Origin of the sequence: Aeribacillus sp. FSL K6-1121 (assembly GCF_038003725.1) — a bacterium.
Taxonomy (GTDB): domain Bacteria; phylum Bacillota; class Bacilli; order Bacillales; family Aeribacillaceae; genus Aeribacillus; species Aeribacillus composti.
The window spans coordinates 403,701-518,359 of the sequence record NZ_JBBOPS010000001.1 but is presented as its reverse complement, the minus strand read 5'-3'; the positions used below and the strand labels follow the sequence as shown (position 1 = coordinate 518,359).

122 protein-coding genes, 1 tRNA gene, 1 pseudogene, 2 riboswitches and 1 other annotated feature (2 of these 127 cut by a window edge) are annotated in these 114,659 nt (G+C 38.5%); of the genes and pseudogenes, 21 read left to right on the top strand and 103 right to left on the bottom strand.

The genetic code is table 11. The annotated features are described in order from the left end of the window. Positions 1–236, bottom strand: partial view of an aminomethyl-transferring glycine dehydrogenase subunit GcvPA gene (gene gcvPA / locus NSQ61_RS02595; protein ID WP_340805823.1) — the 5' portion only. Its footprint begins 1,108 nt before the window's first position; only the first 236 of its 1,344 coding nucleotides appear in the window; its start codon is at positions 234–236; the stop codon falls past the left edge of the window. A gap of 18 nt (positions 237–254) precedes the next feature. Continuing rightward, entirely contained in the window at positions 255–1,370 is a 1,116-nt protein-coding gene (gene gcvT, locus NSQ61_RS02590; RefSeq protein ID WP_340805820.1) for a glycine cleavage system aminomethyltransferase GcvT, read from the bottom strand. Positions 1,371–1,583: 213 nt separating this feature from the next. After that, a riboswitch (glycine riboswitch) is annotated at positions 1,584–1,671 on the bottom strand. 283 nt (positions 1,672–1,954) lie between these two features. On the opposite strand from gcvT, the gene NSQ61_RS02585 reads away from it, so the two are divergent. Further along, positions 1,955–3,622: a DEAD/DEAH box helicase gene (locus NSQ61_RS02585; protein ID WP_340805818.1), complete on the top strand. Its 1,668-nt coding sequence runs from the start codon at positions 1,955–1,957 to the stop codon at positions 3,620–3,622. Between the two features lie 51 nt (positions 3,623–3,673). Beyond that, positions 3,674–4,471, top strand: coding sequence for a YqhG family protein (locus tag NSQ61_RS02580; protein ID WP_340805816.1), 798 nt, complete (start codon positions 3,674–3,676; stop codon positions 4,469–4,471). Between the two features lie 90 nt (positions 4,472–4,561). Here NSQ61_RS02580 and NSQ61_RS02575 read toward each other — a convergent pair whose 3' ends face one another. The 8 genes from NSQ61_RS02575 to comGA form a co-directional block, all read right to left on the bottom strand. Further along, positions 4,562–4,741, bottom strand: a complete 180-nt coding sequence (locus NSQ61_RS02575; RefSeq protein WP_130156369.1) for a YqzE family protein — start codon at positions 4,739–4,741, stop codon at positions 4,562–4,564. Between the two features lie 119 nt (positions 4,742–4,860). Continuing rightward, the gene (gene comGG, locus NSQ61_RS02570; protein WP_327874156.1) at positions 4,861–5,232 is read right to left on the bottom strand and encodes a competence type IV pilus minor pilin ComGG; all 372 of its coding nucleotides are present in this window, start codon (positions 5,230–5,232) and stop codon (positions 4,861–4,863) included. Continuing rightward, entirely contained in the window at positions 5,229–5,720 is a 492-nt protein-coding gene (comGF, locus tag NSQ61_RS02565) for a competence type IV pilus minor pilin ComGF (protein WP_130156367.1), read from the bottom strand. The genes comGG and comGF overlap by 4 nt, the downstream gene beginning before the upstream one ends. Beyond that, positions 5,650–5,976 carry a hypothetical protein gene (locus tag NSQ61_RS02560; RefSeq protein ID WP_130156365.1) on the bottom strand — a complete coding sequence of 109 codons (327 nt, stop codon included), beginning with the start codon at positions 5,974–5,976 and terminating at the stop codon, positions 5,650–5,652. The genes comGF and NSQ61_RS02560 overlap by 71 nt, the downstream gene beginning before the upstream one ends. Further along, a complete protein-coding gene (comGD, locus tag NSQ61_RS02555) occupies positions 5,960–6,421 on the bottom strand; it encodes a competence type IV pilus minor pilin ComGD (protein WP_158640149.1) in 462 nt (153 codons plus the stop codon). The genes NSQ61_RS02560 and comGD overlap by 17 nt, the downstream gene beginning before the upstream one ends. Then, on the bottom strand, positions 6,390–6,701 hold the full coding sequence (gene comGC, locus NSQ61_RS02550; RefSeq protein WP_063388095.1) for a competence type IV pilus major pilin ComGC: 312 nt from the start codon (positions 6,699–6,701) through the stop codon (positions 6,390–6,392). Before comGC ends, comGD begins: the two co-directional genes overlap by 32 nt. A 4-nt stretch (positions 6,702–6,705) precedes the next feature. Continuing rightward, positions 6,706–7,737: a competence type IV pilus assembly protein ComGB gene (gene comGB / locus NSQ61_RS02545; protein ID WP_340805814.1), complete on the bottom strand. Its 1,032-nt coding sequence runs from the start codon at positions 7,735–7,737 to the stop codon at positions 6,706–6,708. Beyond that, the gene (gene comGA / locus NSQ61_RS02540; protein ID WP_066247583.1) at positions 7,730–8,797 is read right to left on the bottom strand and encodes a competence type IV pilus ATPase ComGA; all 1,068 of its coding nucleotides are present in this window, start codon (positions 8,795–8,797) and stop codon (positions 7,730–7,732) included. Before comGA ends, comGB begins: the two co-directional genes overlap by 8 nt. Positions 8,798–9,113: 316 nt before the next feature. Here comGA and NSQ61_RS02535 point away from each other — a divergent pair, with 316 nt between their 5' ends. Then, positions 9,114–9,359, top strand: a complete 246-nt coding sequence (locus tag NSQ61_RS02535; protein WP_063388092.1) for a DUF2626 domain-containing protein — start codon at positions 9,114–9,116, stop codon at positions 9,357–9,359. A 144-nt stretch (positions 9,360–9,503) separates the two neighbouring features. Continuing rightward, positions 9,504–11,297 (top strand): IS1182 family transposase, encoded by a 1,794-nt coding sequence (locus NSQ61_RS02530; protein ID WP_340805812.1) that lies wholly within the window; start codon positions 9,504–9,506, stop codon positions 11,295–11,297. A gap of 13 nt (positions 11,298–11,310) precedes the next feature. Here NSQ61_RS02530 and NSQ61_RS02525 read toward each other — a convergent pair whose 3' ends face one another. Further along, positions 11,311–11,955 carry an MBL fold metallo-hydrolase gene (locus tag NSQ61_RS02525; protein ID WP_066247578.1) on the bottom strand — a complete coding sequence of 215 codons (645 nt, stop codon included), beginning with the start codon at positions 11,953–11,955 and terminating at the stop codon, positions 11,311–11,313. Between the two features lie 245 nt (positions 11,956–12,200). Between NSQ61_RS02525 and NSQ61_RS02520 the strand changes: the two genes are divergently transcribed. Further along, a complete protein-coding gene (locus tag NSQ61_RS02520; protein ID WP_065095533.1) occupies positions 12,201–12,374 on the top strand; it encodes a DUF2759 domain-containing protein in 174 nt (57 codons plus the stop codon). Positions 12,375–12,490: 116 nt separating this feature from the next. Here the strand turns inward: NSQ61_RS02520 and NSQ61_RS02515 are convergent, their stop codons facing one another. From NSQ61_RS02515 to rpmG, 9 genes are all read right to left on the bottom strand, one after another. Continuing rightward, complete coding sequence (locus NSQ61_RS02515; protein ID WP_340805810.1) at positions 12,491–13,609, bottom strand: YqgU-like beta propeller domain-containing protein; 1,119 nt, start codon at positions 13,607–13,609, stop codon at positions 12,491–12,493. Positions 13,610–13,679: 70 nt separating this feature from the next. Beyond that, a complete protein-coding gene (locus tag NSQ61_RS02510; RefSeq protein WP_340805808.1) occupies positions 13,680–14,801 on the bottom strand; it encodes a M14 family metallopeptidase in 1,122 nt (373 codons plus the stop codon). 110 nt (positions 14,802–14,911) lie between these two features. Further along, positions 14,912–16,822, bottom strand: coding sequence for an LTA synthase family protein (locus NSQ61_RS02505; RefSeq protein ID WP_066247574.1), 1,911 nt, complete (start codon positions 16,820–16,822; stop codon positions 14,912–14,914). A gap of 494 nt (positions 16,823–17,316) precedes the next feature. Then, complete coding sequence (locus NSQ61_RS02500; protein WP_130156351.1) at positions 17,317–18,285, bottom strand: ROK family glucokinase; 969 nt, start codon at positions 18,283–18,285, stop codon at positions 17,317–17,319. Beyond that, positions 18,275–18,505 (bottom strand): YqgQ family protein, encoded by a 231-nt coding sequence (locus NSQ61_RS02495; protein WP_340805806.1) that lies wholly within the window; start codon positions 18,503–18,505, stop codon positions 18,275–18,277. Before NSQ61_RS02495 ends, NSQ61_RS02500 begins: the two co-directional genes overlap by 11 nt. Before the next feature lie 86 nt (positions 18,506–18,591). Next, positions 18,592–20,121: a rhomboid family protein gene (locus NSQ61_RS02490; protein ID WP_063388085.1), complete on the bottom strand. Its 1,530-nt coding sequence runs from the start codon at positions 20,119–20,121 to the stop codon at positions 18,592–18,594. Between the two features lie 309 nt (positions 20,122–20,430). After that, entirely contained in the window at positions 20,431–21,222 is a 792-nt protein-coding gene (locus tag NSQ61_RS02485) for a DUF92 domain-containing protein (RefSeq protein WP_340805805.1), read from the bottom strand. Beyond that, the gene (locus NSQ61_RS02480) at positions 21,219–21,788 is read right to left on the bottom strand and encodes a 5-formyltetrahydrofolate cyclo-ligase (RefSeq protein ID WP_063388083.1); all 570 of its coding nucleotides are present in this window, start codon (positions 21,786–21,788) and stop codon (positions 21,219–21,221) included. Before NSQ61_RS02480 ends, NSQ61_RS02485 begins: the two co-directional genes overlap by 4 nt. 67 nt (positions 21,789–21,855) lie before the next feature. After that, on the bottom strand, positions 21,856–22,005 hold the full coding sequence (gene rpmG / locus NSQ61_RS02475; RefSeq protein ID WP_063388082.1) for a 50S ribosomal protein L33: 150 nt from the start codon (positions 22,003–22,005) through the stop codon (positions 21,856–21,858). 219 nt (positions 22,006–22,224) lie between these two features. Between rpmG and NSQ61_RS02470 the strand changes: the two genes are divergently transcribed. Together NSQ61_RS02470 and NSQ61_RS02465 are read left to right on the top strand one after the other, a co-directional pair. After that, positions 22,225–22,590, top strand: a complete 366-nt coding sequence (locus NSQ61_RS02470) for a DUF6115 domain-containing protein (protein ID WP_063388081.1) — start codon at positions 22,225–22,227, stop codon at positions 22,588–22,590. Continuing rightward, entirely contained in the window at positions 22,587–23,132 is a 546-nt protein-coding gene (locus NSQ61_RS02465) for an endolytic transglycosylase MltG (RefSeq protein WP_066247568.1), read from the top strand. The genes NSQ61_RS02470 and NSQ61_RS02465 overlap by 4 nt, the downstream gene beginning before the upstream one ends. 543 nt (positions 23,133–23,675) lie before the next feature. Here the strand turns inward: NSQ61_RS02465 and phoU are convergent. The 10 genes from phoU to NSQ61_RS02415 all read right to left on the bottom strand — a co-directional run bounded on the left by phoU (position 23,676) and on the right by NSQ61_RS02415 (position 33,023). Then, positions 23,676–24,329 (bottom strand): phosphate signaling complex protein PhoU, encoded by a 654-nt coding sequence (phoU, locus tag NSQ61_RS02460; RefSeq protein WP_063388079.1) that lies wholly within the window; start codon positions 24,327–24,329, stop codon positions 23,676–23,678. 41 nt (positions 24,330–24,370) lie between these two features. Beyond that, a complete protein-coding gene (gene pstB, locus NSQ61_RS02455) occupies positions 24,371–25,162 on the bottom strand; it encodes a phosphate ABC transporter ATP-binding protein PstB (RefSeq protein WP_269467022.1) in 792 nt (263 codons plus the stop codon). An 84-nt stretch (positions 25,163–25,246) separates the two neighbouring features. Continuing rightward, complete coding sequence (gene pstA / locus NSQ61_RS02450) at positions 25,247–26,125, bottom strand: phosphate ABC transporter permease PstA (protein WP_327856459.1); 879 nt, start codon at positions 26,123–26,125, stop codon at positions 25,247–25,249. A gap of 1 nt (position 26,126) precedes the next feature. Continuing rightward, complete coding sequence (gene pstC, locus NSQ61_RS02445) at positions 26,127–27,068, bottom strand: phosphate ABC transporter permease subunit PstC (protein WP_063388077.1); 942 nt, start codon at positions 27,066–27,068, stop codon at positions 26,127–26,129. A 73-nt stretch (positions 27,069–27,141) separates the two neighbouring features. Continuing rightward, positions 27,142–28,128: a PstS family phosphate ABC transporter substrate-binding protein gene (locus tag NSQ61_RS02440; RefSeq protein ID WP_063388076.1), complete on the bottom strand. Its 987-nt coding sequence runs from the start codon at positions 28,126–28,128 to the stop codon at positions 27,142–27,144. 161 nt (positions 28,129–28,289) lie between these two features. Further along, positions 28,290–29,570: an MFS transporter gene (locus NSQ61_RS02435; protein WP_130156341.1), complete on the bottom strand. Its 1,281-nt coding sequence runs from the start codon at positions 29,568–29,570 to the stop codon at positions 28,290–28,292. Between the two features lie 405 nt (positions 29,571–29,975). Further along, entirely contained in the window at positions 29,976–30,584 is a 609-nt protein-coding gene (sodA, locus tag NSQ61_RS02430) for a superoxide dismutase SodA (RefSeq protein WP_063388074.1), read from the bottom strand. A gap of 138 nt (positions 30,585–30,722) precedes the next feature. After that, positions 30,723–30,796, bottom strand: a tRNA-Ile gene (locus NSQ61_RS02425). A gap of 56 nt (positions 30,797–30,852) precedes the next feature. After that, positions 30,853–31,335, bottom strand: coding sequence for a DUF456 domain-containing protein (locus tag NSQ61_RS02420; RefSeq protein ID WP_063388073.1), 483 nt, complete (start codon positions 31,333–31,335; stop codon positions 30,853–30,855). Positions 31,336–31,391: 56 nt separating this feature from the next. After that, positions 31,392–33,023, bottom strand: coding sequence for a Na/Pi cotransporter family protein (locus NSQ61_RS02415; protein WP_063388072.1), 1,632 nt, complete (start codon positions 33,021–33,023; stop codon positions 31,392–31,394). 362 nt (positions 33,024–33,385) lie between these two features. Here NSQ61_RS02415 and NSQ61_RS02410 point away from each other — a divergent pair, with 362 nt between their 5' ends. Then, positions 33,386–34,168 (top strand): DUF1189 domain-containing protein, encoded by a 783-nt coding sequence (locus NSQ61_RS02410; protein ID WP_066247566.1) that lies wholly within the window; start codon positions 33,386–33,388, stop codon positions 34,166–34,168. Positions 34,169–34,220: 52 nt separating this feature from the next. On the opposite strand, the gene NSQ61_RS02405 is transcribed toward NSQ61_RS02410, so the two are convergent. Beyond that, positions 34,221–35,918, bottom strand: a complete 1,698-nt coding sequence (locus tag NSQ61_RS02405; protein ID WP_340805801.1) for a methyl-accepting chemotaxis protein — start codon at positions 35,916–35,918, stop codon at positions 34,221–34,223. Between the two features lie 77 nt (positions 35,919–35,995). Beyond that, positions 35,996–37,210, bottom strand: coding sequence for an MFS transporter (locus NSQ61_RS02400; protein WP_340805799.1), 1,215 nt, complete (start codon positions 37,208–37,210; stop codon positions 35,996–35,998). A 496-nt stretch (positions 37,211–37,706) separates the two neighbouring features. Between NSQ61_RS02400 and NSQ61_RS02395 the strand changes: the two genes are divergently transcribed. Beyond that, positions 37,707–38,009, top strand: a complete 303-nt coding sequence (locus NSQ61_RS02395) for a hypothetical protein (protein ID WP_327856465.1) — start codon at positions 37,707–37,709, stop codon at positions 38,007–38,009. 95 nt (positions 38,010–38,104) lie between these two features. After that, positions 38,105–39,211 (top strand): flavodoxin-dependent (E)-4-hydroxy-3-methylbut-2-enyl-diphosphate synthase, encoded by a 1,107-nt coding sequence (gene ispG / locus NSQ61_RS02390; RefSeq protein ID WP_094246222.1) that lies wholly within the window; start codon positions 38,105–38,107, stop codon positions 39,209–39,211. A 35-nt stretch (positions 39,212–39,246) separates the two neighbouring features. On the opposite strand, the gene NSQ61_RS02385 is transcribed toward ispG, so the two are convergent. From NSQ61_RS02385 to NSQ61_RS02365, 5 genes are all read right to left on the bottom strand, one after another. Next, positions 39,247–39,633, bottom strand: coding sequence for a hypothetical protein (locus NSQ61_RS02385; protein ID WP_063388067.1), 387 nt, complete (start codon positions 39,631–39,633; stop codon positions 39,247–39,249). 241 nt (positions 39,634–39,874) lie between these two features. Next, positions 39,875–40,297 carry a Fur family transcriptional regulator gene (locus NSQ61_RS02380; protein WP_063388066.1) on the bottom strand — a complete coding sequence of 141 codons (423 nt, stop codon included), beginning with the start codon at positions 40,295–40,297 and terminating at the stop codon, positions 39,875–39,877. Beyond that, entirely contained in the window at positions 40,294–41,133 is an 840-nt protein-coding gene (locus NSQ61_RS02375; protein ID WP_063388065.1) for a metal ABC transporter permease, read from the bottom strand. Before NSQ61_RS02375 ends, NSQ61_RS02380 begins: the two co-directional genes overlap by 4 nt. A gap of 15 nt (positions 41,134–41,148) precedes the next feature. After that, positions 41,149–41,907, bottom strand: a complete 759-nt coding sequence (locus tag NSQ61_RS02370; protein ID WP_311066328.1) for a metal ABC transporter ATP-binding protein — start codon at positions 41,905–41,907, stop codon at positions 41,149–41,151. Positions 41,908–42,021: 114 nt separating this feature from the next. Next, on the bottom strand, positions 42,022–42,903 hold the full coding sequence (locus tag NSQ61_RS02365) for a YitT family protein (protein ID WP_063388063.1): 882 nt from the start codon (positions 42,901–42,903) through the stop codon (positions 42,022–42,024). A 146-nt stretch (positions 42,904–43,049) separates the two neighbouring features. Between NSQ61_RS02365 and NSQ61_RS02360 the strand changes: the two genes are divergently transcribed. Then, on the top strand, positions 43,050–43,316 hold the full coding sequence (locus NSQ61_RS02360) for a DUF2624 domain-containing protein (RefSeq protein WP_063388062.1): 267 nt from the start codon (positions 43,050–43,052) through the stop codon (positions 43,314–43,316). A 38-nt stretch (positions 43,317–43,354) separates the two neighbouring features. Here the strand turns inward: NSQ61_RS02360 and NSQ61_RS02355 are convergent, their stop codons facing one another. Continuing rightward, positions 43,355–44,248 carry a deoxyribonuclease IV gene (locus NSQ61_RS02355; protein ID WP_066247561.1) on the bottom strand — a complete coding sequence of 298 codons (894 nt, stop codon included), beginning with the start codon at positions 44,246–44,248 and terminating at the stop codon, positions 43,355–43,357. 23 nt (positions 44,249–44,271) lie between these two features. Then, a complete protein-coding gene (locus NSQ61_RS02350; RefSeq protein ID WP_144596775.1) occupies positions 44,272–45,573 on the bottom strand; it encodes a DEAD/DEAH box helicase in 1,302 nt (433 codons plus the stop codon). Between the two features lie 123 nt (positions 45,574–45,696). On the opposite strand from NSQ61_RS02350, the pseudogene vrrA reads away from it, so the two are divergent. Next, positions 45,697–46,212 (top strand): annotated as a pseudogene (gene vrrA, locus NSQ61_RS02345) (VrrA/YqfQ family protein); the annotation flags it as partial. Positions 46,213–46,316: 104 nt separating this feature from the next. Next, complete coding sequence (locus NSQ61_RS02340; protein WP_327848020.1) at positions 46,317–47,264, top strand: 4-hydroxy-3-methylbut-2-enyl diphosphate reductase; 948 nt, start codon at positions 46,317–46,319, stop codon at positions 47,262–47,264. A gap of 62 nt (positions 47,265–47,326) precedes the next feature. Here the strand turns inward: NSQ61_RS02340 and NSQ61_RS02335 are convergent, their stop codons facing one another. From NSQ61_RS02335 to NSQ61_RS02225, 23 genes are all read right to left on the bottom strand, one after another. Beyond that, the gene (locus tag NSQ61_RS02335; protein WP_340805793.1) at positions 47,327–48,448 is read right to left on the bottom strand and encodes a Nif3-like dinuclear metal center hexameric protein; all 1,122 of its coding nucleotides are present in this window, start codon (positions 48,446–48,448) and stop codon (positions 47,327–47,329) included. Further along, on the bottom strand, positions 48,449–49,159 hold the full coding sequence (locus NSQ61_RS02330; RefSeq protein WP_340805791.1) for a tRNA (adenine(22)-N(1))-methyltransferase: 711 nt from the start codon (positions 49,157–49,159) through the stop codon (positions 48,449–48,451). 89 nt (positions 49,160–49,248) lie between these two features. Beyond that, positions 49,249–49,614: a cytochrome c550 gene (gene cccA, locus NSQ61_RS02325; RefSeq protein WP_063388055.1), complete on the bottom strand. Its 366-nt coding sequence runs from the start codon at positions 49,612–49,614 to the stop codon at positions 49,249–49,251. Positions 49,615–49,936: 322 nt separating this feature from the next. Continuing rightward, positions 49,937–51,064, bottom strand: a complete 1,128-nt coding sequence (gene rpoD, locus NSQ61_RS02320) for an RNA polymerase sigma factor RpoD (RefSeq protein WP_063388054.1) — start codon at positions 51,062–51,064, stop codon at positions 49,937–49,939. A gap of 32 nt (positions 51,065–51,096) precedes the next feature. Further along, positions 51,097–52,893 (bottom strand): DNA primase, encoded by a 1,797-nt coding sequence (gene dnaG / locus NSQ61_RS02315; RefSeq protein WP_094246229.1) that lies wholly within the window; start codon positions 52,891–52,893, stop codon positions 51,097–51,099. Positions 52,894–52,917: 24 nt separating this feature from the next. Next, on the bottom strand, positions 52,918–53,406 hold the full coding sequence (locus tag NSQ61_RS02310) for a YaiI/YqxD family protein (RefSeq protein ID WP_340808028.1): 489 nt from the start codon (positions 53,404–53,406) through the stop codon (positions 52,918–52,920). A gap of 260 nt (positions 53,407–53,666) precedes the next feature. Then, complete coding sequence (locus NSQ61_RS02305) at positions 53,667–54,476, bottom strand: pyruvate, water dikinase regulatory protein (RefSeq protein ID WP_063388051.1); 810 nt, start codon at positions 54,474–54,476, stop codon at positions 53,667–53,669. A 15-nt stretch (positions 54,477–54,491) separates the two neighbouring features. Continuing rightward, positions 54,492–55,130, bottom strand: a complete 639-nt coding sequence (locus NSQ61_RS02300; protein ID WP_094246231.1) for a helix-turn-helix transcriptional regulator — start codon at positions 55,128–55,130, stop codon at positions 54,492–54,494. Between the two features lie 125 nt (positions 55,131–55,255). Further along, positions 55,256–57,319 carry a glycine--tRNA ligase subunit beta gene (glyS, locus tag NSQ61_RS02295; protein ID WP_311066331.1) on the bottom strand — a complete coding sequence of 688 codons (2,064 nt, stop codon included), beginning with the start codon at positions 57,317–57,319 and terminating at the stop codon, positions 55,256–55,258. Next, positions 57,312–58,202: a glycine--tRNA ligase subunit alpha gene (gene glyQ, locus NSQ61_RS02290; protein WP_063388048.1), complete on the bottom strand. Its 891-nt coding sequence runs from the start codon at positions 58,200–58,202 to the stop codon at positions 57,312–57,314. The genes glyS and glyQ overlap by 8 nt, the downstream gene beginning before the upstream one ends. A 69-nt stretch (positions 58,203–58,271) precedes the next feature. Beyond that, positions 58,272–58,445: a binding site (T-box leader), on the bottom strand. Between the two features lie 117 nt (positions 58,446–58,562). After that, positions 58,563–59,315, bottom strand: a complete 753-nt coding sequence (recO, locus tag NSQ61_RS02285) for a DNA repair protein RecO (protein ID WP_066247548.1) — start codon at positions 59,313–59,315, stop codon at positions 58,563–58,565. A 30-nt stretch (positions 59,316–59,345) separates the two neighbouring features. Next, positions 59,346–59,486, bottom strand: coding sequence for a YqzL family protein (locus tag NSQ61_RS02280; RefSeq protein WP_065095532.1), 141 nt, complete (start codon positions 59,484–59,486; stop codon positions 59,346–59,348). Between the two features lie 112 nt (positions 59,487–59,598). After that, entirely contained in the window at positions 59,599–60,504 is a 906-nt protein-coding gene (gene era, locus NSQ61_RS02275) for a GTPase Era (protein ID WP_063388046.1), read from the bottom strand. Beyond that, complete coding sequence (locus NSQ61_RS02270) at positions 60,497–60,895, bottom strand: cytidine deaminase (protein WP_063388045.1); 399 nt, start codon at positions 60,893–60,895, stop codon at positions 60,497–60,499. The genes era and NSQ61_RS02270 overlap by 8 nt, the downstream gene beginning before the upstream one ends. A 98-nt stretch (positions 60,896–60,993) precedes the next feature. Next, on the bottom strand, positions 60,994–61,353 hold the full coding sequence (locus tag NSQ61_RS02265) for a diacylglycerol kinase family protein (RefSeq protein WP_311066332.1): 360 nt from the start codon (positions 61,351–61,353) through the stop codon (positions 60,994–60,996). A gap of 2 nt (positions 61,354–61,355) precedes the next feature. Then, complete coding sequence (gene ybeY, locus NSQ61_RS02260) at positions 61,356–61,832, bottom strand: rRNA maturation RNase YbeY (RefSeq protein ID WP_311066333.1); 477 nt, start codon at positions 61,830–61,832, stop codon at positions 61,356–61,358. After that, positions 61,829–63,961 carry an HD family phosphohydrolase gene (locus NSQ61_RS02255; protein ID WP_311066334.1) on the bottom strand — a complete coding sequence of 711 codons (2,133 nt, stop codon included), beginning with the start codon at positions 63,959–63,961 and terminating at the stop codon, positions 61,829–61,831. The genes ybeY and NSQ61_RS02255 overlap by 4 nt, the downstream gene beginning before the upstream one ends. Before the next feature lie 60 nt (positions 63,962–64,021). After that, entirely contained in the window at positions 64,022–64,984 is a 963-nt protein-coding gene (locus tag NSQ61_RS02250) for a PhoH family protein (RefSeq protein ID WP_063388041.1), read from the bottom strand. A 3-nt stretch (positions 64,985–64,987) separates the two neighbouring features. Next, on the bottom strand, positions 64,988–66,181 hold the full coding sequence (gene yqfD, locus NSQ61_RS02245; RefSeq protein ID WP_311066335.1) for a sporulation protein YqfD: 1,194 nt from the start codon (positions 66,179–66,181) through the stop codon (positions 64,988–64,990). 10 nt (positions 66,182–66,191) lie between these two features. Continuing rightward, the gene (gene yqfC, locus NSQ61_RS02240) at positions 66,192–66,476 is read right to left on the bottom strand and encodes a sporulation protein YqfC (protein WP_063388039.1); all 285 of its coding nucleotides are present in this window, start codon (positions 66,474–66,476) and stop codon (positions 66,192–66,194) included. A gap of 63 nt (positions 66,477–66,539) precedes the next feature. Beyond that, a complete protein-coding gene (locus tag NSQ61_RS02235) occupies positions 66,540–66,911 on the bottom strand; it encodes a hypothetical protein (protein ID WP_311066336.1) in 372 nt (123 codons plus the stop codon). Positions 66,912–66,939: 28 nt separating this feature from the next. Then, positions 66,940–67,932 carry a flotillin-like protein FloA gene (floA, locus tag NSQ61_RS02230; RefSeq protein WP_066247540.1) on the bottom strand — a complete coding sequence of 331 codons (993 nt, stop codon included), beginning with the start codon at positions 67,930–67,932 and terminating at the stop codon, positions 66,940–66,942. 16 nt (positions 67,933–67,948) lie between these two features. Next, positions 67,949–69,232: an NfeD family protein gene (locus NSQ61_RS02225; protein WP_340805783.1), complete on the bottom strand. Its 1,284-nt coding sequence runs from the start codon at positions 69,230–69,232 to the stop codon at positions 67,949–67,951. A 193-nt stretch (positions 69,233–69,425) separates the two neighbouring features. Then, positions 69,426–69,541, top strand: a riboswitch (TPP riboswitch). Between the two features lie 135 nt (positions 69,542–69,676). Between NSQ61_RS02225 and thiC the strand changes: the two genes are divergently transcribed. Then, positions 69,677–71,419, top strand: coding sequence for a phosphomethylpyrimidine synthase ThiC (thiC, locus tag NSQ61_RS02220; RefSeq protein ID WP_311066338.1), 1,743 nt, complete (start codon positions 69,677–69,679; stop codon positions 71,417–71,419). Between the two features lie 47 nt (positions 71,420–71,466). Here the strand turns inward: thiC and NSQ61_RS02215 are convergent, their stop codons facing one another. Next, positions 71,467–72,576 (bottom strand): MGDG synthase family glycosyltransferase, encoded by a 1,110-nt coding sequence (locus NSQ61_RS02215; protein WP_340805781.1) that lies wholly within the window; start codon positions 72,574–72,576, stop codon positions 71,467–71,469. A 142-nt stretch (positions 72,577–72,718) separates the two neighbouring features. Between NSQ61_RS02215 and NSQ61_RS02210 the strand changes: the two genes are divergently transcribed. Beyond that, entirely contained in the window at positions 72,719–73,273 is a 555-nt protein-coding gene (locus tag NSQ61_RS02210) for a YkoP family protein (protein ID WP_066250572.1), read from the top strand. A gap of 456 nt (positions 73,274–73,729) precedes the next feature. Here the strand turns inward: NSQ61_RS02210 and NSQ61_RS02205 are convergent, their stop codons facing one another. Both NSQ61_RS02205 and rpsU read right to left on the bottom strand, forming a co-directional pair. After that, positions 73,730–74,176: a GatB/YqeY domain-containing protein gene (locus tag NSQ61_RS02205; RefSeq protein WP_063388172.1), complete on the bottom strand. Its 447-nt coding sequence runs from the start codon at positions 74,174–74,176 to the stop codon at positions 73,730–73,732. Between the two features lie 19 nt (positions 74,177–74,195). Further along, positions 74,196–74,369: a 30S ribosomal protein S21 gene (gene rpsU, locus NSQ61_RS02200; protein ID WP_063388032.1), complete on the bottom strand. Its 174-nt coding sequence runs from the start codon at positions 74,367–74,369 to the stop codon at positions 74,196–74,198. A gap of 341 nt (positions 74,370–74,710) precedes the next feature. Between rpsU and NSQ61_RS02195 the strand changes: the two genes are divergently transcribed. Beyond that, entirely contained in the window at positions 74,711–75,658 is a 948-nt protein-coding gene (locus tag NSQ61_RS02195; protein WP_082829575.1) for a Na/Pi symporter, read from the top strand. A 73-nt stretch (positions 75,659–75,731) separates the two neighbouring features. Here the strand turns inward: NSQ61_RS02195 and deoC are convergent, their stop codons facing one another. From deoC to gpr, 13 genes are all read right to left on the bottom strand, one after another. Continuing rightward, positions 75,732–76,391, bottom strand: coding sequence for a deoxyribose-phosphate aldolase (gene deoC / locus NSQ61_RS02190; RefSeq protein WP_340805780.1), 660 nt, complete (start codon positions 76,389–76,391; stop codon positions 75,732–75,734). Positions 76,392–76,460: 69 nt separating this feature from the next. Next, positions 76,461–77,807, bottom strand: coding sequence for a tRNA (N(6)-L-threonylcarbamoyladenosine(37)-C(2))-methylthiotransferase MtaB (mtaB, locus tag NSQ61_RS02185; protein WP_066250569.1), 1,347 nt, complete (start codon positions 77,805–77,807; stop codon positions 76,461–76,463). A gap of 5 nt (positions 77,808–77,812) precedes the next feature. After that, complete coding sequence (locus NSQ61_RS02180; RefSeq protein ID WP_066250567.1) at positions 77,813–78,568, bottom strand: 16S rRNA (uracil(1498)-N(3))-methyltransferase; 756 nt, start codon at positions 78,566–78,568, stop codon at positions 77,813–77,815. Between the two features lie 11 nt (positions 78,569–78,579). After that, complete coding sequence (prmA, locus tag NSQ61_RS02175; protein ID WP_063388027.1) at positions 78,580–79,515, bottom strand: 50S ribosomal protein L11 methyltransferase; 936 nt, start codon at positions 79,513–79,515, stop codon at positions 78,580–78,582. Between the two features lie 18 nt (positions 79,516–79,533). Next, positions 79,534–80,664, bottom strand: a complete 1,131-nt coding sequence (dnaJ, locus tag NSQ61_RS02170) for a molecular chaperone DnaJ (RefSeq protein WP_063388026.1) — start codon at positions 80,662–80,664, stop codon at positions 79,534–79,536. Positions 80,665–80,806: 142 nt separating this feature from the next. Then, a complete protein-coding gene (dnaK, locus tag NSQ61_RS02165; RefSeq protein ID WP_063388025.1) occupies positions 80,807–82,639 on the bottom strand; it encodes a molecular chaperone DnaK in 1,833 nt (610 codons plus the stop codon). Between the two features lie 33 nt (positions 82,640–82,672). Further along, entirely contained in the window at positions 82,673–83,305 is a 633-nt protein-coding gene (gene grpE, locus NSQ61_RS02160) for a nucleotide exchange factor GrpE (RefSeq protein ID WP_261308784.1), read from the bottom strand. A gap of 52 nt (positions 83,306–83,357) precedes the next feature. Then, entirely contained in the window at positions 83,358–84,383 is a 1,026-nt protein-coding gene (gene hrcA, locus NSQ61_RS02155) for a heat-inducible transcriptional repressor HrcA (RefSeq protein WP_063388023.1), read from the bottom strand. Between the two features lie 81 nt (positions 84,384–84,464). Beyond that, positions 84,465–85,610: a radical SAM family heme chaperone HemW gene (gene hemW / locus NSQ61_RS02150; protein ID WP_339196875.1), complete on the bottom strand. Its 1,146-nt coding sequence runs from the start codon at positions 85,608–85,610 to the stop codon at positions 84,465–84,467. Positions 85,611–85,673: 63 nt separating this feature from the next. Continuing rightward, positions 85,674–87,503, bottom strand: coding sequence for a translation elongation factor 4 (lepA, locus tag NSQ61_RS02145; RefSeq protein ID WP_311066342.1), 1,830 nt, complete (start codon positions 87,501–87,503; stop codon positions 85,674–85,676). A gap of 184 nt (positions 87,504–87,687) precedes the next feature. Continuing rightward, positions 87,688–88,035 (bottom strand): DUF3679 domain-containing protein, encoded by a 348-nt coding sequence (locus NSQ61_RS02140; protein ID WP_063388020.1) that lies wholly within the window; start codon positions 88,033–88,035, stop codon positions 87,688–87,690. A 23-nt stretch (positions 88,036–88,058) separates the two neighbouring features. Next, on the bottom strand, positions 88,059–89,228 hold the full coding sequence (gene spoIIP / locus NSQ61_RS02135; RefSeq protein WP_063388019.1) for a stage II sporulation protein P: 1,170 nt from the start codon (positions 89,226–89,228) through the stop codon (positions 88,059–88,061). A 74-nt stretch (positions 89,229–89,302) separates the two neighbouring features. Beyond that, positions 89,303–90,397 carry a GPR endopeptidase gene (gpr, locus tag NSQ61_RS02130; RefSeq protein ID WP_063388171.1) on the bottom strand — a complete coding sequence of 365 codons (1,095 nt, stop codon included), beginning with the start codon at positions 90,395–90,397 and terminating at the stop codon, positions 89,303–89,305. 195 nt (positions 90,398–90,592) lie between these two features. On the opposite strand from gpr, the gene rpsT reads away from it, so the two are divergent. After that, on the top strand, positions 90,593–90,859 hold the full coding sequence (rpsT, locus tag NSQ61_RS02125) for a 30S ribosomal protein S20 (protein WP_063388018.1): 267 nt from the start codon (positions 90,593–90,595) through the stop codon (positions 90,857–90,859). Positions 90,860–90,874: 15 nt separating this feature from the next. On the opposite strand, the gene holA is transcribed toward rpsT, so the two are convergent. Further along, positions 90,875–91,927 carry a DNA polymerase III subunit delta gene (gene holA / locus NSQ61_RS02120; protein ID WP_340805779.1) on the bottom strand — a complete coding sequence of 351 codons (1,053 nt, stop codon included), beginning with the start codon at positions 91,925–91,927 and terminating at the stop codon, positions 90,875–90,877. Positions 91,928–92,215: 288 nt separating this feature from the next. On the opposite strand from holA, the gene NSQ61_RS02115 reads away from it, so the two are divergent. Further along, on the top strand, positions 92,216–92,347 hold the full coding sequence (locus NSQ61_RS02115; protein WP_065095531.1) for a YqzM family protein: 132 nt from the start codon (positions 92,216–92,218) through the stop codon (positions 92,345–92,347). 100 nt (positions 92,348–92,447) lie between these two features. Here the strand turns inward: NSQ61_RS02115 and NSQ61_RS02110 are convergent, their stop codons facing one another. Genes NSQ61_RS02110 through NSQ61_RS02100 form a run of 3 tightly spaced genes read right to left on the bottom strand, consistent with a single transcriptional unit; the run spans position 92,448 to position 96,027 of the window. After that, complete coding sequence (locus tag NSQ61_RS02110; protein WP_340805778.1) at positions 92,448–94,757, bottom strand: DNA internalization-related competence protein ComEC/Rec2; 2,310 nt, start codon at positions 94,755–94,757, stop codon at positions 92,448–92,450. A gap of 25 nt (positions 94,758–94,782) precedes the next feature. Continuing rightward, complete coding sequence (locus NSQ61_RS02105; RefSeq protein WP_063388016.1) at positions 94,783–95,343, bottom strand: ComE operon protein 2; 561 nt, start codon at positions 95,341–95,343, stop codon at positions 94,783–94,785. Between the two features lie 33 nt (positions 95,344–95,376). After that, positions 95,377–96,027, bottom strand: a complete 651-nt coding sequence (locus NSQ61_RS02100) for a helix-hairpin-helix domain-containing protein (protein ID WP_340805777.1) — start codon at positions 96,025–96,027, stop codon at positions 95,377–95,379. A 134-nt stretch (positions 96,028–96,161) separates the two neighbouring features. Here NSQ61_RS02100 and comER point away from each other — a divergent pair, with 134 nt between their 5' ends. Further along, positions 96,162–96,986: a late competence protein ComER gene (gene comER, locus NSQ61_RS02095; RefSeq protein ID WP_340805776.1), complete on the top strand. Its 825-nt coding sequence runs from the start codon at positions 96,162–96,164 to the stop codon at positions 96,984–96,986. A 72-nt stretch (positions 96,987–97,058) separates the two neighbouring features. Here the strand turns inward: comER and NSQ61_RS02090 are convergent, their stop codons facing one another. The 8 genes from NSQ61_RS02090 to NSQ61_RS02055 are packed head-to-tail and all read right to left on the bottom strand — an operon-like array spanning position 97,059 to position 102,091. Continuing rightward, complete coding sequence (locus NSQ61_RS02090; protein ID WP_235600443.1) at positions 97,059–97,808, bottom strand: class I SAM-dependent DNA methyltransferase; 750 nt, start codon at positions 97,806–97,808, stop codon at positions 97,059–97,061. Then, complete coding sequence (gene rsfS / locus NSQ61_RS02085; RefSeq protein ID WP_063388012.1) at positions 97,796–98,149, bottom strand: ribosome silencing factor; 354 nt, start codon at positions 98,147–98,149, stop codon at positions 97,796–97,798. The genes NSQ61_RS02090 and rsfS overlap by 13 nt, the downstream gene beginning before the upstream one ends. Positions 98,150–98,162: 13 nt before the next feature. Continuing rightward, positions 98,163–98,723, bottom strand: a complete 561-nt coding sequence (yqeK, locus tag NSQ61_RS02080; RefSeq protein WP_063388011.1) for a bis(5'-nucleosyl)-tetraphosphatase (symmetrical) YqeK — start codon at positions 98,721–98,723, stop codon at positions 98,163–98,165. Then, complete coding sequence (locus tag NSQ61_RS02075) at positions 98,713–99,282, bottom strand: nicotinate-nucleotide adenylyltransferase (protein WP_066250550.1); 570 nt, start codon at positions 99,280–99,282, stop codon at positions 98,713–98,715. The genes yqeK and NSQ61_RS02075 overlap by 11 nt, the downstream gene beginning before the upstream one ends. Before the next feature lie 22 nt (positions 99,283–99,304). Then, positions 99,305–99,601: a ribosome assembly RNA-binding protein YhbY gene (gene yhbY / locus NSQ61_RS02070; protein ID WP_063388009.1), complete on the bottom strand. Its 297-nt coding sequence runs from the start codon at positions 99,599–99,601 to the stop codon at positions 99,305–99,307. Beyond that, the gene (aroE, locus tag NSQ61_RS02065) at positions 99,598–100,443 is read right to left on the bottom strand and encodes a shikimate dehydrogenase (protein ID WP_066250548.1); all 846 of its coding nucleotides are present in this window, start codon (positions 100,441–100,443) and stop codon (positions 99,598–99,600) included. Before aroE ends, yhbY begins: the two co-directional genes overlap by 4 nt. Positions 100,444–100,469: 26 nt before the next feature. After that, the gene (yqeH, locus tag NSQ61_RS02060) at positions 100,470–101,576 is read right to left on the bottom strand and encodes a ribosome biogenesis GTPase YqeH (protein ID WP_066250545.1); all 1,107 of its coding nucleotides are present in this window, start codon (positions 101,574–101,576) and stop codon (positions 100,470–100,472) included. Next, positions 101,576–102,091, bottom strand: coding sequence for a YqeG family HAD IIIA-type phosphatase (locus NSQ61_RS02055; protein ID WP_063388006.1), 516 nt, complete (start codon positions 102,089–102,091; stop codon positions 101,576–101,578). The genes yqeH and NSQ61_RS02055 overlap by 1 nt, the downstream gene beginning before the upstream one ends. A gap of 317 nt (positions 102,092–102,408) precedes the next feature. Here NSQ61_RS02055 and NSQ61_RS02050 point away from each other — a divergent pair, with 317 nt between their 5' ends. Beyond that, a complete protein-coding gene (locus tag NSQ61_RS02050; protein WP_063388169.1) occupies positions 102,409–102,549 on the top strand; it encodes a sporulation histidine kinase inhibitor Sda in 141 nt (46 codons plus the stop codon). Between the two features lie 277 nt (positions 102,550–102,826). Continuing rightward, the gene (sigK, locus tag NSQ61_RS02045; protein ID WP_063388005.1) at positions 102,827–103,546 is read left to right on the top strand and encodes an RNA polymerase sporulation sigma factor SigK; all 720 of its coding nucleotides are present in this window, start codon (positions 102,827–102,829) and stop codon (positions 103,544–103,546) included. Positions 103,547–104,006: 460 nt separating this feature from the next. On the opposite strand, the gene NSQ61_RS02040 is transcribed toward sigK, so the two are convergent. From NSQ61_RS02040 to alaS, 13 genes are all read right to left on the bottom strand, one after another. Further along, positions 104,007–104,240, bottom strand: a complete 234-nt coding sequence (locus NSQ61_RS02040) for a YrhC family protein (protein ID WP_063388004.1) — start codon at positions 104,238–104,240, stop codon at positions 104,007–104,009. Between the two features lie 90 nt (positions 104,241–104,330). Continuing rightward, positions 104,331–105,026: a 5'-methylthioadenosine/S-adenosylhomocysteine nucleosidase gene (mtnN, locus tag NSQ61_RS02035; RefSeq protein WP_063388168.1), complete on the bottom strand. Its 696-nt coding sequence runs from the start codon at positions 105,024–105,026 to the stop codon at positions 104,331–104,333. A 109-nt stretch (positions 105,027–105,135) separates the two neighbouring features. Then, positions 105,136–105,804, bottom strand: a complete 669-nt coding sequence (locus NSQ61_RS02030; RefSeq protein WP_339193136.1) for a YrrS family protein — start codon at positions 105,802–105,804, stop codon at positions 105,136–105,138. 53 nt (positions 105,805–105,857) lie between these two features. Continuing rightward, on the bottom strand, positions 105,858–107,615 hold the full coding sequence (locus NSQ61_RS02025; RefSeq protein ID WP_340805775.1) for a peptidoglycan D,D-transpeptidase FtsI family protein: 1,758 nt from the start codon (positions 107,613–107,615) through the stop codon (positions 105,858–105,860). Between the two features lie 69 nt (positions 107,616–107,684). Next, positions 107,685–108,161 (bottom strand): transcription elongation factor GreA, encoded by a 477-nt coding sequence (gene greA / locus NSQ61_RS02020; protein WP_063388001.1) that lies wholly within the window; start codon positions 108,159–108,161, stop codon positions 107,685–107,687. 195 nt (positions 108,162–108,356) lie between these two features. Then, positions 108,357–109,628: a peptidase U32 family protein gene (locus tag NSQ61_RS02015; RefSeq protein WP_066250540.1), complete on the bottom strand. Its 1,272-nt coding sequence runs from the start codon at positions 109,626–109,628 to the stop codon at positions 108,357–108,359. A 24-nt stretch (positions 109,629–109,652) separates the two neighbouring features. Beyond that, complete coding sequence (locus tag NSQ61_RS02010) at positions 109,653–110,582, bottom strand: peptidase U32 family protein (RefSeq protein ID WP_063387999.1); 930 nt, start codon at positions 110,580–110,582, stop codon at positions 109,653–109,655. Continuing rightward, positions 110,579–111,229 carry an O-methyltransferase gene (locus NSQ61_RS02005; RefSeq protein WP_063387998.1) on the bottom strand — a complete coding sequence of 217 codons (651 nt, stop codon included), beginning with the start codon at positions 111,227–111,229 and terminating at the stop codon, positions 110,579–110,581. Before NSQ61_RS02005 ends, NSQ61_RS02010 begins: the two co-directional genes overlap by 4 nt. A 120-nt stretch (positions 111,230–111,349) precedes the next feature. Next, positions 111,350–112,480, bottom strand: coding sequence for an endolytic transglycosylase MltG (gene mltG, locus NSQ61_RS02000; protein WP_339210150.1), 1,131 nt, complete (start codon positions 112,478–112,480; stop codon positions 111,350–111,352). Positions 112,481–112,622: 142 nt separating this feature from the next. Continuing rightward, positions 112,623–112,901 (bottom strand): DUF1292 domain-containing protein, encoded by a 279-nt coding sequence (locus NSQ61_RS01995; RefSeq protein WP_063387996.1) that lies wholly within the window; start codon positions 112,899–112,901, stop codon positions 112,623–112,625. A gap of 15 nt (positions 112,902–112,916) precedes the next feature. Then, positions 112,917–113,333: a Holliday junction resolvase RuvX gene (ruvX, locus tag NSQ61_RS01990; RefSeq protein WP_063387995.1), complete on the bottom strand. Its 417-nt coding sequence runs from the start codon at positions 113,331–113,333 to the stop codon at positions 112,917–112,919. Position 113,334: 1 nt separating this feature from the next. Further along, entirely contained in the window at positions 113,335–113,601 is a 267-nt protein-coding gene (locus tag NSQ61_RS01985) for an IreB family regulatory phosphoprotein (protein WP_063387994.1), read from the bottom strand. A gap of 71 nt (positions 113,602–113,672) precedes the next feature. Next, on the bottom strand, positions 113,673–114,659 hold the 3' end of the coding sequence (gene alaS / locus NSQ61_RS01980) for an alanine--tRNA ligase (RefSeq protein ID WP_340805774.1). 1,650 nt of this gene lie beyond the right edge of the window; only the last 987 of its 2,637 coding nucleotides appear in the window; its start codon lies off the right edge, out of view; the stop codon is at positions 113,673–113,675.

Below are 114,659 nucleotides of genomic sequence, written 5' to 3'. Positions count from 1 at the left end.
TACACTCCAGCTCCCAAAAAGGAAACGTTTGTTTTTACATCTTTATTTTTGGCAGCAAGTTGAGATAGCTCGCGAAACAGCTCGGTTTCCGGTTTCGCAGCCTTTATGTTGTATTTTCCTTTATACCGTACACTTTCTGGAATGTCGGCAAACAGGTCATCGATCGATTCGACTCCGATCGCCTCCAACATCTCTTTTCGATCAGTTTCTGTCATCGGTAAATAGCGATGCTTCATCGAAAGCTTCTCCTTTCTTTATTTTCCATTTTTTGTTGCTCGTTTATAAAATGGAGTTGGTACTACTCTTGCTTTTAATCGTTTTGTCCGAACTTCCACCTCGATTTCATTCCCGATCTCCGAAAATTCTTTCTTGACGAGAGCGATCCCGATGCTTTTATTCAAAGTAGGAGAGTGCGTCCCTGATGTAACAACTCCAATTTGTTGATTTCCAGAAAACAATTTATAGCCTGAACGGGGAATGCCTTTTTCGATCATTTCCAAGCCGACCGCCAGCCTCGATACCCCTTGTTCTTTTTGTATTTGCAATACATCTTTTCCGATAAAATTCTCTTTTTTCGTAAGCTTCACTGCAAATCCGACTCCTGCTTCTATCGGAGTAATGTCTTCCGAAAGATCTTGACCGTACAACGGCAAAGCTGCTTCCAGCCGCAACGTATCACGAGCGCCCAATCCGCATGGAACAACTTTTTCTTTATCTCCTGCTTGCAAAATCTTCTCCCATAAATAAACGGCGTCCTCACTTTGGCAATAGATTTCAAAGCCGTCTTCCCCGGTATAACCAGTTCGGGCAATGAGCGCTTTTTTACCTGCGATCTCAGCACTTTCAATAAATTCAAAAAATTTCAACTCAGATAAGTGTACGTCTGTTAAAGTTTGCAGCACCTTTTCCGCTTTCTGGCCTTGCAATGCAAGGAGAGCACAGCTTTCAGAAATATTTTGCAATTCAACATCTCCGTGTTTTTGAGACATGAGCCATTGAAAATCTTTTTGAATATTCGCTGCATTGACTACTAAAAGATATTTTTCCTCGTTTAGCCGATAAACGATTAAATCGTCTACACAGCCTCCATCTTCATAACACATAATTGTGTATTGAGCCTTTCCATCCCGAAGCTTTGAAACATCATTAGTTAATACCTTTTGCAAAAACTGAAGACTGTCTTTCCCTTTTACAATGATTTCTCCCATATGAGAAACATCAAATAGACCTGCATTGGTGCGGACAGCGTAATGCTCCTCTTTAATGGAAGTAAATTGCACAGGCAATTCCCATCCTCCAAAATTGATCGTCTTTGCTCGATATTGTTTATACACTTCAAAAAGAGGAGTGCGTTTTAATTCATTCATCATTTCCCCTCCTGATCTATTTTTTGCATCTAATTTCTCTCAAAATTTTTCAGCTTAAAAAGCAGAAAAAAGGACAGAAAACGGCCTAGTATCGTCTTGTCTATTCCGATCGACAAGATTTTGCTACACCGTCTCTGTCCTTGCACCTGAAAGTTTACCTTATAAAGGCTTTCCCCTTTGGTGGTTTGCACAATATGCAAACACTCTCCAGAGCTGCGTCAAACAAGAGTCTTTTTGCCTGAGAGATTCACATATGCTTGCTCCTTCGGCGCCTCACAAAGGAGGTCTCTCCCCTTGCTCTCATCCGCACATATTTTCTTGTAAATTGTGAAAAAATAACAAATGACATATTCGACAAAAAGGAAAAAGATGAGTAGAAAACAAAAGAAAAAGACTTCAAACGTATTTTAATGGTATCATCTTTAAACGGTTTCAGCAATACCTTTCCCAAATAATTTTAAAAAATCATTGTTAATTGTTCGTGTTTATAAAAATTTATAATCAAAAAACGGGACGGTTTTTGAATTAGCGATAAAAAAAATGAACATTTCACTTTGAATATAAAAATAAAGGATAGGGTGTGGGCAATGAATATAAACATCCGCTATAAAACAACATGGGAAGAAGAATTTTTGCAAAGATTAAAGGAAGACGGTCCGTGGGCAAACTGGGAATTATACAAATTAGCTTATGAAGTTACGAATTATTTGACCATTCCATCATTTGAAGGTTTAGTAGCTCCTTTGCATCTTGATCATGTAACCCCTCTTCCCCACCAATTGGAGGTCGCACAAACAGTAGTAGAAAAATTAAACGGAAAAGCAATATTAGCTGATGAAGTCGGTCTCGGCAAAACAATTGAAGCCGGATTAATATTAAAAGAATATATGATTCGCGGACTTGTCAAAAAAGTGCTCATCTTAGTTCCAGCTTCACTCGTCTCCCAATGGGTGAGGGAATTAAATGAAAAATTTTACATTCCTGCCGTTGAGCAAAAGAAAAGCTATGTTTGGGAGCAATGCGATGTTGTCGTATCTTCCCTTGATACAGCAAAAAGAAGCCCCCATAAAGAAATTATTCACGGATTGGATTATGACATGGTCATCATTGATGAAGCGCATAAATTAAAAAATAACAAAACAAAAAACTATGAGTTTGTTCAAAATTTAAAGAAAAAATTTTGTTTATTATTGACGGCAACGCCTATTCAAAATCGCATTGAAGAAATTTTCAACCTTGTTTCTCTTTTAAAACCTGGACATCTCGGCAATGAACAGCTCTTTCACGATATGTTTAAGAAAAAAGGACGGAATATTCGTGACGATGAGCATTTACGAGAACTTGTCAATAAAGTTATGATACGAAACCGCCGCATTGATACAGGAATTGAATGGTCAAAAAGACATGTGGAAACGATTTGGATTCAATTTTCGGAAGCTGAAAAGGCTTTATATGATGCCATCAGTCAAATTCGGTCGTCATTCTCTATTCCGACAAGCAGTTTCTCCATTTTAACGCTTCAGCGTGAAGCATGTTCGAGCAGAGAAGCAGTGTACATAACATTAAAAAAAATGCTTGATAAAAAGGATGAAGCTCCACAATTGCCTGAAAAGATCATTCGCAATCTAATGGGCTATATCGATCAAGTAACAAAAAATTCGAAAGCAGAAAAAACGGTCGAACTCATTCAAAACATTAACGATAAAGTGATTATTTTTACCGAATACCGGGCAACACAATTATATTTACAATGGTTTTTAAAACAGCACGGCATAACATCTGTTCCGTTCCGCGGCGGATTTAAACGCGGCAAAAAGGATTGGATGAAGGATTTATTTAAAAATAGAGCGCAAGTACTGATCGCGACAGAGGCAGGAGGGGAAGGGATAAATTTGCAGTTTTGCAATCATATTATTAATTATGATCTGCCTTGGAACCCGATGCGTTTGGAGCAGCGAATCGGGCGCATCCACCGTCTCGGACAAGAACGGGATGTGTTCATTTATAACATGGCGACAAAAAATACAGTAGAGGAGCATATCTTAAAGCTATTATATGAAAAAATAAATCTGTTTGAACGTGTTATTGGGGAATTGGACAGTATTTTAGCAAAACTTGACCTCCGCAATATTCATGAACATATAGAAGATATTATGATTCAGTCGAGTTCGGAAGGAGAAATGAAAATTAAAATGGAAAATTTAGCGGCTATTCTTAACTTTGGTGAACAATTACAACAGGCCGAGAATAACTGATTTCTTTATTTTCATAGCTGCTTGCAAAATTTTTAAATAGGAGGCGGAATGATGCAGCAGGCTCAAATTTCCACATTTTTAAAACGCTTTTTTCAGGCGACCAATTGTCCAATTATTGAAGAAAAAAACGGATATTTTACCGTTCAATTAACTGTTGAAATGGATAAAGAATTAATGAACCGACCTTTTTACTGGCATTATTTAGAAAAAACCGGCGGAACTCCAAATCCGATGAAACTTACTTTCATCACGGATTCAAAGGAGGCTCCGGAAGATGTAAAAGGTGAATGGATTCATTTCGGATCGCCGAGACTGCACCAAATTTTTGCGGCAACGAAGAAAATGTCTTCTTATATTCGGTTATATGAACAGACAGCAGCTTCCAAAGCAAACGTGCCGCTGCACCCTTGGATTGGGATGAATGTAACGATTTCGTATATTTGTGACAAAAAGAAGGATCAAACTTATTCATTAGGACTGCATTTAATCAACGGAAGGATTGTTGAAAATTTTCAGGAGCAGCTAGAAAAAATTCATTTGACACCGAAAATTCCTGATTTTTGTTTTACCATTACGCCATTAATTACACCAAAAAGCGGATTAACTCGATTGAAGCATTACATGACAAAAAAAATTGAAGAAGATGACCATCGGTGGGCGGAAGAAGCGAGAGAACGAATGAATGCCGATTTAGCATTGTTGGAGCATTTTTATGAAGATCTAGATGAAAAACCTTCTGTTTATTGGACAGAAAAGAAGGCGATTCAAGAGCTGTATGAACCGCGCATTGAAATAGAAGTCCACAATGGAGGAATTTTTTATTTATCATCGGATTCTATAATTCATTAAAATAAAATCAAGACGCAGAAAATACGCTCGAAATTGAATGATCTCATCACTTTTCAATAAAAAAGGAGCTGATGAACGGCTCCTTTTCCTTTATTTCTTTTTCTTGATCAAAATTAAAAACGCCATCGGCAAAAATCCAAACCATCTCATTGATAATGGAAGACGATCTTTTTTCCGTTCCTCACGCCTTTGTTTCCTTGTTTCTTTTGGGGTGTCGATAAACTTTACAAACTGTTCGGTTACATATTTCACATAATCATTACCAGACATAAGCGGGCACCTCGAAATAAAATTTTTTTATATTATTTCCTAAACTCTGTTCATTTAAACAGACATTCTGGCAAATAAACGATTGGTTGAAGCTTTGATAAGGCGCTGAACGATGAAAGCTATGAATATTCATTCCAGCTCATAATCTGTTGATTGTTCAAATCATAATGAAAGTTTGCCGTATACTCCGTTCCTTTTATCGTCTTGCATGTAATGGAAATATTGACGATTCCGTTTTCTTTTTTCGTTCGTTTATACGAAATGGTTCCATTTGGGAGTTCAAGTATTTCCTGGGTATCAGAATAGTCAGCTTTTTTCAGCGAATATTGAACACCGGCAAGCATTAACGTTTCCTGCAAATAAAACTCTTTCGCATCATGCCGAAATCTTTGCTCTTGAATATATGAGGAAGCATATGCGGTAAGAATCATTATGCAAAGCAGAAATATGCCGATCGTCATTGGGAAAATATGACCATCTTCATTTTTCAATCAGGAATCACTCCTTTCACATCGCGAATGGTTCCTTCAAACCGCTTACCTTCTAAGCTTGTGATTTCAATTTTCACACCATGTGTTATTGGAATAAAATGAGAGGCTTGAACACCGCGCAGCACAATAACATGTCCTTTTCCGTCAACCTGATAGCGCAGCAAATCATTATATTGACTGAGTGTGACTACTTCTCCTTTTTGATTTTTATATTGTAAAACATTTTGCTTCACCATTATTTGTTGAGACGTTTTGATTTCACGATGAAGCTCAATTAGAAATAAATTCCACTCGCTTGGATGTAAATCTTGCTGTCTCGTATTCAATTTGAGAAAAAATGAGAGCATGGGTGCAAAGGAAGAGATGATAATGGTTGTCGCTAGAAAGGCTATCAGCATGTTTGCTGCCGTATATCCTTTATTGTTCATAAATGTAGCCGCAAACCTTTTGTTCTGCATTTTCATCCGAAAGAACACATAATTCAGCAAATTGCCCCTCCTTTCCCCACATCAGTTCGAACATCATCCCTTGCCGCTCAACTTGGCCATTTGTTTTTTTCTTTTCAAATACAAAACGTTCAAGTTCTTCTTTGAGCAGTTGATAAGCCAGCACAGATGCTGCTGCTTCTTTTTGCTGTTTCAATAAGGCTGTTGACACAGGGACCAGCGTCAGCGAAAGCAAACACCATATGGAAAATGCTATTAATATTTCTGTGATCGTATATCCGCTATAATTTTTCCACACGGAACCTTCCTCTCCCTAAATTAAAAATGATTTTGTACGTTTTTTTATCATACGAAATGAAGATTGTTCCAGCTTGATAAAAATAGCCGGAAGGAGAGTACTCGATTGGAAATTTTATGTTTCCTGATTCGACTTTTATGTTTTGATCGTATGCTCTTTCAAACAGTTCCCCTTTAAAGCCGGATCGTTCAGCTTCGTAGTAATGTTTGTCAGGATACCAAAACAAATAAATTTTTTCTTTATTAACGAATGCGTGCTGTTGTACATATAGCAAATCTTTTTCCAGTTGAACGAAAAATTGATCGATGACTTTTTCTCTGTAAATATTTACTGCTCCAATCCATATAAAAGAGCTGATCAATAAAAAGATCGAAAGAACAAGAAGCATCTCCAGAACAGTAAAACCACTTTGCCTAGTTGCTCTTAATGACGTTTCCATTTGCATCAATTTCAATCTCATCACCATTTGGACATTTTCCAGAATTATTCGGCAAGTACCCTTTAGTGATTAAATCATTAATTGTTGGTGTTTGATGAAACTCCATTTCATATGCGACGACTTGACCCTGCACCATATCAATTAAACCTTCGCACCCTTTATTTTGAATATTTTTATTATGAGCCATAACATTCGGAATCGTTATAATAAGCAAAATCGAGATCACTAACAGTACAACCAGCATTTCCACCAATGTAAATCCATGCTCATTTTTCACTATTTTCATCCTCCTATACTTGACCCATCATTTGGTACATTGGAAGCAAAATCGATAAATAAATGATCAATACGAAGACCCCGATCATCAGAAAAACGACCGGCTGAATATAACTAATGATTCTCATTATTTTTTGTTCCATCCGCTCCAATACGAACCGACTGTACATATACAACTCTTTAGACAATTGACCGACGGCTTGTCCATGTTGAACAACAGAGGAAAGTTCCTGTTCAAAAAATGGACTTTCAGCAAATATGATCTCTAGCGATTCTCCTTTCTTTAATTTCTCGATAAAGAGATTGGCCTCTTCCCTATAAAAATGGAGAAAATGTTGTTCTTGAAACAGAGTAAAGCATTCAAAAACGGACAATCCTCCCTTCAACAAATTGCTCATTTGCAAAGAAAAATAGTAGCTGTGAAATAACCGCAAACCTTTTGACACGATCGGAATTTTCATAAGCAGCTTCTGTTTTTCAAGCGGAGGCTTTTTTTTGAAAGAAACCCAATAATAGAAAAAAAGGAGCAATAAGAAACTAAACAAAATGAAAAAAAACGTTTTGATGCCTTGAATGGTAAACATGACAAATGTCAGAAAGAAGGAGGCGTTCAAATCAACTGCTTCATACATATACGAAAATTGCGGGGTAACAACTGCTTGGATGACAAATAAAATAATTAAAAGAAGAGCAATTAAAAAGAGCGGATAGCGGAGAACTTGAATAAATTTTTCCAAATGGAGGAGTTGTTTTTCCAGCATTACTGAGCTTTCTTTTAAAGCAAAATGTATATCACCATGCTTTTCAGCAAAGAAAAGATAGCTTAGTACATCTCGATGAAATCCAAGCTTCTCAAAAGCCGTGTATAGTGAATTTCCTTTCGTCAACATCTGTATACAAGTCTCAATATCTTGTCGGTATTTTTCTTTTACATGAAAACTCATAAAGCGAATAGCTTCATTTAATGCATACCCTTCTGAAAGCAGCTCACTCACTTTCTTCAAAAATTGTGCCTGCATCTTTTTGTTCCATCGATGCTTATTCATATTCAAACACCCAACGATCATATATGTCCGGATATAAATACCCAAGAGCGATTCCTTTTTTAATTACATCTTTTAACTTCATATAATCTAACTCACTCTGCTCCTCTCCTTTTGCTTCCCGAATAGCGGCGGTTAAATTTTTGCCGTAAAGAAGTTCATAGACCCCAATTCTCCTAATTTCCTTTAATTTTTTGCAATAAGGCGGGCAATTCCCTTTGCAAAACGGGCATATTAAATGAACGAGACGCTGCGCAGCAACAGCGATCAAAGTTTGCTCAATTTCGGAAAAGGTTACACCAAATTCTAATAATCGATAAATAGCCCCCTTTGCATCCCGCGTATGCATGGTGGTCAGTACTAAATGTCCGCTAAGCCCAGCCCGGACCGCAATCCTTGCTGTCTCATGATCCCGAATTTCACCGACCATAATGACATCAGGATCATGTCTTAATATTGCTTTTAACCCATTTGCATACGTAATTCCAGCTTTTTCATTGATCTGCACTTGAAGCATTTCATCGCTTTTCGTTTCCACAGGATCTTCAAGTGTGATGATGTTTCTTTTAAAATGTTTTTTTGCATAATGGAGAAGCGAATAAAGAGTGGTCGTTTTTCCCGAACCGGTCGGACCGGTAAGGATCAGGAGACCGTGAGAATGCTTTAAAAATGAAAGCATTTTTTTGGATTCTGACGGGAACAATGAAAGTTTTTCAGGCGATTGAATCGATTGCTCTAGCAATATTCGGATGACTAGACTTTCATCGAATACTGTAGGCAATGTCGATAAACGAAGATGCACCTCTCCGTAAATCGTATGGAAGGAGTAAGCACCGTTTTGCGGACGCCTTTTTTCGCCAATATCCATTTGGGCCATAAATTTAAAATGAGAAATTAAGCGTTCACAAATAGCTTTTGGCAGATGAAATATTTCTTTGATGTCATCGTCAATTCGAAATTGAATAACTGCTTTTTTCTTTTTCGGAACAATATGGATGTCTGAGGCACTAAATGAACACGCCAGTTCAATCAGTTTTTCGCTAAGCTTTTCAATTTCAATCATTCCATATCCCCCCTTTCTTTTCTTAGGATTCATCTTAACGAATTGAAGAGAAAAATGCGAACGTAGATAATGGATTTTTCTTTTCCCTTTCCTTTTGCAAAATTTAATTGAACATAACCGAAAAATAACAATTGTTTGCAAAGACTGTTTAGAAAACAATTTTTTGCTATAAACTCATAATTTTTGAACATTTTTTTACAACATGTTTGAAAACAAAGTGGATACAATAACAATTGGAAACGGTATATTTACAATGTATCAAGCTGTACATTATAATATAAAAAGCGACCGATTGAGGGAAAAGGAGGGAAACACAATGGATCGCATGTTCCGTGTACTCGGTTTTTGGACAGGTATTTTTGCTATTATGTTTTATTTAGGCGATATGAAGACGACGTCTTTACTTTTCTTTGGTCAAACTGGATTTTTTGTTTTACTATCTTATTTAAAATTAACTGAACGTATGTATATTTATATTTTCGGAGCATATTTGACCATTTTCTTCGTCGGGTTTACATATTGGACGACGTTTATGATGGTCCCTGGACAAGGCGGCCATTAATAAAAACGGGGCTGTCCAAAAAGTCAGGGTAACTGACTTTTTGGAGCCCCTCATTTTTTCACTTTTTAAAAAAAATGCACAAAAAAATCGTCCTTTCTAGTAAAATGAAGTTACCACACAACATTACAGAAAGGACGATTTTTTATGAGCAATCAAATGATTACTCGTGAAAATTATAACACACAAATGACACTTCCTCTAGATGGAAAAGAAGAAAAAACTCCTGCCAAAAGAAATTTAGCCCCTACTTTCAAACCATATGACAACCGTCAAGTTCAAATGATTTATGATATTGAATCTCTTATACCCGAACATCACGTGGCACGTGTCGTGGACGAAATGGTGGAGGCGATACCAGATAAACAATTGTTTTCTCATTATAAAGGCGGCGGCAGAAGTTCCTATCATCCCAAAATGATGCTGAAAATCATTCTGTATGCTTATTCTCAAAAGGTTTATTCCTGCCGAGGAATCGAAAAACTCGTTAAAGAAAATATTCCTGCCATGTGGCTTTCAGCGATGCAACAACCAGATTTTCGCACCATTAATGAGTTCCGAGGGGAACGGATGAAAGCTTTCATGGATGAGCTCTTTGAAGTCATGATTCTCAAATTGATAAAAGAACATTACATCACGATGGAAAACTACTTTTTGGATGGCACTAAGATCGAAGCCAATGCCAATAAGTATTCTTTTGTGTGGAAAAAATCCACTTTGAAATTCGAAGAGAAATTAAAAGAAAAAATCCAAGAAACACTAAAGCACATTCATGAATTAACCCAATTAGAAGCCGGAACAGGGCAAAAGGAAAGCGATCAACATACAGAGATCACCGAACAAAACATGGAGGAAATCGCAAAAGAAATAGAAGAAAAAGTTGAAACGCTAACGGAAGAAATCGAAAAGGAGACCGATACATCCATTCGGAAAGAGAAGCGAAAAAAACGCAGTCAATTAAAGAAATCGGTGAAACAAATTCGTGAAGATTTCCTGCCCCGAATGGCAAGATACAAGGAACAAAAGGAAATGTTCGGTGACCGTAACAGCTACTCGAAAACAGACAAAGACGCAACCTTCATGCGCATGAAAGAAGACCATATGAAAAACGGTCAGCTCAAGCCCGGATACAACGTGCAAATGGGGACAGAGAATCAGTTTATCTTGTTTTATACCATTCATCAACGACCGACCGATACACGTTGCTTTATCCCACATATGGAGAAGCTAGCCTCCAGTTCATTACCGATGCCCAAAACGGTCATTGCGGATGCAGGCTATGGTAGTGAAGAAAACTATGTATATGCAGTTGGTGATGAGAAAGAGCCCCGTTTTGAGTTTCTAATTCCTTATGGGAGCTATGTAAAAGAACAAACACGTACATACAAAAAAGACATTAAAAATGCCAAAAACTGGACCTATTGTGAAGAGGATGATTGTTTTATTTGCCCGAATGGAAGGAGAGTAACGTTTAAAAAATACCAAAACAAAAAGAATCCATCTGGCTATGAACAAAGCTTCAAAATATACGAATGTGAAGATTGTACCGATTGCCCATTGAAAGCGAAATGCACAAAAGCGAAGGGAAATCGTCAAGTTCACTGGAATCCCATCTTCGAAGAAATGAAAGCAAAGGCCAAAACAGCCCTTGAATGTGAAGAGAAAGCCGCCATCTACGCTCGACGCAAAGTCGAGGCAGAAAGTGTGTTCGGTCACATCAAGGGCAATCGGTCGTTCCGCAGATTTTCTTTGCGGGGCCTCGACAAGGTACATGTTGAGTTTGGGATTGTGGCATTAGCCCACAACATACTGAAAGTAGCCGGCATCCGCCAGCTACTTTCAGATAAAAATCGAAAAAATATAAAAGCAAGTGGAGAGAAACGAATTGTTTTTCTCCACTTGCTTCATTTTAGGGACTTATCGGACAGCCCCGTTTTTTGACCTTCTTCAATTTTTACGAAAGCGAAAATCCATTTAAAAAAGGATTTGTTTCCATTTCTTCTATAATGGTTGTTTCTGAACCGTGGCCAGGCAACACAATGGTTTCTTCCGGCAGCACTAGCAGTTTTTCATGAATGCTTTTCAGCAGTTCTTCATGATTCCCTCCAAGCAAATCCGTACGGCCAATGCTTCCTTTAAATAATACGTCGCCTGAAAAAACAGCATTTGCTTCTTCTAAATAGTAGGAGATGCTTCCAGGAGAATGCCCCGGTGTTTCAAATAAAGAGAACTGGAAAGAACCAATTGTCAAGCTTCCTTCTTCCCGAATGATTTCGTCCGCTTCCTCTACCATTACATTTTTTCCATTCATAAAATGACCAGATCCATTTAAAGAAGGATCGCCAAGCCATTTTTGTTCTTTTTCGTGGACATATACTGGAATATTCCAAACTTTTCGAACATCATCAATCGCTCCGATGTGATCAAAATGTGCATGTGTCAACAAAATGGCAAGGGGAGTCAACTGATGTTTGCGCAATACTTCAATTAGCTTTTCTCCTTCATCGCCTGGATCAAATAAAATACACTCATTTTTGTCATTTGTTAAAATATACGCATTTGTTTGCAGCAATCCGAGCGGGATTCTCATCCATTTCATGCTCTCACCTCAGGTCATTTTCTTTTCATTTCCATCATACAAAACATTCTTTTTTGGCGCAAAAGGAATAGTTAGAAAATTTTTGGCCAAACCTAAAATGTGCAGGACATACCGTTCATAAAATTGACATAGTCATTTTATGCAAACGTACCGTTCCTACCTCGACAAATCTAGTAAAAGAGATTAAAATATGAAGGGGAAGATATTTGCCGCACTTCAACGTATAAAAGATTGGGGGCTATACAATGGGTACTGTCATTATCTTTACTTTAGTAACTTTGCTTGGTATCTATGCTATTTTCCGTTCTTTAAAACAAAAAAACATATTGGGAATTTTGTTTGCGCTTGGAACAGTCGCTGTTTTTGGATGGTTTACCTATAAAACGATTGTTCACCACGGTATACCAGTGCCACACTAAAAAAGAAAGAATGGCGGGGCCATTCTTTTTTTTATGAATAAATAAACATTCAGTTGTCACACACCCGTCTTTTAACCTCCGCTTCATATTGCCAAAAAAGATGCTTTCACTCCTGTTTATTTTACAATCTCCTGAATCTTTTCCTTACTTAAATCCATGATTTTTTCCAATCTCGGCCCATACAAAGCATAATGACCGGATGGCGAAATGAGGATAGGATCGTTTGTCACGTTTTTGAAGATGGTTTCTTTTTTCTTAGTGATAAGGTTAAATCTTTGCAGTTCAAAGGAACCGTCCTGGGATTTGGCAACGGGCACAAATGTATAAAACTGCTGATTTTGAGCATTGAAGTCATAGTAGGGAAAAATCCATTGAGAGTAATCGGAAGCCAAAGGGACACGAAATGTAGACAACACTTTTTTTGATGAAGAATTTATAAAAACATATTGACCGAATCCTTTTTCCTGTTGATTTTCCTGCAAATACATGACAATCGATGAAAAATTTCCATTTCCGATGACATGATCAGCGATTTTTTTTTCGTGATGTTTCATTAAGTTCGCTTCATAAAGCGGAGCGCTTAACTCAGGCTCATCGTTATTCCATTTTACATATGTAATGCGATCTTCATCTGTCCATTGAAAAAAAGGTATTTGATAGGGACTATCCACAACTTTTTTCTCTTTCAAATCAAGCAAATAAGTCTTATATGACCAATCTTCAGCAAATGCTGTAACCATCAGCTCGTTTTCATTATAGGGATTCCATGTATATTGAAGTTCAAACGCATTGATTTCCCAATGAAATAATTCCTCTCCTTCGGTGTTTACAAATGTCAGGATGGCTTGATTGGTTTCAGGGCTTGAATGAATGAGAAAAATTGTTCGGCGATCATTGGGCACTGTTTGAATAATCGGATGTTTTGTCTGAAAAAATAGTTCATCTTTTCCGATTTGAAGATCGTGACAAATAACTTCCGAACGGTCTTCAAGATTTTTAATGTAAAGCACAGCCGTTTCATGAAACCATCCAGTAATATTTTGAAAGGTATTTTCCTCTGCTTCAATCGGTTGAATGTTCTCTAAAAGATTCTGTTCTGCTTTAAAGTTTTCAAACTCATTTTCCATTTTTTTCTCTTTTGTCACTTGTTTCTTTTCATTCGTAAGCTGATGAAATTCACAAGACGACAAAAGGAGAATCGGAAAGCACATGACGAAAAAAAAGGCTGCCCTCATCACCCTCATCCTTCTCATCCAATTTTCACTTATAATTTACGAATTTTTCAAAAAAAATGTTTCAAAAAATTTATTTGCACAGCAAATAAAGCGACGCCCAAAATATTCCCTTTGCTTTCCGATAAATTTCATCAAATTGGTCAAGCGGCAAAGGGTTCCTTCCTCTGCCTAATTCAACGGTAAATCCCGGCTTTCTGTATTCTTTAATAAACCAATCGCGAAAACCGGCATGACTATCAATCATTCGGATTCCTTTATATCCGCTTAACAACTCATACTCTTTTACGATTTCTTCCGACTTCTCTGGTTCATAGTTTAAATACCCCCAATATATTTCTTCTCCTTGTGTGTGGAAGGCTACGATGAGTTCAAATTGAGACTGCTTGACTAGTTCACTCATAGCAATTGCTTCCGGCTCTGAGAGAGGATAATCACCTGGATAATCACGAGGAGCCGGGGATTTAGGGCTTTTTCTTTCTTTTTCAATTTCCCAAAAGGCAGGAAATTGATTGTTCAGATCAACGCCGCGAATATTTGCTTTCCAATCGGAAAAATCTTCACAGTTATTATTTAACTTGACGGCCTGTTCTTTCACTTGAGGATCGAACGATTCAGCTGCTAAAACAAGATTCACTCCATCCGGATTCACCATCGGGACAAACGATAAAGTAATCTGCTCATAAAGCTGTCTTACAGAAATTCCATTAATCGATTCGTTTAAAATAAGCTTCCGAACATACTCATTGAGCCATTTCATCATAATGGCTGTCGTAATCCACTCATTTGCATGAAACGAACCGTTCATATGAACTTTTTTCGTTCCGGAACCGATAAGAAGTTCAACTAAAGGATTCCCTAGAACACTGCGGCCGATAATCCTCTCTTTAATAAATGGGTAATTTTTTTTTAACACCGCAATATCGCTTGTCAAAGCCAAAAAATGATAGGGCCGTTTTGGATCAATTACAGGCCATGAAATTGGGACAGCATTGTATGTATTTTTAGTCAAGCTTGGTGAAGGATGAAACGGATTATTTTGTACGAAACCCCATCCGGGGATGACGATTTTTTCCCCTTTAAAGATTTTTTCGTTTTCGAAGAAGGGATTTGAATCCAACAACAATCGTTTCGAAAGTTGATATTTTTTTTCCAAGTACTCCAAATCCGCTGTTTCATTCATACAGATTTCCATAAAAAAACCCCTCTCCCCTTTTTATTCAGTACATAACATATTATATGAACGACATCATGTTTCATTAATAAAACGTATAAAAAAAGCTCTGACCTAATGGCCAGAGCCTTTTACTGTTTTTTTGCAGCTTGCTGCTCGGTTGAATTCGGAGATGATTCATCCTCTTTGTCAAAAAACCGCAGCAGGTCACCATAAATAATTTCATCCGAATAATCAAGCTCATTTTTCGCTTTTTCCATATATGGTTCACATGCATTTTTATCCTCAACAGCTTCGCCTGTTGATTTGTCATAGCATATTCCTCTTGTATACACATATTGATCCGTAATAAAGCTGCCGTCCCTTAACACAGCAAACGGAATACGGTCTTTTGAAAAAATATCTGTACCAAATTCGATATCGTTTTTCGTATCAATGCCTAGCAGGTTTAAAATAGTTGGCTTCAAGTCAATTTGCCCGGCGACTTGATGGAACACTTTCGGATTTTTATCGGTAACCCCTGGAATATGGATAATTAACGGAACTTTTTGCAGCTGAATCGTATCAAGCGGCGTAATTTCCTCTTTTCCTAAAAATTGTGCCATCGCTTTGTTATGGTTTTCGGAAATACCGTAATGGTCGCCGTACAATATAATAATTGAATTTTCATATAGTCCAGCTTTTTTTAGATCTTCGATGAACACTTTCAAGGCTTCATCTGTATAACGAACCGTCGTAAAATAGCGATTCACGACTCCATCTTCAGAATCAAATTCATCAATCAATTTATCTTCTTCACCCAACTCAAACGGAAAATGGTTCGTTAATGTAATATATTTCGTATAAAAAGGCTGAGGAACATTTTTCAATAATTGTACCGACTGCTTAAAGAAGTCAATATCCTTCAATCCCCATCCTACCGAATTTTCTTCCGTCACATTATAATCTCTGACATCAAAGAAACGGTCGTATCCGAGAGAATTATACATCACATCGCGATTCCAGAATGTGCGGTTATTTGCATGAAATACAGCTGTGTAATAACCGTAATCCTTTAAAATTTCCGGAGTTGCATTGTACTCATTGTTCGCATTTGTAAAGAAGACTGAGCCTCTTCCCAACGGATACAAAGAATTTTCCAATAAAAATTCTGAATCTGATGTTTTGCCTTGTCCTGTTTGATGGTAAAAATTATCAAAATAGTAGCTTTGTTTAATAAAATCATTTAAAAACGGAGTAATTTCTTGTCCGTTCAATTTCTGATTGATAACAAAGTTTTGGAACGACTCCATAGAGACGATAATGACATTTCTACCTTTTGCAATTCCATTCATTTCTTTACTAGGTTCTTTTTTGTTCGCATTTAAATAATTTTGAATTTCGACCAAGTTATTGCTGTCAGCTAACGCACGTTGTGCAGACGTTTTGGACTGCAGCAAAGAATCGTAAATATGAAAATTGTATACACCAATATTTTTGACGAGCATCTCCCTGTCAAACGTTCTTGTTAAAAGCTGCGGACGCTCTGTTTCAGCCAATCCAAGATTAAAGAAAAACACAGCTGCAACCATTAAATAATATGCTGTTTTTTCTTTGCGCATTAATTTTTCCTGTTTGCGGAAAACAGGTCTCCGTGAAAGCCAAATTAAAATGGCTATATCAACAAACATTAATATATCGACAGGTTGAATCAGCTCGGTTATGCTGCTTCCCAAATCTCCCATATTGCTAGCTTGGAAGAGCACGGGAATAGTCAAAAAGTCGTTATAAAACCGATAAAAAACAACATTAGCTAATAAGAGAAAGGTCATCACAATGCTGGCACCGATCACCCAGCGATTCCGGTTTTTGTCTTTCATAAATAATCCAATACCAAAAACAAACAGCAAAAAGCTCAGCGGATTGATGAATAAAATAATCTCTTGCTTGAAATTTTCTATTTTTATATCAAAGCTAGTTTTGTAGACAATGTACGTTTTAATCCACATAAAAAATGTCGCTAATAACAAAAAAGAAATTTTTGAAAATGTGCTTTTACGCATTTTTTTACCTCCTCAAACGGTGGACCTGCGCATTTCTACACTTAAGTGTTTTTTTTCCATTTTTTAGGCATCTTAGTGAATAACTAAAGATTATCTTAATACTTCTTCCAAAAAAAATCAATGTTTTTTTACAATATATTTACAATAAGATGCTAGCTTTTTATATATTATTTTATCTCAGTACCTATTATGTTTAGACGGACAAAAATTAAAAAAGTTTCATATAAACAGAATTTGTTATAATCCAAATTTGGCTGCCAAAAAAATACGCCTTTTTTAAAAGCGCTATCAGATTTTCTTTGCTGGACCTCGACAAGGTACATGTCGAGTTTGGGATTGTGGCTTTAGCGCACACATACTGAAAGTAGCCGGCATCCGCCAGCTACTTTCAGATGAAAATCGAACAAATATAAAAGCAAGTGGAGAGAAACACATTGTTTTTCTCCACTTACTTCATTTTAGGGACTTATCGGACAATTCCTTTTTAGTCTTTCTCAATTTTCAAGTATGTACGTTTTAACCAGCCATGCGCCGCCAATTACACCTGCATCATTGCCAAGCGTTGCAAGAGCAATATCTGCTGCGGAAGCTTCATGAAAAACGAACTGTTGAAAAACATTTTTAACTCTTTTTATTAAAAATTCCCCAGCCTTTGATACTCCACCGCCAATGATAATTTTGGAAGGATTTAAAGCAGTAGCCAAGTTGGCAAGAGCAAGACCAAGATGCATCGTCATGTCGTCGACAACCTGCAATGCCATCTCATCGCCGTTTTTCGCAGCATCAAACACATCTTTTGCAGTGATCGATCCTTTTCTTTCCAATTCTCGATTCAGCGTTGATCTCCCATTAAACTCTTCCATTTTGGCTATAGCCATTCGAACTATTCCAGTTGCAGAGGCGACCGTTTCCAGGCAGCCCGTTTTTCCGCAGTTGCACGGAAAACCTCCATGCAAAACGGAAGTTATATGGCCGATTTCTCCGCCTGCGCTATTTTTCCCATGGATTATTTCTCCATTTGCAATGATTCCTCCGCCGACTCCCGTTCCGAGTGTGACGCATATTAAATCCCTTTCTCCATTCCCCGCTCCTTTCCACATTTCACCAAGAGCTGCAAGGTTGGCATCATTATCAACGATTACTTGCAAACCAGTTTCTTTTTCAAGATTTTTCTTAAGCGGATAATTATTTTCCCATCCAATATTGACAGTTCTAGAAATGATTCCCTCTGTTAAATCGACAGGGCCAGGCGCCCCCATGCCGATTCCAATCAGCTTTTGCTTCGATTCACCAAGTTCTTTCAACTTTTCGTATATAGATTGAGAAATATCACTAACAATATTTTTTCCTGATTTATCGGTAGGGATTTCCCATTTTTCAATAATATCTCCATTTATATTGATAAATGCAATTTTTATCGTAGTTCCCCCTAAGTCCACACCAACTAGCCAATTATCGATCATAATTTTCATCCTTTACTCTTTTTCTCTTATCTTTTTCTATCATTATTTCTCGTCTTAACAATAGCATGGCCATTTCAAATTCTTTTGCGTCAATCAGTTGCGACTCAAACAGCTGCTTGACCTCCTCCTCCATTAATTCAAGATCAGCCACACGATCCCCGATGTATATGATAGTACCGAAACGTTTTAAAAGCTGTTGTATGTCGTAAATCGTTTTCAAAAACATCACCTTCTAAATAAAAATGCGGATAAGCTGCACATATTGCTAAAGTTCTTTTTTTGAAAACTTCCGAACAAGTCATCGAGCTATAGATTGTCAAGCTGTTGTTTTAGCTGCTGATATTCCGCTTTTCCCGGATCAAGCTTCAATGCCTTATCAATCGCTTCTTGTGCTTTCACAACATCATTCTGTTCCGCATATATTAGGCTAAGTACATAATAAGCTTGATGAAATGTCGGATCTTTTTCCAATACATTGTTTAAATATTCAATTGAGCTTGCCACATTGTTCAAACGATATTCCGTATAAGCAAGTAAATAGATGATTTCAACTTTTGCATCATCAAGCTCCTTCGCTTCCGAAAGCACTTCGGAAGCCTTTTGGAACTCCTTGTTCTCAATTAGTGCCTGCGCCCTTGCTAAAGCCATTTCCGAATTGCGCTTAGGGGCTATTTCATATCCATAATACCCAAGACCGAAAACGAAGATGATCGATAAAATAAGCCCCACTGCTCTCGTGAAAAATTTGGACATCCTTGGAATCTGAAGAACAAAAGCTGCCAGAAATCCGCCAATTAAACCGCCTATATGACCAGCGTTGTCCACATTCGGAATCGCCCAGCCAAGCATTAAGTTAATTAAAACTACAATCAAGATGTTGGGTCCTATTGTACGGAAAAACAATTTAGGGTTTAACACTCCTAAAAACAAGAGCGCACCGAACAAGCCGAATATCGCACCTGATGCACCTGCGGACAAAAAGGGGCTGAAAGCAAAGCTTGCAAGCGAACCAGTAAATCCGGCAAACAAGTATATAAGCAAAAATCGAATCGAACCATACATTTTTTCAACAGTCATTCCAATATAATAAAGGGCTAAAGAGTTCATAATCAAATGCAAAAAACCGATATGCAATAAAATTGGTGAAAAAAATCTCCACCATTCGCCATCGTAAATGGCAGGATTGTATTTCGCTCCAAATTTTATAAGAGTATCAGAATTTGTGCTTCCCCCGTACCATTCAAGAAGAAAAAACATCACAATTTGTGCTGTTAAAAAAACATATGTAAAGAAAGGCCTGCCATTTTCAAAAAAGGAGCGTTCCAGCCTTTCCTGCCTTTTTATATAAGAAAATATTTCTTCTTTTATTCGTTCAACTGATTCAAAATTTGATTCTTCTGCTGCATAATCAAGTTTTTTCAACGAAGCCGAAAGAGCATCTTCCAAATCACCTGTTTTTTCCATTATATGCTCTTGATCCAGCAGCATTGTTTTGACGACTGTTTTCCCATGCGCAAAAGGTTCTTTAATCCGAAATTCCCAATCATCAACAGGAGGAAATGTGGTCACATAAATGTTAAGAATATTTAAGTCCCTTCTCATAGATTGTTTTCGGATCGTTTCAAAAATATGCGCCGTATGTTCAATGTCTTGAGAGATCCAATTTCCCCAGTCAATATCTTTTCTGACAAATCGTACAAGCTGAAAATATTTGTTGCGAAACGGCTCAAGCCAAACCTCCGAATGATCGCCGGATATATTGATTAGCCTGTAATTATGCTCCACCACAAGACTTCGCAAAATTTTCCAAAAAATAAAATCTAGCTGAGTCCCCATTTAAAATCTCTCCGCATGTTTTTCCTTTATTATACCAATGTGGAAGGGCAGTTTGAAGAAAAAAGCTGAATCAAAAACGATTCAGCTTTCCATTTCCACCTATTTAAAAGCACCTTGGAGAAATTTCCTGCCAATTAGCGGTATCTGCATTGTCAGTTGAATAAATTTCTCACGCATCCATTTGCTTTTTAGGCATACGTTCATAATTTTGTATCGATTTGAATATATGAAGAAAATGCCGAATACTAGAAGAATTCTTTTTAATCGCTTCATATTTAATCCCTCCATTAATTAAAATAAACTTTTTGCTCAATTTTTATCCAAAATAAAATATGCAATTACTGTTGCAATGAAAATTGATAAAAAATTGACTGCGTCATTATTCATCCAGACAAAACCTTTCGTCTTTACCGTATATTCCCCGCAATGTATTCTTTTTTCCGTTTCAGCATGGCAGACGAGACATTTATTTTTTCGTTGAAAAAAGCATCCGAACAGCGTGTCAATCAAAGCTCCAATAAATCCAAATAATATAATGAAAGGTAAAATTTGAGCATCATTTTTTATAAAAAAAGAACTCCCCAGCGCAACAAACGAAGAACCGAGGATGGAAGCAAAAGTTCCGAGAACGGTAACAGCACCTGATGTTCCTTTTTCGACAAATTTTGGAGGAAATAAAAGAATCGGTTTTATTCGGCTTAAGCTGCCAATTTCGGAAGCCCATGTGTCCGCGTTGGCGCAAGCGAATGAAATGGTTAAAAGAATGAACCAAAAATTGCGGTCATCATGATCCACTATATTGAAAATGCTGATCAATACTGGAATCCCGCCATTTGCCAGCACTTGAACATAGTCGCGTCTTTCCCCTTTTTCAAGAATTGATGTCATTTGCGCTTTTCGTTCCTTCTTCCATTTACTGATCATGCTTGATGACGCAAAAAATAATCCAAGGGGGACCAGCCCTAGAAAACCAAAACTAAAATAGATGCTAGCGCCGACAAATACGGAGCTTATTGCTCCAGAAATCGACAAAGCTTTTGACTTATAGGAAATATAAGCGATAGTCGCAATAAAAATAATGAACAATAAAGGAATGATCATTTCCTGCACTCCACCAATTCTTTTTCAGTAATGATGATATCAACCGGAATATCATGGGATTCAATCGGCACTTCCTCAACTATTTGAAAGGAAAAAGCAAGCGCAATAGTTACATTTGCGTATTTATGTAAATAACGATCAAAATAACCCCCGCCATATCCGATCCTGTGCCCACGCCGGTCGAAGCAGATGCCAGGGACGATGAGCAAGTCAATTTCTTTTGGCGTTATGAGTGTTGTTTGCTCAAAGATCGGCTCCTGTAAATCTAAATAAACATTCTCTAATTGATCAAACGATTTTATTTCCCTGAACTCCATTTCTTTTATATTTGGGTCGCATTTAGGCACAGCTGTTTTTTTCTTTTCCTGCCAGCAGCGAAAAAATAAACTTTTTGTATCGACCTCGAAGCCTTTGGATACTGTAAGGCCAATGGTATTCGCCTCCTGCCAATAGTCTGTTTCAAAAAGAGTTTCAGCAATTTTGTTTGACCAGTCCGCATGCAATTCATGCCCCATGTTTTTTAACATCCGTTTCACTTCATTTCTGATTTCAAATTTTTTTTCCAACTTAAAAATTCCTCCCATTTACCTTTTTTATAATAAAAAAACAGCAGGAAATATCTTCCCACTGCTTTTACTTCGTTTCACGATGCAAAGCATGACTTTTGCATCTTGGACAATATTTTTTCAATTCGATGCGTTCTGTGTTTGTACGTTTATTTTTTGTAGAGATATAATTTCTATCGCCGCATTCTGTGCAAGCAAGAGTAATATTTACGCGCATATCTTTCCCTCCAAACTATTTCATGTTCAAATTCAGACTTTTATATAATATCATTTTTGCATTGTAAAATCTACATTATGTTTATTTTTGAACACAAAGTTTCAAGTCGTTTCAAATTACATTTTTTTTAAGTTAACATGAAATTTCGTTAAAAGCCGTTTTGTTCTATTAAAATATATGATATAACAATAAAGGGACAACTAATGGAAGGTGAGATGCATGGAAATTGTGATTATTATTCTTTTCCTTGTCAGCATTGCTTTATTAGGAATTGCTTATACTCAGCGTGACGATATAAAAGAGTTGGAACAAGAAGTTGAGCATTTATCCGTTTCTGCGATGCAAGAAATATACAAAATGAAAAAGAAAATGAGGGTATTGGAAGAAGAATTGCTGCAAGGAACAAACACAAAGCCTGTTTCGCAAGACACACAGTCCGTTATACACTTTGATTATTACACGAAAAACAAAATTCTATCAAAATATCAGCAAGGCATGTCAATTGCTGAAATTGCAAAATCGGAAAATGCCACAACCGATGAAGTAAAGCTAATAATCGAACAAAATAAGAGGGAACTATCATGAATAAACGAATTTTACAAGCATTCTCAGCAGGGATGATCGTTTCCACCTCAATTTTGACCCTCACTTTTTATTTAGGGAACTATGATCAAAAGGTTGTGGCTGAAAAAGAGTTGACGGACAAATCAGTTAACGAGTATTTAGCTCAAAATAATAAAATTGCTGTATCCAATAAAGAATATGAAGAATTTCTTTCTTACAAAGATACAAAAGTAAAAAATCTGAATAAAACACCTCAACAAAATGAACAGCAGCAGAAGCAGCAAAATCAAAATGCACAAAACCAAAATGCACAAAATCAAAACCAAGAACAAAAGAACAATAACCAACAAACTGAGGTAAAACCTGTAAAAGTAAATATTAAAGAAGGCATGACGACAAGCGACGTATCAAAAATACTTGAACAATCGGGCATTATTGATTCCGCCTCCAAATTTAATCAATACTTAATTAAACACGATTATCATAAGCGTGTACAAATTGGAACTTTTGAAGTAAAAAAAGGGATGAGCTACTACGAGATCGCAGAAGCCCTTACAAGATAAAAGGGGCTGCGATCCGTTTTTTTATAAATAAGGTTTGAAACCAGCCGTTTGTAAAAAAAGGAAGTTTTTCAAAACTCAAAATGGTGAAGTTCAGAACCACAAAAAGATTGCCCTTATCATTTTTCTCCCATTCCCGACCGTGTTGATTATTGTCATTCCAAGATCATTGTCCCAGCCTCAATTTTGTGCTTTTCTCGGCTTTTAATTGTCTTTTTTTAATCAATAGTACTTATAAAAGCCCACCAAAATTCCATGCCTTTTCTTTCACAAAATTGCCCTATGCTCTGCCCGAAATTTTTCCATAACACTTGTCTCTTATATTTCAGACATAGACACGATATAATACTTACAATTCCATTTTATATTCAATAAACTATTTAAATCGAAAGACATAAAAAGTTCCCTTCCTATCTAGATAAATTTGGGCGGCGAACCAAAATTTATTTTAGCACTAGGAGGGGCTTTTTAGTATCGCGGAACCATTTACGAATAACATAGCGATTTTATTTATATAAAAAAGGTTTGCCTGAAAACGGCAAACCTTTAATCATTTAAAGCATAATGGCGGCCTTTAACTAAATATAAAACATTTTCCGCGATATTCGTCGCATGGTCAGCAGTACGTTCAATAAATCTTGCTACAAGAGAGAGCTGGGTAATTTGATTCATATACTCTAAGTTCTCAGGAATAATTTGCAAAAGCTCCTTAATTGCTTCACCATATAAATCATCTACTTCATCGTCTATTTCGGCTATTTTTCTTGCTAATGCAACATCTTCCTCATGGTAAGCTTTCAGCGATAAAGACAGCATTTCTGATGCCAGCTTGTGCATTTTTGTGATTTGTTCAAGCGGTTTTATAAGCGGTTCATTTCCAATTCGAATTGCTGATTTTGCGATGTTGACTGCGTTATCTGCCATTCGTTCGATATCAGCAGCTATTTTAATGGAAACAATGATTCTTCTTAGATCAATCGCAACGGGCTGCTGCTTTGCAATTAAAAGAATTGCAAAGTCATTAATTTCCTCTTCGAGCTGATCGACATTCACATCTTGCTCTAATACTTCAATAGCCAAATCGATATCCTGCTTTTCTAATGCGCGGATTGATTTGCCTAATGCAACTTCCGTCAAACTGCCGATTTCAATTAACTTGGTGTGTAACGTGTTCAAGTCAAGTTCGAATTTTTCTCTCATTTTTTTTCCTCCAACATGAACCGTGTTATTCAAAACAATTATTATCCGAAGCGTCCTGTAATATAATCTTCCGTCCGCTTATCTGACGGATTAGAAAAGATTTGGTCGGTTTCGCCAAATTCGATAACTTCTCCGTTTAAGAAAAAGGCAGTTTTATCAGATATACGTGCAGCTTGCTGCATGTTATGCGTTACAATAATAATGCTGTAATCTTTCTTTAATTCTTGAACCAATTCCTCAATTTTCAACGTAGAAATCGGATCAAGCGCTGACGTTGGTTCGTCCATCAAAATCACATCAGGTTCAATTGCTAAACAACGCGCAATACATAAACGCTGCTGTTGTCCTCCTGACAGGCCATACGCGTTTTCCTTCAACCGATCTTTTACTTCATCCCATATAGCCGCGCCTCTTAAACTTTTTTCGACGATTTCATCCAATATTTTTTTATCACGGATGCCGTGTATTCTCGGTCCATACGCAATATTGTCATAAATAGATTTCGGAAACGGGTTCGGCTTTTGGAAAACCATGCCGACTTGAGTGCGCAGTTCTTCAACACGATAAGATTTATCAAATATATTTTTTCCGCGATATAATATTTCACCGTTGATTCGAACGGATGGAATCAGCTCGACCATTCGATTCAATGTTTTGATATAAGTCGACTTTCCGCATCCAGAAGGACCGATGATTGCAGTTACTTCATTTTCATAAATGTCTAAATCAATGTTTTTTAGAGCTTGATCATCACCGTACCATAAATTTAAGCCGTTCGTTTTATAGACAATTTTCTTTTCATTCTTGTCTTCGCTATTTTGTTCATAAACGATTTCTTGTTCTTTTTTCAGTTCAGTTTTTTTCAATTCAGTAATTGCCAAAATAAAAACCTCCTTCATCCTTTTAGGAAAACCCATTTAATAACGCTTTTGAAATTTGTTTCGAATCAACACCGCAATCGAATTCATTACAATTAAGAAAATAAACAACACAATGATTCCGGCAGCTGCTACATTTTGAAATTCTGCTTGAGGTCGCGAAGCCCAATTGTAAATTTGAATCGGCATAACCGTATAGGAGCTTAATAAATTCTCTGGTAAATAGTTAACAAATACAAATGCACCCGCCACAAGAAGAGGGGCAGTTTCTCCAATAGCTCGTGAAAAAGCTAAAATGCTTCCGGTAAGAATTCCAGGAATTGCAGCTGGAAGAACAATTCGATAAATTGTTTGCCATTTCGTTGCTCCCATTCCATAAGAAGCTTCACGTAACTCTTTCGGAACCGAACGGATCGCTTCTTGTGCCGCCACGACAATAACTGGCAATATTAATAAACTCATCGTTAAACCGCCTGCCAAAATGCTTCTGCCTAAATCCATTCCCCGAACAAATACTGTAAGCCCCAACAAACCAAAAACAATAGATGGGACACCCGCCAAATTCGAAATATTCGCCTGAATAAAATTTGTAAGTTTATTTTTTTTCGCATATTCCTCTAAATAGATAGCTGTTCCTACACCAAGCAGGAGGGAAATTGGAATGACCACTCCCATAACCCAAATTGAGCCGACCAGGGCTGCTTTTATTCCTGATGCAGAAGCTCTTCTAGAGGCAAAATTTTGGAAAAATTCCGGTGTTACATAACTAATTCCTTGAGTGAATATCCGGTATAACAGAATAGCAAGGACTACTAAAGCGAAGATGGTAGATACAAAAAACAGTGTTTGAAAAAAACGATTTTTCATAGTCCTTTTGCCCATCATTTTTCGAACAACCGTTTGATCAATGTACTTCATGTTAATATTCCTCCCTGAATCGGCGCGAGATAAATTGAGCTAATAAATTCATCAGCATTGTAAAGACAAAAAGCGTGGCCCCGACAGCATAAATGCTGTAATAGATTGTTGTTCCGTATCCCGCATCGCCCGTGCTGACTTGAACGATATAAGCCGTCATCGTTTGAATAGATTCAGTTGGATCAAACGTTAATTTTGGAGTGGCTCCTCCAGCCAATGTGACAATCATTGTTTCGCCAATCGCACGGGAAATTCCTAGTACGAACGAGGCAACGACTCCCGATGTGGCAGCAGGAAGTACTACTTTTAAAGCCACCTCAAATTTTGTCGCACCTAAAGCAAGTGCGCCTTCTCGAATGGAATTCGGAACAGAGCTCATCGCATCTTCTGAAAGGGAAGCAATCATCGGAATAATCATAATTCCAACAACAATGCCCGGGCTTAATGCATTGAAAAAGCCAATATCAGGGATCAATTTTTGCAAGAGAGGAGTAACAAACGTCAGAGCAAAAAAACCATATACAATAGTTGGAATTCCTGCCAAAACCTCTAAAATCGGTTTGATAATCCTTCTTGTCCGATCTGACGCATACTCACTCAAAAAAATAGCAGATGCAAGACCGACTGGAAGCGCAACAATCATGGCAATAACCGTTACTAAAAGCGTGCCAGAAACAAGAGCCATGATTCCATATGAGGCATCATCTTTTAAAAACGGATACCATTCTTTTTCAGTGATAAATTCAAAAAAAGAAACTCGTGAAAAAAACATGATTGTTTCTGTAGCAAGAGTAGCAATGATTCCGATAGTTGTTAAGATGGAAATAGCTGCTGCAACAAATAAAACGGCTGGGACCATTTTTTCCATAAAATCGCGCGTGGATTTTTTTGTTTTTTTCTCTTTGATCATTTCCCGAACCGATTTTCCTGCAGATAAAGCCATCATGAAAACCCCTTTCATGCCCATAGGAAGATGAGAAGCAAGGATGCTTCTCATCCAACCAGTCTATTTATTTTTATTTTAAACCTTCAAGCGTTTTTAACTGTTCATCATATTGCTCTTGCGGAAGTTTTACATAGCCAACTTCCTCTGCCAATTGCCCAGCGTTTTCCAAGGCAAACTTCACGTATTCATACACTTGCGGCTTTTCTTTTAATGATTTGTTGTTCACATAAAAGAATAGCGGACGGGAAAGCGGTTCATAAGTTCCTTTTTCAATCGTTTCATTTGTCGGCTCGACTGCTTCCCCTTTAGAGTTTACAATCGGTACAACTTTCAACTGGTCTTTATTTTCTAAATAGTATGCATAGCCGAAATAACCTATTGCATTTTTATCGTTAGCGACTCCTTTTACAAGTACGTTATCGTCTTCGGACAATGTCGCATCTTTTACAATCGGCTCACCGCCTAAAACAACTTCATCAAAATAATCATACGTACCGGAATCTGTACCAGGCGAGAAGTATTTAATTTTTTCATCCGGCCACTCAGGGTTGATGTCAGACCATTTTTTCGGCTCGCCTTTCCAAATTTTTGCTAAATCTTCGATCGTAAGTTTATCGACCCAGTCATTTTCTTTGTTTACAACAACGGATAAACCGTCAAAAGCAATTTTGAATTCTGTATATTCAATACCATTTTCTTCAGCAACTTTTTTCTCTTCGTCTTTAATTGGGCGAGATGCGTTAGAAATATCAGTTTCACCAGCTGTAAATTTTTCAAAGCCTCCGCCTGTTCCTGAAATTCCAATTGGAGCTTTTACATCAGGATGTTCTGCAGCAAATTCTTCAGAAACAGCTTCCATTATCGGACCAACAGTTGATGATCCATCAATAGCGATTTCACCTTCTAATTTTTGCTCGCTTGATCCGCTTTCTGAAGATGATTGCTGTCCGGAGTTTGAACCATTTGTGTTTGCATCATCCGAATTACCGCAGGCTGCTGCAAAAGCTAATACAGAACTGATCATAATGGATGACGCCAAAAATTTAAAATTTTTCATTCGGTTACTTCCCCCTATTATTTCGTGATCTCATCTTACGTATATAAGATTAACTTTCAAGTATTAAACAAGTTTTAATAGAATGTAAAGCTTTTGTAAAGCTTGTTTTTTGTGTGTATAAAAAACAGATGATGCTGCGTAAACGGCATTCCGCATTTATTTTATCCCTTCTCTCCATCCGCTAGATTTGGCCTGTGTATGCGCTTTTCTTGTTTTAACGGGCGGTTGCTTTCTTTCAGCCTAATTTGTTTAACAAACAGATATATGAACGCATGGCCTGAACCTATTAAGAGCAATAAAAAAGGAATGGTTTTTGTTTCATTTGTCAAAGCAACTGTAAAAATAAAAAAGAGGATCGATAGGATTCTTCCTGCATTTAGAAAAATTTCTCGAACAACAATATATTCGATCCTTGCTTGCGCAATATTCCACCCTTTTCCAATCACATCATACGTGATCGAAGAGTACGGAACAAGCAAAATTGGATAGGCAATTCCGATTGCAATAGCATATATTAACAATCTTTCATAGGAAATTTGAAATAAAATGAGAAACAAGGAAAAGTATAGCATAAGCCCGCCGGCTAGAATAGCTTTTTTCCTCATTTTTTTCGTAATCCACCGAGAAGCCACAATATAAGTGAAAAAGGCTACGAAAGAATTTAGAAAACTAAATGTACCTAAAGCCATCTCACTTTTGGTCACGATGTATACAAACACATTAATGAAAAATGTAAATGTTCCTTCACGCAATCCTTGAAACACATGAGCGTTTGTAATTAATCTCCAATTTTTGTTTCTTTTTCTTTCTTGAATGATTTTCAATAAAATGTAATCTCCGTGAGCTTTTCTAGACGTAAAAAAGAAGCTCAACATGACAGCAACAGTAAATAACATTAACGAAACTGCAAAAATCACTTTATACCCAATAGTATTTGTAAGTCTTGAAATAATCAGACCGGCTAACATCGGTCCAATCATCCCTGAAAGGGAAGTTAATATCCCAAGAAAGCCATTAAAAAAGTCCCGTGTTTCCGGTTCAGTAATTTCAAATGTCAACACATTAAAGGCTAGCCAATAAAAACCGTAGCCGATGCCAATGATTGCACCTAACAAATACATGTAGTTGACAGCTTGATCTTTTAAAACTAAAACGGTTAGAAAAAATGCGGCTAAAAAGGACACTCCTAGGCGAAGTACAACGACTCGATCAATTTTTTTGGATACTTTCCCAGCAATAATGAAAGCAAGCGGCTGAAAAATGACAATAAATAAATTGTATAATCCTAAATCAATCAATTCCCCTGACTGTTTCCATAAATAAACATTTACGAACGTATTCGAAAGTGCAATGCTTAATGAATAAAAACCGCCGATCATCAACAGCAGCATTAAATCATGGTCTGTTTTTCTTGATCCAATCCATTTTTTGACGTTTATCATATAAAACTCCCCTTTACTTGCTACTACTATTTTTCCTAGCTAAAGGGGAGTTATGTATAAAGAAAGGTGTTTTCGTTACCTTTCAGTGATCAACCTCAAAAAAATGCACAGAAACCGCTGAAACGCAAATTATGTCAGTCATTTCCAAAAAAATAGTAGAGTAGAAAACTGATTTCAAGGGGCTGTCCAGAAAGTCAAATCCGTTTGTGTCGTCCCATAGGCTGACCAGTTTGGATTTTTCTTTGTTGATTTCAAGGTCTAGTTTCTCCACCAGTTGCCTGTCAGCTACCGAGCGTCCTGGCATTTACTCGAGTTGGACTTGCACTAACTAGCAGATATCAGCTTAGCTGGGCGCGCCAAATAAAAAAAGGCTGAGATTCGAATATCTCAGCCTCTTATAACAGTTTATTTTGCAGCGCTGTAGCGTTTTGCCACTTCGTCCCAATTCACAACATTCCAAAACGCTGCAATATATTCAGGACGACGGTTTTGGTATTTTAAGTAATAAGCATGCTCCCAAACATCAAGGCCTAAAATTGGAGTTTTCCCTTCCATAAGAGGATTGTCTTGGTTTGGAGTGCTTGTAATTTCAAGCTCGCCGTTGTTTACAACCAACCATGCCCAGCCGGAGCCAAAACGACCAGCAGCAGCTTTAGCAAATTCTTCTTTAAAAGCTTCAAAACTTCCAAATTTTTTGTTAATTGCTTCTGCTAATTCTCCAGTTGGCTCGCCGCCTCCATTCGGTGAGAGGATGGTCCAGAACAAGCTGTGATTTGCATGTCCTCCTCCATTATTTCGAACAGCTGTACGAACAGATTCAGGAACAGCGTCTAAATTAGAGATTAAGTCTTCTACACTTTTAGATAAAAGTTCAGTCTGACCTTCCAAAGCAGCGTTCAAGTTCGTCACATATGTGTTATGATGTTTTGTGTGGTGAATCGTCATTGTTTCTTTGTCAATATGAGGTTCCAATGCATCATAGTCGTATGGCAATTTAGGTAATTCATAAGCCATAATGAATCTCCTCCTTAATGATTAATATGTACTAAATGCTTTCTGCCTTGAAGCTTTCATATTCAGATTACCAAACTTATTAAAATGATGCAATTAATGTGCAATTAAAAAAGCGGTTACATTATTCGACTAATTTTATGGACCCTGCAGGATTCGAACCTGCGACCGGACGGTTATGAGCCGTCTGCTCTAACCAGCTGAGCTAAGGGTCCTTTTTCAAACACATAAGTAAATTATCACTAAATAGCTGTTGAAGTCAATGGCTAATTTAGAATATTGTATAAAGAAAATGAATGATCATCAACAGCTGAATCAGCCCTTTTGCTACTGTGCTCGCCAACAACCCCAATAAAGAACCGACTCCAACCTTTACAGCCTCGCTAAATGTTTTGCGGTGTACGAGAAGCTCTGCCGCAACAGCCCCTAAAAAAGGTCCTAAAATAATGCCAACAAACGGGATGATAAATGGCCCGGCAATTAAACCAATCGTACTTCCCCATCCGGCTGCTTTACTTCCACCAAACCGTTTAACTCCTACCATATTTGCCAAATAATCCGATAGGAATAAAAGAATGATGAACATACTTTCAACAACCCAAAATGAAATGGTTAACTGGCTGAAGCTAAAACAAATTCCATAGATAAAAAAGGCTGCTACAATCAATAACGCTGACGGTAAAATGGGGAAAAGCAGCCCGACAAAAGATAAGATAAAAAGAGCAATGATCAAAATCCAAATGATTACATCCATTTGCTTATCCTCCTAGAAATTAGAAATCAATGAACAATTTAATCCACTTGAAACGATTATTGACGGTATCCTAAAACAGCTTCCGCAATATTCACCGAGTGGTCGCCAATTCGTTCTAAGTTGCTGATAATATCTACATATACTATTCCGCCTTGTCCGGTACAAATCCCTTCATTAATGCGGATAATATGTTTTTTGCGTAAAGTGCGTTCCATTCTATCGATTTTTTCTTCAGATTTCAATACTTTTTTTGCTAATACAACATCGTTATCATCTAAAGCGTCGATCGCATCCTTCACATTTTGCAAGGTAATTTCAAACATTTCCAATAAATCTTCCAATGCCTGCTCAGTAATGGTGACTTTATTATTATTTTTATAATCAATAAGCTCCACTATATTTTCAAAATGGTCGCCGATTCGTTCAATATCTCGAACAGTATCCATTAAAATGGAATGTCGGCGTGAATCATTTTGCGACATATCTTTTCCAGAAATCAATACGAGATAATCTGTTATTTTCCTATCTAAATTATTGATCGCCTCTTCAAGCTGCATCGCCATTTGTGCGTGCTTCTGCTGATTTGTCATCAAAAATTGTCTCGTTTCCTCTAGCCCTAATGATGCATATTGACCCATCCGAAGCACTTCTTCCTTCGCTTGCCCTAAAGCAATGGTTGGTGACTGTTCAATAAAAATTGGATCCAAATGCTTCGCTTTATACTCTATCGCTAAATCTTCACCAGGTATAACTTTTGTGACAAGCAGTGCAAGTGCACCGATGAACGGCGCTTGAACGATCGTATTGACAACATTAAATATTCCATGAGCAAAGGCAATGGTCATTTCAGGATTTAAATACAAATGGGCTTGCAATGATTCGATAAAATATTTGAAAATTGGTAAAATAATTAGAAAAATTGCCGTTCCGATTAAATTAAACATTACATGCGTCAAAGCAGCCCGTTTAGCAGCAATCGATGCTCCAATTGATGCCAAAACTGCTGTGATGGTTGTTCCGATATTATCACCGAATAATAAAGGCAGCGCAGCGTTGAGATCAATTAACCCTTGTGAAAACATCATTTGCAAAATCCCAATCGTCGCACTTGAACTTTGAACGATGATTGTAAAAACGGTTCCAATTACAACGCCAAGCAGCGGATTTGCACTTATGCTGACAGTCAAGTCATGAAAAATTTCTAATGATCTTAACGGCTTCATGCCGTCTCCCATCAATTCAAGCCCAAAAAACAAAGCGCCAAATCCAAAGATCACCTGCCCGATGCTGTTTATTTTTTTGTTTTTAGAAAAAAATAAAAGAACAGAACCTATAAATAAAATTGGCAAGGCATAAGCTTCGATATCGAATCCGATAATAAATGCCGTAACAGTCGTTCCGATATTTGCTCCCATGATCACGCCTATTGCTTGCTTTAAGCTCATGAAGCCGGCAGAAACGAGACCAACCGTTAAAACAGTTGTACCGCTGCTTGATTGAATTAACATTGTCACAAACATCCCAGCAAAAATACCCATAATAGGGTTTGTCGTAAACTTATCCAAAATATCTCGTAATTTATCTCCGGAGAATTTTTGCATACCTTCTCCCATACTTTTAATCGCAAATAAAAAAATTCCAATCCCGCCAAGAAATTCAAATAATATTTTTTGAACATCTACATCCACTCGTTTCACCTCCTTATTTTTCCAAATATATTAACGGTTAAATCATTTTTGAAAAAGAAACGTTTACATTTCCCATTACCAAATTCCTTCAAATCCAATTTTTTTATTTTGCAATCGGTGCAGGCTCCTGCAGCTTCTGTCTATAATAATGGACGAAACCGATATGCCCCGCAAATAAAATTAATTTTTAACATGTTCCTCCCACACATGTTACTTTTATATTTTAAATTTAACAAAAAAATTTTACATTTTGTTCACAATTGTTATTCTTATTGCCGAATCGCCTATATAACTTATTTTCATTATTTTTGTTTCATTGGTACAATCAAATAGAAATGTTATAAAAGGAAGTGTTTCGATCAATGAATTTATTTGTCCTCCTTTTTAAAAGCATATACTCTCCAAAAACAATCGCTCTTACTAGATTTCAAAAAATCGGCAAACCCATTCTTTATGGATTTTTATTGGCCTTTCTTGCCGCCCTGCCCAATTGCATATATTTAAACTTAGCTATTGTAAATGCTATAAACGGGCTTGACCAAACGATAAATGAAAAAATCCCTGAATTCACCATTCATAACGGAACTTTAAAATCCGAGGAAAATGCGGTTGTGAAAGCAAAGCATGATCAATATACAATTATTTTTGACCCAAAAGGAACTTTCACAAGGGATGACTTGAAATGGCAGGAAAACGTCATCGGCATCTTATCGAATGAATTTGTTTTCGTTTCCAATGGCACAATGCAGCAGCTCGAGTATAACTTTTTTCAGGAAACAGAGATAACAAAAGAGGATTTGACAGCTGCCATCAAACAGCTGTCTGAAGTTGCTCCGATTATCATTCCCGTGATATCTGTCACACTATTTGCGATGTCAGCCACTTCTAAATTTGTGGAAATTACGTTTTTAGCTATTGTCGGGCTGTTGTTTAAAAAAAGGATGGGAAAAAGATTAAATTTTAAACAGCTTTGGACTATTTCAGCCTACAGCGTCACGCTTGCAACCGTGTTTTTTGCCATTATGAACTTTTTTCTCATCGATATATCCTTTGCTCTTTATATAAACTGGTTTGTACATATAACTGTTTTATATCTTGTATTAAAAGAAATCCCGAGCCCGAAACAGCCAGTAAAAGCTGCATAGAAAACCCCCTTAAGGCAGAATTTCCAACTCTGCCTTAAGGGGGTTATTAACACTATGATTTAAACTGAAATTTGTTTGTAGTGGACTTTAGAGATTCGGACAGTTCCATTAAAGTTAGTCCAATAGCATGGGTTTCGCGAATTTGTTCCATCTGTACTTTTGCGACAGACTGCATTTGCTCTGCACTGGCAAACGTTTCTTGAGAGACTGATAAAAAATTTTCAGCAGATTGCTCCATTTTAGGGAGCCAATCATCTAAAGTATGTAAGCTGTGTCTTGTTTCAGACAATATTTCATTCACTTTTCCAATCTCATCTACTAGTTGATCAAATGAAAGCCGCGATTTACCTGCAACTTCTAAATGGTTTTGCACAAGCTCCAAAATTAGCTTAAACTGCTGATAAGCGCTCTGAGAAATATCATCCATCATTTTTACAGACTGTGCTATGTCTTCCGTCGCTTTGGATGACTGTTCAGCCAATTTTCGGACTTCCTCAGCAACGATAGCAAATCCTTTGCCTTCTTCTCCAGCTCTTGCTGCTTCAATTGTTGCATTTAATGACAATAGCTTTGTTTTCTCAGATATTGCATATATCATTTCCACAACCTTTTCAATCGCCGTCGAATGATCTCGAACACTTTGGATCGTTTTAGACATAGTTTTGCATTCTTTTTCAAAGCGATTTAACGATTCGATCATCTGTCTCATATTTTGTTCTCCCGTGTTGGCTGATCGGTTCATGCCCTGTACGCTTGAGAAAAGGCGCTCTATTCTCTCCAGCACAGTTTGAACTGTATTTTTCATGGAATGAAATACTTTTGCGCTTTCTTCAGAGCTTGAAGCTGTTTGCTGCGCACCGTTTTTCACCATTTCAATCGCTTCAACAAGATTCGTATGTAATGTTAATACGTCATCAGAAGAGTGTTTAAGCTTCCGGCCTGTCGAAAACAAATTTTCTGTCGTGGTATTAATCCTTTGAATCATCATCCCCAAATAGCCTGCCAATTGCTTAAAGCTTTTGATGAGCGAAAGGATTTCTGGAAGATTTGTATTTATGTTTAAATCAAGCTGAATATCTCCTTCACGCATTTTTCTCATTTTTTCCCTCAAAATCGTCAACGGTTTTGTCATACTTCTGACAGCTAAAAACAAAATTCCCATCATAAAAAGGACGCTGATTATTCCAATCCAGATTGTATTGTAAGCTAGTTCATGCACAGGCTTAATATAGCTTTCTGTCGGAACGGCAAGCAAAAAAATTCCTTTCAATTCCTGCATTTCTTTAAAGGCCAACGTATAATCTTGTCCATTGAAAGATTTATGAATAATTCCACTATTTTTTTTCGTTATTTCCTTTACAATTGCAGCTGGGATTTGAGTTTTTGTTTTAACGCTAACCGAAAATGGTGTGGCCTTTTCATTTCGAACGAAAAAAAAGTCAGCATTTAAACCGTCCTGAATCAGCTGGGAGGATTGCCTTTGAACGACTTCTTTATCAAATCTTTCGAAAAAATCATCAGAGCTATTTACATAAGCATACAGAAGATTGCTGGCAGCAATCTCTGTCATATATACTTCCCTTTTTAATCGATCCTCTATCAAATTAAAAGTTGTTTCACTTGCTTTTTGGTAAGCAGTATAACCGACAACAGTTATCGAACTAATAAGAAGCATGAGCGCAAACAAAATCAATCTTACAGATAGAGGTATTCGCTCTCCTATCGACATGTTCTTTCTCTTCTTTTTCACTATTATGATTTCCCCCTTTATAAGCTTAACAGCATTATGACAAAAGATTATTAAGGGAATTTAAAGTTTTTTTATTTTTATTGTAAATTCCTCCACATTTTGCTACATACTATTTTCCAATCATTTTTAAATACGTATAGGAGTAAACATTGAACGAGCGACAACATAAAAAATAAAAGCTTAAACAACAACTGTTCATTGCCAATCCACAAGCTAAAAACAACCGGTCCGAGCGCAACCCCTAAAAAACGCGCCATCCCGTATAAGCTAACTACAATCCCTCTTTCTGCATCATCAACACTTGATATAATCAACGAATTAATAACCGGCAGCACAAAACCTAAGCCGCCAAATGAAATAGTGATAAAAAACAAAAATAGCGAAAACTGTTGAAAAATCAAAAAACTGAAAAATGATAAAAACGTCATGAACATCCCTACCAATAAAAAAAGAAAACGGTTTTTTACATAGTCCAATCGCTTTCCTGTCCAATAAGACGATATAGATAATGCGCCTAACGGAAAAGAGTATACAAATCCTTTAAAGAATCCATCGATATGATATAACTCTTCAATTAAATAGGCTAAGTAATACAGCAGCCCAAAAAGCAAAAACATACTTGTACCGCCATACAGGTAAAGAGATAACAATCGCACTTTTTGCACCTTTAACACATCAGCTATTCTTTGCACATATTCGTGAAGCGATATTTTTTCCTCGCCTGATGGAGAAGCCTTTATAAAAAAAAGAATGAAAAAAAGCAAGAGAGTTCCAATAATAGGGAAAAGAATGAATGGAAAATACCATGCTACAAGGGCTAACAAAGCTCCTAAAATGGGAGCGGCTACTTTTGCAGTTCCGTTGAACACTTCTAAAACGGCAAGAGCTCGATCCCGTTTTTCGGCCGTAAACATGTCTCCTGCTAATGACATGGCTAGAGACGATATTCCTCCTGTGCCAAGCCCTTGCACCAAACGTCCAGCTAACAATGTCCAAAAAGCAATAGATTTGTTGACAAAACCGCTGAAAAAACAGATAGCCCCCCCTATGATCAGCAATAAAAGCGACCATAAAATAAATGTTTTTCGGCCGTAACGGTCGGAAAGGAAACCTACGATTGGGATGATGATCGCTGCAGGTATATTAAATATGCTTAAAATAAAGCTCGTCTGTGCAGCTGTAATTTCAAGCGCTTGTCCAAACTCCGGCAATATCGGGATCAGCATCGAATTGCCTAGCACCATCATAAACGGAAGCATCCCTAATAACATAATGATGATATGCTCTCTCATATTTATCTCCCTTCGTTTACTCGAATTTCGAATTGATGCATGAATTCATTGTTTGACAGCAGGGAATGCGTTAAACCGAAGAATATCTTGGACGTTTTCAAAATGGTCTTCGATCGTAAAGCAACCTCTTCTATCCTTTAGGTTTAACTGAGCTTCCCTCTCGCATTAATTCAGGCACTGGCTTCAGCTTGAACAATATTTTCGGAAAGAATAGCTGGAAAGGATCTGAATTCATAAATTTGAGCCCTCATTGCCTGAAAACTTCAATCTATATAAATTTTCCATTCGAGAAGGCAGAAAGATCGAAAAAAGCGTCGAACTCGCTTTGCAACAGCTTCAGCAGCTTGTCTCAAGCGAGAAAAGAGATGTTGATTTCTCCCCAGGTCCTCCGAACTTGCTAACTTTTCACTTGTGTATGCCAGCAAAGACATAATTGGTATGTTTGTACATAAAAAAACATATATGTTAATAAAGAACAAAACGGGGGAACATAGAGATGAAACGTTTATTTTCTGCTTTACTAGTTATCTTTTTCAGTTTTGTTATTTATTATGATTTAAAAAACGGTACATTACCTGTATCTTCCATACAAAATGAACAGCATGCTGAAGAACAATTTATGGAGGTAAAAGTGAAGGAAGGAGATACGGTTCTTTCCATTGTTGAAAAAATACACGATAAGCCTGTTCCAGCAAGCATTGAAGAGATTATTAAAGATTTTGGGGAATTAAATTCAAATGAAGATGTGTACAGTATACAAGCAGGAAAAACATACAAATTCCCCTTATATAACAATTAGTTAAAGTTTTTAATTCTTGTCATTGCTTGGCTATGATTGGTACAATATCATAGGATGGCAAATGTTCCATCAAACGTATTTATATTTAAGGAGCGATAAACGTGGGCGAAATCACACATCGTACGAAAACACGTCCAGTCAAAGTAGGCAACATTCAAATTGGCGGAAATAATGAAGTAGTCATTCAAAGCATGACCACAACGAAAACGCATGATGTTGAAGCCACAGTAAAAGAAATTCACAGACTGGAAGAAGCAGGTTGTCAAATCGTTCGTGTTGCTTGTCCTGATGAACGGGCTGCAAATGCAATTCCAGAAATCAAAAAACGCATTAACATTCCTCTAGTTGTCGATATACATTTTGATTACCGGCTCGCTTTAAAAGCGATTGAAGGCGGAGCAGATAAAATACGGATTAACCCGGGGAACATCGGGCGAAGGGAAAAAGTAGAAGCCGTTGTGAAGGCTGCGAAAGAAAGAAACATTCCAATCAGAATTGGAGTAAACGCCGGTTCACTTGAAAAAAGGATTTTAGAAAAGTACGGCTATCCTACTGCTGACGGAATGGTTGAAAGTGCATTGCATCACATAAAAATTTTAGAGGATCTTGATTTTCACGATATTATCGTTTCTTTAAAAGCATCTGATGTACGGCTTTCAATCGAAGCATATGAAAAAGCTGCAAAAGCGTTTGATTATCCGCTCCATTTAGGGATTACCGAATCTGGCACTTTGTTTGCGGGAACAATCAAAAGCGCTGCCGGCCTTGGAGCCATTTTAAGCAAAGGCATCGGCAATACTTTGCGTATATCATTAAGCGCTGATCCCGTCGAAGAGGTGAAGGTTGCCCGGGAATTGCTGAAATCATTCGGCCTGGCTGCCAATGCAGCAACACTTATTTCATGCCCTACATGCGGAAGAATTGAAATAGATCTCATTAAAATCGCGAATGAAGTCGAAGAATATATTTCAAAAATTCGTGCGCCAATCAAAGTAGCTGTTTTAGGATGCGCAGTAAACGGTCCAGGCGAAGCGAGAGAAGCCGATATTGGAATTGCTGGTGCACGAGGCGAAGGATTGCTTTTTAGAAAAGGAAAAATTGTTCGGAAAGTTCCGGAAGAAACAATGGTCGAAGAATTAAAAAAAGAAGTGGATTTAATCGCTGAAGAATATTTCAAAAAACAAGAAAAGGAAAAAGTTTAAAGCTTGGAGCAGATGCCCCAAGCTTTTTGTTTTTGTTAAAAAAACGGTAATACGAAAATTCCAAGCAGCAAGGAAACGATACCTATTCCGATCGCCCATGCTCCCAGATTTTCCGCACCGCGCCGACGGGCGATAAACCCTATAATGATACCCGATGCTCCTAATAAAACGGGCAAAACAAATAAAGAAATAATCGATAGTGCCAGCGCCAGCCATCCTAAATTGCGGCCGCCAGCTTCATCGGCGTCATTATTATAATTATATGTTTCATTTGTATTTCTAGATTCAACTGCTCCAGCTTCTGCTGCGGTTTCTTCTAGATAATCTCGGTTTTCATTATTCCGGTTTTCAAAATTTCGGTTTTCCTGAATGGCATTTATTTCAGTTGATTTGCCGGCATGTGGGAAATTTTTGTTTGCCATTGCCATATCCCTCGCTTTCAAAAGATAGGAGCATTTATAGTATAAGCAAATCAATTCCCATTATTATGGAAATGTTTTCAAATAGGATCTAATGTTGGATCAGAGGACGGGAAGCAATATGTTGATCCTTTATTTTTTTACTATTTGTGAAATTTTATTCTTTTTTTAAGAAATGACAAAACTCGAGTTCATCCCTTCTTATCATGAATTCCCATAAAAAAACAAACCTTGTGATCAAATTTCACAAGGTTTGTTCATGGCAATTCGGGCATAACCCATAAATTTCAAATTTATGTCCATTAATTTTATATCCGTCCAAATACTCCTCTATCGTATTCATTGGGCATGATTCGATCTCTTTCGTTTTTCCGCATTCCATACAAATAAAATGGTGGTGATGATGTCCTAAATCACAATGAAAGCGAAAGTGCTTTTCACCTGAAAGCTCTGTCGTTTCCAATATACCCAACTCTGCAAACAATGATAAATTCCGATAAATCGTATCAAAACTTAAACCGGGATAGCGCTTATTCATTTTTTCCAAAACATCTTTAGCTGTCAAATATTTATCAGAATCGGCAATTAGTTGAAGCATTTCTTTCCTTTTGGATGTATATTTATATCCCTTTTCTTTTAAATATTGTAAAGCTTGTTCGACATTCATATTTTGCCCCTCCTAGCTTTTGACAAAATAATGGAAAAAATCAAAGCCAATACCTCTAAAATGACAATTGTTCCTCCCGGAGCAATATCTAAATAATAAGATAATACTAAACCGATTAAAACGGAAGCTTCTCCTATTATAACGGAAAGAAAAATTGTCTTTTTAAAACCGGTTGCTATTCTAATACTTGCAGCAACAGGAAGGGTCATAAGCGAGGAAACTAACAAAATTCCAACAACTCTCATGGAAACGCTTATCACTAGGGCAACTGTTAAAATAAACAAAAGATGCAAGCCTTTTGCCGGCAGCCCTAAAGCAGATGCATATTCTTCATCAAACGACAGTAAAAACAATTCTTTATAAAACAATACGATCAATAAAATAACCAATGCTGCAACACCAGTAATAATATATAAATCCGTCCTGGAAACCGCACTAACACTTCCAAATAAGTAATTAAAAAGATCTGTATTAAACCCATCTGCTAAAGAGATAAATACAACGCTAAAACCGATCCCAGCCGACATGATTATCGGAATGGCCAATTCCGCATAAAATTTATAAAAAGCTCGCAGCTTTTCAATCACAAGTGAGCCTAAAACAGAAAAACCCATTCCGACATAAATTGGATTCAATGAAGAAAAGAAGGATATTTTTGAAGATAAAAAAAGACCGCCCGCAATTCCAGCCAAGGTCACATGACTCAGTGCATCTGCAATTAGTGATAATCGTCTGACCACCACAAAAACACCTAAAAGAGGTGCGATAAAACCGATTAAAATACCTGAAAGAAATGCATTTTGCAAAAACTCAAATTGTAAAATACTGCTAAACATCTTCATTTCCTCCATCTACTCATGATCATGTGTTATTAACTGAACTGGATGCCCGTACAATGAGGTCAATTCCGTTTCTTTCAGGCGTTCAAATTCGTCTTTATTTCCATGGAAATAAAGTTGTTTGTTCAAGCAAGCAACATGCGTAACTTTATCTGTAATAGCTCCAATATCATGGGTAACAAGTATTAGTGTGATTTCCAATTCTTTATTCAAATGATGCAAAAGCTGATAAAAATGATTGACTGTCTGACTATCTACACCTACAGTTGGTTCATCTAAAATCAATAATTTAGGTTCACTGACAAGTGCGCGAGCAATAAATACCCGTTGCTGCTGTCCTCCTGAAAGCTCACCAATATTTTGGTGAACTGCCTTTTCCATTCCAACTGCCCGGATCGCTTCCATTACCTTTTCCCGATCAGCTTTTTTCATTTTTTTAAACAATCCGAGTTTGGGAGTCAAGCCGCTCGCTACTACTTCAAAAACAGTAGCTGGGAACGAAGAGTTAAAGCTGTTTGCCTTTTGAGAAACGTAGCCAATTTTATGCCAATCGTTAAATTGATGAATATTTTCACCAAATAAATGAATCGTCCCTTTCTGAGGCTTTAAAAGCCCGAGCAGACATTTCAATAATGTCGATTTTCCGGAGCCGTTCGGCCCAACTAAACCTAAAAATGCTCCTTTTTCAATGGAAATATTGATATTTTCGAGCACATATTTTCTCTCATATTGAAAAAAAAGGTTCTTTACTTCTACTATTTTTTCCCCCATGCTTCTCACCTATTTTATTAGGAATCATTACGATTTATTTTTATCATTAAAGTATACAGGAGAAGAGCACATTTGTAAAGAAAAATGTGTTCTCCCTCTACTTCAATGTATTGATTAATGGATGGCAGATTTAAATTTTCCGCCCTTCGTTTCTTGTGTATTCATAATGGTAATAAACGCGTTCGGGTCAATCTCATGTACAATCGATTTTAATTTTGCCACTTCAAGCCTTGTAACAACTGCATAAATGACGTCTTTTTCCGTATCCGTGTATCCGCCTTTTCCCTTTAATTTTGTCGTTCCGCGTCCTAAGCGTGACAATATAGCATCAGACACTTCATCGTAATGATCAGATATAATGATGGCGGCCTTTGTTTCATCAAGACCTTGAACAACCGCATCAATTGTTTTAAAGGCAATATAATATGTAAAGATGGAATACATGGCTTGCTCAATCCCGAAGACAAACGCTGCGCTTCCAAAAATGAAAATATTCAAAAACATCACGATTTCACCAACGGAAAAGGGAATTTTTTTCGTTAAAAGAATTCCTAAAATTTCTGTCCCGTCCAGAGATCCTCCGTGTCGGATGACAAGTCCCACTCCTGCACCGAGCAAAAAACCACCAAATACAGTGGCTAACAAAGGCTCTGTTGTAAAGGCCTCAAAATCATGGGCCAGCCTTTCCGCAATGGCCAAACAAATGATGCCAAATATGGACGAAAACATAAATGTCTTCCCAATCTGCTTATAACCGGAATACATAAAAGGAAGGTTTAACACAATAACTAATGTTGCGAAATTGATGATTTTAATATGATTCGAAAATATGTGGTCTAAAATAAGCGAAATGCCGATGATACCGCCATCAATCATATGATTTGGGACTAAAAACAGCTCGATGCTTACGGCTGCCAGAACAGCTCCAATCACAATCATTAACAATCGATAAATGATGTGTCTTAAGCTTTCTTTTTTATGATGTTTTTTACTCATCTCGTCCTCCTAGTTTTTTTTTAATCATATTGTATTATAAAAATTTTGCTGAGACGATATTTATGTCATTTTCTCCACCCATTTTTTTTAAAAAAAGGCAACTATCTTCCCCTCTGTTCATACGAATAAGAGGGGAGGCGAGATCTTTGATTTTATTTGAAAAAATTATTCAACAAAAAATTAACAGTTTAAAACCTGAAGAACTTGTGTCATATGCAAAGCAATATGATATATCCATTTCGATTAACGAAGCAAAACAGCTGCTTCAACTCGTACAGGGAAAAAAAATCAACGTGTTTCATGAAGAAGAAAGAATTGCTTTGTTAAAACAAATTGCCAAAATCACTTCGCCGGAAACAGCCAAAAAAGCAAATCAATTATTTTTGCAATTCTTCAATGGCAATTGGAAATAAAAAAGGCAAGTTCCCTAAAAAAGGGAGCTTGTCCTTTTTTATTGATTTGCTATTTTTTCCAAAACATTTTCATCAAACGTCTTATTCTTCAGCATGTCAATTTCAAATTTATAAGGCGGCTTTTTATTTTTTTTGTCGTCACCGACATACGGAGTTTCTAAAATTTTTGGCAAGTCTTTTAATTGCGGATGGTGGACGATATAATTGATTGCTTTAAATCCTATGTGGCCGAATCCGATATTTTCATGACGGTCTTTTTGGGCCCCGCGCGGATTTTTGCTGTCGTTTATATGAACAACTTTTAAACGGTCGATGCCGATGATTTTATCAAATTGATTTAAAACCCCATCAAAATCATTGACAATATCATAACCGGCATCATGAGTATGGCAAGTGTCGAAACAAACGGACAAATGTTCATTGTAGGTAACACCATCAATGATCATCGCAAGCTCCTCAAACGTTCTTCCGCATTCTGAACCTTTGCCGGCCATCGTTTCAAGGGCGATTTGCACTTTTTGCCCCCTCTCCAGCACTTCATTTAAACCTTCAATAATTTTTTTGATTCCGGCTTCTGCACCGGCTCCAACGTGAGCTCCCGGATGGAGCACGATTTGTTTTGCGCCGATTGCTTCCGTGCGTTCAATTTCCGATTTTAAAAAATCAACGCCAAGCTGGAAGGTCGCTAAATTTGTTGTATTGCCAATGTTAATAATATATGGTGCGTGAACGACAATTTCTTCGATGCCATGCTCTTTCATATGCGCCAAACCTGCTTCGATATTTAAATCTTCAATTTTTTTTCTTCTCGTGTTTTGCGGGGCTCCTGTATAAATCATAAACGTATTAGCGCCGTATGAAACTGCCTCTTCACTTGCCGCAAGCAACATTTTCTTGCCGCTCATCGATACATGCGAGCCAATTTTTAACATGTTTTTCCTCTCCTTACAACCTTTTATTTATTTTTTCTTGCTTGCTTTTTCTTTAGCTTTTCAATTTGTTCTTTCATCTTTTTTTTGTATCCTGGTTTTACCGATTTTGGCTTTTTGATGATTCCGATAATCGCGTTTGTTTCCATTGGTTGTTTTTTTCTTTTTTGTCTGCGATTTCGGTCATCGAGCGCTTTCCATATTCCGTTTTCAATATCTCGATTTTCAAAGATTATCCCCATTTTTTCAAGCTTTTGCAGCATTTGTTCGTTATCGTCTTCATAGATTGTATAGGCAAATCCTGAAAAGCCAGCCCGAGCCGTTCTTCCGGTTCGGTGAATATAAAAATCTAAATCAGTCGGCAGCTCGGCATTGATTACATGGGAAACACCTTCAATATCAATTCCTCTTGCAGCTAAATCAGTTGCTACTACAACTTGATAGGCAAGATCCTTTATTTGACGCATTTCTTTTTTCCGTTCACGCGGGGTAAGACCGCCGTGGATTTGCCCAACCTTTAATCCCTTTTCGGCAAGACCGTATGCCACATCTTGGGCATTCGCTTTTGTATTCACAAAAATTAACGCTAAATAAGGGTTTAAGGAAACTACCATATTGTATAAAAGATCTATTTTGTTTCGATGCCGCAGCGGAACAAGAACATGCGTGATGTTTTTGGCATGTACTTGTTTTGGAGATACATGAACATACTCAGGATTTTCCATATATTTTTTTAAAAAAGGCTTTAATTTTTCAGGAATGGTGGCAGAAAACACAAGCATTTGCAGTTCTTTTTTCATGCGGCTAGCTATTTGGTCGACCTCATAAATAAAGCCTAAATCAAGCATTAAATCGGCTTCATCCACAACTATGCTTTTGGTCGAATATAAATCTAGCGCCCCTTCCTTGACAAGATCAAGAATTCTGCCAGGTGTTCCGATCACAAGATGGGGCTGAGTTTTTAGCTTTTCGATCGCCCGCATTTTATCTGTACCGCCAATAAAAAGTTTTGCATGTAATTCTTTTTCCGGCGGGGCGAATTTTATGATTTTTAACGCTTCTTCGTAAATTTGAGTCGCGAGCTCTCTCGTCGGTGCTAAAACAACAACTTGAACACGCTTTTCCTCTCCGCAAATACTGTTGATTAACGGTAGCAAATAAGCATGTGTTTTGCCTGTACCTGTTTGTGATTGGCCGATGGCACTTGCTCCTCTTAATATGATTGGGATCATTTGTGCTTGAATTTCAGTCGGTTCTTTAAAACCTAACGACTGAACGGCATCTATAATAAAATCTTGAAATGGAAAATCTTTAAAGTCAGCTGCCATTGCAAAACAACTCCTTCATAATCAATCAACCCATTTTTTGATTATAAACAATATAATGGAAAAACTCCAATTTTAATAAAACATTTTCCTAAAACGCCGCATAGTTTAATGTAGGTAAAACAGCAAAAGAAAGGGGAAAAGTTTATGCATCCTTATCGAGCTTTTCCTCCCTTCCGGCAGCAGCCATTGATCCGCCCTTTTTTTGGCGGAGGCTACCATCCTTTTTGGGGGCAGCCACCTGTTCAGCAATGGCCGGTTCCGCCTAGGGGAGGATTACAATCGCTTTTTTCGCGTTTTCTTCCATCGAGCACAATGCATGCAGGAAGTATACCGTCAAGCGGTGCTGTTCAAAGTTTAACAAACCCTGCCAATCTTTCAAACATGTTGACGAATGTCCAAAAAGTTCTCGGTGTCGCTCAGCAAGTCACACCGATGGTTCAGCAATACGGTCCTCTGATTCGTAATCTCCCGGCAATGTTCAAAATTTATAGAGAATTGAAAAATGCTGATACAGACAGTAGCGAAGAAGATGATATAAAAGAAAATTCGTCATCTAAAAGATTGAAGGAACAGACAGCCGATGACAGCCCTTCAGATGAAAATACGTCGGGCGAATCAAAACCTAAGCTTTATATTTAATTGTGTTTTGTTTTCTTCCTCCATGTTAGGTATAATGATGTTAGATAGTCAAGCCGCTTGACGGCTTTTTTATTTTCCTTTACTAAATATCAGGAGGAAAAAACATGGAGGTTATTAAAATTTCCCCTCGAGGATACTGCTATGGTGTTGTTGATGCAATGGTGATAGCCAAAAATGCAGCAATGGATAAATCACTGCCTAGACCGATCTATATTTTAGGAATGATCGTTCATAATAAACATGTAACAGATGCCTTTGAAAAAGAAGGGATTATTACGTTAGACGGAAAAAATCGACTTGAGATTTTGAAAAGAGTCGATAAAGGAACCGTTATTTTCACTGCTCACGGCGTTTCGCCAGAAGTGCGCAAAATAGCGAAGGAAAAAGGGCTTGTCACGATCGATGCTACATGCCCTGACGTCACAAAAACTCATGAACTTATTAAACAAAAAAAAGAAGAAGGGTATGACGTCATTTATATTGGAAAAAAAGGGCATCCGGAACCGGAAGGAGCAGTAGGTGTAGCGCCGGATATCGTTCATTTAGTCGAGACTGTCAACGATGTTGAAGAGCTCGATATTTCCAACGACAAAATCATTGTTACGAACCAAACAACAATGAGCCAATGGGACGTAGCTGATATAATGGAAAAAGTGAAGGAAAAATATCCGCATGTCGAGTTTCATAAAGAAATTTGCCTCGCAACACAAGTTCGCCAGGAAGCTGTGGCCGAACAAGCAAAAGAAGCTGATTTAACCATTGTCGTCGGCGATCCGCGCAGCAACAATTCAAACCGGCTTGCGCAAGTATCTGAAGAGATTGCGGGCACGAAAGCTTATCGTGTGGCGAATGTAAGTGAAATCAAACTGGAATGGCTTAAAGGCGTTAAAAAAGTTGCCGTTACAGCCGGTGCATCAACCCCAACGCCGATTGTCAAAGAGGTCATTCGATTTTTGGAGAATTATGATCCAGAAAATCCAGAAACATGGGATTTAACTTCAAATGTCCCTCTTGAAAAAATATTACCAAAAGTAAAAGTCAAAAAATCATAGACAAAACCTTTTTAATGATTAAAGGGGATCGGTCCGCTAAAAAGGACTGATCCCCCATTTAATTATAGAAACTTGAACGGATCTGTATGGACGCGGGAAGGAATAATTTCTACTTCCAGATTTTCTTCAGCACACAGCTTTGTTAGTTTTTCCGCCACTCCCGCTTTCATCACCTTTTCAATGTTGTGACCTGGATCAACTACATGTAAGCCGAGCATCATAGCATCGTGAGCTGTGTGGTAATATACATCACCAGTTACATAAACATCTGCGCCTCTCATTTTTGCCTGATAAATGTATTTATTTCCGTCTCCGCCTAAAACGGCTACTTTTTTTATAGTTGCCTGTAAATCCCCTACTACTCTTACTTTTTCCACTTCTAAAGCTTTCTTAACATGCTCTGCAAATTCCTTCAATGTCATTTCTTTTTCAAGCTCTCCAATTTTCCCTAATCCAAGCTGTTTCCCTTCGTTTTCTAATGAATAGATGTCATAAGCAACTTCTTCATAAGGATGAGCCTTCAACATCGCTTGAATGACTTTCTTTTGGATTGACTGCGGGAAGATCGTTTCAATTTTGACTTCTTCAACCATTTCAAGCTTTCCAGTATCTCCGATAAAAGGATTTGCATTTTCCAAAGGTAAAAATGTTCCTGTTCCTGCCGAGGAAAAAGTGCAATAACTGTAGTTGCCGATAAATCCAGCACCCGCTTTGCCAAGCGCCGCCCGAACGTCCTTCTCATAGTCTTTTGGTACAAATACAGCAAGCTTTTTTAATGGGTCTTGGTAAGTCGGGACAAGTATTTTTTGATTCACTAATTGTAGGCGGTCGGCCAAAAGATCATTCACTCCGCCTGGAGCCACGTCCAAATTTGTATGGGCCGCATAAACGGCAATTTCATGCTTGATGCATTTTTCTATAATACGTCCTGCCGGATCATCTGTTCTAATATGCTTTAAAGGATGAAAAATGGGAGGATGATGAGCGATAATTAAATCAACCTTTTGATTGATTGCTTCATCAACGACTTCCTCCAAAACATCCAGAGCGACCATAATTTTTCGGACAGGCTTGTTTAATGTGCCGATTTGCAGCCCGATCTTGTCTCCTTCCAATGCATAATACTTTGGAGAAAACCGTTCAAATAATTGAATAATATGTTGGCCATTAGCGATTTTCTTCATTTATTTTATGACCTCCTCAATGATCTCGATCACCTTTTTTATTTCTTCTTTTTTTTGCATATGCTGTTCATTTCCATTGGATTGCTCCAGCTGCCGTAGAATGTCCTTCCGATGAGAAAGCTCGTGTCTCCATTTTTTTAAAAAAACGTTGTTCTTTTCTTTTAACAAAAATGGACCCATTAACAAAGCTGCTTCAAATGGCAAAGCTTCATACGGTTTCATTGCATTTCCACGCTTAGCGGACAGCACCTCATATATTTTTCCGCTCTCTTCTAGAATTGTTTCTCCTTCGAGCTCCCAACCATTGTCAATCAGCCATTTTCGAACTTCAATTGCATGAATATTCGGCTGAAGTACAAGCCGTTCAACCTTCCCGAGCTTCTCTTTTCCTTCCTCCAAAATCGTTTTAATAAGCGAGCCGCCCATGCCAGCGATCGTGATGCATGTTGCCTCATCCTTTTGTAATACGGACAATCCGTCCCCTTTCCGAACGGAAATTACATGCTGGAGCCCGTTTTTTTCCACTTGCTTTTTTGCCGCTTGATAAGGGCCTTCATTGATTTCACCGGCAATCGCTTTCACTGTTTTTTTGGCAAGCACTAGATAACATGGCAAATATGCATGATCTGATCCAATATCTGCTGTCACCTGATTATTCGGAACAAATTCTGCCACAGCCGACAGTCTTTTTGAAAGTTGGACACTGTTCAATTTATTTCACCCTTTATTCCAATTTGGTAAACATGAAAATACGAAAAAAGTCCCCCAAAAGGAAGACTTTTCAACCAATATGTTTTTTATTATTTAATTTTAGAAACCCATTCGGCCATTTCATCAAGCTTTTCTTCAGGTACTAGCCCGCCAGGCATCGCACCGCGGCCGTTTTTAATTGTTTCTTTAATTTCATCAACTGACAATTTGTCGCCAACACCTTTTAATGAAGGACCTGCTCCGCCTTCAAAGTTTTGACCGTGGCAGCTTGCACAGCTTTGCTTGAATATATCCTCCGGCTTTGCATTAGCGACGTCTTCCGTTTTTTGTCCGCCCCCCTCTTTTTCTTCAGCCATCTCTTTCATATTATCCAGTCCGATGAAAGAAAATGCAACCATTAGTCCAATTCCAAACACAATGATTAATGCAAATGGAATAAGCGGATTACGATTCATTTTGTAACCTCCCTTATGTATAACCGTACATTTGCTTTTTTCGCTCAACATGGACGAGCTGAAACTAACCTAAACAATCTCTATTGTACTTGAATTTTCTTTGAAGGAAAAGTCTTTCTATATAAGTTCCTTGTGATGTTCACGAATTAGACAAAAAAACAATTTAAAAAGTTCTTATGTTTTTTCAACAAATGTCATTTGCAAAATGAAAGAAGATTCAGTAAAATATAGTACAAATAGTTATTGTTGTTAGCGTTTACATATATTGAAGGGAAGGCAGACGAATAAGTCTGCCCAAGGAAAGAAAAAAACATTTTTATTTTTATTCCAAAAAGTCTTTCAGCCGCTTGCTTCGGCTTGGATGGCGCAATTTTCGCAGAGCCTTCGCTTCAATTTGCCGAATGCGTTCTCGAGTGACACCGAAAACTTTTCCTACTTCTTCCAGAGTCCGAGTTCTTCCATCGTCCAGTCCAAAACGAAGGCGCAGAACGTTTTCCTCCCTGTCTGTAAGGGTATCGAGAACATCTTCAAGCTGCTCCTTTAATAATTCATATGCAGCATGCTCTGATGGAGAAGTAGCCTCTTGGTCTTCAATAAAATCACCTAAGTGCGAATCGTCTTCTTCGCCAATCGGTGTTTCTAATGATACAGGTTCTTGGGCAATTTTTAAGATTTCTCTAACTTTTTCTGGAGTCAAATCCATATCTTCAGCGATCTCTTCTGGTGTCGGTTCACGACCCAAATCTTGAAGCAATTGGCGTTGGACTCGAATTAACTTATTGATTGTCTCAACCATATGGACAGGGATGCGGATCGTTCTCGCCTGATCTGCAATTGCCCGTGTAATTGCCTGGCGAATCCACCATGTTGCATATGTGCTGAATTTGTATCCTTTTCGATAATCAAATTTTTCAACAGCTTTCATCAGCCCCATGTTGCCTTCCTGTATGAGATCGAGGAAGAGCATTCCGCGGCCGACGTAGCGTTTTGCAATGCTGACGACTAGGCGCAGGTTGGCTTCTGCAAGCCTTCTTTTCGCTTCTTCGTCCCCTTGTTCAATACGCTTGGCAAGTTCGATTTCTTCATCAGCCGATAAGAGATCAACCCGGCCGATTTCTTTTAAATACATTCGAACCGGATCATTTATTTTCACACCCGGCGGTACACTAAGATCATTTAGATCAAATTCTTCTTCATCTTCTTTGTCTAAATCCGGCAAATTGGAATCAACATCTTCGTTTTCGCTAATTAATTCGATTCCTTGCTCATTAACGTATTCATAAAACTCATCCATTTGATCTGAATCAATATCGAAATTTGCCATTTTCTCAGCAATTTCTTCATATGTTAATACTCCGCGTTTCTTTCCTAATTGAATAAGCTGATTTTTCACTTCCTCAACAGTTCCATCAGCTTCTAAATCTTTTGAATGGGCTTGTTTTTCAGCCATTGGATCCCCTCCTTCCAGAGTTATACAAGCTTTCACATTAATCCTTTTTTCAGCTGAATTACTTCCATTGCAATTTCGGCAGCTTTTACATAATCTTTTCGTTTTTCAGCCTCTTTCTTCTCAGCTTCCTTTTCCTTTAGGATGAGCATTTTTTGATGGTTCAAGATATGTTTTACATAGTCTTGAAGCTCTTGCTCAGTCAATTGTTCGCCAATTGTCATCATGGCAATTTCCGATACAATTCGGCTTAATGAAGGATCTTTGAGCTTCGTCAAAAAGTGGCTTATGTCCGGATCGTTCCCTTCCTCATAATAAGCGTATAAATAGGATGAAATAGCCCGATGCTCCTCCACGTTAAAATTTCCACCAATCGCATGAAGAACCTTTTCTGCCACTTCCCTGCTTTTCAACATATGAGCAATTAGAAGGCGTTCTGCCTTTTGATAAGCAGGCATCAGTGCATTCCGTTGTAATGCATCAGTCTTGAGACTCGTTTTTTCTGGTCTTCTTCTTTTCCGCTTATTTATATTCCGAAGCTCTGCCATTAACGTTTCTTTTGATACGGAAAATTCTTCAGAAAGCTGCGTGATATACAGCTCTTGTTCGATCCCGCTCGGAAGGCCGCTTAATTCGTTAAGCACTTCTTGAATGTATCTCGCTCGGTCCCCTTCATCCTGGAGATTTTTCCCCTTTCGAAAATATTCCATCTTAAATGCCATTAATGAGAGACTTGCCCCTATTACATCGTTTTTGAATTTTTCCTTTCCGTATGTCCGAATGTAGTCATCAGGGTCTAACCCTTCAGGCATTTTAGCAATCCTTACATTACATCCTGCTTCAACAAGCAATTTAGAAGCTCTGAAGGCAGCTTCAATTCCAGCGGAATCGGAATCGTAGCAAATGACAACTGTTCCTCCGCTTCTGGCTAAGAGCTTGACCTGTTCTTCCGTCAGCGCTGTTCCCATTGTTGCTACACTATGCTCGATTCCTGCATGAACGGACGATATAACATCCGCAAACCCTTCAAACAACACCGCTTCCTGTTTTCGTCTAATGAAAGGTCTTGCTTGGTGGAAATTATAAAGAATCCGTCCTTTGTTAAATATTTTTGTCTCAGGGCTGTTTAAATATTTTGGCTGTTTGTTTCCTAGCGACCTTCCGGAAAAAGCGACTGTACGGCCTTGTGCATCTTTAACCGGAAACATGATCCGATTGCGAAACCGATCAAAAAAAGAACCGTTAGATTCGCTTCGGATAATTAATCCTGTTTTTTCTAATAACGGAAGTTCAAAACCTTTTTTCAGCAAATATTTTAAAGAAAAGTCCCAAGAATCTAAAGCGTAGCCAATCTCAAATTGATCGATTAATTCTTTCGTAAAACCCCGATGAAGCAAATAATTTAACGCGTTTTGCCCTTCTTTTGTATTTAGTAATAAATGATGGTACATTTTTTTCAGCAGTTCATGCACTTTTATCATTTTCTCTGCTTCGCTGTTGTTTGGGTATGTCGATTCTTGAGAAAGTGCCGAGCCCCCTGGAATGTCCAAACCAGCTTTTTTTGCTGTCATTTGTACAGCTTCTGTAAAGCTGCATCCTTCAATTTGCATGAGAAAGGTAAAAACATTTCCGCCAGAACCGCAGCCAAAGCAGTGGAAAATTTGTTTTTCAGGTGAAACAGAAAATGAAGGTGTATTTTCGCCGTGAAAAGGACATAGTCCAAAAAAGTTTCGACCCTGCTTCTTTAATTGAACATATTCACTCACAACATCTACTATATCTACAGCATGTTGTACTTTTTCTATAAATTCCTCGGGAAGCATTTTCCCCATATGAACAACTCCGTGCCTTAAAATTTATTCAATATGAATTTTAAAATTTCCTGCATAATTCGACAATATTTTTTCAAATGCTGTGATAAAATGATGACGATCTTTATCTTGGAATTTTTTTGGCCCTTTGATATAATTGCCGTTTCTTCTTTCCCTTGCCGAAATATACCGGAGATGGAGAACAGAGTCGATTGTATCTTCTGTAAACAGCATTCCTCTTGGAGAGAGAACATGTGTGCATTTCTTAAGCAGCATACCGGCTAGTCCGATATCTTGTGTAATGATGATGTCATGTTTTTTTGAGTTGTTAAAAATGTATAAGTCGACAGATTCCTTTTCTTGATCGACAAATACCCAGCTATTCCCGTCATCCTTTTTACCTACATGAGCATATGATGCAATGAAACAAACCGGGATTTTATATTTTTTTGCGACTGATGCAATTTCTTCTTTGACGGGGCATGCATCAGCATCGACAAAAATAGTGATATTTTTCCCATCATATTTCTCTATTCTTCATCACCTCAAAGAATCCTGCCTGCAATTTAAACTTTTTACAAAAAGTGATTTGTCGAATTTTCTTTCTCCAACCCCCTTGACATCTTCCTGTAAATAGTTTATTCGTATTTTTTTTAGTCTAAACCTAAAAAGCATAATTTTATCACAATTTTTTATTATAATACAATACACTGCATTATTCCATCATTTTATCTTTCACCATGAAAAAAACCTACTATATTCTTAAGATCGGAATAAGCAGGTTTTATCACATGTTATTTTTTTAAGAATAAATTTTGGATATGATTGGCTGTTTCTTCAACTGCTTTGTTCGATACATCTATAACTGGACAGCCGATTTTTTGAACAATTTTTTCAAAATAAGCTAATTCTTCTTTAATTCTGTCTATATTGGCATATATAGCCTGATCATTAAGCCCGAGCTGCTTTAATCTTTCCTTTCGGATATAATTCAGCTTTTCCGGACTGATTTTTAGACCGACGCATTTCTCTTTGGAAACTTTAAAAAGTTCTTCAGGGGGTTCTACTTCGGGAACAATAGGAACATTAGCTACTTTTAATCGTTTTAGCGCCAAATATTGCGACAAAGGCGTTTTGGAAGTCCGCGATACACCGATCAAAACAATATCGGCTTTCAAAATTCCTCTCGGATCGCGGCCGTCATCATATTTAACAGCAAACTCAATTGCTTCTACTTTTTTGAAATAGTCTTCATCAAGCTTCCGAACTCTTCCGGGCTCATACTTCGCTTTTATTCCATATGACGTTTCCATTTTATCAATTAAAGGACCAATGATATCGTGGTAGATCACACCTTCTTTTTCCGCTTCTTGAATAAGAAGATTCCTAAGTTCGGGGACAACGATTGTGAAGCAAATGATCGCATTATCCATTTTCGCCAATGCGACAACTTCTTTGATTGTATTTGCATCCTCCACATAAGGCACCCTTTTCACATTCGTTTCATATTGAGAGCCGTTAAATTGACTGATAGCTGCTTTTACAACGAGATCTGCCGTTTCCCCGACTGAGTCTGAAACAATATAGATCGTACGATTATTCATTCGGATCCCCCATTCTTACATAATATCGTCATCAACTAATCTTACCAATATTTTTGTAATGTTTGTTTTCGTAATTCTTCCTATCACTTCAAATCCGCCGTCCACTTCTTTTACAACGGGCAGTGCATCGATTTGCTTTTCAATTAAAATCCTTGCTACATCAATAATAAGATCTTCCTTTTTGCATACGGTTATATTTGGCATTCTAGTCATAATAATATTGACGGGGATTTGGGTTAATTCCTGTTTGCCGATGCTTGCCCGGAGGAGATCTTTTCTCGACAGCACTCCCACTAGCAACGATTGATTATCTACCACAAATAATGTCCCGACATCTTCCAAAAACATTGTACAAATTGCATCATAAACAGAAACATTATCGTTGACAACGACTGGGATCGACTGAAAATCTTTTACTTGGAGCTTTTTTAATTTCTCTGCAAGCAAATTGGCGCCTGATTTCCCTGTATAAAAATAGCCGACTCGCGGCCTTGCGTCAAGGTATCCAGCCATTGTTAAAATTGCTAAATCAGGTCTTAGCGTAGCTCTTGTCAAGTTTAAACGATCTGCAATATGCTCACCTGTAATTGGCCCATGCTCCTTAACGATTTGCAATATTTGTTCTTGCCGTTTATTAAGCTCTATTGTCCTCACCACCTTGAAAAAGAGGCTGCATTATAAAAATATTATATATGATTTCAATATTTTGAAAAGGTTTTCTATTGCTCATTACGGCGAAAGGAAAGACGATTATCCTCGGGATAATCGTCCATTTGCATTTATTTTACGATAATTTCATTCACTTTGGCAAAAGATGTGATTATTTTTGTTAATTGTACCATTTGGGACAGCCTGTTTTGTTTAACCGACTCATCCTCTGCCATTACCATAATATTATCAAAATAACGATCAATCACCGGCTTTAAAGCTTTCATTTCCAAAAATGCTTCTTTAAAATTACCCTCTTTTTGCAATTTTACAAAATTTTCTTCAAGCCGTAAATACGCTTGATACAATGTTTTTTCTTCTTCCTTCTCGAACAGCTCTTCTTTAATATTGCCCTCTTGGCCCTTAGACGAGATGTTGACAACACGAGACAGCGATTCAATTACTTCTTTAAAGTCACCCTTTTGGCTTTCTTCTGACAGAACGGCAGCCCGCTCGAAATATGCATTAACTTCATGGTAATTGGATTGTAATACCGATTCAATTATATCATGGCGGACATTTTCTTCATGAAGCGCAAATTTGACTCTCATTTGGAAGAACGACAGCAATTCTTTTCTCAAATTGTCTTTATTTTCTAAACCATATACATTTATAGCAAGGTCGAACAATTCCTCCAATTCAAGCCGCCATTGTTTGGCTCGAAGAATTTGAACAATGCCGCTTGCTTGTCTTCTTAATGCATACGGATCTTGTGAGCCAGTTGGAATCAAACCGATCGAAAAAAATCCTGCAATTGTATCCAGCTTGTCCGCAAGCCCTACAATGGCTCCGCTCGACGTTTCAGGCGTCTTGTCGGAAGCATGCCGCGGCATATAATGCTCATTTATTCCTTTTGCAACCTCTTCCTGTTCACCCTTTAAAAGAGCGTATTTTTCTCCCATAATTCCTTGAAGCTCTGGAAATTCATAAACCATTTGCGTAACAATGTCAAATTTGCAAATGGAAGCAGTCCGTTTAATATAAGCTTTCTCCTCATTGGAGCATTCAAGCTTTTCGCTAAGCTTTTCTGATAATTTTACAATTCGGCGAACCTTGTCACCGATGGAACCCAGTTCTTCATGAAAAACAATTTTTTCAAGCTTCTCCAGTGCGGTATCGATGGCAAGCTTTTTGTCTTCTTCGTAAAAGAAATTTGCATCGGAAAGTCTTGCCCGAAGGACCTTTTCATTCCCCTTGGCAATCGTTTCAATGTTTTGATCATTCCCGTTTTTTACGGTAACAAAAAACGGAAGCAGCTTTCCATCTTTATTTTTGACAGGAAAATATCGCTGATGCTCCTTCATCGTCGTCACTAACACTTCTTCAGGCAATGTTAAAAACTGGTCTTCGAATGAACCGTACAGGGCGGTCGGATATTCCACCAAGTTTGTAACTTCCTCGAGCAAATCTTCATCAACAGGGATGATCCAGTTTTCCTTTCTTTCCAGTTCCTCCAGCTGTTGAATGATCATTTGTTTTCGTTTTTCATAATCGGCGACAACAAACTGGTTCAACAAAGTATTTTCATAATCGCGTGGAGTGGAAATTTCCGCTTTCGTTCCTAAAAAGCGATGGCCATACGTAACATTTCCTGTCGGAACATCGGTAATGGAAAACGGAATGATGTCTTGTCCAAATAAGACAACTAACCATTGGATCGGACGGATATAGCGAAGATTCCAATTTCCCCAACGCATATTTTTCGGAAAATGGATGGTTTGAATAATCTCTTCTAACCCTGGGAGCAGTTCTTTCGTTTCTTTCCCTTTTTGAAATGTTTGAACAAAAGCGTACTCAACACCGTTTACTTCTTTAAAGGATATGTCGTTTGTGGAAGCTCCTTGGCTCCGTGCAAAGCCTAACGCTGCTTTTGTCCAATTTCCATTCTCATCAACCGCAATCTTTTTTGCCGGTCCTTTTGCTTCGCCAAGCAAATCTTCCTGTTTTTCATTTACATCCTCTACAAGGACGGCAAGACGTCTAGGAGTTGAATATTTTTTTATTTTGGCGTAAGAAATGCGATGTTCATCCAGCCAAGCTCCTACTTTGTCAGCCAGCTGATCAATCGAAGACAGGATGACGCCGGCAGGCATTTCTTCAAGCCCGATTTCGATAAGTAAATCCCGTTTATTCATGATTTTCGGCCCCCTTGTTTTTCAGCATTGGAAAACCGAGTTTTTCCCGTTCTTCATAAAACGTTTTGGCAACTTTTCTTGCCAGCTTTCTCACTCTGCCAATATATCCGGTTCGTTCTGTAACAGAAATAGCTCCTTTTGCGTCAAGCAAATTAAATGTGTGCGAGCATTTTAAAACGTAGTCGTACGCTGGATGAACGAGACCTAATTCCATCTGTCTGTGCGCTTCTTTTTCATACGTATTAAACAGTTCAAATAGCATGTTTGTATCGGATGTTTCGAACGTATACTTGGAATGCTCATATTCAGGCTGATAAAAAATGTCCCGGTATGTAAATCCGTTTGTCCATTCAAGGTCAAATACATTTTCTTTTTCTTGAATATAAGACGCCAAACGCTCTATTCCATAAGTTATTTCAACAGAAATCGGTTTGCATTCCAGTCCTCCGACCTGCTGAAAATACGTGAATTGAGTAATTTCCATTCCGTCAAGCCAAACTTCCCAGCCAAGCCCTGCGCAGCCGAGAGAAGGATTTTCCCAGTTATCTTCCACAAAGCGGATGTCATGTTCAAGCGGATCAATTCCAAGAGCCTTTAATGAATCTAAATAAATTTCTTGTATGTTTTTCGGAGACGGCTTCATAATGACTTGGAATTGATGGTGTTGATAAAGGCGGTTCGGATTTTCCCCATACCTTCCGTCAGCAGGTCTTCTTGACGGCTCCACGTAAGCAACATTCCACGGTTCTGGCCCGATGGAGCGAAGAAATGTGTATGGGCTCATGGTTCCGGCACCTTTTTCTACATCATATGCCTGCATCAAAATACATCCATGATCGGCCCAATGCTTTTGCAGCGTCAAAATCATTTCTTGAATGTTCATTCATCATGCACCTCCACAATTAAGTTATGTTCGAACAAAATAAAAACCGTCCCTAATGCAACAAAGTTGCATAGGGACGGGATGACCCGCGGTTCCACCCTATTTGCTGAAAAACGTTTCAGCCTCTCGTAAACCGTTATTGCTCTGGAACGCCGTTCCCTGCATCCTCATACCTTAGCTCGCACCATCCTAAGGTCGCTTTCTATGAAGATTGCAGGTACTCTTTTCCTTCATCGCATTTTATTATTCAATTTGACACGTATCATTTCCGCTCATTACATGACATTAAATCGCTTTTTCTAACAGCATGAGGGGGGGATAAATCCTTCATTTGAAAGGTTTCACATCCATGTATATGGTTTACAACATTTCTTTTAAACTGTCAAGCTGATTTAAAAATTTTTTCGATTTCAGCGATAAACCTGCATATTCCTGATAATATTGATCAAGAACAAATCTCAGTTCTTTTTTTGTCTCAGCGGAGACGGATATTTGACCAATGCGGTTTAAGTCAATAGAATAAAACAGCCGCAACAGCTTCACTGTCTTCTGAGAAATATTGAGCCTGTAAGGATCTTTTTCAAAACAGCGGCTGCAAATCAATCCGTTTTCTTTTAATGAAAAATGAAACGGTCCGTTTGTTTCGCCGCTTACTGCACATTTGTTTAATTCGGGATATAAACCGAGAACGTTGAGCATCTTTATTTCAAATATATTGGTCAAAATTTCCGCATCCTTTTCTTCATTCAGCAGATGAAGTGTTTGAAATAAGAGCTCAAACAAAAAAGGGTTTCTGTCTTTTTCATCTGTTCCTTTATCAAGGAGCTCTACAATATATGAAGCATATGCAGTCAAAAAAATATTTTCCTTAATCTCTCTAAAAGCGGAAATGATTTCTCCTTGGCTTAAATTGCCCAATCCAGAAGATTGATGATACAAAAAATTTCCATACGTAAAAAGTTGGGTAACAGCTGCGAGGCGGCTGTTCGGTTTATTTGCGCCCCGTGCCATTACACCAACTTTCCCAAACTCCCTTGTATATATTGTAACAACTTTATTGGTCTCACCATATTCCGTTGTACGAATGACAATTCCTTCCGTCTTTACAAGCATTTCTCCACCATCCTATTGGATACAGCACTACTAAACAGGGAGATCAACCTCAGTCCGCTCTTCTTCCTTCATTTGACAATCTTTCGTTCGCTCCTTTTCAAGCTCTTTAAAAAGGAGATATGTGTCAATATTACCTGTAAACGTGAATACTTTCCAGGTAAAATCTAACATATTGTCCCCACCTTTCTGTCGTTGTTCCTAAGCTATATCCAATTCATTGTTATCATAGCCTTTTTGACTCATTTTCATGTTTTGAAAATATTTCTAACTTCCTTCAAGTCAATTAATATTCGTCTTCCCTAAATCCAAAATCTCGCAATTGCGACAGGCGATTTCTCCAATCTTTTTGCACTTTGACCCACAGCTCTAAAAAGACTTTTGATCCGAGCAAGTTTTCAATGTCAACCCTTGCCCTTTTCCCAATTTCTTTCAACATTCTTCCTTGCTTCCCAATGATAATACCTTTTTGAGAGTTGCGTTCCACAACAATTGTTGCAGCTATATATACTGCATGGTTTTCTCTTTTTTCAATAGAATCAACAACAACTGCGACAGAATGCGGGATCTCTTCTCTTGTCAAATGCAATACTTTTTCGCGAACTAGTTCAGAAATGATAAAACGTTCCGGGTGATCTGTCACCTGATCACTAGGATAATATTGCGGACCTTCCGGCAAATACGCTTCAATTTGCCCTAGCAACGTTTCAATGTTGTTTCCTTGCAGGGCAGAAATTGGAACAATTTCCTGAAACTCGAACTTTTCCCTGTATTGGTCAATAAGCGGCAATAAATCATCAGGATGAACCCGATCGATTTTATTGACAACTAAAAATACAGGAGTATCGGTTTCCTTCAATCGTTCCATGATATATTCATCACCGCGGCCTAATCCTTCTTCAGCATTAATCATAAACAGAATTAGATCCACTTCTTTGAGCGTATTTTGAGCGACTTTCATCATAAAATCGCCCAATTTATGCTTTGGTTTATGAATACCGGGAGTGTCGATAAAAATAATTTGTGAGTTTTCCGTCGTATAAACCCCTTGTATTTTGTTTCTCGTTGTTTGAGGTTTATCGCTCATAATCGCAATTTTTTGACCGATTACACGGTTAATAAAAGTCGATTTGCCGACATTCGGACGGCCGATGATTGATACAAATCCTGATTTAAATTTTGTCTTATTCATGTAAATCCTCCGATGTAAATGCTTCTGGTAATAGTTGTTCAACTGTTAGCTCGTTATAGTCTCCGTTAAGATTCGCCAAAATCACCTTCATATTTTTAGGACAGAGCTCTGCTATGACTTGCCTGCAAGCGCCGCACGGCGATACAGGGCGCTTTGTATCCGCAACTATGGCAATAGCTGCGAATTCATTTTCACCTTCTGAAACCGCTTTATATATAGCAGTGCGCTCGGCACAATTGCACATGGAATAAGCTGCGTTTTCAATATTGCATCCTTTGTATACTTTTCCATCCTTTGTCAGAAGTGCTGCACCTACTTTAAATCGAGAGTAAGGTGCATAAGCAAATTCTCTTGCTCTTTTTGCTTCTTCAATTAGTTGATGGGAGTCCATAGCTTCCTTCCTTTCGTTTACGTTGCAGCTTATACTCATTATTTTACATCATTTTTCATTTAATTTCACGTTTATTTTTTCAGAAAATTCTACATTTTTCACGAAAAAACTTCAATTATTTTGGGGGCAAAAATGATGAATCCGATGACAACCGAAACGGCTGCATAAACCAATACTGCTCCTGCAGCTGCATCTTTTGCAGTTTTAAGCAGAGGATGAAATTCTTTCGACACAGCATCAGCGATTCGTTCAATGGCAGTATTGACCAGCTCTAAAGCTAACATTCCGCCAATTAATAGGAGAATGACAATCCATTCAATTAAGCTAATGTTGAAAAATAATCCGGCTGCGATCACGATGATCGCAGCTGTCACATGAATTCTAAAGTTCCGCTCGGTTTGGAAGGCTGCAGCTATTCCTTGTACGGCAAAATAAAAGCTTTTCAACAAAGTCTTCATGTTTATCCTGTTCTTTTCAATCCAAATTTCTCTAAAATTTCCTTTTGCCTTGAAAACATTTTTTCTTCTTCTTCTTTTGTCATATGATCATAACCTAATAAATGCAAAAAGCCGTGAACAGATAAAAATCCGAGCTCTCTCATAAATGAGTGGCCGTATTCTTCTGCTTGCTCTTTCGCTTTTTCTATTGAGATAATGATATCCCCTAAATGAGGGGGGAGCTCAGCACCTTGGATCTCCACTTCATCTTCTCCTGTTTCTTCAAGCGCAAATGAAATCACATCTGTCGGCTGATCTTTTCCCCGGTAATCCCGATTGATCTCTTGAATGTCTTTATTAGTAACAAAGGTTACAGATACTTCCGAATCTTTGGGAACACGTTCTTCTATAGCAGCAAATTGCAGCAAACTTTCGATCGTTTCTATTTCCTCAGAAGAGAGTGTTTCCGTCTGGTCGAAAATGTCAATGGATAATGTCATGTTTTCTTCACCTTCTTTTCATGAAATTCCGGATATTCAATTCTTGAATGAAAAATCCCCTTCAATGTTTCACACAATATTTTTGCCACCGTTTCAAGCTCTTTAAACGTTATATCACATTCGTCGAATTGCCCGTCTTGAAGTTTATCTTTTATGATGGAACGAACAAGCTTTTCAATTTTTTCGGGCATCGGATTTTTCATTGAACGAACAGCTGCTTCTACACTGTCAGCGATACAAATAACGGCAATCTCCCGCGTTTGCGGCTTCGGACCCGGATATCTAAACTCACTTTCCAAAATAGGCTGATCACTATTTTCTTGGGCTTTATGGTAGAAAAATTTTAAAAGCGATGTTCCATGATGCTGCAGAGCAATATCGATAAATTCTTTCGGCATTTTATGCTTCCTTAACATTTCTGCTCCCTCTTCAGCATGAGCAATAATAATGTTTTTGCTTAGCTGAGGGGACAATTTATCATGCGGATTTTCCATGTTCATTTGGTTTTCAATAAAATAGCGCGGCCGTTTCGTCTTGCCGATATCGTGATAGTAGCTTCCAACTCTTGCCAACAATCCATTCGCACCGATCGCTTCGCAAGCAGCCTCGGCTAGATTGGCCACCATTACACTGTGATGATAAGTACCAGGCGCCTCCGTTAATATTTTCCTTAATAAAGGATGATTCGGATTCGACAGTTCAATCAGCTTCATCGTCGATAAAATGCCAAAACCTGATTCAAAAAAAGGCATTAAACCGATTGTCAAGACGGAAGAGATAACACCTGATACAATCGCCATAAGAAAATAAGAACCGATCTCTAGATTCGAATAAATTCCATTTTGAATGAATAAAATAGCGGTGATCACAACAATATTAACAGCCGAAACGAAAAGACCAGCTTGTAAAATTTTCGAACGGACGTTATGTTCCCCTAGAAACAGAATGGCTGCGATGCACCCGCATAAGTAGTAAAGACCAATTGTAAAATTAAATGTGCCAGTGACTCCATCATTAAAAATCAAGCTTCCGCAAAAAGCATATATAATGCTTGTCACGAACGCAAGGCGGTCATTAATCAAAAGCTTTGTCAACATGACTCCCATCAGCACCGGGACAATAAAGCCGATATGAGAATAGTCCATTTTTTGAAATAAGCTGATAATCTTCATGACCGTTAACGTTATCGCCAGGATGATGGTAAAGAGAAGCAATGACTGGTTTTTACTCGTAAAGAACGAGTTCTTTTCTTTTTCAAAAAAATATGCAAGATAGATCATCACTAATAAGACTAAAATGAAAAGACCAATGATCGGCTGAAATGTGTACTTATTATCTAAAAGGCCCAACAATTCCAGCTTTCTATATACTTCCCTGTCAATTAATTGGCCCTCTTCGACTATAATTTGACCTTGCTTAATTTGAACCTCCTGCACTTTTTCTTTTGCTTCTTCCCGCTTTTCATCTGTTGATTTAGGGTCAAATACATAATTGGAAATAATTGCGCTGCGTCCAATCTCTTCAGCTGCTGAGCGTATCTTATCCGGCAAATTCACGTTTTGAAGCCGTTCTTTCACTTTGTTTCTCGCTTCTTCTAATTTTTCAGCCGGAATCGGCTCGCTCATCGTTTCATTGACAGCCGTAACAACCGCATCTTTCGCCAGCGTAAGCTGTCCTTCATTCGCACTTAACAACGATGTATATACGCTTTCAGGATATTTATCATACATATCTCCTAAACTGCTTTTAAGCCTGTCAAGCTTCTCTTTGCTGCTCATTTCGGCATTAGAAGAAGCCTCCATGATGGCATCAAATAAAGATTCGACCAAATCCACACTGTTGTCCGCATATTCTTTTTTTAGCACATATTGATCTTCCACGCTTTCAGCAGCTTCTTCTCTTCTCTTTTCCGTCATTTCCTTATCGACAACGGTAACAGGTGCGTAAATCGTTTGGTCGGATACTGAAAATAATTTGGCATCAAACGTGTCCGGTTCTACATTGCTGTATAAAACGATAAACAAAATTACTCCAATAACGGGATATAAGAAAAGATGAAGGGATTGCATTTTTTTCAAAAAATGGAATATCGGCTGTTTCCTGTCTTTGCGATCCATTTTTCTTTTCATTTGTCACAGCACCTCCGATCAATTCTATGCAAAAAATGACCCGGTCATGATGAGCGGGTCTTACTGATCATCTTTTTCATAAGCCTCAATAATTTTTGAAACGAGCGGGTGCCGCACGACATCAGTTTCCTTTAAATATACGAATGAAATGCCCCGAATGCCCGATAATTTTTCATTCGCTTCAAGCAGTCCTGATTTTACTCCTTTGGGCAAATCCACTTGTGTCAGGTCGCCTGTAATGACCATTTTGGATCCAAAGCCTAAACGGGTTAGAAACATTTTCATTTGCTGAGTTGTTGTATTTTGCGCTTCATCTAAAATAACGAACGCATCCTCAAGTGTTCTTCCGCGCATATACGCCAATGGAGCAATTTCAATAACTCCTCTTTCTAACAAGCGCTCCGTATGGTCCACGCCTAAAATATCGTGTAGAGCATCATATAAAGGTCTTAAATAAGGATCTACCTTTTCTTTTAAATCGCCGGGCAAAAAACCTAAATTTTCACCAGCTTCAACGGCCGGCCGCGTTAATATGATTTTATTTACAAGCCCATTTTTCAAGCAATGGACGGCCATGACAACAGCGAGAAACGTTTTTCCTGTTCCTGCTGGACCGATTCCAAATACTAAATCATGCGTTTTAATTGCTTGAAAATACTTTCGTTGACCTAGCGTTTTTACACGAATGGTTTTTCCTTTTGCATTTTTCGCAACTTCTTCATCGTATAGGGATTCAAATTCATCGATCTTCCCACTTTTCGCCATTTTTGTTGCATAAAGTACGTCTTGTTCGTTAATCGAAATTCCTTTTCGAATAACCGAAAGAAGGGATTTCAAGATGTCTTCAACCAGTTCAGCTTTTTCTTTATCTCCTGAAACATATACCGCTTCACCGCGCGAAATGATCGATACGTTTAACTCTTCTTCAATTCTTTTTAAATGAACATCATGAATCCCAAATAAATTAATGGCTTCATTCGGATTTTCTAAACTCTGGCTGATTGTGACTAAATCTTCTGTCATTCTCTAATCTCCCTGAACCCGTTTTATTTTTACAATGTTTTCAATAACTTGGAAGTGTATTTTCAATCTTACTTTACCATTCTCGACGTCTTCGTGCAAAACTTTTTCGCCAACAATTTTGACATCTTTTCCAAGTTTTCGAAATAAGTCATTTTTCCCGGCAGCAATCGCTTGCCGTTTCGCTTCATCCACAGAATATTTTCTGTGAAAGGTTTCCGTCTCACGAATCGTTTCTTTCTTATAGTTAACTGGAAGATCCCATTTTAAAAATTTTAATGGACGCTCGTCTCTCTCCACCGTATATTGCGGATATTCCGATTCATCATTGCGAAACATCCCCCAAATAGGAAGGGAAAAAGAACGAAAGGAGAGAAAATGCTTCGTGACTGACTTTCCTGAAAATAACTGGAAAGTTGTTTGAAGCGGCACCTCCACTGTTGAAATATACCAAGTTTCGCCTAATACTTCTCCGTCTGCTGCCACTTTTCGTATTTTATCACCTTCTCCAACTACACCGGAAACTAATATTTGTCCTTTTCTAACAAAATCATGAACGTCTACTAAAGGTTGTCCTTTTTCAACATACATTTTTGCTATAACAGCTTCCTTCGCGGCCACTAAATGCCTCGGCCCCTCCACTTTGCTTTTTTGCTCTTTTTTCTTTTCGGCTACTTCCAGAGAATATGTCGTTCCTTTTAATTTGACACCGATCCATGTTATATCATCTATTTGGCTCATCAAACGATTTTGAACTGTTTGATTGCTCGATGTCAAAAACTGAAACGTCCCTCTTTTAATTCCTATTTTGTCCAATTCTTTTTGTATTAAATGCTCTGTTTTCGGACTAGCCCCTTTTATTTCAATATGCCAAATCATGTTGGATAAAAGAAATGTAATGGCAATGAACAGAACAATTCCAATAACAAAACCAAAATTTCTCCATGATTTTTTTAATAAAAATGGAAATCCTATCCTTTGGTGAAAGGTGCACTTACATTCATGTTTACGAACTACTTTTCGTAAAGCCTGTACATCTTTAAGGCGTATAAAAAAAGAAATTGCACCGTTTTCCAGCCGCTTTACATTTATTGTGACAATGCCAAGCCGCGTGCAATCGTTCAACATTCTTTCTGAGCCGGTTCCTTCCGCTATTACCTGAACGAAGCCTGTAAAATATAACAACCAATTGTTCCGCATCCCGATCCCCCTACTGATCAATATATAATACTTGTTCAATTTTCCCTTCTACAAGGAGCTCTTCTGGCAATATCGCTTTCATCACAAAATCGCTTCCTTTAATGAGCATCTGGCCTTGCTGCAGCAATACTCGAATCTCTTTATCTGTAAAGGAAAGCAGTCCTTTATGATTTTCTATATATATATGCAATGTACCGATCATCGTAACACGGGGAAGATCCATCATGACGTCAGCTGGTATTTGCAATCCTTCTGTCAATATGCTTTTTATTCGCTGATGCCATTTTTTGCCCATAAAAGAACCCCCTTCATCCTCATATTTATGAGAGACAAAAGGGGATTAACACCATTAATTCATTTATTTTATGAAATTCGACCGATGGGGCTTTTTGGATCGGGGTTCATCTAAAATGACGCTCCAAATGACTCCTTTTGCAGCTGAATGCATGTGTAAAGCTGATGGTTTCTGTTTTTTATTATGAAAAGATTTCATATTCGATTTGTCTTTTTCAGCTTTTTTTATTTGGCTGGATAGGCCTGTGTGTACATTTTGAATTTGATTCCATTCATTTGGAGGGCTTGTCGAAACATTTTTAACCCTTTGTTTTGTTTGTTTTGCTGCTTGTTTCCTTTTTTTCTGCTGCTCTTGATCTTTTTTATTTCTGCCAAACAAAGAAGAAATAATCCCGATTAAAATAACAATGAACAGCGGATTTTCAAATATTTCCATATGACACCTCCTTTGATGGACAGAAAGATCATTCTTCTTCATCACCAGCAGAGTTTTTTGTCATTTTTCCGATAGAATCACGCATATTTGTATCAGCAGTAATGTTTTTGATGTTCATATAATCCATAACTCCAATATTTCCTGATTTTAAAGCTTCCGCCATTGCCAGCGGAACTTGCGCTTCCGCCTCAACAACTTTTGCCCGCATTTCTTCAACTTTAGCGCGCATTTCCTGCTCTCTTGCCACCGCCATCGCCCTGCGTTCCTCCGCTTTAGCTTGCGCGATGTTTTTGTCTGCTTCCGCTTGATCTGTCTGCAGGATCGCACCGATGTTTTTGCCGATGTCAACGTCCGCGATGTCGATGGATAAAATTTCAAAGGCTGTTCCTGAATCGAGTCCTTTGTTTAAAACTGTTTGCGAAATCATATCAGGGTTTTCCAGCACTTTTTTATGATCATCAGAAGAACCAATGGTGCTGACAATTCCTTCACCTACACGTGCGATAATCGTTTCTTCCCCGGCACCGCCAACAAGCCGGTCGATATTGGCTCGCACCGTGATGCGGGCTTTTGCTTTCACTTCAATTCCGTCCATGGCAACCCCTGCAATAAACGGGGTTTCGATTACTTTCGGATTTACGCTCATTTGAACGGCTTCAAGCACGTCTCTTCCCGCTAAATCAATCGCAGCACAACGTTCAAAGCTCAATTCAATATTAGCTCTTTCAGCTGCAATTAATGCGTTGACAACTCGATCGACATTTCCTCCTGCTAAATAATGGCTTTCCAATTGATTTGTTGTGACATCAAGGCCGGCTTTATGCGCTTTAATTAACGGATTGATCACTCGACTTGGAATGACTCTGCGCAGCCTCATTCCAATAAGAGTCAAAATACTGATGCGAACGCCAGCTGCCAGAGCGGAAATCCAAAGCATAATCGGCACAAAAGAGAACAAAATGCCAAGCAAAATAAGACCTAATACGATAAGACCTAGTAAAAGAAAAAATGATACATCCATGTGACATACCTACCTCCTATTCATTTTCATTAATAGCTCTCACAACAATTCGTGAGCCTTCTACTTTAACAATTTTCACTTTTTTTCCTTTCTCAATATACGTCCCTTCTGTCACAACATCCAATCTTTCCTCTCCATCGGTCATTACTGTTCCTGCCGGCCGTAAAGCAGTCACAGTTACACCCGTTTTCCCAATTAAATCTGTACGATTTTGATTGGATACATAACCTTTCTCCGTGCTGATTGAATCATTTAAAATAATTTTTTTAAACCATTTCATACGCTTACCAATCACCTTTGACATAATGAATATTGTGAATATCGAAATGGAACCGGCAATAAAAAGAGAAACCGCCATATGTCCTATATGATCAGCTGCTAAAAATAAACTTAAAAGGACTGAAAGAAAACCGATTGCTCCAATAATTCCTCCTGGAACAAACAATTCTGCAATTATAAGCAGAACCCCAAGCACGAACAAAACAACCGTTTCCAATCCCGCAAGCCCTGCAATAAAATGACCGAAGAAAAACAAAAACAGCGCCAATAGTCCAATAAAACCAGGAATGCCAAACCCAGGAGTGTACAATTCTAACACAAACCCTAAACCGCTAATCGTTAATAATATCGGAATGGTATACATGTTTGTTACAAAACGGGCTATTTTTTCAGCAAACGTCTCCTCAGTCTCCTGGACTTTTGCACCTTCCATTCCGATCGATTTCAAAAGCTCTGCCCGGCTTTTGGCGATGCCTTCACCATACCCGACTTCCATCGCTTGTTTTGCTGTTAATGTTAGTAATTCTCCTTTTTCTGCACCATATTCGGGCATATCCAAGCTGCTGTCTACCATCGCCTCAGCGAACATAGGGTCTCTGCCATGAACCTCAGCAGCATTTCTCATCTCTGCTTTCCAAAACGATTGCACTTTTACTTCTGCAGCATTGCCATTGGAGTCAATGACAGCTGCTGACCCAATGGTACCGCCAGGATGGTAATATATTTGATCAGCCCTTAATGCTATATAAGCCCCTGCGGAAATCGCATGTTTATTTACATAAGCGATTGTTTTGATATCTGTATCCATAATCATTTTACCTATTTCTATCGCTGCCTCTAAAGCACCGCCAGGAGTGTTCAATTCAAAAACAATGACATCCGCTTTTTCTTTTTCCGCCTCCTGAATGGATCGTTTAATAAAATGCACCAACCCTTTTTCAATTGTATTTTCAATCGGAATAAAATAAACGGTTTTCCCTTCAGCTGATTTGGCATCAAAAGACGCACAAATAATCGACAAGATGAGCAGCAGAGCGCAAATAGCGAAAAACTTATTGTTTGATTTCAGGCCTCTCCCCCCTTATTTTTTGCCTAATATTATTACGGACAATTGCGCAGAAAGTTTCAAAAATCAACAATTCTGCAAACATACATGAAACGAAAAAATATTTTCATTATTTTTCATATTATGTTACTATTAAAAAAAATATATAACCATCTACTAGGGGTGTCCAATTAGCTGGACTGAGAGAAGAACGCGCCTGAAGTTCTTCAACCCTTTGAACCTGATCTGGATGATGCCAGCGTAGGGAAGTAGGTAGCGGGAGTATTTGTATTGCCTTCTTTTTCTATATTGAATTGATCGGGTTCGTGCTAAAGCGAACCCGTTTTTATTTTTCACATCCCATCTCCCCTCCTATTTTTCTATGCACATCTTCAGATAAAAAAATGGAGGAGGAGAAAAATGAAACATTATTTCGAAAACATGCAGTTTCCAGCAAGCAAAAAAATTTATGTGACTGGGTCAAGACCCGATATTCGGGTTCCGATGAGGGAAATTCAATTAACTCCCACGAAAACGGAAGCGGGAACGTTTGAAAATGAACCTGTAAAGGTTTATGACACGAGCGGTCCCTATACAGATCCTGATTTTCAGGCAGATATTCATAAAGGTTTGCCGGCTGTACGCAAACAGTGGATTTTAGACCGTCATGATGTTGTAGAATATGACGGGCGCCAGGTAAAGCCTGAGGATAATGGATTTCGCAATTGGGAAGATCACAATATTGCCACACCTTTTCATCGAAAGCCTTTCAAAGCAAAAAAAGGTGCTGTCGTTACACAAATGCACTATGCAAAAAAGGGGATCATCACCCCAGAGATGGAGTTTGTGGCGATTCGTGAAAACATGGATCCTGAATTCGTTCGTCAAGAAGTCGCTGCCGGCAGGGCCATTATTCCGTCCAACATTAATCACCCGGAAAGTGAACCGATGATCATCGGCCGGAACTTTCATGTAAAAATTAATGCCAACATTGGCAATTCAGCTGTAACATCGTCAATCGAAGAAGAAGTTGAGAAGATGCTTTGGGCCATCCGCTGGGGCGCTGACACAATTATGGACCTGTCAACAGGAAAAAAAATTCATGCAACAAGAGAATTTATCATCCGCAACTCGCCCGTGCCGGTTGGAACCGTCCCGATTTACCAAGCGCTCGAAAAAGTAAATGGCGTTGCTGAAGAGTTAACATGGGAAATTTACCGTGATACATTAATTGAGCAAGCAGAACAAGGGGTCGATTATTTTACTATACATGCCGGCGTGCTGCTTCGCTATATCCCTTTGACCGTCAACCGGACGACCGGAATCGTATCCCGCGGCGGTTCGATCATGGCGCAGTGGTGTATGGCGCATCATCAAGAAAACTTTTTATACACTCATTTTGAAGAGATTTGCGAAATTTTAAAAACATATGATATTGCCGTTTCATTAGGTGACGGCTTGCGTCCCGGATCTATTCGAGATGCCAATGATGAAGCGCAATTTGCCGAATTGAAAACGCTCGGTGAATTGACGGAAATCGCCTGGAAACATGATGTCCAAGTCATGATCGAAGGCCCTGGGCACATTCCGATGCATAAAATTAAAGAAAATGTTGATTTAGAAAATGAAATTTGCAAGGGGGCTCCTTTTTATACCCTCGGTCCATTAACGACCGATATTGCTCCCGGCTATGATCATATTACGTCAGCCATTGGAGCAGCCATGATCGGCTGGTACGGAACGGCCATGCTATGTTATGTAACTCCGAAAGAGCATTTAGGCCTTCCCAATAAAGAGGATGTGCGCCAAGGTGTTGTTGCTTATAAAATTGCAGCCCATGCCGCAGATTTGGCAAAAGGGCATCCAGGCGCCCAAATAAGGGATGATGCTTTATCAAAAGCCCGTTTTGAATTTCGCTGGAACGACCAATTTAATCTTTCTCTCGATCCTGAACGGGCACGCGAATATCATGACGAAACTTTGCCGGCAGAAGGAGCGAAAATTGCCCATTTTTGTTCTATGTGCGGTCCAAAATTTTGCTCGATGAAAATTTCCCACAATTTAAGAAAAATGGCCGGTTCAAGTGATTCTGATTTCGTTCAGGAAGGTTTGAGGCAAAAAGCAAAAGAATTTATAGAGGGCGGGTCATCCCTTTATCGATAAATAATTTTCAAACTAATGCTCCTAGAAGCTTTAATGGCTTCCAGGAGCTATTCATTCATTAAACGTTTGATCAATCCCGCTGGTTCAATCGGAGCTAAACTTTTATGATATTCATCCACTTTCGATAAAAATTTTGATAGCTGCTTAGATTGCAGCGCTCGAATAATGGAGGACGAAATATTTGTTTCCTCTTGCCAATTTCGAAAATCAAACACCATCCCGAATTTTGTTAATTTCTCCAAATTTATTTCTTCCTGTCCTGGAAGAGTGTGGTATACAAATATAGGAATTTTTTTGTATAAACATTCGCTGATTGTCACACCCCCGGGCTTTGTCATGATAAAATCGACGCGATTGTACAGATCGTTCATTTGTTCTCTTGAAGAGATGTAAGGTAAAGGAGTAATTCGTGGATGATTTTGTTTTATTAATCGATCATAAAGCTTTCTGTTTTTTCCGCATAACACCATATAATGGATATCATCATCGCGGCTGATTTTTTCCGTTATCTTCTCTATTGAACCGACGCCTGAACTTCCTCCCGAAATTAATCCTCGATAAAAGCGCATGCTATGTACATGTTCATCTTTCCTTTTTGTAAAATTTGGGTGAATAGGAATCCCTGTAACAAAAATCTGTTCTTTTTTTATACCTTTTTCGAGCAAATAATCTTTCATATATGAGTGACCGACAAAATGATAGTCAATTTCTCTTTTTCCCCAAAGGTGATGAATAAAAAAATCTGTGTATACATTGATAACAGGGATGTTGATTTGAGAAGAGGCTTTCAGCCTGGCAAGCAAGTAGGAAGGAAGAGCATGGGTACAAACAATCATTTTCGGATTCAATTCATCAATGATCTTTTTTAAATGGCGGAGAAAAAGTGCCTCATAATGGAAAAACCTTTTGCCGCTCTTTTGTTCCGCAAGCACTGACCTGTGGTACATATGGCTGTATGATTTAGGAAAACGGCCAATCCATTGCAAATAAAAGGAAGATATCAGCCTTTCTATTTTTCCAAATTTCGATGACAAAAGGTCCATTTTTTCGCAATGAATGTCAGGATCAAGCCGTAACAACCCTTCCATTAGGGCATCAGCTGTTTGATGATGGCCTGAAGGTATGGTCAAAAAAGGAAGATATAAAATTTTTTTCATATCGCTCACCATTGTTATTGATGGAGTTCTTTAAAAGTTTTTTCTTAATTTCGCATGCCTATTCGAAAAAAATTTTTTATAAATAAAAACAATTCGTATGCTAAAAAATAAACTGTAAGAAAAAAAGTGAAAGGTGTTGCAAATGGGAAGGTTGAGATATTGTTTTTTTAAGTTTTGGTGCCTATTGGATCCCATTTATTTCCTTTGTTCGCGGCTTGAGTATGTGAGGGACAAGGAGAATAATCGTGACATTTTCCGGGTTCGATTGACAAAATATAAAGGAAGGGAAATAATTCTTTCAGACGGAACAAAAATTAAAAAAAATGATCTTCTGTTAAAAATACATCTTCATAACGTCTATTTAATGAAGGAACTGAATCGTTTTAAGAGCGAAATTCAAAAAGGAAGATACATTTACTCTAAAACAGAAAAAGGGCTGCCAAATATCGTTCAATACTTGCGGAATCATTCACAATTTCATAATGTGAAAGGGATTATTGGAATAACTATTTTAAATAAAGGCTCTGAACGGCTGGGCTTTGAAACGTTTTCCATTCAAAATCCATTTTATAAATGGTATAAGCTTTTGACATTTACCCCTATGTATTTAATCATTCAATATCGTTTCGATAGCTTGAAGCGGCCGCCGAAATATTTAATGATGTCAAAAGAAAAACTGCTCAAACTATATGGATAGAACGGTTTTCGCTTCATCAAAAAAGAGCGTATGAACAGCTCAGGCGCCGCTTATACGCTCCGTCATGTTGATCCCGTTGAGGTTTCAATGAAAATATTTGGGTTAACTCCGAAATAAATCTTTTCCCTTTCAGAGCAAATAGTGCTGTCGTTTTTCCCTGTTCTCACAGCCAGATAGACGTGTGATGGTTTTCCTTTATTGCCGCCGTATTTTCCCGATAATCTTCATTGAGATCAGCGATCTTTCCGAATTGTTGCCCTCTGCTCAATTTTTTGCGTACATTTGCATAGCAGTTATATTCTTTCGCCGACAAGCTTGCTATCAACAACAGAACCACTATTGATGAATTGCAAGGCAGCTACATTCATTAATCGACTGCCGCAGTCCATAGGATGAATCCGCTGCAAAAACTTAAAAGCTTGCCGCACATAGAAAGCGGCAAGCTTTTTACTCGAATTATGAAAGCAAATCCTGAACCAATTTATTGACAAGCGAGCCATCTGCTTTTCCTTTTACTTTTGGCATAACGGCTCCCATTACTTTCCCCATATCGGATTTGGACGTTGCGTTCACTTCCGAAATTGTTGTTTTAATAATTTGTATTAATTCCTCTTCAGATAATTGCTCAGGCATATATTCAGTTATTACTGCAATTTCAGCTTTCACTTTTTCAACTAAATCTGAACGACCTGCATTTTCAAATTCTTGGAGGGAGTCTTTACGTTGCTTTAATTCTCGAGAAAGTACCGTTAATTCCTCTTCTTCAGTCAACTCACTTTTTCCGAGTTTAATCGCTTCATTTTGCAAGGATGCTTTTACCATGCGAATGACTGAAAGGCGATCTTTCTCTTTATTTTTCATCGCTTGCTTCATATCTTGATTTAAACGCTCAAGAAGACCCATAATTAATATACACCCTCTTTTAATATTTACGCTTTCTTGCAGCTTCAGATTTTTTCTTGCGTCTTACGCTAGGCTTCTCATAAAATTCGCGCTTTCTATATTCCTGCAAAGTACCAGTTTTTGATACTTGGCGTCTGAAGCGGCGAAGAGCATCCTCAAGCGATTCGTTTTTACGTACGATCGTTTTAGACATCCTTTTTCCCTCCCTCCGAACAAAGCCAGTTCATGTTCCTTATCAAAAAGAACATTTACTAAGTTAGTATAATATAATCGATTTATTTGGTCAATGTTCAAAACATCTTTCCTATTCCTTATGACTTTTTTTACCGGACAGGTTTACAAGACTGTTTTATATCAGCTTTTGTATGGAAGAATTTCCAAATTCATCATGTATATAAGGAAATGATTCAAGATCGTTTGAAAGCCGCTAAACAGCTGTCTGAAAAAATATAACTAGTTCGATTGAAAAAAATTACTCGTTCATAAGGTCTTATTGTGACACCTTGTCCATAGACTGTTGATGAGGTGGTTTTCATGGGAATGCAATTGCTGTTATTATTTTTTTCTTGTTTCCTTTTATTTTTTTGCGGAATGGCAATGATGAAATACGGATTTCAGCAAATGTCCCATAGGCAGCTGGAGAAATGGCTGTACAACTGCACGAATGCCCCAATCAAATCCTTTCTAACCGGCATGATTGCAACAGCTCTTGTTCATAGCAGTTCTCTAGTGATGGTGATTACAGTTAGTTTTGTTTCCGCTGGTTTGTTAAAGTTTAAAGATGCAATTGGAATTATTTTAGGTTCCAATGTCGGGACGACCTTTACGACCGAATTTCTAGCCGTTGAAATAGATGACTATTTAGGGATGATGTTTGCAATTTCTCTTCTTCTCATGCTTTTTAAAAACAGAATTTTATTTTCATTAGGCTGTTCATGCTTCGGCATATCGTGTATTTTTTTAGCTTTGAACGGGTTTGAAAAAGCTGCTTTTCTTTTGTCTGACCTGCAGGTTATGTCTGATCTGCTTTCCAAATCGAGTGACCATTTGCTTTTTTCTGTCGGAATAAGCGCGGTCTTCACCGGAATTATTCAATCATCAACTGCATTAATCGGAATTGTCATGAGCTTTATGAACGAACAGCTGCTGCCATTAGAAACAGGATTAGCTTTTGTTCTCGGCGCAAATATCGGCACCTGCATTACAGCTTTATTGGCCTCGATCGGCTCTAAACAAGAAGCGAAATATACTGCTTTTGCCCATCTTTGGCTGAATGTGTTTGGAGTGATCCTGTTCGTTCCGCTTATTCCTTTTTTCGCAAATAATTTAAAATTGTTAACAAATGAACCAGATTTCCAAATCGCTCACTTTAGCCTGATTTTTAACTTGATAACTTCTTTAATCATTCTCCCGTTTGCGAATCAATATGCAAATTTTGTATTATGGTGGACAAAAACTATTTCAGCATGGATAAAAAAATAATCCCGCAACAAACTGCGGGAAAACTTTTTTAAACTAAATGTAAAAAATCCAGCAATTCTGTGATTATAATAGATTAACGTTCACTTCCTTTTATAATCGCCACTCCAGAACTAGTACCAATTCTTGTCGCACCGGCTTCTATCATCATGATCGCAGTTTTATAATCGCGGATTCCGCCAGATGCTTTCACGCCGAATTTCGGACCTACTACTGCACGCATAAGCTTCACATCGTCAACTGTTGCACCACCGGTAGAAAATCCTGTCGATGTTTTGACAAAATCTGCTCCGGCTTTTACAGCTAGCTCACACGCTTTTCTTTTCTCATCAACATTTAATAGACATGTTTCAATAATCACCTTTATCAAAGCTTTTCCGTTTGCCGCTTCAACGACAGCACGAATATCTTCTTCAACTGCATGATAACGCTGATCCTTCAATGCGCTGATGTTTATCACCATATCTAATTCCGCTGCACCTTTTTGAACCAACTCTGTCGTTTCATATGCCTTTACTTCAGTAGTTGTTGCTCCAAGAGGAAAACCAATCACTGAGCAAACTTTCACATCTGATTTTTGCAGCAAATCAGCTGCTGTTTCCACCCATACGGGGTTAACACAGACAGATGCAAATCCGTACTCATTCGCCTCAAAACAAAGCTTTTCAATATCTGCCTGCGTGACATCCGGCTTTAAAACAGTATGGTCAATATACTTCGCAATATCCCTTTTCATGAGAAGGCTCCCTTCATAAAAAGTGGTACAGCTTACATCAAAGTCTGTTTTACACAAGAAAAAGCTAGATTAAGAAGACTTCTGTAAATAGTCTTCATCGACTATACGGACTACTTGTCCTTCATTATATGGATAGCCAGCCTTAGTTAATTTCACCTTCACAATTTTCCCAACCATCTCTTTCGTCGCCGGAAAAACAACTTTTAAATAATTGTCCGTATATCCTTCATATTTGCCGCTGTCTGGAGCTTCTTTATAAGGTTCTTCTGGAATAACCTCCAGTACTTGTCCCTCAAATTTTGAGGCATATTCTTTTGCTAGTTGATCGCTTAATGCGATCAGCCGGTGTACGCGTTCGTTTTTTATGTCTTCGTCAACTTGATTTTCCATTCGGGCAGCTGGTGTTCCTGTCCGCTTCGAATAAGGGAAAACATGAAGCTCAGAATAACGGTGTTCTTTAACAAAGTTGTATGTTTCCATAAATTCTTCTTCCGTTTCACCCGGGAAACCTACAATCACATCAGAAGTTACCGCAAGCCCAGGCAAAGCTTCCCGCAGCCGTTTCAGACGCTCAGCATAAAATTCCGTCGTATATTTACGGCGCATCCGCTTTAAGACGCTGTTTGATCCTGATTGAAGCGGTATATGCAAATGGCGGACAATTTTATCGGACGTTTTCAGCACTTCAATTACTTCATCAGTTATTTGGCTCGCTTCAATTGAAGAAATTCTAAGCCGCTTTAATCCTTTCACTTCAGAATCAATATCGCGAAGAAGCTGTGCAAAATTATAATCTTTTAAATCTTCCCCATATCCTCCTGTATGGATGCCGGTTAAAACAATTTCTTTATATCCAGCATCCACCAGCTTTTGAGCCTGTTTAATCACTTCTTTTGGATCCCGGCTCCGCATGAGACCGCGTGCCCACGGAATAATACAAAACGTGCAAAAATTATTGCAGCCTTCTTGTATTTTTAAAGACGCCCGCGTCCGGTCTGTAAAGGAAGGTACGTCCATCTCCTCGAATACCCGAGCTTTCATAATGTTTGTCACACCGTTGATCGGCTGGCGCTCCTTCTTAAACTGCTCAATATAATCGAGCATTTTTTTTCGATCTTGTGTACCGACAACGATATCAACCCCAGGAATGGCCATGACTTCTGCGGGTGCCGTTTGCGCATAACAACCTGTAACGCAAATAACACTGTCAGGGTTTTTGCGGATCGCTCTCCGTATTACTTGGCGGCTTTTTTTATCACCTGTATTCGTCACCGTACAAGTGTTAATGACATATACATCCGCAATCGCTTCAAAATCCCGGCGCTCATATCCCGCTTCTTTAAATAGCTGCCAAATAGCTTCTGTTTCATAATGATTTACCTTACATCCTAATGTATGAAAAGCAACAGTCGGCATGTTTTTCACCTCGACAGTTCAAAATGATAGGATACTGCAGATAATAAATAAAGAGGAGCCGTTTCCGCCCGCAATATTCTCGGACCTAGCCCGCATAAAAGAAAGCCGTTATCGGATAACTGCTTAATCTCCTCGGCTGTAAAACCTCCTTCTGGTCCAAAAACAGCGAATAATGATCCTCCCCGCTGCAAAGAATTTAAAGCACGAAATAAATTGCTCGTTTCACCTTTTTTTGCATGCTCTTCATAAGCGACAATTTTTACATCGGCTGATGCAGCATAAGAAATGACATCCTTTAATGAAGCTGGCTTCGTCACCTCAGGAATTATGGTCCGATGTGACTGTTCCGCAGCTTCTTTCGCAATTTTATTCCACCGCTCTAATTTTTTATTTATTTTACCTTCATTTAATTTTACAATTGAACGAGCAGCATTAAAAGGGATAAACTTGGAAGCACCAAGCTCCGTCCCTTTTTGAATGACGAGCTCCAATTTATCCCCTTTAGGCAGCCCATTCGCTAATATCACTTTTACCGGAAGCTCTGAATTGTTCTCGATCCACTCTAAAATGGAACAGCATACTTTATCGGCAGATATTTGAACAATTTGGCAAAGGGCTGAATATCCATCCTTTGTTACACATATAATTTGATCATTCTGTTTCATCCGCATCACCCGGGAAATGTGGTGGACATCTTCCCCGGTGATGTCAATAATATCAGTTAATTCTTTTTTTGCATAATGAATAAAATAACGCTGCATCTTCAATCCCTCTATTTTTTTGCGATAAAGGCGACCCAATCTTCCATCGTCATCGTCTCTTCAATCGTAAAACCAGCTTCGATTAAAGCTTGCTCCACTTCGTGTTTTTTGTTTTGAATAATTCCGGAAGTAATAAAATAACCGCCGTTTTCTAAACGCTCATGCGCATCACGAACAAATCGCAATATGACTTCAGCTAATATGTTTGCAACAATTACGTTTGCTTTAACATCGATATCGTCCAACAAATTGTTTTGCTTGACTTGAACAAGATGCTGCACTTTATTCAATTTAACATTTAATCGCGCGCTGTCCACTGCAACTGGATCCAAATCAAGTGCGATGACTTTATCGGCCCCCAGCAAAGCACTCGCGATGCTCAATACGCCTGACCCTGTACCGACATCAATTACAATATTTCCCTTTTGCACCTTTTTTTCAAGTGCTTGTATGCAGAGAACTGTTGTTGGATGGGTTCCAGTTCCAAACGCCATACCAGGATCCAATTCAATGATCAGTTCATCGGTGTGAGCAGGTTCATACAGCTCCCATGTGGGGACAATCGTAAATTTTTTTGAAACCTTCACAGGACGGTAATATTTCTTCCAAGCGGTAGCCCATTCTTCCTCATTAACTTCACTAATTGTAATATGGTTCCGCCCCAAATCAATATCATACAACAGCAGGTTATTTATCCGTTCTTTTATCCCTTCCACCGTCTCGCCTAAAAAGCTATTCACAGGAAGGTACGCTTTAATGATGACACCTTCATCAGGATAGTCTTCAGGATCAAGCTGATATATTTCTCCATATTGATCTTCTCTTTCTTTTATAAGATCATACGGATCTTCAATAACTACTCCACCAGCACCCGCTTCATGTAAAATATTAGAGATAGGTTCAACCGCTTCTTCCGTTGTATGGATGCTAATCTCTGACCACTTCATTTTAGTAACCCCAATCCTTTAATCTCCTTTAAACGCCCGCTTCACTTTATCAAAAAAACTTTCTTCCTGTACATCAGGTTGATTCCCGCTGATAGCCGCAAATTCCCGCAGCAATTCTTTTTGTTTTTCCGTAAGGTTAGTTGGTGTAACGACGCGAACAGTTACATATTGATCTCCTATGCCATGGCCGTGAACATTTTTGATCCCTTTTCCAGACAGTCTGAATTTTCGGCCTGTCTGCGTGCCTGCAGGTATTTTTAATTTCACTTTACCGTATAAAGTAGGAACTTCAATCTCATCTCCAAGCGCAGCTTGTGCGAATGTCAGCGGCATTTCACAATAGATGTCATCACCATCGCGGACGAAAAATTCGTGTTCCTGTACGTGGAAAACAATATATAAATCACCTGATGGACCGCCGTTAATTCCCGGCTCTCCTTTCCCTTGTATGCGGAGCTGCTGACCGTCATCTACACCAGCTGGAATTTTTACTTGGATTTTTCTGCGTTTCTTCACTTTTCCGCTGCCGCCACAAGTTGTACAGCGATGTCTGATAAATTTACCTGTTCCGTTACATTGATAACAAACGCGCCGATTCACAAAAACACCAAAAGCTGTTCGCTGCTCTGAGCTGATTTGACCCGAACCTCCGCAATGCGGACAAGTTTCCGGAGTAGTACCAGGTTTCGCTCCTGAACCGTGGCAAGTATCACATGTTTCTTCGCTAGGAATTTCAATTGTCGTTTCCTTTCCGAACGCAGCTTCTTCAAATGAAATCGTCATCGTATATTGAATATCTGCACCTGCTCGAGGAGCATTCGGATCTCTTCTTCTTCCTCCGCCAAAGATCGAACTGAATAAGTCATCAAATCCAAATCCCCCGAAATCCGCTTCAAATTCTTCACCGTTAAAGCCGCCGAAGCCTTGAGTAGCACCTGCATGACCGTAGCGGTCATATTGGGCTCTTTTTGTGTCGTCGCTTAACACTTCATACGCTTCTTTTACTTCTTTGAATTTTTCGGGCGCGTCTGGGTCTTTGTTAATATCCGGATGATATTTTTTGGACAGCTTGCGATAGGCTTTTTTAATCTCCTCTTTTGTTGCGTTCTTACTAACTCCAAGCACCTCATAGTAATCACGCTTCGCCATATATTCACACTCCCGATTTCTCACATAGAGTAAATTTTAACATTGACAAACGGAAGAAAGCAACTGTTAACCGCCTTTACTGAAAAAAGTCAAAGTCAAGACATGCCTGACTTTGACTTATCCATTTTCAGATTAAAACATTTTATTTGTCATCTACTTCTTTATATTCAGCGTCAATCACATCATCGTCATTTTTATTTTTGTTTTCAGAATTATTTTGTTGATTATTTGTCTGTGCTTGTTTAGCCGCTTCCTCATAAAGTTTTACAGAAAGGTTCTGAACGATTTCTTGAAGTTCTTCTTTTTTCGCTTTTATTTGATCGAAATCATTTTTATCAATCGCTTCTTTTAATGCGTCTTTTATTTCGTTTGCTTTTTTCACTTCTGCTTCATCAACTTTTCCTTGCAGCTCTTTTAATGTTTTCTCTGTCGTAAAGACAAGCTGGTCAGCTTCATTTCTCAATTCTGCCTGTTCTTTTCGTTTTTTGTCAGCTTCAGCGTTTTCTTCCGCTTCCTTAATCATGCGCTCAATTTCTTCTTCGGATAATCCCGTGGATGATTTAATTGTAATTTTTTGTTCTTTTCCAGTTCCTAAATCCTTAGCACTTACGTTCACAATTCCGTTTTTGTCGATATCAAACGTTACCTCGATTTGCGGCACTCCTCGCGGCGCAGGCGGGATATCTGTTAATTGGAAGCGTCCTAATGTTTTATTGTCAGCAGCCATCGGACGTTCCCCTTGCAGAACGTGAATATCGACCGCAGTTTGGTTGTCAGCAGCAGTTGAAAAGATTTGCGACTTGCTCGTTGGGATCGTAGTGTTCCGTTCAATCAGTTTTGTAAACACTCCGCCCATCGTTTCAATTCCAAGCGATAATGGAGTAACGTCTAGGAGCACAACGTCCTTCACATCACCTGTGATGACACCGCCTTGAATTGCAGCACCTAACGCAACGACTTCGTCCGGGTTAACACCTTTATGAGGCTCTTTGCCAATTTCCTTTTTAATCGCTTCTTGAACAGCAGGAATCCGAGTGGAGCCTCCGACTAAAATTACTTTATCGATATCGTTTTTCGTTAAACCAGCGTCGCTCAATGCTTGGCGAACAGGACCCATAGTTTTTTCTACAAGATGCGCAGACAATTCTTCAAATTTTGCCCGCGTTAATGTCACTTCCAGATGAAGCGGTCCTTGTTCACCTGCAGTAATAAACGGCAAAGAAATTTGTGTTGATGTTACGCCTGATAAGTCTTTTTTCGCCTTTTCCGCAGCATCCTTCAATCTTTGCAGAGCCATTTTGTCTTTGGAAAGATCAATGCCATTTTCTTTTTTAAATTGATCTACTAAATAGTCAATAATGACTTGGTCAAAGTCATCACCGCCGAGATGGTTGTCGCCCGCTGTTGCTCTTACTTCAAAAACACCGTCCCCAAGTTCAAGAATGGACACATCAAATGTACCGCCGCCCAAGTCATAAACTAAAATGGTTTGATCTTCATCCATTTTGTCAAGACCGTAAGCTAAAGCAGCTGCAGTCGGCTCATTGATAATCCGTTCAACTTCAAGACCGGCTATTCTTCCTGCATCTTTTGTTGCTTGGCGCTGAGCATCGTTAAAATAGGCAGGAACAGTAATGACAGCTTTTTCTACTTTTTCCCCTAAATAATCTTCTGCATACGATTTTAAATGCTGCAAAATAATGGCAGAAATTTCCTGTGGTGTATATTTTTTTCCGTCAATCTCCACTTTGTAGTCAGTTCCCATGTGGCGTTTAATAGAAATAATTGTATTTGGATTCGTGATCGCTTGGCGTTTTGCAATTTCACCTACTTGACGCTCGCCGTTTTTAAATGCAACAACCGACGGTGTCGTCCGGTTTCCTTCTGGGTTTGGAATCACTTTCGGTTCGCCGCCCTCCAGAACCGCTACACAAGAGTTCGTTGTTCCTAAGTCAATACCGATGATTTTACCCATATATCACAACCTCCTGCTAATTATCATATGTAATTACTCATTAACCTTTACCATAGATGGTCGAATAACCCGGTCTTTCAGTTTGTAGCCTTTTTGCAGCTCTTCCACAACAACATTGGATTCGAAATTTTCGTCTTTCACTTGCATTACCGCTTGATGAAGGTGCGGATCAAACGGTTTCCCAACCGCTTCGATCACTTCAACTCCTTCATTTTCAAGTGCTTGAAGGATCTGACGGTAAACCATTTCCATGCCCTGCAAAACGGATTTTGTTTTTTCATCCTCTGCCTCAATTTTCAACGCCCGTTCAAAATTATCAATAGCAGGCAAAAGATCTGATATTAAACTTTGCGCACGATATTTTTGCTGTGCTTCCATATCAAGCCTGCTGCGCCGGCGAAAATTTTCAAAATCGGCCTGAGCTCTAAGCATGCGATTTTCCATTTCCTCCAGCTTTGCCTCAAGCTCAGCGATCTTTTCATTCGCTTTCACCAATTCCTCTTCAGCATTTGAAGAAGATTGTTCTTCACCTTTTTCCTCTTGGCTGCCCTCTTGGCGCAATTCTTCTTGATCAGGCATTTCTTCTTTCTCGTTTTCGGCTTTCTCGTTATTGTATTCAACTTCTTCTTGGATTGTTTGTTCTTTTTCAGTCTGATCGTTTGCCATCATTTCACCTCCCTTAAAGTGCAAAGGAAAAGGGATGGAGAATTCCCCCATCCTATCCTTGATATAGCTTTGTTAAAACTTGTGATAAATCTTTCGAGAAAAATTTTAAAAGGCTGATGACCCTTGAATAATCCATTCGTTTCGGGCCAAGCACCGCGACTGTGCCGATTTGCTTCTCGCCAATTGAATAGGTGGCAGTAATTAAGCTGCAGTTTTCCATAGCAGATATTTTATTTTCCGTGCCAATTTTCACCGTAATGCCTGACGGGTTTGTCTTTAGCAAATCATACAGTTCATCTTCTTGTTCTATGAAATCTAAAAATGTTTGAATTTGAGAGACATCGCGGAACTCCGGCTGGCTCAAAATATTCGTTTTTCCTCCGAAATATATTTTTTCGTGACCTACATTCAGCGTGCCAGTAATCAATTTTAATAAAATATCATAATTTCTAATATGCTTCCGTAAAATGTTTGCAATTTCCTTGTATATTTTATCCTTTAATTCGCTTAGAGGCACGCCAGCAAGCTTTTCATTTAAAATATTTACGATTTTTTCCAGTTCACTCATGTCTATTTTTTCTGGAAAAGTAATCATTTTATTCTCAACATGGCCTGTGTTAGTTACAAATATGGCAACCGCCTTATCTTCGTTAATTGGAACGATTTGCAAACGTTTGAGTCGGTTCTCCGAAACTTTCGGACCTAAAACAATCGCTGTATAGCTTGTAAGCTCAGATAAAATTTGAGCTGATTTTTGAACAAGCGTTTCTAATTCATATATTTTCTCGGCGAAAATGGATCTTATCGCCATAATTTCTTTTTTCGTTAATTTTTTTGGTGACAATAAATGGTCGACATAGTATCTATACCCTTTTTCGGATGGCACTCTGCCTGATGACGTATGGGTCTTTTCAATCAATCCTAATTCTTCCAAGTCCGCCATTTCATTTCGGATTGTAGCCGAGCTGAACGTAATCGATTCCTTTTTCGATAAAGAACGGGAGCCAACCGGCTGAGCATATTGAATAAAATCATCAATTATAATTTGCAAAATTAATAATTGACGATCTGTCAGCAAGGAACATCACCTCTGTTAGCACTCATATTACTCGAGTGCTAATTCTATGATAAAGTTATCAAATGAAAGAAGAATTGTCAATTAACTAACTGCGAGAAATGCTTGAAATACTTCATTGCCTAAAAGCATTCCTTTTCTTGTTAAAAAAAGATGTGATGCACTTTCAGATAAAAGACCTTTTCTTAATTGTTCTTCAATTTGCGGGCCAAATACTTCCCCAACATCTAATCCGTATTTATCTCGGAACCGTTTTTTGGAAACCCCTCTAATCGTCCGCAATCCGAGAAACATTTCTTCCTCCATCATTTCTTCTTTTGTCAGCATATTCTCCGAAACAAAAGCCGTTCCATTATTTTTATAAATCATTTCAATATATTTTTTCAGCGGTCGAGCGTTTTCCCGCCGGATCCCGTCCAAATAGCTGTGTGCTCCAGCTCCAAATCCATAGTAATGGTTATTATGCCAATACGTTAAATTATGTTTGCTTTCAAAGCCTTTGCGTGCGAAATTACTTAATTCATACTGATGGTATCCGTGCCGTTCCATTTCATTCATAACGGTCTCATACATAAACGCCTCTTCCTCTTGAGAAGGAAGCAAAAGCTTTCCTTTTCGCATTAAATTATAAAACACCGTTTTCGGTTCTACGATTAGCGAATAAGCAGACATATGCTGGACCTCTAATGAAAATGCAACGGAAAGAGTTTCTTTCCATTCTTCTATCATTTGGCCGGGAAGACCGTACATAAGATCTATGCTAATATTTTCAAAGCCTAGCGATCTTGCCCGTTCAACTGCTTGAAATACTGTTTCTTTATTATGAGTCCTTCCAATTTTTTTCAGCAATGAATCTTGAAAGGCTTGCACTCCGATGGATAGGCGATTGACTCCGGCGTTTTTCAATACAGACAGCTTCTCCATCGTTAATTGATCTGGATTGCATTCAACTGTAAATTCAACTACGGATTGCATCGGCAAAGTTTGATGTATGCTCTCCATTAAATAATCGAGCTGTTTGGCTGACAGGGAAGTAGGCGTACCGCCGCCGATAAATATCGTTTTTAATTCTTCATTTAATACTTGATCCTCCATTGCCTTTTTCATTTCCAAACACAGTGCTTGCAAATAGTCATCAACAGGCTGGTTTTGTAAAAAAAATTTATTGAAATCACAGTAGTGGCATATTTGTTCGCAAAACGGGATATGAATATACGCGGCTTCAGCCATTTTTCATTCTCCTGCCTTTCCAAAGCGCTAATGCCGCAGCAATGGCTGCGGCACTCGTCAACATCATTTTTGGTTTTCATCCATTTTCAGCACAGCCATGAAGGCTTCTTGCGGCACTTCGACAGAGCCGACTTGTTTCATTCGTTTTTTTCCTTCTTTTTGTTTTTCAAGAAGCTTCCGTTTACGCGACACATCTCCACCGTAACATTTTGACAACACATTTTTACGTAAAGCTTTAATCGTTGAACGTGCGATGACCTTGTTTCCAATTGCAGCCTGAACAGGAACTTCAAATTGCTGCCTTGGAATAAGCTCTTTTAATTTTTCAACGATAGCTTTGCCGCGTTCATAGGCGCTGTCACGATGAACAATGAAGGATAAAGCATCGATTTTCTCCCCGTTTAAAAGAATATCCATTTTCACAAGTTTTGAAGGTTTGTAGCCAATGAGTTCGTAGTCAAACGATGCATACCCTTTTGTGCTTGATTTCAACTGATCAAAAAAATCATAAACGATTTCCGAAAGGGGGATTTCATAAACAATATTGACTCTCGTTTCATCCAAATATTGCATATCTATGAATTGGCCGCGTTTTCCTTGGCAAAGCTCCATCACCGCACCAACATAGTCGTTTGGAGCCATAATCCCGGCTTTCACATAAGGCTCTTCTATTCGGTCAATTTTTTGCGGATCCGGCATGTTCGAAGGGTTATCAACTTGAACCATGCTGCCGTCTGTTAAATAAACATGATAAATAACGCTAGGCGCCGTCGTAATTAAATCAATATGAAATTCCCTTTCAATTCTCTCTTGGATGATTTCCATATGCAGCAGACCTAAAAAGCCGCAGCGAAATCCAAAGCCCAGCGCTTGCGATGTTTCAGGTTCAAATTGCAATGCGGAGTCATTCAGCTGCAATTTTTCAAGAGCATCACGTAAATCGTTGTATTTTGCCGTATCTATTGGATACATCCCGCAAAAGACCATCGGATTTAATTTTCGGTACCCCGGCAGAGGCTCGGCAGCCGGATTGACAGCGCTAGTGATCGTATCACCAACTCGTGTGTCACTGACATTTTTAATGGAAGCCGTTAAATAACCGACGTCGCCAACCGTGAGCTCCTGTACAGGATGCGCTTTTGGCTTGAAAACACCGACTTCCGTTACTTCAAATTCTTTCCCCGTCGCCATCATTTTTATACGGTCTCCGACTTTTACCGTACCATCAAAAATGCGTATATAAGCAACAACTCCACGGTATGCATCATACAGAGAATCAAATATAAGCGCTTTGAGCGGTGCGTCTGGGTCACCTTGCGGAGCTGGGACTTTTTGAACAATTTGTTCTAAAATTTCTTCGATGCCGATTCCTGCTTTTGCTGATGCCAACACAGCCTCAGAAGAATCAAGCCCAATCACGTCTTCAATTTCTTGTCGCACTCGTTCAGGCTCAGCGCTCGGCAAGTCAATCTTATTAATAACAGGCAAAATTTCTAAGTCGTTGTCAATCGCTAAATAGACGTTCGCCAGCGTTTGCGCTTCGATCCCTTGCGCCGCATCCACAACTAAAATGGCGCCTTCACAGGCAGCCAAGCTTCTCGAAACCTCATACGTAAAATCAACATGTCCAGGGGTATCAATTAAATGAAAAATATATTCATTCCCGTCTTTCGCTTTATATGATAACTGAACCGCATTCAGTTTAATTGTTATACCTCTTTCGCGTTCAAGATCCATCGAATCGAGCAGCTGCTCTTTCATTTCCCTTTGGGTAACAGCAGCTGTTTTTTCCAGAATCCGGTCAGCTAGTGTTGATTTCCCGTGATCTATATGAGCAATGATGGAAAAATTGCGAATTCTCTTCTGGCGTTCTAATTTTTCTTCCCTTTTCATATTTTTGTCACCACTCCTACTAGCCAACTACACTAGCTTTGATTATATCAGTAGAAAATTGGAGATTCAATGAAAATTTATTCTGTGATTGAATACGCAAAACAGGGATCAGAATGACTGTCTGAACCCTGTTTTGAAATAGACTAGACCTGCGGATTGCTTCAAGTCTTTCTTTTAAATTTGTTTAGGTGTATGCTTCAATCAGCTCCAATATTCCTTCAATGATCGCTGATGTTCCTTTTTGCACTAGATTCGCAAGCGATTTTCCAATTTGAGAGAAGAAATTGAATGCCTCTATTTTTTCAAGCTGCTCCTGCTTTTTTTGTAAATCGTGGCTTGTCACTTGATTTCCCAAAATCGTGGCTTCCAGTTTTCCGTCGTCCTTTTGCTTTAGTTGAACGGCTTCGACTGTCTCTTCCGTCTCATAGCCTCTCATTTGTTGAATGCCATGGCTCGCTTGCTGTATGCCAATTATTACTCCTAAAAACATAATGAAGGTTAGAAGCAGACTTTTGGCCATAAACTTCGCCATCAAACATTCCTCCTTTCAAGCCGTCACTCGTTCTGAACGCTCCCGCTCACCTTTTCTGCCTGCCAATAATATTCGCTAAATATGTTTGCAACCGCTTCGACAGTTCTGCTGAGTTCTTCCATGTTATTATCAACTCCCCCGAATTCAATCAGCAGCGAATTCTCTGATAAGTCTTGATTGTAAACGCCGTTAACTCCTTCGCCTTTTTTGGAAAACACACCACGGCTTAAGCCCGGATATTTCTTTTCAAACAATTTGTGCAAATTTTGTGCAATTTTTTTATTTTTATCAGCATTTGGATTATTCCCACCAATCACAAATGCAATTTTGGCATAACTCTTTCCATTAATCGTAATGGTTGTTTTATCCCTTTTTTGTGAATCACGGTGGATGTCGAAAATGTATTGAAGATCTCGATTCGATGCCAATGCTTCTTGAACAACAGGTCTTGATGCATCATATGATTTGTAATATTTCCATTTTTTCTCATTTAATACAGTTTGAAAATTCGTTTTGTCCACAACCGCTCCTATTCCTCTTTCTTCAAGCTCTTGTCCAAACTTTTCTCCGACTAATGTGACATTCGCCTTTGAATGAAAAGGAGATTTTGCCCCATTTAATAAAGGATAATAAGATTCGGTCGTGTGAGTATGATAAATAAATACGACTTTTTTTCCATTCGTTGTTAAGTTAGGAGACTGTTTGGGCTTTTCCTCGCCTTCCACATCTTCAAGCTTGTCAATCGAAGCTTCCCTTTCCTCTAAAAGCACTTCTGTCGGGGGAGCGGATTCAATCGGCATGTTCGTATAATTCGTCCCTTCTCCAGCCACAATGATGTCGCCATCGAACAAAGTAAACCCTGGAAGCTCCCGTCCGAGCAAGCTGCGCGGATCATCAGGATTTATGCTTGTCGTTAATTGAAAAAGGACGGAAGAAACTGAAAAATCCGGTTTACTTTCTTCTAATCCTTGAGAAAAATAATGGTTTTCAAAGTTTAATAAATGAAGAAACATTCTGCCGTTTATATTTCCCGTGATTTCATGAATAGAACTAGAGGCGGGACGATATTCAATCTTAATCGACGTCAAAAGCCCTGTAATGAAAAACATAAAAATGATTAAAAAAAATCCCGCTAAGATGATTTTTTTTAAGCTTGTCCTATCAACTGTTACGACCATTCTGCGATGCTTCATGAAAATCCTCCTCCAAGGCTTGTCTACAAAATATGTATGACAGCACTGGGAGGAATAGAACTTTTACTTTGTTTTTAATGTGTGTAAGCCCCGGTATTTTCTTCATTCACCGCGGAATGGAGCGCCATGTTTAAACCGCTCGCAAGCACATTCGCCATATCTTCAATAAACATATCTACTTCTTTCGGTGTTACCATTAAATTATGTCCAAGTGGACTCAGCACTTCATGAATCAGCATTCTCTTTTCATTTTCTTCCAGTGTACCGATTATCCCTAAAAACTGCTTTCTCTCTTTTTCCTCAGGCAAATCTTCATCCGTCAGCTTCTTTTTTTCAGCAAAGCTAAACCAAGACGGAGCCAACGCATTTTTTGGGCGATTTCCTTCCCGCATTTCTCTGCCGAGATGCTTTAATATAAAATCAATCGTATCACTAGTTATCGTTACAGCATCAACTACTGTCGGAATTCCGATTGATATAACCGGAACGCCTATCGTGTCCACACTCAATTCTTTTCTTTTGTTTCCTACGCCGGATCCAGGATGGATGCCGGAATCGGCAATTTGTATTGTGCTGTTTACACGCTCTATTGATCTTGCAGCTAATGCATCAACGGCAATAATGAAGTCAGGTTTTGATTGTTTTACAACTCCCGTTATAATATCAGATGTTTCAATTCCCGTTAGCCCCATCACTCCTGGTGCAAGGGCGCTGACAGGTCGATAGCCTTCTTTGACGTTTTCTGGTTCAAGCTGAAACAAATGTCTTGTGACCAATAAATTTTCACATGTTAAAGGGCCTAAAGCATCTGGAGTGACATTCCAATTGCCAAGACCGACCACTAAGCAGCTTGCATCTTTAGAAATTTGCAGCTGTTCCAAAAAAGAACTGAAATGCTTTGCAAACATTTTGATTACTTTTTCCTGCAGTTCGGTATCTTTATTGCGGATTCCCTGCACTTCCAGCGTTAAATATTTGCCTTTCTTTTTGCCGATTGTCTCAGCACCTTTATCCGTAATGTCCATATGGACAATTTTCATACCGTCTTCCTCTTCTTCTTGAACGATGACCCCTTCCATTTCTTTCTTTTTTTCAAGGGCCAAATCTCTCGCTTCAAGCGCCAAATCCGTTCTGATTGAATATTTGCTTAAATCAAGCGCGTTGTTCATCATTGTCACCCCAAGTTCATTTTTATCTATTTTTTCCAAAGTCATTTCATTTCATCCCATTTCTTAGCTTCAAAGGGGGATTTCATTTACATTAGTATTGCAAAAGAAAAAACCGTTTGATAGAATAACTTTTGTTCTATATCCAAAAAAGAATGCGGCAGCTTTGATTTTATATAGTCAGTAGGAGGTGAAACAATGGCTAACATTAAATCCGCTATTAAACGAATGAAAACAAATGAAACACGCCGTGCCCGCAATACATCAATGAAATCGGCTATGCGTACAGCAATTAAAAAGTTTGAAGCGTACGTTGTAAATAAAGATGTTGAACAAGCAAAAGAAGCGTTTAAAGTAGCTGCGAAAAAAATTGATAAAGCTGCTTCCAAAGGAATCATTCATAAAAATGCAGCCGCTCGTTTCAAATCACGCTTAGCTAAAAAATTAAACAGCTTATCAGCATAAAAATAAAAGCAATCATCAAGCTTTTATCCCGCTTGTTGATTGCTTTTTTTCTTGCTGAAACAGCTTCAGCAGCAAAAACTCTAACGCTAATTGTCTATCTTTTTTTCCTGTTTTTATTTCAAAATCTGTCTCCGCAAGAGCTTTTATGATGCTCTGCAATTCACTGGCAGAAAACTGCTTCTCCTGTTTTAAAGCCAGCTTAATGCGAAACGGATGAACCTTTAAGGATGACGCCATCCGATCCTGTCCGTAACCGGATTTCGAAAGCTGCTTCACTTGATATAATAGACGGAATTGTTGTGTAAGGAGGCTTAAAATTTTAATCGGTTCTTCGTTTATTTTTAACAAATCATAAAAAATTTTAAAGGCTTCTTCTGTTTTCTTTTTGACGACGGCATCAATTAAATCAAAAACATTTTGTTCAAGCGAGCGTGCGACGAGCTGCTTGACCATTTCCGCAGTCAACTTATTTCCGCTTCCAACATATGCACATAATTTTTCCATCTCTTTATCTATGATCATTAAGTTGCCAGATGTTTTTTCCATAAGCTCATCGATCGCTTCTTTTTCCATCGCCACATTTTCTGCTTCCGCTTTTTCCTTTATCCATTTGACTGTTTCCTCTTCTGAAAAGGAATTCATTTCAACTACTGTTGCCGCTTTCTTTATTTGTTTTGTCAGCTTTTTTCTTTCATCAATTTTTTCATGTGGAAGCAAAAAGATAAAAACAGTAAACGGGGCAGGATTTTCTACATATTGTTCAAGTTTTTTAAGATTATGCTCCACTTTTTCTTTTTTCTTTTCGCTCGTCAAAAAATAAGGATTTTTCACAACAACCATCCTGCGTTCACCTAAAAACGGCATCGTTTCCCCATCTTCAACAGCCGTTTCTATATTTGTTTCTTCCATATCATAGACGGAATAATTAAATTCCCGTTCGTCTTCACTAATTGCCTCGGTTAACAATTTGCGAATTGTTTCATTTAATAAAAATGATTCTTTTCCATAAAATAAATAAAGAGACTGAAATTGTTTCTTTTTAAATGAATTCCATAAATCGACAATCATCTTAAGATTCCCCTAAAAAATGAAGTGTGCTTCATTCATCATATATGGAAAAAAATTTTTTCGCAACACTTCAACATAATGGAGAATTGGCAGCGAAGCCAATCCTCCGATTTATATGAACGTTTTTTGTAAGCCCCGGGACACTTACAAAAAAACGATTACCCATTCATATATTCTCCCTTTCGAAAAAGAATATAGTTGTTAATCGTTAACATGAATCATTTTTAAGAATGTAGATTTTTTTGCTGAAATCGCTTATACTACTTATGACGATGAGGAGGGGTATAGATGAACGAATTTGAACAAAATGTAAGCAAACGTAATGATGCTGTTGATTCTGCCGTCGGTTTTATTGTTTCTTTTGGCTTTTTTGCCACATTGTTTATCATTGCAACAGCGATTAAATTGATCGGCTCGTAAAGAGAGAGGCTGCAAACGGCAGTCTCTTTCTTTTTGCTCCTTGTACAATCCGGACCCAGCCGTCCAATCATCTCTCCATTTTCAAGCTGTCAAAACTGCCCTATTTTGTTAATGTATCGTATGGCGGGTAGAATAAAAAGGTTCCTTGAGACTTTCGATATTTGTATTGGACAGCACCCAGTTGATCTGTACGAAAAATGGATACGTTTTGTTTTTTTAATCGATTCAATACTTCTTGATGAGGATGTCCGAAACGATTGTTTCTTCCTGCTGAAATGACCCCGATCTTCGGATCAATTGTTTGTAAAAATATATCGCTAGTCGAAGTTCTGCTTCCATGATGCCCGATTTTGACCACATCCGCAGTCATTTTTGGATATTGTTTAATCATGTGCCGCTCTCCGCTTTCTTCAAGATCACCGGTAAACAGCCAGCGCAACCCGCCTATTTTTGCCATGAGGACGAGAGAATCATTATTTTTAGAATCCGATTTTGTGAAAGGAGAGAGAACGTGGAAAGCTGTTCTGCCTGTGATCCGATCTCCTGCTTCTAATTCAAATATTTCAATTCCTCGATTTTTCGCTTCTTTTACTATTTGCTTTTCCAGCTCTTCTCTGGAAAAATATTTTGGAATAACCAATTTGTTTACTCGAAATTGTTTGATTAAGGTTAATGACTCGCCGATATGGTCATAGTCTCCATGAGTTAAAAACAAAATTTCAATTTCCTCTACCCCTTTCGACTGTAAATAAGGGATCAGGACGTCCAATGCGATGGAAAACGGTTTTTTTCGCATCTGCCAGCTTTCTTTTTCAAATACAGCCATTCCTCCTGTATCAATTAAATAACTGTTACCTAAGCCGGGCTCTCTAATAAAAATGCTGTCTCCTTGTCCGACATCAAGAACTGTTACTTCTCCCGGCATGGTCATTTTCCCTGCTATCAAAAGCAATGCAGTGAGCAAGCTGCTGCACAATATCGGTTTTCCCCATTTTTTCATCGGCTTATGCTCCATTTGAAAGAAAACAGCAATAAAAATGACGCATTGCAGCAAAAATAAATAAACAGTCGGTTTTCCAGTTGTTATCATGAAAAAAGGCAAATTACTGAAAAATAATGCTGTTTTGGACGACAAAGTAAAAGAAGTGTGAAGAAGGGAAACAAATATTGAACCGATGGAAGAAGAAATTACGGTTAAAATGAGGGTGATCATGGTAAGCGGCAGCAAAAAGAACGTGTATAGCGGCACAAACATAATATTCATGATAAAGCTCAATAGAGAAAATTGATAAAAATAGTAGCATATAATCGGCAGTGAAGCAGTTTGGGCAACAAATGAAACTGCTGCCAACAATTGCAATGAATTCCTGCATTTTTGAAAGATTTGTCTTGATAAAATTAGCGAAAATGTGACTGCGTAAGAAAGCTGAAATCCAAGATGAAAAACTTCATACGGGTCAAGAAATGTCATGAGAAGAAAGCTGAATGAGATTGAATCAGAAAGGGGCATATTTTGTTTAAAAAGTGTTCCTCCCATGATCAGCGCTGCCATAAGAGAGGCGCGGACGACAGGCGGAGCACCTCCTGTTAACAATGCATAAAAGGGGAGGAAGCAAATCAAAATCATAATGGTTTGTTCTTTTGAAATGCCCAGCCGCAAAAGGAAGATGTAAAGTGAGGCGATTAATATGCTTACGTGAAGACCTGAAATCGAAAGAATATGAACAATCCCTAGCTTTCGATAAGCGGCAAGATCTTCTTCTGGAATATTGTTCTGATAGCCTACCGTCAAAGCAAGGACGAAGCCGGCTGTTTTTTCTGGAAATTTATGATGAATCCATTCAATCATTTTTTGCCGGTAATTTTCCAAATGATCTTTCCATGACGGCTTATATGTACAATGCCCGATTTTGTCGAGCTTATACAGCCAGTGGATTTGCTGAAAATACAAATAGCGCTTATAATTAAACGCATTTTCATTTGTGTTATTTTTCGGTTTTTCAAGCTTTCCTGAAAAATTGCATATATCACCTGGCCGTATATTATTTGTACTTTTCATCTCTTGTTTTGTTTTCAATGTATAACGGGCCGTCAGCTTTTCTCCCTGATTCGTCTCGACCGCAAATGTCATCAGATCCCCGTCGATTTCAGGAGAGGAGATTACCTTTCCTTTTGCTGATAACATGCCTTCGTGATAATTTGTTTTATTTTGTTGATCATACCAATGAAAATATGGAAGCATGAACAAAAACGAGCAAGCAACGATGAAAGCTAATTTCCTTTTATGTTGAAGCCATAAGAAAAAAAGAAGTGCAGCAAAAATGAAAAAAGGAAGAAGGGAAGGAAAAGAGGTAGCGGAAACAATCGCCAACAATGCGGAAATCGCGACATATGCCCACTGGCCTCTCAAAAAAATAACCTCCTTTTCGATTAGATCAGCCGAAAAGTTGACGGGCTTGTTCATTCCATTTTTTCAAGTCCGTTTCTGATACGCCGAGATGTTTTAAAGCATTTAAAAGCTGCTCAACATATTCGCGCTTTTCTTCATTTTTTAAATCCAAAGTCGTTTCATCGAATGCGACTTTTTCTATATGAACACCTGCTTGTTCAAATAATTCCATTGCATATGGATGATTTTTGTAATCTTTTGCATAGTATACACTTTGAATACCCGCTTGAATAATCGCTTTTGTGCAAGCTAAGCATGGAAAATGCGTGACGTAAATTTCCGCTCCTGCTGTTGCCACTCCAAATTTGGCGCATTGCAATATCGCATTCATCTCCGCATGGATCGTTCGAACACAATGGTTATCAATCACATAGCAGCCTTCATCAATACAGTGAACTCCTCCTGCGATCGAGCCGTTATATCCCCCCGCAATAATCCGTTTATCGCGGACAATCGTAGCACCGACAGCAAGTCTTGTACATGTGCTTCTCAGCGCAAGCAAATGGCTTTGCGCCATGAAATAATGATTCCAAGAAATTCGATCCACTTTTACCCCTCCGAATTTTGTAAACATTCTTTTTCAGTTTATCGACAAGTCTTCATGTTCGTCAACGCTAATCTCATTTTTGATCTTTTCAAACGTTTTTTCTCCTATACCGGTAACCTCCAATAAATCCTCTTCTTTTTGAAACGGCCCGTTTTCTTCACGGTGTGCGATAATTGCTTCCGCTTTTGCAGGGCCGATTCCCGTTAATTTTTGCAGCTCTTCCTTTGTCGCCGTATTAATATTGATTTTTTCTTTCTCTTGCGGTCTTTGTAAAGCATCAGCATTTGCGCCGCTTTCATCCATAAGAGCATTTTCGTCAATTTTTTCGCCTAGCTTTGGCACATAAACAACCATACCGTCTGTTAGCTTTCTGGCAAGATTCACACGATTTCCGTCTGCCTGGTCATTCATTCCTCCAGCTTTTTCGATTGCTTCAAACACCCTGCTGGATGACGGCAATTCATAAACACCAGGCTTACGAACAGCCCCCTTTACATCAATAAAAATCATCGTCGTCTGTTCGTTACGGTGCTCATTCTCTTCTTCGTCATCATCTTCTCTGCTTTTTTGCATCGGCGTTCGTTCATCCGTTTCCAGCAATGGTTCATCGGAAACTTCGATCTCGTTTGAATCACGCCAGTTGTTGATGATAAAAAACAAAATGGCAGCGAAAATGATTAACAAAAAAACCCCATACTTTTTTATAAAAAGGAAATGGTTCATACACATGAATTCCCCTTTCTAAATATTCATTCATAAAATAAGGCAGCAGAACATATCGTGTAGGAGAACAATGTTAAAAAAAGGAGGGGTGAAAAGTGAAAATAGGGTTTATAGGAACCGGCAATATGGGGCGTATTCTCATTGAAGCTTTTTGCGAGGCAAAAGTATCAACACCCTCATCGTTGTTTATAACGAATAGAACGATTCAAAAGGCATATGCCATCAAACGGAAATATCCTGAAATACATGTTTGTACATCAAGTATAGAGGTCGTTCATCAAAGCGATTTCATATTTCTATGCGTTAAGCCTTTAGATATACACCCCCTTTTAAAGGAACTGAAAACTTGTTTACAAGAACATCAATGTTTAATTTCCATTACGAGCCCGATTTCAGTCGAGCAAATCGAATCGGCTGTTCCATGCCAAGTAGCCCGAGTCATACCAAGCATAACAAACAGGGCTAAAGCGGGAGCTGCTTTGCTGACATTTGGAAATAGATGCAGCGAACATACAAGAAATATCATTCTTTCCATGTTTGAAAAAATATCAAAGCCAATCTTAATAGAAAATAACATTACCCGTGTTGCATCTGATATCGTCAGCTGCGGACCGGCTTTTTTCAGCTTTTTGCTACAAAAATTTATTGAAGCTGCTGCGGCGGAAACAGACATTTCGAAAGAGGATGCGGTTCAATTAGCAAACGAGATGATGATCGGCATAGGCAAGCTGCTTGAAAGCGGGTATTACACGCTTCCGACATTGCAGGAAAAAGTGCACGTAAAAGGGGGAGTTACCGGAGAGGGGATTAAAGTGCTTGAAAATGAACTAGGCGACATGTTTCATCATTTATTTCAAAGCACCCATGCAAAATTTGATGAAGATTTACAAAAAGTGAGGCATCAATTTGACAATGAATAATATTCTGCAGGGCTCATGAAAATTCCTGCTAAAATGAAAAAAACCATCGAAAAAAAATTACATTCGATGGTTTCAACTTTTTTTCGCAATATAAAATATTCGTTCCGCCTGCTCGATGTCCGGGCTTTGAAAAATTCCATCCGTTATGTCAACGATCGTAAAGCCGCACTTTTCCAACATATGTCGGTACTCAGAAATTGAAAAAGTTCTTTGATAATGGTCTTCATCCAACCGTACATAATCCGTTCCATTGTTCACAAAGAAGGTTAATTCATGAATGACACTGTTTGGATATTCACCGTCAAAGCATTTCCAAATATAGCTGACATCCTCATCATTATCAGCGAATACAGCATGTTTAAATATTTTCTCCATTTTATGAACAGAATGGGCATCAAACAGAAATAAGCCGTTTCGGTTCAAGTGGTCGTATACGGCTTGAAACGTTTTGACCACATCCTCTTCCTTCAGCAAGTAGTTGATGGAATCGCAATTTAATAACACCGCATCAAAAGGCTTGTAGCCTTTAAGCTCCCTCATATCTTGTTCAATAAAGAGCGCATCAAACCCTTTTTTCATCATCTTTTCCTGGGCAACGGCGAGCATTTCTCCGGAGAGATCGACACCTGTTAGCTCATACCCAAGCTCAGCCATCCTATACGATATTTCTCCTGTTCCACAAGCTAAATCTAGCACCCGGTTCCCGCCGTTTCCATATCGTTGAATCGCTTGATGCAAAAATTGCGCCCATTCATCATAAGGAACATCTTTCATTAATCGGTCGTACACAGATGCAAAATGCTTATAAATCAAGCTAACCACTCGCTCACTTCTTCGCGCGGAGCATCTCCCCATAATTTTTCTAAATTATAATAGCTTCTTTCATCCCTATGGAAAACATGAGCAACGACATCTCCTAAATCAATGAGAACCCATTTTGCCTCGTCAAACCCTTCGAGACGCTTGACGGGAATTCCGTTTTCCTCTGCTTTCTCTTTCATTTCTCTGGCAATTGCTTGCACATTTTTTTCGTTATTCGCATGGCATATCATAAAATAATCAGCTATTAGAGAGATTCCTTGCATGTTTAATACTACGATATCTTCTGCTTTTTTATCGCTGCCTGCTTTAACAGTTAAAGCTAGAATATCACGCGAATTCATCCACTTCACTCCTTCAATTTTTCATTACGAGCGCATTATAAGTTTTAAACGTTTCAGGGTAAATCGGCTGCTTTTTCTTCATTAAAAATGCAATCGTATTGGATATCGACTGAACGAGCGCTTCATTTAAATCTTTTTGTGCCAATTCCCTGACTTCATCGACTCCGGGGAAGCTTCTACCCGGTTCAATATAATCAGCTAAATAAATCACTTTTTCAAGAAGAGTCATGTTTTCTCTTCCGGATGTATGGTAGCGGATCGCATCTAAAATTTCTTTATCAGAAATGCCGACTTCCTTCTCGACTAAATAGGCGCCAACAGGTGCATGCCAAAGTTCTGTATTATATTCCAGCAAGTCCTTCGGCATATTTTGTTCAATAATAATTTTTCTCATTTCATCTTTTGGCCGAAATTTGGCATAATCATGAAAAATAGCTGCTAATTCTGCCTTTTTCACATCGGCGCCGTACCGCTTTGCCAAACTGATGGCTGTCTCCATTACGCCTAAAGTATGTTGATAACGCTGTTTCGTTATCGCCTTTTCCACAACTGCTAACGCTTTTTCACGTTCCATATAATCGATTCTCCCCTATATATTGAATAACTTTTTTGGGCAGAAGATAGTCCACCGCTTGTCCGTTTTTCAATCGCTCTCTGATCATTGTAGAGGAAACATCAAACTGAGGAACTTCCACCTCTTTTACGAAAAATGTGCTCTCATTCGAGTATCCGTTACGTTTCACGCCGACAAATTGCACCATATCCATCAATTCCTCTATTCGATGCCAATGAGGCAAATTTTCAATCATATCTGATCCAATAATAAAATAAAATTCTTCGTTTGGATATCTTTCTTTCAATATTTTCACTGTGTCATACGTAAAAGACGGACCCTCTCTTTCAAGTTCAATTAATTGGACTTGAAAAAATGGATTTCCTTCAATTGCTCTTTTCAGCATATTTACCCGGTGGTGTGTTTCTGTCACCGGCTCCTTTTGTTTATGGGGTGGAATATTGTTCGGCATAAACCATATTTTGTCCAGATTAAGAGAATGAAGAACCTCATTGGCCATTAATAAATGTCCGTTATGGGGCGGGTCAAATGTCCCCCCAAAAATTCCGATTTTACCCAATTTTTCCGCACCATCCGTTCGTTTATTCAGGCAAAATGATTTGTTTTTTTTCTTTTGATTCTTTATATAAAACAATGACATTTCCGATGATTTGGACGAGATGGGCATTTGTCCCATCAACAAGTGCTTGAGCAACTGCTGCTTTGTCTTCATCACAATTTTTCAGCACGTTCACTTTTATGAGCTCTCTTGCTTCTAAACAATCGTTCACCTGCTGAAGCAAATTTGAATTTACTCCGCCCTTTCCAATTTGGAAAATCGGGTTCAGATGATGTGCAAGAGAGCGTAAAAAACGTTTTTGTTTTCCAGTTAAAGTCATGATTTTCCTCCTAATTTTTCATATACGAGCTTTTTCATTCGACTGACATCAGGTTCCACATTCGTCCATATTTGAAACGCACATGCCCCTTGATAAACAAACATTCCTACTCCGTCAACAGTTTTAAGGCCCAGCTTTTCAGCCTCTTTTAATAACATCGTTTTCAGCGGATTATAAATGATATCAGCAACGACAGTTCCGCCGTGAACGCGTCCGGTTAATTCAATCGGCTTTTCTTCGATATTCGGCTTCATCCCGATGGATGTCGTTTGAATGATGACATCATATTCATTGGACGTTTGATCGAGTTGTTGGAATGAATAAACGTTTCCTTTTGTCTCATAGCTGCAGTTTTCCTTTAACAGATGAGCCCGCTCTGCTGTTCTGTTTACAATATCAATGAACGCAAAGCCTTCTTTCGCCAGCGTTGTATAGATCGCCCGAGCGGCTCCGCCCGCCCCGATCAGCAGCACTTTTAAATCTCGGGGATTGGTATTGTCAATATGCTCTTTCAATGACAGGTAAAATCCGTATCCGTCTGTGTTAAAACCGATTAATCTCCCGTCTTCGTTTTTTACTGTATTTACCGCGTGAAGCAATTGAGCCGATTCATCCAACTCATCAAGAAAAGGAATGATTGACACTTTATGCGGAACCGTTACATTAAACCCCTTTATGCCAAGAGCCTTCATCCCTTTTACCGCTTGTTCAAGCTCTTCCCCTTTTACTTGAAATGCGTGATAGCGGGCATTCATATTTAAGTAATCGAAAGCATCGTTATGAATGAGAGGGGAAAGCGAATGACCGATCGGGTCGCCTATTACTCCGTAAACTTGCTCCATTTGAAATCCTCTCCACCTTTTTGTTTTTATATTAATGAATGACGGACGCCCACATGTACATCTTTAGGTGCATAAGCAACAACTCTTTTCGGTCCATCGTGGATCGTTACCCATCCAAGACCTGAAAACACGATATCTTTCTTTTTTCCATTTATAGTGAATTCGTGCGGGACAAGTTCTGGAAAGGATTCGACTGCTTCTTTTCTAGGAGGGGTTAAAAGCTCCCCTAAATGTGTTGCATATAAATGATCCGCCTTCTCCAGTTTTGTTCGATGAATGTCAATGCTGTTCGGAATATAGCACACAATGGAGGAACGTCCTCCCTTTATATAATCCAGTCTTGCCAATCCGCCGAAGTATAAAGTTTGCCTTTCATTTAACTGGAACACTCTAGGCTTAATTTCTTTTTTCGGCGATAGAAGCTTTAGGTCGCGCTTATCAATAAAGTGCGCCATCTGATGATCATTGATAATGCCTGGTGTATCGTATAAAACTGCGCCGTCATCTAACGGAATTTCAATTAGATTGAGCGTTGTGCCGGGATAATGGGAAGTTGTAATGATATCCCCTTCTCCCGTAACCTCCTTCAAGATTCGATTAATAAAAGTTGATTTCCCAACATTTGTACATCCAACAACATACACGTTTTCTCCGTTGCGATAATGATCTATTTGCTCTGCCGCTTCTTTAATGCCATGTCCCTTTTCTGAGCTGATTAAAAGCACATCCAATGGCGTTAATCCATACTCTTTTGCTTCTCTCTTCATCCAACGAATAACCTTTTCTTTTTTCACCGATTTTGGAAGGAGATCAGCTTTATTGCCGATTAAAATGACTGGATTGTAGCCGATAAAACGCTGTATGCCGTTGATCCAGCTTCCGTTAAAGTCAAAAATGTCGACAACCTTCACAACAAGAGCTTTCGTATTGCCAATGCCGTGCAAAATTTTTAAAAAGTCCTCATTTGTTAACGAGACATCTTGAATTTCGTTATAATGTTTCAGCCGAAAACACCTTTGGCAGATCGGCTGTTCTTTCTCAAGAGCAGCTTTTGGAGCATATCCAATTTCAGATGGATCTTCCGTTTGAATTTTTACTCCGCACCCGACGCAAACCTTCTCATCCAAACTCATCACTCCTCCCAATGCAGCATGCCTTTCTGTTTTAACAATTTTAAAATTTTCCTTTCAATTTTCCTGTTGATCCGGGTCCAAAAGCCGTCAGTAGACGATACAGGCACAACTAAAATCGTATGAAAACCGCAGAGATTCCCTCCGAGAACATCTGTCAGCAGCTGGTCGCCGATCACAACAACTTCTTCTTTTTTCAGCCCCATCTGCTCAGCCGCTTTTTTAAACGCTTTTGCACGGGGTTTTCCCGCTTTCGAAATGAACGGAATATTCAGCGGTTCAGAAAACGAACGGACGCGTTTTTCGTTATTATTTGAAACAATTGTCACTTTAATCCCGTTCTGTTCCATCATTTCAAACCAATTTTTCAATTTCGGAGTTGCGTTCGGCCTGTCCCATTCTACTAAAGTATTATCTAAATCGGTAATAATACCTTTTATACCTTTTTCCTTTAAAAAATGAGGATAAATATGAAAAACGCTTTTCGCATATTCTCCGGGCAAAAACCTTTTCAGCAAATTGAACACCTCTTAATTCAATAAATAGACTACTGTTAAACTATTTTTCATCATACCGAATTTCGAGTTTACTTTCAAAACAATATTGTTTTCACAAAAAAAATTCGACAATTTTTTAACATATTCAACAGCTGTGGATAATTTTATACACAATATCCACCTATTCATATCAATCTTTACTAAAGTATATAAACAAACTACCCACAGCTTTTCCACCGAAGGCTGTGGATAACAGAACGGTTGTTCTCTATTAAAAAACATGGTAAATTTATGGTAATAAATAAAGGAGGTGCTTTCTCCATAACATGATCGCTTCTATGAAAAATTTATCGGACGAATTTTTAATTGAATCTTACTATAAAGCAACCGAAATGAGGCTTAGCAAAGAATTCATCGAATTAATAGAATTGGAAATAAAGCGCCGCTCGCTCTCTCACTTATTAAAAGCATCGTCTTAGCGGTGTCTTTTTTTTTGCTTAAAAACCTACCCCCGGCGCATGGCTGCATGTTCCACAGCCGCTAAACTCCTTTAACAGATAATCGTTGATGTCAATCCACAATGACTTAATACCTTTCAACTGATGATCTCCGATACCAATCCATTTTTCTTCACTGTCTCATTATAACTAAAACTCAGCTGTTTTCCATACTCTTTCCCCTTTTTCATGAAGGACATACAAGGACAAAGCCGCAATCACATACAATTTAATAATACGTAATGCGGGGGTGAAAAACATGTCTGGAATTTTGACTGCACTAAGCTATTTTATAAAAGAATTGGTTTTTCTCGTTTCATATGTAAAAAACAATGCTTTCCCTCAACCGCTTTCCCCAAATGAAGAAAAAAAATATCTCCGCCTGATGGCCGAAGGAAATGACGAAGCAAGAAATATATTAATTGAACATAATTTGCGCCTTGTCGCTCATATTGTCAAAAAATTTGAAAATACAGGTGAAGACTCGGAAGATCTCATATCCATCGGCACAATTGGTTTAATTAAAGCGATTGAAAGCTATTCCGAAAACAAAGGGACAAAGCTTGCTACATATGCCGCAAGATGCATTGAAAATGAAATTTTAATGCATCTCCGTTCCTTAAAAAAAACAAAAAAAGATGTTTCCCTACACGATCCTATTGGCCAAGATAAAGAAGGAAACGAAATCAGTTTAATAGATGTGCTAAAATCAGAAAATGAAGATATTATCGACACGATTCAATTGAATATGGAGCTGGAAAAAATTAAGAAATATTTATCGATTCTAGACGAAAGAGAAAAAGAAGTCATTATCGGGCGGTTTGGATTGAATACGCAGCAGGAAAAAACGCAGCGTGAAATTGCAAAAGAGCTCGGCATTTCGAGAAGTTATGTTTCCAGAATCGAAAAAAGGGCACTTATGAAAATGTTTCATGAGTTTTACCGAAATGAAAAAGAAAAAAAGATGTCAAAAGAATAAAAGGAAAAGCATTTTCAACGAGATTTTGTGCGAAATTTGCGAGAGTTCCTGAATGATTTACTCGCGTATATCTGCAAAATTCATTTTAAAGTGGCTTTCCGATATGTGACATCCCATAAAACTCAAAATTAACCTTGCTACAGGTTTTCCAGCGCATTGGCGCAAATCGAGATATAAAAACGAATCTCAAAATTGACCGATTAATAAAAATCGCAGAAAGCGAATCCGCTGTTTGACGTAAAATGGTGGTAACATGATTTGACAGGATGCGAACGTTACGGTTGAGAGCCCATTACAACTGCTTTCAATCTGTAAAAAGGCAGCCTTTATTGCAGCGCTAGTTGCTGTTTTCATATGAAACAGAGCAATGCCGCCTTCATTCACCTAATGTTTTATCAAAAAAGAGGGGCTCAAAAGAGTCAGCTATACTGACTTTTTGGAGCCCTTTTTCAAGAAATGATTAAGATTGCAACTTATCAAGCTTTTTTTGATATTTCGATGACAATTTAAAAAATAGAATAGAGCTGGCTAACATCATCGTTGAAGTTCCGATTAGCATTATTTCTTGTATATTGGTCCGAGGTGAATGATTAGGAATCCATATTCCGATGTATAAAAAGGTTCCGACAGCTAGCAGAACGAGAGCAAAATGTTTATAGTCTTCTATTAATTCTTTTAATTTTTTCTCCTCCATGATATCACCTAATCGAATTAGTTATTCTATATTATAAAAGAATAACATATCGATTCGGGCTAATAGGCTTGTAATAGTTTCCATTTACATTCAACTTAGTTCTTCAATCATTTTCAGAACCAATTCCGATGAATTGAAAGCCGCTTTGTCTAAAAATTGTTCAAAAGAAATGTTCGACTCTTTTCCGGCGATATCTGAGAGCGCCCGGATGATGACAAAAGGCGTTTGAAATTTGTAGCACACTTGCGCGACAGCAGCAGCTTCCATCTCAACAGCGTACAAATGGCTGAATTTAGACCGGACAAAAGCTACTTTATCGGGGTCGTTCATAAAAGAATCCCCCGTTGCGATCGCCCCTTTTACCGTCTGAATTCCTGAAATGTCTTTTGCTTTTCTTTCAGCGATTTCAATCAGTTTTTCATCGGCCTTAAAGGATGGAGGAAGCCCGGGAACTTGACCATATTCATACCCAAAAGCCGTCACATCTACATCATGATGGCGAACCTCTGTGGATATGACAACATCCCCTACGTTTAAAGACTCATGAAATCCTCCGGCGGAGCCGGTATTGATCACATAATCCGGCTGATATCGCTCCAGCAGCAAAGTGGTGCTTACGGCTGCATTCACTTTTCCAATTCCTGATTTTAATAAAATCGTATCAGTTTGATTGTATTTTCCAATCATAAAACTGCAGCCTGCAATCTCCTCTTCTTTTGTACAATCCAATTTCTCGCGCAGGATGCGAACTTCTTCTTCCATTGCACCAATGATTGCAATTTTCATATTCCAACATTCCTTTCTATCATGAATAGCTATAAAAATCATAAAAAAAGATCCCTCAAGTGTTTGACAGTCAGCTTTTTACACATGAGGGTCTTTTTTGTTTTTCAGTCTATTTTAATACTTCAACTCTAGTCGGTTTCCAGCCCTCTCCGTCTATCCATGTAATGGATACTCTATATTTTTTTCCGTCTGCTTTGTTTTGAATCGTTCCTTTCGCATCATTCGGGCTTCCGTTATTGCCGATCCAAAGGGTCTGCATATTTTCAAGAGAAACACCTGTTGCATAGCTTAATGCTTTTTCCATTTCCTTCCAATCTACAGATGACTTTTTATAAGTCGTAACGTGCTCACCTGTCTGGACTGTTCCGATCGGCTTCCAATTTGGATTTTCAATGATTTGTTCAACATCGGAACCCGCTTCTCCTTCAGTTACTGTTGCACCTTCAAAAGGATCATCGCTCGATTCCTTTTCTTCATTTGCTGATTGTGTATTTTCGTCCTCTTCCTCCTTAATTTCATTACTTTCATTCCGTTCAGCTGCTTTTTCTTCTTCCTGCTGATCGTTAGATTGTTCAACTGTCTCTTCTTCGATATTTTTAGATGAGCTTGATTGCTCTTTTTGTTGTTCACTGTTGGAATTCGCTTGTTCAGTACCGCCTCCCAAAAAAAGCTGAGAAGCAATAACGAGGATGAGTAAGGCGACAATTCCAATTAAAATATTTAAAATCAAATTCGTTTTTCGTTTTTTATCCCGAATTTCATAACGAGAACCCGCCATTCCCCGTCAACTCCTTTGTTTCTCCAATCTTTGAGTTATTATTTTAACATACTTTATTCTTCATTAACATTATAAATCTGTTCAACCATTTCGTAAAAAACATCATTTGTCTTTGCTCCACCGCTCGTTTTGTTCATATCAACAACAACTAAGGCATATTTCGGATGTTCAGCAGGAAAAAAACCGGCAAACCATTTATGATATAATTTTTTTCCATTGTCGTTCAATGTTCCCGTTTCGGCAGTGCCTGATTTGCCGGCTACTTTAACAGGCAAGCTTTGAAACGCTCTGCCGGTTCCATCAGGATGAGCGACTACTTGAAGCAGGAGATCCGTTAATTTTGATGATGTTGCAGGGGAAATTTTTTCTCCTTTCATCAAATGGTTCTTGAATGTATACATCGTTTCTCCGTTTTTATATAAAATTTTATCCACGACTTTCACTTCTCTTTTTTCTCCTCCGCGAGCAATTGTAGCCATCATATTCGCGACAGCTAGAGGAGTAACCTTTACATTTTTTTGTCCGATGGAGGTTTGTGCGATGGCCTTTGCTGACTTTTTGTCGCTGTCATCTCCCCAAATCGTTCCTCTTTGCTCCCTTGGAAATTGTTTAAATTGATCGTAATGGTATACTTTTCCCGACCAGCCTGAGAAGCTGAGAAGGCCAAGCTTTTCTGCGTATTCTTCAATTATATTGCTCTTTTTTTGTATTAATTCCTGACCTATCGTAGCAAACGCATAATTGCAGCTTTTCGCAAAGCTTTCTTCAAACGTAAGCGTTCCAGCCCGCTTTTCTTCCTCTTTTTCTGTTTGGCCGTAGACATTCCGGTCACAATTAAATGTTCTTTCCGGTTTGATCATGTTTGTGTCGATCGCTGCTGCAGCGATAACGGTTTTAAAAACAGAACCAGGAAACATTGCCGAAAGTATTTTATTTTCATATGTTTTTGGATCATTCCGGTCCAGATCCGGTTTGGAGGCCATTGCAACTACTTCGCTGTTTTCAATGTCTAACAGAACGAGGCCGCCTTCATTTATTTGATGTTTTGTTAAAATTTGTTCAGCTTTTTCTTGCAAATGTTTGTCAATCGTTGTTTGAACGGCAATTGGGTAAAATGGATTGGAATCGGCAATATATTTTACATTGACGCCGAAAAGAGGCCTGCCGAGACCATCAACATGATATAAAAGTCTTGACGCATCTTCCGGCTGCAAAAATTCATCAAACGCCTCCTCCAGTCCAGTCACGCCTACTTCAGGACTTAATGACGTGATCTCTTTGTCAGGGTATCTTTTTTTCCATTCTGTTTCATTTTCGCTTGTCATCCCAATAAGATGGGAAGCAATATTGTCTGATTGCTCTGTTTTCATAAAGATGCCGAATACTCCCGGAATTTTTAACTTATTGATGGCTTTTATATCCTGTTCATCAAGTTGAAATCCTTTTTCTTTATTCAACAAAATAGGTTCATTTTTCGTTCCTTTCAATAATTGTTCGATTTCATCCTTGCGAACAGAAATGGCTGCCGCCAATTGATCGATCGGCCATTGATAATTTTTCAGAAATGGAAATAAAACGAGCGTAGGCAAATATGTTTCGTTCAAAGGTTTATTTTCACGATCAATAAATCGACCCCGCCCATCATCTATAATTACTTCTTGTGTCCTCTGTTTGACGCTTTCTTTCATCAAATTGACATCTTGTTCTGAAAATGACTCGGTTTCAAGCAGTTGAATTTGCGCAAGTCTATATATGAGAACACCCATTAACAAAATGATGAAGACGCCTATATATTTTATTCGCTTATTCATAAAAAAACACCTCGTCTTATATTTTCGACGAGGTGCGCACATCTTAAACTATATTAAAGGCTATCAACATTAATCAACACGTACAATTTTGACTGTCATATCGCCGCCAGGCGTCTGAACTACAACTTCTTCCCCTACTTGACGGCCGAGCAGGCTTTTAGCCATCGGAGAATCATTGGAAATTTTCCCTTCGAAAGGATCTGCTTCTGCACTTCCGACAATTGTATAAGTTTCTTCTTCTCCATCAGGCAATTCAATAAACGTAACAGATTTTCCAAGTGAAACAGTTGTTTTATTTTCTGTGTCTTCTTCAATAATTTTCGCATTGCGAATCATATTTTCGAGCGTTGTAATGCGTCCTTCTACAAAAGCTTGCTCTTCTTTTGCTGAATCATATTCAGAGTTTTCTGATAGGTCGCCAAATGATCTTGCCACTTTTATTCGTTCTACAACTTCTTTTCGCTTTACCGTTTTTAAATACTCAAGTTCTTGTTCAAGTTTTTCTTTCCCAGCTTTCGTCATAGGAAATACCTTTTCTTCCGCCATAATAGTCCTCCTTTTCTTTATATCCCCCTAATGGTTCCTAAAAAATGAAAGAACTTTTCTGCCGTTCTTTCGACAGAAAAGAATCTTTTATAACATAGTTATAGAAGGAAATATTTATCTATGATATGTTATTACAAAATAATCGGCAGTTCAAGAAACGTTTTGCTTTTTTATAAAAAAATCCAGATTCTTCCCCTATCTTGTCTCTTTTCTCATCATATTATACGGATATAGCGGATGCTCGCACTTGAAGCGGATTATTTGCAAAGGATGTCTTGCTGCATCCAATTCATTTCCATCTTCATCCCAAATTTTATCGATGACAATGCGAAAATTGTCAATTTGCGGACCGAAAAATTCTACTTCGTCACCAGGTCTGAAATGGTTTCTTTGCTGCAATGTCACCATTTTCGTTTCTGGATTCCAGTCAAGCACAAGCCCGACAAAGTCGTATGCTGTTTTTTTGCTGTGAGTGCCAAATAATTGCTCTTGATAACCAGGCACTCCTTCAAAAAAGGCAGGAGCCGTTTCTCTGTTCGCGCATTTATCCAATTCTTCCAGCCATTCCTGTTTCATGACAAAATGATCGGGATCGGCGCAGTATGCATCAATGACTTTGCGATATACACTGACAACAGTTGCAACATAGTGAATGGATTTCATGCGGCCTTCAATTTTCAAGCTGTCGATCCCCATTTCAATCATTTTCGGAATCGACTCAACCAATTTTAAGTCTTTAGCGCTCATTGCAAATGGAGAGTCTTGCTCATCAAACATAGGCACTTCTTTGCCTTTATAATATTCATATAAATCATAATCCCACCGGCAGGACTGACAGCATCCTCCTCTGTTTGAATCTCGCGCTGTCATATGATTGCTTAATGTGCAGCGGCCTGAATAGGCAATGCACATCGCACCGTGAATAAACGTTTCGATTTCAATATCTACTTTTTCTTTTATTTCTCTAATTTCTTCAGCGCTCGTTTCCCGTGCTAGAACGACCCGCTCCAAACCTTCCTCCTTCCAAAATTGGACAGCTTTCCAATTCGAAAGGGATTGCTGAGTGCTTAAGTGGACTTCCAATTTTGGAGCTACCTTTCTGCACGTTTCAATAATGAGGGGATCTGCGACAATGACCCCTGCCACTCCCGCGTCTTCTAGCGCTTTTAAATATTGATCGAGTCCAGGAATGTTTTCATTATGTGCATAAATGTTTGTCGTCACATATATTTTTGCCCCGTACTGATTAGCAAATTGAACTCCTTCTTTAATTTCCTCAATGGAGAAATTATCGGCATTGGAACGCAAGCCGTACTCTTGTCCGCCAATGAAGACGGCGTCAGCACCGTACATGACGGCGATTTTTAATTTCTCCAAATTTCCGGCAGGTGCAAGAAGTTCAGGTTTTTTCGTTATGACCCTTTTACCGTTGATAATTGTTGAAATTTTATCTTTCACAACCGGCATGCGAACTCCTCCTTTAACGTTTTTTTAATAAACGGTCTCTTTAAAGAAAAATCCTGTATCCAACGGGCGGTTTGGCGGCTGTATTTCCTCAATTTCAGCGTACAGCTTGTCTTTAACATTTTCATATTGCTCTCGATCCTCAGCGCATAAATCGATCGCCTTTCGATACTTTTTCGTCACTTCTACAATATATTCCGGAGTTTTCAGCACGCCATCTATTTTAAAAGAATCAATTCCTGCATCAACCAGTTCCTCCAGCTCGTCAATGATGCAAATATCATTCGGACTCATAATATGGGTTCCATTTTCATCCTCAAAAATTGGATATTTGTTATTTCTCTCTTTATCATGCAAAAACATATTTTTGCCGTATTTATAATTGTGAATTTCCATCGCTTTCCCACGATATTCAAAATAATTGCCGATAAGAGATCTTTTGGACTGAAACATGCACGTCATTCCGTGGACTTGGACTTCTATTTCCACTTCTGCATGCTCTTTCGTTTCAATGACAGCTTCCATGCTTAACTCCCGAGCTAGTACTGCACGCTTGGCGCCTTTCCTTCCCCAATAGTTGCATGCATACCAGTTGGTCGCGGTTGTTTCCGTATTCCAATGGAGCTTCATCTCCGGAGCAACTTCCCTAACAGTCATTAACACAGCTGGATCACCGAATACAATCGCATCTGCCTTCGCATTATGAACAAATTTTACATAATCTGCAAGCTCGTCTACTTTATCATTATGAAAAATTGCATTCATTGCAACGTATACTTTTTTTCCATATTGATGGGCAAGGTCAATCGCATCTAATACATCTTTTCGATGAAATTCCCCTGCAAGCCTTAAGCCATAACGCTGTTCGCCGATGATAAAAGCATCTGCGCCAGCTTTGCAAAGGCTCTCAATATTTTTGACATTTACAGGTGTGACGAGCAGTTCGGGTTTTTTCATTCCCCTTCACCCCTTTTTATACTGAAGGCTAATCCGTCGCCTATCGGAATAATAACGGTATCCCATTCGGACTGATTCATTAGCCATTCATTATATTCTTTAATTTTCTTCGCTAAAGATTTTAACCTTTTTGATTCTATCATTTCTTCAGCGACTAGTCCTTTAAAAAGAACATTATCCGAAAAAACGACCGCTCTTTTTGACAGCAAAGGTTCATATGCTTGAAAAAAACGTTTATATTGCCCTTTGCTTGCATCGATAAAGAGCGCATCAAACGGGCCGTCAAGCTTGACTTCCTGTACGATTTCTAGAGCATCACCGTGATAAATGGTAATTTGATTTTCAAGACCGCAAGCTCGAATATTTTGTTCCGCTAGTTCAAATCGATGAGGATCTATTTCAATCGTTACAATTTTTGTGTTCGGCAGCGCTTTTGCCATCCGAATCGCCGAATAGCCGATCGCCGCCCCAATTTCCAATATTTTGTTCGGCTGATGGAGCTTTAAAATATGAAGCATGACAGACAGCGCCCGCTCTTCCATAATCGGCACCTTCTGCTCTTTTGCATATGCTTCTAATTGAACTAATTTTTCATCTTTGTTAGTAGAAAAATTTGCTAAATATTCCTCGATTTTTTTGTTTGACAAAATGGACACTCCTAAAAAACTCCCTTAATCAAAGAAGAGTTCTGTTCGAACTCTTCAAGTTTGTTTTTTTAGCTCGATATATTTTAACATAAAAGAAAAAGGAATGCGAATCGCAAACCTTTAATCCTTTTCCGTAATATGCTTAGCTTTTTCTTTGTTATGCTCATCCAACGTCTTCGTAAATATAACTTCCCCTTCTTTCGTTGCGAGAAAATAAAAATAGTTTGTATCGGCAGGATTTGCTACAGCATCTAGTGACTGCTTGCCAGCATTGGCAATCGGCCCCGGCGGAAGTCCTTTATTTTTATATGTGTTATAGGGAGAATTGACTTCTAAATCTTTATAGTATACGCGCTCCTTATGCTTTCCTAATGAATATAAAACGGTTGGATCTGTCTGGAGAGGCATGTTCTTTTCTAAACGATTGTAAAAAACGCTGGCTATTTTTTCCCTGTCGGCTTTTTCCGTCGCTTCCTCCTCCACTAAAGACGCTAATGTTAAAAATTGATGAGTGGAAAGACTCAGCTCTTTCATTTTGTTTCTATAAGGAACAAGCATTTCATCTGTCTTTTTAATCATTGTTTCAATGATTTCCGACAAAGGAGGAGATTCCTCATAAAACGAATAAGTAGCCGGATACAAATATCCTTCCAATGCATATTTTATACGTCTGTTGAAAATGTCATCTGTTATTGTATTAGGATACTTTTTTTGCATTTGTTTGATAAACTGTTGGTTTGTTAATTGGTTCATAATTTCTTTTTTTGAATAGGGAGTATGTTTGGCGATGATGTCAGCAATTTCTGATAGTTGCAATCCTTCCGGGATCGTCAATTTAATAGCTGCTTCTCCCATTAATTCGCCTTTTTTTAAGCGTTCAACGATTTCTTGAATCGTCATCGATTGATTAAATTGATAATTTCCTGCTTGAAACCCTGATTCATTTTTAAATTTCACGTAATATTTAAACACGATCGCACTTTTAATGATGTCATTTTTTTCTAAAATAGAAGCAATTTGCGATACGGAAGATCCAATCGGAATTTGTACCTTTACAGGTTCCTTATTATCCGGATCAACAGGCTTTAATGCAGATCGCACATATAAATACCCGCCGCCAATCACTCCAGCAAATATAACAACAAAGGCAATCAGGACAGTTAACACAGTTTTTCGAACAATTTTCGCTATATGCAGTTTTTCTTGGAGTTTCTTATCCAAAAATTCCTTATTCGAATCCGAATCCGCCATCAATTCATCCTCCTTCCGTCCCGATTATTATACTACATACACGCATTTATTCGTCAAAAATCTCCATTTTTTTATAGGAAGAAATTGTTTTTTTCATTTGGATGTAAATCACCTCAACAAAAAAAGCACCGCAAAACGGTGCTTATTCCTCTTCTAAAAATGTATTTAAAACGGCCTCGATCATTTCCCATTCTTCATCGGTTTCCACAGGCTCCAGCTTTCCACCTTCACCGTCTTCATTGGGAATGTAGCTTGCTGCATGAATTTCTATTCCATCTTCGTCTTCCTCATCATCGATGCCGATCGGATAATAAAGAACGTAAGATTTGTCAAATTCGTCCGAATTAAACGTAAACAAAATTTCGTATAGTTGTTCATTACCGTTTTCATCAATAACGGTAATATGTTTTTCACCTTCCACTTATTTCACCTCAATTTATTGTTGACTGTCCAAATAACTTTGCAAAATAATCACCGCAGCCATTTTATCAATGACTTGCCGTCTTTTTCGCCGGCTTACATCCGCCTCAATGAGAAATCTTTCGGCTTCCATCGTCGAAAGGCGCTCATCCCATAAAATGACCGGAAGCTGAAACTGCTCCTTCAAAAGCGCGGCAAAGCGCTCGCTTGCTTCTCCCCTTGGTCCAACGGTGCCGTTCATATTTTTCGGATACCCGACTACTATTTTTTCTACCTCGTATTTCTTTATCAGTTCAGAGAGTCTTTGAATCCCGAACTCGCCTTCATCTTCATTTATGCTGATCGTTTCCACACCTTGAGCAGTCCATCCCAGCTCATCGCTTACCGCAACTCCTAATGTTTTTGAACCTAAGTCTAACCCAATGATTCGCATTTTATTCCTCACGGTTGTTTTTCAAATAAAATTTTACAAGCTCTTCAATTAATTCATCTCGTTCAATTTTTCTAATCAGATTGCGTGCGCCGTTATGTCTAGGAATGTAAGCAGGATCTCCGGACAACAAATAGCCGACGATTTGATTGATCGGATTATAACCCTTTTCTTCCAGTGCATTGTATACGGCACTTAGAACTTCCTTGACATTTGTCTCAACAGGTTCTTCTGAAAAATTAAACTTCATCGTTTTATCGAAGGAACTCAATTTTTGCACCTCTTTCCTAGACTAAAAAGCGAATCTGCTTGTCTACATCCATTTTACACTATGAATGGAATTTATGAAACGGATTTCACCCAGTCTTCGACAAAACGAAGAGCTTCAGCTAACCGTTCAGGATTTTTTCCTCCCGCTTGAGCCATGTCAGGTCTTCCGCCGCCGCCGCCTCCACAGCGGCTTGCAATTTCCTTAATTAATTTTCCAGCATGGAACCCTTTGTCAACTAAGTCTTTTGTGATGCCGGCTGCTAAATTTACTTTTCCGTCTGATACCGTTGCTAGCACAACAATAGCCGAGCCGAGCTTTTGCTTCAGTTCATCGACCATGCCGCGCAATCTGTTCATATCTTTCACTTGAACTTTTTCCGCAAGAACTGTTACACCGTTGATCGTTACCGCTTTTTCAGCGATGTTCCCCGCTTCCAGATTGCTAAGCTTCATCGTAAGAGATTCGTTTTCCCGCTGTAGTTCTTTTATTTCTTGCTGCAGACTGTCAATTCTCTCCGGCAGATTTTTTACATTCGCTTTCAGTTTTGCCCCAATTTCCTTTAACAATAAATATTGTTCATTCATAAACCGGTACGCTTCTTTTCCTGTCACCGCTTCAATTCGGCGGGTTCCTGCACCAATTCCAGTTTCGGAAACAATCTTAAACAGTCCGATTTCCGCTGTATTTGTTACATGGCATCCGCCGCAAAGCTCAAGCGAATAATCGCCTACTTGAACAACGCGAACAATTTTTCCGTATTTTTCTCCAAATAAAGCCATCGCGCCCATCGCTTTCGCTTCGTCAAGAGGCATGTGCTCGATAGAGACTGGAATGCTTTCCCAAATTTTCTCATTTACAATTCGTTCAATTTCTTCCAGCTCTTCTGTTGAAACTTGTCCAAAATGTGAAAAGTCAAAACGGAGACGGTCGGAAGCAACAAGCGATCCAGCTTGGTTGACATGTACGCCCAGCACGTCCTTCAGCGCTTGGTGCAGCAAATGTGTCGCTGTATGATTTTTCACGATGGATTTTCTAGACTCTGCACAAACGGAAGCGTA

What these genes read in the sequence shown, in the direction of transcription:
- yqfD (WP_311066335.1), bottom strand. Translation starts at nt 66,181, where the DNA reads ATGCGGAACAATTGGTTGTTATATTTTACAGGCTTCGTTCAGGTAATA.
- NSQ61_RS02250 (WP_063388041.1), bottom strand. Translation starts at nt 64,984, where the DNA reads ATGACAGAAGATTTAGTCACAATCAGCCAGAGTTTAGAAAATCCGAAT.
- NSQ61_RS02410 (WP_066247566.1), top strand. Translation starts at nt 33,386, where the DNA reads ATGAATTTATTTGTCCTCCTTTTTAAAAGCATATACTCTCCAAAAACA.
- NSQ61_RS02350 (WP_144596775.1), bottom strand. Translation starts at nt 45,573, where the DNA reads ATGGCAGCTGACTTTAAAGATTTTCCATTTCAAGATTTTATTATAGAT.
- NSQ61_RS02365 (WP_063388063.1), bottom strand. Translation starts at nt 42,903, where the DNA reads ATGAGTAAAAAACATCATAAAAAAGAAAGCTTAAGACACATCATTTAT.
- NSQ61_RS02010 (WP_063387999.1), bottom strand. Translation starts at nt 110,582, where the DNA reads ATGAAAAAACCCGAACTGCTCGTCACACCTGTAAATGTCAAAAATATT.
- NSQ61_RS02385 (WP_063388067.1), bottom strand. Translation starts at nt 39,633, where the DNA reads ATGGCAAACAAAAATTTCCCACATGCCGGCAAATCAACTGAAATAAAT.
- mltG (WP_339210150.1), bottom strand. Translation starts at nt 112,480, where the DNA reads ATGGCGGATTCGGATTCGAATAAGGAATTTTTGGATAAGAAACTCCAA.
- NSQ61_RS02340 (WP_327848020.1), top strand. Translation starts at nt 46,317, where the DNA reads ATGGAGGTTATTAAAATTTCCCCTCGAGGATACTGCTATGGTGTTGTT.
- gpr (WP_063388171.1), bottom strand. Translation starts at nt 90,397, where the DNA reads ATGAACAACGCGCTTGATTTAAGCAAATATTCAATCAGAACGGATTTG.
- grpE (WP_261308784.1), bottom strand. Translation starts at nt 83,305, where the DNA reads ATGGCAAACGATCAGACTGAAAAAGAACAAACAATCCAAGAAGAAGTT.
- thiC (WP_311066338.1), top strand. Translation starts at nt 69,677, where the DNA reads ATGAAACATTATTTCGAAAACATGCAGTTTCCAGCAAGCAAAAAAATT.
- NSQ61_RS02510 (WP_340805808.1), bottom strand. Translation starts at nt 14,801, where the DNA reads ATGGAAATCTGTATGAATGAAACAGCGGATTTGGAGTACTTGGAAAAA.
- NSQ61_RS02525 (WP_066247578.1), bottom strand. Translation starts at nt 11,955, where the DNA reads ATGAAATGGATGAGAATCCCGCTCGGATTGCTGCAAACAAATGCGTAT.
- NSQ61_RS02530 (WP_340805812.1), top strand. Translation starts at nt 9,504, where the DNA reads ATGAGCAATCAAATGATTACTCGTGAAAATTATAACACACAAATGACA.
- rpsT (WP_063388018.1), top strand. Translation starts at nt 90,593, where the DNA reads ATGGCTAACATTAAATCCGCTATTAAACGAATGAAAACAAATGAAACA.
- floA (WP_066247540.1), bottom strand. Translation starts at nt 67,932, where the DNA reads ATGGATGTATCATTTTTTCTTTTACTAGGTCTTATCGTATTAGGTCTT.
- NSQ61_RS02585 (WP_340805818.1), top strand. Translation starts at nt 1,955, where the DNA reads ATGAATATAAACATCCGCTATAAAACAACATGGGAAGAAGAATTTTTG.
- rpsU (WP_063388032.1), bottom strand. Translation starts at nt 74,369, where the DNA reads ATGTCTAAAACGATCGTACGTAAAAACGAATCGCTTGAGGATGCTCTT.
- NSQ61_RS02500 (WP_130156351.1), bottom strand. Translation starts at nt 18,285, where the DNA reads ATGATCGATAATTGGCTAGTTGGTGTGGACTTAGGGGGAACTACGATA.
- deoC (WP_340805780.1), bottom strand. Translation starts at nt 76,391, where the DNA reads ATGAAAAGGGATATTGCGAAGTATATTGACCATACTGTTTTAAAGCCG.
- greA (WP_063388001.1), bottom strand. Translation starts at nt 108,161, where the DNA reads ATGGCGGAAGAAAAGGTATTTCCTATGACGAAAGCTGGGAAAGAAAAA.
- NSQ61_RS02440 (WP_063388076.1), bottom strand. Translation starts at nt 28,128, where the DNA reads ATGAAAAATTTTAAATTTTTGGCGTCATCCATTATGATCAGTTCTGTA.
- NSQ61_RS02270 (WP_063388045.1), bottom strand. Translation starts at nt 60,895, where the DNA reads ATGGACTCCCATCAACTAATTGAAGAAGCAAAAAGAGCAAGAGAATTT.
- NSQ61_RS02115 (WP_065095531.1), top strand. Translation starts at nt 92,216, where the DNA reads ATGAACGAATTTGAACAAAATGTAAGCAAACGTAATGATGCTGTTGAT.
- NSQ61_RS02040 (WP_063388004.1), bottom strand. Translation starts at nt 104,240, where the DNA reads ATGGAGGAGAAAAAATTAAAAGAATTAATAGAAGACTATAAACATTTT.
- NSQ61_RS02580 (WP_340805816.1), top strand. Translation starts at nt 3,674, where the DNA reads ATGCAGCAGGCTCAAATTTCCACATTTTTAAAACGCTTTTTTCAGGCG.
- era (WP_063388046.1), bottom strand. Translation starts at nt 60,504, where the DNA reads ATGAATAAGACAAAATTTAAATCAGGATTTGTATCAATCATCGGCCGT.
- yqfC (WP_063388039.1), bottom strand. Translation starts at nt 66,476, where the DNA reads ATGGGCAAAAAATGGCATCAGCGAATAAAAAGCATATTGACAGAAGGA.
- dnaG (WP_094246229.1), bottom strand. Translation starts at nt 52,893, where the DNA reads ATGGGGAAAATGCTTCCCGAGGAATTTATAGAAAAAGTACAACATGCT.
- sodA (WP_063388074.1), bottom strand. Translation starts at nt 30,584, where the DNA reads ATGGCTTATGAATTACCTAAATTGCCATACGACTATGATGCATTGGAA.
- NSQ61_RS02420 (WP_063388073.1), bottom strand. Translation starts at nt 31,335, where the DNA reads ATGGATGTAATCATTTGGATTTTGATCATTGCTCTTTTTATCTTATCT.
- NSQ61_RS02265 (WP_311066332.1), bottom strand. Translation starts at nt 61,353, where the DNA reads ATGAAGACTTTGTTGAAAAGCTTTTATTTTGCCGTACAAGGAATAGCT.
- NSQ61_RS02050 (WP_063388169.1), top strand. Translation starts at nt 102,409, where the DNA reads ATGAAAAATTTATCGGACGAATTTTTAATTGAATCTTACTATAAAGCA.
- NSQ61_RS02210 (WP_066250572.1), top strand. Translation starts at nt 72,719, where the DNA reads ATGGGAAGGTTGAGATATTGTTTTTTTAAGTTTTGGTGCCTATTGGAT.
- yhbY (WP_063388009.1), bottom strand. Translation starts at nt 99,601, where the DNA reads ATGACTTTAACTGGAAAACAAAAACGTTTTTTACGCTCTCTTGCACAT.
- dnaJ (WP_063388026.1), bottom strand. Translation starts at nt 80,664, where the DNA reads ATGGCGAAGCGTGATTACTATGAGGTGCTTGGAGTTAGTAAGAACGCA.
- NSQ61_RS02380 (WP_063388066.1), bottom strand. Translation starts at nt 40,297, where the DNA reads ATGAATGTCGAACAAGCTTTACAATATTTAAAAGAAAAGGGATATAAA.
- mtnN (WP_063388168.1), bottom strand. Translation starts at nt 105,026, where the DNA reads ATGAAAATTGCAATCATTGGTGCAATGGAAGAAGAAGTTCGCATCCTG.
- yqeK (WP_063388011.1), bottom strand. Translation starts at nt 98,723, where the DNA reads ATGGAACGTGAAAAAGCGTTAGCAGTTGTGGAAAAGGCGATAACGAAA.
- NSQ61_RS02355 (WP_066247561.1), bottom strand. Translation starts at nt 44,248, where the DNA reads ATGTTAAAAATTGGCTCGCATGTATCGATGAGCGGCAAGAAAATGTTG.
- phoU (WP_063388079.1), bottom strand. Translation starts at nt 24,329, where the DNA reads ATGAGAGAAAAATTCGAACTTGACTTGAACACGTTACACACCAAGTTA.
- NSQ61_RS02505 (WP_066247574.1), bottom strand. Translation starts at nt 16,822, where the DNA reads ATGCGTAAAAGCACATTTTCAAAAATTTCTTTTTTGTTATTAGCGACA.
- NSQ61_RS02280 (WP_065095532.1), bottom strand. Translation starts at nt 59,486, where the DNA reads ATGTTAGATTTTACCTGGAAAGTATTCACGTTTACAGGTAATATTGAC.
- gcvT (WP_340805820.1), bottom strand. Translation starts at nt 1,370, where the DNA reads ATGATGAATGAATTAAAACGCACTCCTCTTTTTGAAGTGTATAAACAA.
- NSQ61_RS02235 (WP_311066336.1), bottom strand. Translation starts at nt 66,911, where the DNA reads ATGGAAATATTTGAAAATCCGCTGTTCATTGTTATTTTAATCGGGATT.
- NSQ61_RS02030 (WP_339193136.1), bottom strand. Translation starts at nt 105,804, where the DNA reads ATGGCGGGTTCTCGTTATGAAATTCGGGATAAAAAACGAAAAACGAAT.
- aroE (WP_066250548.1), bottom strand. Translation starts at nt 100,443, where the DNA reads ATGGAGCAAGTTTACGGAGTAATAGGCGACCCGATCGGTCATTCGCTT.
- lepA (WP_311066342.1), bottom strand. Translation starts at nt 87,503, where the DNA reads ATGAAAAGGGAAGAAAAATTAGAACGCCAGAAGAGAATTCGCAATTTT.
- ybeY (WP_311066333.1), bottom strand. Translation starts at nt 61,832, where the DNA reads ATGACATTATCCATTGACATTTTCGACCAGACGGAAACACTCTCTTCT.
- glyQ (WP_063388048.1), bottom strand. Translation starts at nt 58,202, where the DNA reads ATGAACATTCAAGAAATGATTTTGACGCTGCAAAAGCATTGGGCCGAT.
- recO (WP_066247548.1), bottom strand. Translation starts at nt 59,315, where the DNA reads ATGCTTGTAAAGACGGAAGGAATTGTCATTCGTACAACGGAATATGGT.
- NSQ61_RS02575 (WP_130156369.1), bottom strand. Translation starts at nt 4,741, where the DNA reads ATGTCTGGTAATGATTATGTGAAATATGTAACCGAACAGTTTGTAAAG.
- cccA (WP_063388055.1), bottom strand. Translation starts at nt 49,614, where the DNA reads ATGAATCGTAATCCGCTTATTCCATTTGCATTAATCATTGTGTTTGGA.
- NSQ61_RS02370 (WP_311066328.1), bottom strand. Translation starts at nt 41,907, where the DNA reads ATGGGGGAAAAAATAGTAGAAGTAAAGAACCTTTTTTTTCAATATGAG.
- comGB (WP_340805814.1), bottom strand. Translation starts at nt 7,737, where the DNA reads ATGAATAAGCATCGATGGAACAAAAAGATGCAGGCACAATTTTTGAAG.
- holA (WP_340805779.1), bottom strand. Translation starts at nt 91,927, where the DNA reads ATGATTGTCGATTTATGGAATTCATTTAAAAAGAAACAATTTCAGTCT.
- NSQ61_RS02215 (WP_340805781.1), bottom strand. Translation starts at nt 72,576, where the DNA reads ATGAAAAAAATTTTATATCTTCCTTTTTTGACCATACCTTCAGGCCAT.
- NSQ61_RS02490 (WP_063388085.1), bottom strand. Translation starts at nt 20,121, where the DNA reads ATGGGGACTCAGCTAGATTTTATTTTTTGGAAAATTTTGCGAAGTCTT.
- rpoD (WP_063388054.1), bottom strand. Translation starts at nt 51,064, where the DNA reads ATGGCTGAAAAACAAGCCCATTCAAAAGATTTAGAAGCTGATGGAACT.
- comGC (WP_063388095.1), bottom strand. Translation starts at nt 6,701, where the DNA reads ATGAAAATAGTGAAAAATGAGCATGGATTTACATTGGTGGAAATGCTG.
- dnaK (WP_063388025.1), bottom strand. Translation starts at nt 82,639, where the DNA reads ATGGGTAAAATCATCGGTATTGACTTAGGAACAACGAACTCTTGTGTA.
- NSQ61_RS02205 (WP_063388172.1), bottom strand. Translation starts at nt 74,176, where the DNA reads ATGGGTCTTCTTGAGCGTTTAAATCAAGATATGAAGCAAGCGATGAAA.
- prmA (WP_063388027.1), bottom strand. Translation starts at nt 79,515, where the DNA reads ATGAAGTGGTCAGAGATTAGCATCCATACAACGGAAGAAGCGGTTGAA.
- NSQ61_RS02465 (WP_066247568.1), top strand. Translation starts at nt 22,587, where the DNA reads ATGAATAAACGAATTTTACAAGCATTCTCAGCAGGGATGATCGTTTCC.
- mtaB (WP_066250569.1), bottom strand. Translation starts at nt 77,807, where the DNA reads ATGCCGACTGTTGCTTTTCATACATTAGGATGTAAGGTAAATCATTAT.
- NSQ61_RS02400 (WP_340805799.1), bottom strand. Translation starts at nt 37,210, where the DNA reads ATGAGAGAGCATATCATCATTATGTTATTAGGGATGCTTCCGTTTATG.
- NSQ61_RS02485 (WP_340805805.1), bottom strand. Translation starts at nt 21,222, where the DNA reads ATGATCATTCCTTTATTGTTCATTATTTTTATTGCGACTATCGCTTAT.
- NSQ61_RS02305 (WP_063388051.1), bottom strand. Translation starts at nt 54,476, where the DNA reads ATGAATAATCGTACGATCTATATTGTTTCAGACTCAGTCGGGGAAACG.
- glyS (WP_311066331.1), bottom strand. Translation starts at nt 57,319, where the DNA reads ATGAATAAACGGGATTTACTTATCGAAATCGGGCTTGAAGAAATGCCT.
- NSQ61_RS02140 (WP_063388020.1), bottom strand. Translation starts at nt 88,035, where the DNA reads ATGGCGAAGTTTATGGCCAAAAGTCTGCTTCTAACCTTCATTATGTTT.
- NSQ61_RS02435 (WP_130156341.1), bottom strand. Translation starts at nt 29,570, where the DNA reads ATGATAAACGTCAAAAAATGGATTGGATCAAGAAAAACAGACCATGAT.
- yqeH (WP_066250545.1), bottom strand. Translation starts at nt 101,576, where the DNA reads ATGAGTTTGGATGAGAAGGTTTGCGTCGGGTGCGGAGTAAAAATTCAA.
- NSQ61_RS02470 (WP_063388081.1), top strand. Translation starts at nt 22,225, where the DNA reads ATGGAAATTGTGATTATTATTCTTTTCCTTGTCAGCATTGCTTTATTA.
- comGA (WP_066247583.1), bottom strand. Translation starts at nt 8,797, where the DNA reads ATGATTGAAATTGAAAAGCTTAGCGAAAAACTGATTGAACTGGCGTGT.
- NSQ61_RS02515 (WP_340805810.1), bottom strand. Translation starts at nt 13,609, where the DNA reads ATGAGGGCAGCCTTTTTTTTCGTCATGTGCTTTCCGATTCTCCTTTTG.
- sigK (WP_063388005.1), top strand. Translation starts at nt 102,827, where the DNA reads ATGTCTGGAATTTTGACTGCACTAAGCTATTTTATAAAAGAATTGGTT.
- NSQ61_RS02535 (WP_063388092.1), top strand. Translation starts at nt 9,114, where the DNA reads ATGGATCGCATGTTCCGTGTACTCGGTTTTTGGACAGGTATTTTTGCT.
- NSQ61_RS02025 (WP_340805775.1), bottom strand. Translation starts at nt 107,615, where the DNA reads ATGAATAAGCGAATAAAATATATAGGCGTCTTCATCATTTTGTTAATG.
- NSQ61_RS02195 (WP_082829575.1), top strand. Translation starts at nt 74,711, where the DNA reads ATGGGAATGCAATTGCTGTTATTATTTTTTTCTTGTTTCCTTTTATTT.
- hemW (WP_339196875.1), bottom strand. Translation starts at nt 85,610, where the DNA reads ATGGCTGAAGCCGCGTATATTCATATCCCGTTTTGCGAACAAATATGC.
- NSQ61_RS02015 (WP_066250540.1), bottom strand. Translation starts at nt 109,628, where the DNA reads ATGCCGGTTGTGAAAGATAAAATTTCAACAATTATCAACGGTAAAAGG.
- pstA (WP_327856459.1), bottom strand. Translation starts at nt 26,125, where the DNA reads ATGAAGTACATTGATCAAACGGTTGTTCGAAAAATGATGGGCAAAAGG.
- NSQ61_RS02375 (WP_063388065.1), bottom strand. Translation starts at nt 41,133, where the DNA reads ATGTTTAGCAGTATTTTACAATTTGAGTTTTTGCAAAATGCATTTCTT.
- comGD (WP_158640149.1), bottom strand. Translation starts at nt 6,421, where the DNA reads ATGCAAATGGAAACGTCATTAAGAGCAACTAGGCAAAGTGGTTTTACT.
- rpmG (WP_063388082.1), bottom strand. Translation starts at nt 22,005, where the DNA reads ATGCGCGTAAATATTACTCTTGCTTGCACAGAATGCGGCGATAGAAAT.
- ruvX (WP_063387995.1), bottom strand. Translation starts at nt 113,333, where the DNA reads ATGCGAATCATTGGGTTAGACTTAGGTTCAAAAACATTAGGAGTTGCG.
- NSQ61_RS02395 (WP_327856465.1), top strand. Translation starts at nt 37,707, where the DNA reads ATGAAACGTTTATTTTCTGCTTTACTAGTTATCTTTTTCAGTTTTGTT.
- spoIIP (WP_063388019.1), bottom strand. Translation starts at nt 89,228, where the DNA reads ATGAAGCATCGCAGAATGGTCGTAACAGTTGATAGGACAAGCTTAAAA.
- NSQ61_RS02180 (WP_066250567.1), bottom strand. Translation starts at nt 78,568, where the DNA reads ATGCAGCGTTATTTTATTCATTATGCAAAAAAAGAATTAACTGATATT.
- pstC (WP_063388077.1), bottom strand. Translation starts at nt 27,068, where the DNA reads ATGGCTTTATCTGCAGGAAAATCGGTTCGGGAAATGATCAAAGAGAAA.
- NSQ61_RS02520 (WP_065095533.1), top strand. Translation starts at nt 12,201, where the DNA reads ATGGGTACTGTCATTATCTTTACTTTAGTAACTTTGCTTGGTATCTAT.
- rsfS (WP_063388012.1), bottom strand. Translation starts at nt 98,149, where the DNA reads ATGAATTCGCGTGATATTCTAGCTTTAACTGTTAAAGCAGGCAGCGAT.
- NSQ61_RS02255 (WP_311066334.1), bottom strand. Translation starts at nt 63,961, where the DNA reads ATGAAAAGAAAAATGGATCGCAAAGACAGGAAACAGCCGATATTCCAT.
- NSQ61_RS02335 (WP_340805793.1), bottom strand. Translation starts at nt 48,448, where the DNA reads ATGAAGAAAATCGCTAATGGCCAACATATTATTCAATTATTTGAACGG.